Annotated in this window: 97 protein-coding genes, 1 tRNA gene, 1 other RNA gene and 2 pseudogenes (2 of these 101 only partly in view); 45 read left to right on the top strand and 56 right to left on the bottom strand. The window is 65.0% G+C overall.

Annotated features, from left to right (window positions below; all coding sequences use genetic code 11):
- Positions 1-1141 carry the 5' portion of a rhomboid family intramembrane serine protease gene (locus XARJCFBP2528_RS01870; RefSeq protein WP_026064857.1) on the bottom strand. The gene continues 326 nt to the left of window position 1, outside the view, so 1141 of the gene's 1467 nt are visible here — the first part of the coding sequence; the start codon lies at positions 1139-1141; its stop codon lies off the left edge, out of view.
- A gap of 106 nt (positions 1142-1247) precedes the next feature.
- Here XARJCFBP2528_RS01870 and greB point away from each other — a divergent pair, with 106 nt between their 5' ends.
- Positions 1248-1754 (top strand): transcription elongation factor GreB, encoded by a 507-nt coding sequence (gene greB, locus XARJCFBP2528_RS01865; RefSeq protein WP_026064858.1) that lies wholly within the window; start codon positions 1248-1250, stop codon positions 1752-1754.
- Between the two features lie 125 nt (positions 1755-1879).
- Here the strand turns inward: greB and rimO are convergent, their stop codons facing one another.
- Positions 1880-3250 carry a 30S ribosomal protein S12 methylthiotransferase RimO gene (gene rimO / locus XARJCFBP2528_RS01860; protein ID WP_026064859.1) on the bottom strand — a complete coding sequence of 457 codons (1371 nt, stop codon included), beginning with the start codon at positions 3248-3250 and terminating at the stop codon, positions 1880-1882.
- On the opposite strand from rimO, the gene XARJCFBP2528_RS01855 reads away from it, so the two are divergent.
- Positions 3180-4928, top strand: coding sequence for a recombinase family protein (locus XARJCFBP2528_RS01855; protein ID WP_039816384.1), 1749 nt, complete (start codon positions 3180-3182; stop codon positions 4926-4928). The two genes, rimO and XARJCFBP2528_RS01855, sit on opposite strands and share 71 nt — an antisense overlap.
- A 7-nt stretch (positions 4929-4935) precedes the next feature.
- On the opposite strand, the gene XARJCFBP2528_RS01850 is transcribed toward XARJCFBP2528_RS01855, so the two are convergent.
- The 3 genes and pseudogenes from XARJCFBP2528_RS01850 to XARJCFBP2528_RS01840 form a co-directional block, all read right to left on the bottom strand.
- Positions 4936-5253 carry a hypothetical protein gene (locus XARJCFBP2528_RS01850; protein ID WP_026064860.1) on the bottom strand — a complete coding sequence of 106 codons (318 nt, stop codon included), beginning with the start codon at positions 5251-5253 and terminating at the stop codon, positions 4936-4938.
- Between the two features lie 223 nt (positions 5254-5476).
- Positions 5477-6094, bottom strand: a pseudogene (locus XARJCFBP2528_RS01845) (phage portal protein); the annotation flags it as partial.
- The gene (locus tag XARJCFBP2528_RS01840) at positions 6094-6513 is read right to left on the bottom strand and encodes a phage terminase large subunit family protein (RefSeq protein ID WP_016905074.1); all 420 of its coding nucleotides are present in this window, start codon (positions 6511-6513) and stop codon (positions 6094-6096) included. The gene XARJCFBP2528_RS01840 and the pseudogene XARJCFBP2528_RS01845, both read right to left, overlap by 1 nt.
- 85 nt (positions 6514-6598) lie before the next feature.
- Between XARJCFBP2528_RS01840 and XARJCFBP2528_RS01835 the strand changes: the two genes are divergently transcribed.
- On the top strand, positions 6599-6766 hold the full coding sequence (locus tag XARJCFBP2528_RS01835) for a hypothetical protein (RefSeq protein WP_162200814.1): 168 nt from the start codon (positions 6599-6601) through the stop codon (positions 6764-6766).
- Positions 6767-6807: 41 nt separating this feature from the next.
- Positions 6808-7952 (top strand): IS3 family transposase gene (locus tag XARJCFBP2528_RS01825; protein WP_155410685.1). Its coding sequence is split into 2 segments (ribosomal slippage): positions 6808-7045 and positions 7045-7952, totalling 1146 coding nucleotides; the frame shifts between segments, so codons are not numbered across the junction.
- A gap of 313 nt (positions 7953-8265) precedes the next feature.
- On the opposite strand, the gene XARJCFBP2528_RS21870 is transcribed toward XARJCFBP2528_RS01825, so the two are convergent.
- The 7 genes from XARJCFBP2528_RS21870 to XARJCFBP2528_RS01805 all read right to left on the bottom strand — a co-directional run bounded on the left by XARJCFBP2528_RS21870 (position 8266) and on the right by XARJCFBP2528_RS01805 (position 17404).
- A complete protein-coding gene (locus tag XARJCFBP2528_RS21870) occupies positions 8266-10203 on the bottom strand; it encodes an HsdM family class I SAM-dependent methyltransferase (RefSeq protein WP_157789096.1) in 1938 nt (645 codons plus the stop codon).
- 164 nt (positions 10204-10367) lie between these two features.
- On the bottom strand, positions 10368-11663 hold the full coding sequence (locus XARJCFBP2528_RS21865) for a 5-methylcytosine restriction system specificity protein McrC (protein ID WP_157789098.1): 1296 nt from the start codon (positions 11661-11663) through the stop codon (positions 10368-10370).
- A gap of 2 nt (positions 11664-11665) precedes the next feature.
- Positions 11666-13450 carry an AAA family ATPase gene (locus tag XARJCFBP2528_RS21860; RefSeq protein WP_080591404.1) on the bottom strand — a complete coding sequence of 595 codons (1785 nt, stop codon included), beginning with the start codon at positions 13448-13450 and terminating at the stop codon, positions 11666-11668.
- Entirely contained in the window at positions 13447-14367 is a 921-nt protein-coding gene (locus tag XARJCFBP2528_RS21855; RefSeq protein WP_087962409.1) for a DNA adenine methylase, read from the bottom strand. Before XARJCFBP2528_RS21855 ends, XARJCFBP2528_RS21860 begins: the two co-directional genes overlap by 4 nt.
- Positions 14368-14728: 361 nt before the next feature.
- A complete protein-coding gene (locus XARJCFBP2528_RS01810) occupies positions 14729-16216 on the bottom strand; it encodes a DUF6538 domain-containing protein (RefSeq protein ID WP_039809532.1) in 1488 nt (495 codons plus the stop codon).
- Positions 16217-16867: 651 nt separating this feature from the next.
- Positions 16868-17104, bottom strand: coding sequence for a hypothetical protein (locus tag XARJCFBP2528_RS23120; protein WP_126750688.1), 237 nt, complete (start codon positions 17102-17104; stop codon positions 16868-16870).
- A gap of 51 nt (positions 17105-17155) precedes the next feature.
- Positions 17156-17404: a hypothetical protein gene (locus XARJCFBP2528_RS01805; protein ID WP_026064779.1), complete on the bottom strand. Its 249-nt coding sequence runs from the start codon at positions 17402-17404 to the stop codon at positions 17156-17158.
- A 154-nt stretch (positions 17405-17558) separates the two neighbouring features.
- Here XARJCFBP2528_RS01805 and XARJCFBP2528_RS01800 point away from each other — a divergent pair, with 154 nt between their 5' ends.
- The gene (locus tag XARJCFBP2528_RS01800) at positions 17559-19256 is read left to right on the top strand and encodes a sensor domain-containing diguanylate cyclase (protein WP_039809535.1); all 1698 of its coding nucleotides are present in this window, start codon (positions 17559-17561) and stop codon (positions 19254-19256) included.
- A gap of 95 nt (positions 19257-19351) precedes the next feature.
- On the opposite strand, the gene XARJCFBP2528_RS01795 is transcribed toward XARJCFBP2528_RS01800, so the two are convergent.
- On the bottom strand, positions 19352-19657 hold the full coding sequence (locus tag XARJCFBP2528_RS01795; protein WP_024938939.1) for a hypothetical protein: 306 nt from the start codon (positions 19655-19657) through the stop codon (positions 19352-19354).
- Positions 19658-19751: 94 nt separating this feature from the next.
- Between XARJCFBP2528_RS01795 and XARJCFBP2528_RS01790 the strand changes: the two are divergent.
- A pseudogene (locus XARJCFBP2528_RS01790) lies at positions 19752-20725 on the top strand (GGDEF domain-containing protein).
- Between the two features lie 120 nt (positions 20726-20845).
- Here XARJCFBP2528_RS01790 and XARJCFBP2528_RS21845 read toward each other — a convergent pair.
- The 7 genes from XARJCFBP2528_RS21845 to XARJCFBP2528_RS23785 form a co-directional block, all read right to left on the bottom strand.
- Positions 20846-20921: non-coding RNA, sX9 sRNA (locus XARJCFBP2528_RS21845), on the bottom strand.
- Between the two features lie 123 nt (positions 20922-21044).
- Positions 21045-22469 (bottom strand): efflux transporter outer membrane subunit, encoded by a 1425-nt coding sequence (locus XARJCFBP2528_RS01785; protein ID WP_026064912.1) that lies wholly within the window; start codon positions 22467-22469, stop codon positions 21045-21047.
- Positions 22463-23194 carry an SDR family oxidoreductase gene (locus XARJCFBP2528_RS01780; protein WP_016904913.1) on the bottom strand — a complete coding sequence of 244 codons (732 nt, stop codon included), beginning with the start codon at positions 23192-23194 and terminating at the stop codon, positions 22463-22465. The genes XARJCFBP2528_RS01785 and XARJCFBP2528_RS01780 overlap by 7 nt, the downstream gene beginning before the upstream one ends.
- Before the next feature lie 43 nt (positions 23195-23237).
- The gene (locus XARJCFBP2528_RS01775) at positions 23238-26408 is read right to left on the bottom strand and encodes an efflux RND transporter permease subunit (RefSeq protein WP_039520435.1); all 3171 of its coding nucleotides are present in this window, start codon (positions 26406-26408) and stop codon (positions 23238-23240) included.
- Between the two features lie 105 nt (positions 26409-26513).
- Complete coding sequence (locus XARJCFBP2528_RS01770) at positions 26514-27704, bottom strand: efflux RND transporter periplasmic adaptor subunit (RefSeq protein ID WP_026064872.1); 1191 nt, start codon at positions 27702-27704, stop codon at positions 26514-26516.
- Complete coding sequence (locus XARJCFBP2528_RS01765) at positions 27701-28474, bottom strand: SDR family NAD(P)-dependent oxidoreductase (protein ID WP_046342206.1); 774 nt, start codon at positions 28472-28474, stop codon at positions 27701-27703. Before XARJCFBP2528_RS01765 ends, XARJCFBP2528_RS01770 begins: the two co-directional genes overlap by 4 nt.
- On the bottom strand, positions 28471-28698 hold the full coding sequence (locus XARJCFBP2528_RS23785) for a hypothetical protein (protein ID WP_080591423.1): 228 nt from the start codon (positions 28696-28698) through the stop codon (positions 28471-28473). Before XARJCFBP2528_RS23785 ends, XARJCFBP2528_RS01765 begins: the two co-directional genes overlap by 4 nt.
- Before the next feature lie 130 nt (positions 28699-28828).
- On the opposite strand from XARJCFBP2528_RS23785, the gene XARJCFBP2528_RS01760 reads away from it, so the two are divergent.
- On the top strand, positions 28829-29863 hold the full coding sequence (locus tag XARJCFBP2528_RS01760) for an XC_2801 family transcriptional regulator (RefSeq protein WP_016850355.1): 1035 nt from the start codon (positions 28829-28831) through the stop codon (positions 29861-29863).
- A gap of 1106 nt (positions 29864-30969) precedes the next feature.
- Here the strand turns inward: XARJCFBP2528_RS01760 and XARJCFBP2528_RS01755 are convergent.
- The 9 genes from XARJCFBP2528_RS01755 to XARJCFBP2528_RS01715 all read right to left on the bottom strand — a co-directional run bounded on the left by XARJCFBP2528_RS01755 (position 30970) and on the right by XARJCFBP2528_RS01715 (position 43287).
- A complete protein-coding gene (locus XARJCFBP2528_RS01755; RefSeq protein WP_016902719.1) occupies positions 30970-31695 on the bottom strand; it encodes a YiaD family glycine zipper/OmpA-like lipoprotein in 726 nt (241 codons plus the stop codon).
- A gap of 290 nt (positions 31696-31985) precedes the next feature.
- On the bottom strand, positions 31986-33404 hold the full coding sequence (locus XARJCFBP2528_RS01750) for a cryptochrome/photolyase family protein (protein WP_047124239.1): 1419 nt from the start codon (positions 33402-33404) through the stop codon (positions 31986-31988).
- A 102-nt stretch (positions 33405-33506) separates the two neighbouring features.
- Positions 33507-34937, bottom strand: coding sequence for a replicative DNA helicase (locus XARJCFBP2528_RS01745; protein WP_016902717.1), 1431 nt, complete (start codon positions 34935-34937; stop codon positions 33507-33509).
- Positions 34938-35159: 222 nt separating this feature from the next.
- Entirely contained in the window at positions 35160-35714 is a 555-nt protein-coding gene (locus XARJCFBP2528_RS01740; protein ID WP_047124238.1) for an NADPH-dependent FMN reductase, read from the bottom strand.
- 77 nt (positions 35715-35791) lie between these two features.
- Positions 35792-37732 carry an asparagine synthase (glutamine-hydrolyzing) gene (asnB, locus tag XARJCFBP2528_RS01735; RefSeq protein ID WP_047124237.1) on the bottom strand — a complete coding sequence of 647 codons (1941 nt, stop codon included), beginning with the start codon at positions 37730-37732 and terminating at the stop codon, positions 35792-35794.
- A gap of 31 nt (positions 37733-37763) precedes the next feature.
- A complete protein-coding gene (locus XARJCFBP2528_RS01730) occupies positions 37764-38408 on the bottom strand; it encodes a glutathione S-transferase family protein (RefSeq protein WP_047124236.1) in 645 nt (214 codons plus the stop codon).
- A gap of 124 nt (positions 38409-38532) precedes the next feature.
- Positions 38533-41103, bottom strand: coding sequence for a DUF3857 domain-containing protein (locus XARJCFBP2528_RS01725; RefSeq protein WP_155410699.1), 2571 nt, complete (start codon positions 41101-41103; stop codon positions 38533-38535).
- 58 nt (positions 41104-41161) lie between these two features.
- On the bottom strand, positions 41162-42325 hold the full coding sequence (locus XARJCFBP2528_RS01720) for an acyl-CoA dehydrogenase family protein (protein WP_047124235.1): 1164 nt from the start codon (positions 42323-42325) through the stop codon (positions 41162-41164).
- A gap of 170 nt (positions 42326-42495) precedes the next feature.
- On the bottom strand, positions 42496-43287 hold the full coding sequence (locus XARJCFBP2528_RS01715) for a glycine zipper 2TM domain-containing protein (protein ID WP_006451921.1): 792 nt from the start codon (positions 43285-43287) through the stop codon (positions 42496-42498).
- 145 nt (positions 43288-43432) lie between these two features.
- On the opposite strand from XARJCFBP2528_RS01715, the gene XARJCFBP2528_RS01710 reads away from it, so the two are divergent.
- Positions 43433-43648: a DUF6116 family protein gene (locus XARJCFBP2528_RS01710; RefSeq protein WP_039528164.1), complete on the top strand. Its 216-nt coding sequence runs from the start codon at positions 43433-43435 to the stop codon at positions 43646-43648.
- Complete coding sequence (locus tag XARJCFBP2528_RS01705; protein WP_047124234.1) at positions 43648-44415, top strand: TatD family hydrolase; 768 nt, start codon at positions 43648-43650, stop codon at positions 44413-44415. Before XARJCFBP2528_RS01710 ends, XARJCFBP2528_RS01705 begins: the two co-directional genes overlap by 1 nt.
- A gap of 38 nt (positions 44416-44453) precedes the next feature.
- Here XARJCFBP2528_RS01705 and XARJCFBP2528_RS01700 read toward each other — a convergent pair whose 3' ends face one another.
- Positions 44454-45284: a tRNA threonylcarbamoyladenosine dehydratase gene (locus XARJCFBP2528_RS01700; RefSeq protein ID WP_047124233.1), complete on the bottom strand. Its 831-nt coding sequence runs from the start codon at positions 45282-45284 to the stop codon at positions 44454-44456.
- 74 nt (positions 45285-45358) lie between these two features.
- Between XARJCFBP2528_RS01700 and XARJCFBP2528_RS01695 the strand changes: the two genes are divergently transcribed.
- Together XARJCFBP2528_RS01695 and XARJCFBP2528_RS01690 are read left to right on the top strand one after the other, a co-directional pair.
- The gene (locus XARJCFBP2528_RS01695) at positions 45359-45787 is read left to right on the top strand and encodes a hypothetical protein (protein ID WP_047124232.1); all 429 of its coding nucleotides are present in this window, start codon (positions 45359-45361) and stop codon (positions 45785-45787) included.
- A gap of 166 nt (positions 45788-45953) precedes the next feature.
- Positions 45954-46445 (top strand): glycine zipper 2TM domain-containing protein, encoded by a 492-nt coding sequence (locus XARJCFBP2528_RS01690; protein WP_047124231.1) that lies wholly within the window; start codon positions 45954-45956, stop codon positions 46443-46445.
- Between the two features lie 222 nt (positions 46446-46667).
- Here the strand turns inward: XARJCFBP2528_RS01690 and XARJCFBP2528_RS01685 are convergent, their stop codons facing one another.
- Positions 46668-46883, bottom strand: coding sequence for a cold-shock protein (locus tag XARJCFBP2528_RS01685; RefSeq protein ID WP_003483561.1), 216 nt, complete (start codon positions 46881-46883; stop codon positions 46668-46670).
- Positions 46884-47110: 227 nt separating this feature from the next.
- Between XARJCFBP2528_RS01685 and XARJCFBP2528_RS01680 the strand changes: the two genes are divergently transcribed.
- Together XARJCFBP2528_RS01680 and XARJCFBP2528_RS01675 are read left to right on the top strand one after the other, a co-directional pair.
- On the top strand, positions 47111-47596 hold the full coding sequence (locus XARJCFBP2528_RS01680) for a DUF456 domain-containing protein (RefSeq protein ID WP_047124230.1): 486 nt from the start codon (positions 47111-47113) through the stop codon (positions 47594-47596).
- Positions 47597-47802: 206 nt separating this feature from the next.
- Positions 47803-48936 (top strand): phospholipase A, encoded by a 1134-nt coding sequence (locus XARJCFBP2528_RS01675; protein ID WP_016902704.1) that lies wholly within the window; start codon positions 47803-47805, stop codon positions 48934-48936.
- A gap of 328 nt (positions 48937-49264) precedes the next feature.
- Here the strand turns inward: XARJCFBP2528_RS01675 and XARJCFBP2528_RS01670 are convergent, their stop codons facing one another.
- The 4 genes from XARJCFBP2528_RS01670 to XARJCFBP2528_RS01655 form a co-directional block, all read right to left on the bottom strand.
- Entirely contained in the window at positions 49265-49903 is a 639-nt protein-coding gene (locus XARJCFBP2528_RS01670) for a carbonic anhydrase (RefSeq protein ID WP_024938923.1), read from the bottom strand.
- Between the two features lie 199 nt (positions 49904-50102).
- Positions 50103-50738 (bottom strand): glutathione S-transferase family protein, encoded by a 636-nt coding sequence (locus XARJCFBP2528_RS01665; RefSeq protein ID WP_016902702.1) that lies wholly within the window; start codon positions 50736-50738, stop codon positions 50103-50105.
- 13 nt (positions 50739-50751) lie between these two features.
- On the bottom strand, positions 50752-51348 hold the full coding sequence (locus XARJCFBP2528_RS01660) for a hypothetical protein (RefSeq protein ID WP_232618366.1): 597 nt from the start codon (positions 51346-51348) through the stop codon (positions 50752-50754).
- A 23-nt stretch (positions 51349-51371) separates the two neighbouring features.
- On the bottom strand, positions 51372-52889 hold the full coding sequence (locus XARJCFBP2528_RS01655; protein WP_016902700.1) for a fumarate hydratase: 1518 nt from the start codon (positions 52887-52889) through the stop codon (positions 51372-51374).
- Positions 52890-53141: 252 nt separating this feature from the next.
- Here XARJCFBP2528_RS01655 and XARJCFBP2528_RS01650 point away from each other — a divergent pair, with 252 nt between their 5' ends.
- Together XARJCFBP2528_RS01650 and XARJCFBP2528_RS01645 are read left to right on the top strand one after the other, a co-directional pair.
- Entirely contained in the window at positions 53142-55022 is a 1881-nt protein-coding gene (locus XARJCFBP2528_RS01650; protein WP_047124229.1) for an ABC transporter ATP-binding protein, read from the top strand.
- 217 nt (positions 55023-55239) lie between these two features.
- Positions 55240-56019 carry a ferredoxin--NADP reductase gene (locus tag XARJCFBP2528_RS01645; RefSeq protein WP_016902698.1) on the top strand — a complete coding sequence of 260 codons (780 nt, stop codon included), beginning with the start codon at positions 55240-55242 and terminating at the stop codon, positions 56017-56019.
- A 160-nt stretch (positions 56020-56179) separates the two neighbouring features.
- Here the strand turns inward: XARJCFBP2528_RS01645 and XARJCFBP2528_RS01640 are convergent, their stop codons facing one another.
- Positions 56180-56665, bottom strand: a complete 486-nt coding sequence (locus tag XARJCFBP2528_RS01640; protein ID WP_047124228.1) for a glutathione peroxidase — start codon at positions 56663-56665, stop codon at positions 56180-56182.
- 430 nt (positions 56666-57095) lie between these two features.
- Between XARJCFBP2528_RS01640 and XARJCFBP2528_RS01635 the strand changes: the two genes are divergently transcribed.
- A complete protein-coding gene (locus XARJCFBP2528_RS01635) occupies positions 57096-59294 on the top strand; it encodes a M3 family metallopeptidase (protein WP_193552795.1) in 2199 nt (732 codons plus the stop codon).
- A 97-nt stretch (positions 59295-59391) separates the two neighbouring features.
- On the opposite strand, the gene XARJCFBP2528_RS01630 is transcribed toward XARJCFBP2528_RS01635, so the two are convergent.
- The 3 genes from XARJCFBP2528_RS01630 to XARJCFBP2528_RS01620 all read right to left on the bottom strand — a co-directional run bounded on the left by XARJCFBP2528_RS01630 (position 59392) and on the right by XARJCFBP2528_RS01620 (position 61137).
- Positions 59392-59892 (bottom strand): MarR family winged helix-turn-helix transcriptional regulator, encoded by a 501-nt coding sequence (locus tag XARJCFBP2528_RS01630; protein ID WP_039520389.1) that lies wholly within the window; start codon positions 59890-59892, stop codon positions 59392-59394.
- Positions 59893-59958: 66 nt separating this feature from the next.
- Positions 59959-60804, bottom strand: coding sequence for a DUF3298 and DUF4163 domain-containing protein (locus XARJCFBP2528_RS01625; protein ID WP_047124226.1), 846 nt, complete (start codon positions 60802-60804; stop codon positions 59959-59961).
- 48 nt (positions 60805-60852) lie between these two features.
- Complete coding sequence (locus XARJCFBP2528_RS01620) at positions 60853-61137, bottom strand: GNAT family N-acetyltransferase (RefSeq protein ID WP_039522678.1); 285 nt, start codon at positions 61135-61137, stop codon at positions 60853-60855.
- A gap of 216 nt (positions 61138-61353) precedes the next feature.
- Here XARJCFBP2528_RS01620 and XARJCFBP2528_RS01615 point away from each other — a divergent pair, with 216 nt between their 5' ends.
- Positions 61354-61554, top strand: coding sequence for a hypothetical protein (locus tag XARJCFBP2528_RS01615; RefSeq protein ID WP_047124225.1), 201 nt, complete (start codon positions 61354-61356; stop codon positions 61552-61554).
- A gap of 140 nt (positions 61555-61694) precedes the next feature.
- On the opposite strand, the gene XARJCFBP2528_RS01610 is transcribed toward XARJCFBP2528_RS01615, so the two are convergent.
- Together XARJCFBP2528_RS01610 and XARJCFBP2528_RS01605 are read right to left on the bottom strand one after the other, a co-directional pair.
- On the bottom strand, positions 61695-62303 hold the full coding sequence (locus XARJCFBP2528_RS01610) for a rhomboid family intramembrane serine protease (protein ID WP_039520379.1): 609 nt from the start codon (positions 62301-62303) through the stop codon (positions 61695-61697).
- Between the two features lie 7 nt (positions 62304-62310).
- Positions 62311-63876, bottom strand: coding sequence for a POT-type proton-dependent oligopeptide transporter (locus XARJCFBP2528_RS01605; RefSeq protein WP_047124224.1), 1566 nt, complete (start codon positions 63874-63876; stop codon positions 62311-62313).
- Between the two features lie 291 nt (positions 63877-64167).
- On the opposite strand from XARJCFBP2528_RS01605, the gene XARJCFBP2528_RS01600 reads away from it, so the two are divergent.
- From XARJCFBP2528_RS01600 to XARJCFBP2528_RS01585, 4 genes are all read left to right on the top strand, one after another.
- The gene (locus XARJCFBP2528_RS01600) at positions 64168-65937 is read left to right on the top strand and encodes a M14 family metallopeptidase (protein ID WP_047124223.1); all 1770 of its coding nucleotides are present in this window, start codon (positions 64168-64170) and stop codon (positions 65935-65937) included.
- Between the two features lie 123 nt (positions 65938-66060).
- The gene (locus tag XARJCFBP2528_RS01595; protein ID WP_039528210.1) at positions 66061-68298 is read left to right on the top strand and encodes a beta-glucosidase family protein; all 2238 of its coding nucleotides are present in this window, start codon (positions 66061-66063) and stop codon (positions 68296-68298) included.
- A 142-nt stretch (positions 68299-68440) separates the two neighbouring features.
- Positions 68441-68527 (top strand) — tRNA-Leu (locus XARJCFBP2528_RS01590).
- A gap of 203 nt (positions 68528-68730) precedes the next feature.
- On the top strand, positions 68731-69603 hold the full coding sequence (locus XARJCFBP2528_RS01585) for a DUF2884 family protein (protein WP_047124445.1): 873 nt from the start codon (positions 68731-68733) through the stop codon (positions 69601-69603).
- 21 nt (positions 69604-69624) lie between these two features.
- Here the strand turns inward: XARJCFBP2528_RS01585 and XARJCFBP2528_RS23115 are convergent, their stop codons facing one another.
- The 5 genes from XARJCFBP2528_RS23115 to XARJCFBP2528_RS01560 form a co-directional block, all read right to left on the bottom strand.
- Positions 69625-69870 carry a hypothetical protein gene (locus XARJCFBP2528_RS23115; protein ID WP_053052070.1) on the bottom strand — a complete coding sequence of 82 codons (246 nt, stop codon included), beginning with the start codon at positions 69868-69870 and terminating at the stop codon, positions 69625-69627.
- Positions 69871-70082: 212 nt separating this feature from the next.
- The gene (locus tag XARJCFBP2528_RS01575) at positions 70083-71663 is read right to left on the bottom strand and encodes a DHA2 family efflux MFS transporter permease subunit (RefSeq protein WP_026064831.1); all 1581 of its coding nucleotides are present in this window, start codon (positions 71661-71663) and stop codon (positions 70083-70085) included.
- 6 nt (positions 71664-71669) lie between these two features.
- Positions 71670-72863: an HlyD/EmrA/EmrK family protein gene (locus XARJCFBP2528_RS01570; protein WP_047124221.1), complete on the bottom strand. Its 1194-nt coding sequence runs from the start codon at positions 72861-72863 to the stop codon at positions 71670-71672.
- A gap of 10 nt (positions 72864-72873) precedes the next feature.
- On the bottom strand, positions 72874-74361 hold the full coding sequence (locus tag XARJCFBP2528_RS01565; protein ID WP_269194740.1) for an AdeC/AdeK/OprM family multidrug efflux complex outer membrane factor: 1488 nt from the start codon (positions 74359-74361) through the stop codon (positions 72874-72876).
- Positions 74362-74384: 23 nt separating this feature from the next.
- On the bottom strand, positions 74385-74825 hold the full coding sequence (locus tag XARJCFBP2528_RS01560; RefSeq protein WP_016904051.1) for a MarR family winged helix-turn-helix transcriptional regulator: 441 nt from the start codon (positions 74823-74825) through the stop codon (positions 74385-74387).
- A gap of 123 nt (positions 74826-74948) precedes the next feature.
- Between XARJCFBP2528_RS01560 and XARJCFBP2528_RS01555 the strand changes: the two genes are divergently transcribed.
- The 3 genes from XARJCFBP2528_RS01555 to XARJCFBP2528_RS01545 all read left to right on the top strand — a co-directional run bounded on the left by XARJCFBP2528_RS01555 (position 74949) and on the right by XARJCFBP2528_RS01545 (position 79295).
- Entirely contained in the window at positions 74949-75800 is an 852-nt protein-coding gene (locus tag XARJCFBP2528_RS01555; RefSeq protein WP_047124219.1) for an AraC family transcriptional regulator, read from the top strand.
- A 60-nt stretch (positions 75801-75860) separates the two neighbouring features.
- A complete protein-coding gene (gene parC, locus XARJCFBP2528_RS01550; RefSeq protein ID WP_043105340.1) occupies positions 75861-78104 on the top strand; it encodes a DNA topoisomerase IV subunit A in 2244 nt (747 codons plus the stop codon).
- 534 nt (positions 78105-78638) lie between these two features.
- Positions 78639-79295, top strand: a complete 657-nt coding sequence (locus tag XARJCFBP2528_RS01545; RefSeq protein ID WP_016904054.1) for a thiopurine S-methyltransferase — start codon at positions 78639-78641, stop codon at positions 79293-79295.
- A gap of 278 nt (positions 79296-79573) precedes the next feature.
- Here XARJCFBP2528_RS01545 and bfr read toward each other — a convergent pair whose 3' ends face one another.
- Positions 79574-80059 (bottom strand): bacterioferritin, encoded by a 486-nt coding sequence (bfr, locus tag XARJCFBP2528_RS01540; RefSeq protein WP_039511630.1) that lies wholly within the window; start codon positions 80057-80059, stop codon positions 79574-79576.
- Positions 80060-80205: 146 nt separating this feature from the next.
- Between bfr and XARJCFBP2528_RS01535 the strand changes: the two genes are divergently transcribed.
- From XARJCFBP2528_RS01535 to hpaM, 3 genes are all read left to right on the top strand, one after another.
- Entirely contained in the window at positions 80206-82608 is a 2403-nt protein-coding gene (locus tag XARJCFBP2528_RS01535) for a penicillin acylase family protein (protein WP_026064708.1), read from the top strand.
- 620 nt (positions 82609-83228) lie between these two features.
- The gene (locus XARJCFBP2528_RS01530) at positions 83229-85373 is read left to right on the top strand and encodes a TonB-dependent siderophore receptor (RefSeq protein ID WP_016904057.1); all 2145 of its coding nucleotides are present in this window, start codon (positions 83229-83231) and stop codon (positions 85371-85373) included.
- A gap of 241 nt (positions 85374-85614) precedes the next feature.
- Positions 85615-86664, top strand: coding sequence for a type III secretion-associated outer membrane-bound protein HpaM (hpaM, locus tag XARJCFBP2528_RS01525; RefSeq protein WP_039511620.1), 1050 nt, complete (start codon positions 85615-85617; stop codon positions 86662-86664).
- A gap of 68 nt (positions 86665-86732) precedes the next feature.
- On the opposite strand, the gene asnB (XARJCFBP2528_RS01520) is transcribed toward hpaM, so the two are convergent.
- From asnB (XARJCFBP2528_RS01520) to map, 8 genes are all read right to left on the bottom strand, one after another.
- Positions 86733-88427 carry an asparagine synthase B gene (asnB, locus tag XARJCFBP2528_RS01520; RefSeq protein ID WP_047124217.1) on the bottom strand — a complete coding sequence of 565 codons (1695 nt, stop codon included), beginning with the start codon at positions 88425-88427 and terminating at the stop codon, positions 86733-86735.
- Positions 88428-88560: 133 nt separating this feature from the next.
- Positions 88561-88722, bottom strand: coding sequence for a hypothetical protein (locus XARJCFBP2528_RS23110; protein WP_155410682.1), 162 nt, complete (start codon positions 88720-88722; stop codon positions 88561-88563).
- The gene (gene dapE, locus XARJCFBP2528_RS01515; RefSeq protein ID WP_047124216.1) at positions 88722-89855 is read right to left on the bottom strand and encodes a succinyl-diaminopimelate desuccinylase; all 1134 of its coding nucleotides are present in this window, start codon (positions 89853-89855) and stop codon (positions 88722-88724) included. The genes XARJCFBP2528_RS23110 and dapE overlap by 1 nt, the downstream gene beginning before the upstream one ends.
- 114 nt (positions 89856-89969) lie before the next feature.
- On the bottom strand, positions 89970-90326 hold the full coding sequence (locus tag XARJCFBP2528_RS01510) for an arsenate reductase (RefSeq protein ID WP_047124215.1): 357 nt from the start codon (positions 90324-90326) through the stop codon (positions 89970-89972).
- Complete coding sequence (locus tag XARJCFBP2528_RS01505) at positions 90323-90796, bottom strand: hypothetical protein (protein ID WP_047124214.1); 474 nt, start codon at positions 90794-90796, stop codon at positions 90323-90325. Before XARJCFBP2528_RS01505 ends, XARJCFBP2528_RS01510 begins: the two co-directional genes overlap by 4 nt.
- Positions 90793-91956, bottom strand: a complete 1164-nt coding sequence (dapD, locus tag XARJCFBP2528_RS01500) for a 2,3,4,5-tetrahydropyridine-2,6-dicarboxylate N-succinyltransferase (RefSeq protein ID WP_047124213.1) — start codon at positions 91954-91956, stop codon at positions 90793-90795. Before dapD ends, XARJCFBP2528_RS01505 begins: the two co-directional genes overlap by 4 nt.
- A gap of 21 nt (positions 91957-91977) precedes the next feature.
- Positions 91978-94587, bottom strand: coding sequence for a [protein-PII] uridylyltransferase (locus tag XARJCFBP2528_RS01495; protein ID WP_047124212.1), 2610 nt, complete (start codon positions 94585-94587; stop codon positions 91978-91980).
- Positions 94584-95360, bottom strand: coding sequence for a type I methionyl aminopeptidase (map, locus tag XARJCFBP2528_RS01490; protein ID WP_039520326.1), 777 nt, complete (start codon positions 95358-95360; stop codon positions 94584-94586). The genes XARJCFBP2528_RS01495 and map overlap by 4 nt, the downstream gene beginning before the upstream one ends.
- A 318-nt stretch (positions 95361-95678) precedes the next feature.
- Here map and XARJCFBP2528_RS01485 point away from each other — a divergent pair, with 318 nt between their 5' ends.
- The 16 genes from XARJCFBP2528_RS01485 to bamA all read left to right on the top strand — a co-directional run bounded on the left by XARJCFBP2528_RS01485 (position 95679) and on the right by bamA (position 113802).
- On the top strand, positions 95679-96203 hold the full coding sequence (locus XARJCFBP2528_RS01485) for a Csu type fimbrial protein (protein WP_039530071.1): 525 nt from the start codon (positions 95679-95681) through the stop codon (positions 96201-96203).
- An 8-nt stretch (positions 96204-96211) separates the two neighbouring features.
- On the top strand, positions 96212-96982 hold the full coding sequence (locus tag XARJCFBP2528_RS01480) for a fimbrial biogenesis chaperone (protein ID WP_047124211.1): 771 nt from the start codon (positions 96212-96214) through the stop codon (positions 96980-96982).
- Between the two features lie 16 nt (positions 96983-96998).
- Positions 96999-99350: a fimbria/pilus outer membrane usher protein gene (locus tag XARJCFBP2528_RS01475; RefSeq protein ID WP_016902384.1), complete on the top strand. Its 2352-nt coding sequence runs from the start codon at positions 96999-97001 to the stop codon at positions 99348-99350.
- A complete protein-coding gene (locus XARJCFBP2528_RS01470; protein WP_047124210.1) occupies positions 99347-100381 on the top strand; it encodes a Csu type fimbrial protein in 1035 nt (344 codons plus the stop codon). Before XARJCFBP2528_RS01475 ends, XARJCFBP2528_RS01470 begins: the two co-directional genes overlap by 4 nt.
- A gap of 48 nt (positions 100382-100429) precedes the next feature.
- A complete protein-coding gene (locus XARJCFBP2528_RS01465) occupies positions 100430-100762 on the top strand; it encodes a hypothetical protein (protein WP_016902386.1) in 333 nt (110 codons plus the stop codon).
- Positions 100763-100764: 2 nt separating this feature from the next.
- The gene (locus tag XARJCFBP2528_RS01460; RefSeq protein WP_016902387.1) at positions 100765-101472 is read left to right on the top strand and encodes a fimbrial biogenesis chaperone; all 708 of its coding nucleotides are present in this window, start codon (positions 100765-100767) and stop codon (positions 101470-101472) included.
- Between the two features lie 412 nt (positions 101473-101884).
- The gene (rpsB, locus tag XARJCFBP2528_RS01455; RefSeq protein ID WP_026064294.1) at positions 101885-102706 is read left to right on the top strand and encodes a 30S ribosomal protein S2; all 822 of its coding nucleotides are present in this window, start codon (positions 101885-101887) and stop codon (positions 102704-102706) included.
- A gap of 169 nt (positions 102707-102875) precedes the next feature.
- Entirely contained in the window at positions 102876-103754 is an 879-nt protein-coding gene (gene tsf / locus XARJCFBP2528_RS01450; protein WP_016902389.1) for a translation elongation factor Ts, read from the top strand.
- Between the two features lie 282 nt (positions 103755-104036).
- Positions 104037-105560: a sensor domain-containing diguanylate cyclase gene (locus tag XARJCFBP2528_RS01445; protein ID WP_016902390.1), complete on the top strand. Its 1524-nt coding sequence runs from the start codon at positions 104037-104039 to the stop codon at positions 105558-105560.
- A 106-nt stretch (positions 105561-105666) separates the two neighbouring features.
- Positions 105667-106389, top strand: coding sequence for a UMP kinase (pyrH, locus tag XARJCFBP2528_RS01440; protein WP_026064295.1), 723 nt, complete (start codon positions 105667-105669; stop codon positions 106387-106389).
- Positions 106390-106586: 197 nt separating this feature from the next.
- On the top strand, positions 106587-107144 hold the full coding sequence (gene frr, locus XARJCFBP2528_RS01435) for a ribosome recycling factor (RefSeq protein WP_016902392.1): 558 nt from the start codon (positions 106587-106589) through the stop codon (positions 107142-107144).
- A 17-nt stretch (positions 107145-107161) separates the two neighbouring features.
- Complete coding sequence (gene uppS, locus XARJCFBP2528_RS01430; RefSeq protein ID WP_026064296.1) at positions 107162-107923, top strand: polyprenyl diphosphate synthase; 762 nt, start codon at positions 107162-107164, stop codon at positions 107921-107923.
- On the top strand, positions 107920-108747 hold the full coding sequence (locus XARJCFBP2528_RS01425) for a phosphatidate cytidylyltransferase (protein WP_016902394.1): 828 nt from the start codon (positions 107920-107922) through the stop codon (positions 108745-108747). The genes uppS and XARJCFBP2528_RS01425 overlap by 4 nt, the downstream gene beginning before the upstream one ends.
- 2 nt (positions 108748-108749) lie before the next feature.
- Positions 108750-109940, top strand: a complete 1191-nt coding sequence (locus tag XARJCFBP2528_RS01420; protein WP_026064297.1) for a 1-deoxy-D-xylulose-5-phosphate reductoisomerase — start codon at positions 108750-108752, stop codon at positions 109938-109940.
- Between the two features lie 26 nt (positions 109941-109966).
- Entirely contained in the window at positions 109967-111313 is a 1347-nt protein-coding gene (gene rseP / locus XARJCFBP2528_RS01415) for an RIP metalloprotease RseP (protein WP_016902396.1), read from the top strand.
- Between the two features lie 83 nt (positions 111314-111396).
- The gene (gene bamA / locus XARJCFBP2528_RS01410) at positions 111397-113802 is read left to right on the top strand and encodes an outer membrane protein assembly factor BamA (protein ID WP_016902397.1); all 2406 of its coding nucleotides are present in this window, start codon (positions 111397-111399) and stop codon (positions 113800-113802) included.
- Between the two features lie 71 nt (positions 113803-113873).
- Here bamA and XARJCFBP2528_RS21820 read toward each other — a convergent pair whose 3' ends face one another.
- Positions 113874-114068: a hypothetical protein gene (locus XARJCFBP2528_RS21820; RefSeq protein WP_039528270.1), complete on the bottom strand. Its 195-nt coding sequence runs from the start codon at positions 114066-114068 to the stop codon at positions 113874-113876.
- Positions 114069-114196: 128 nt separating this feature from the next.
- Between XARJCFBP2528_RS21820 and lpxD the strand changes: the two genes are divergently transcribed.
- Positions 114197-115210 (top strand): UDP-3-O-(3-hydroxymyristoyl)glucosamine N-acyltransferase, encoded by a 1014-nt coding sequence (gene lpxD / locus XARJCFBP2528_RS01400; RefSeq protein ID WP_016902399.1) that lies wholly within the window; start codon positions 114197-114199, stop codon positions 115208-115210.
- A protein-coding gene (fabZ, locus tag XARJCFBP2528_RS01395) for a 3-hydroxyacyl-ACP dehydratase FabZ (protein WP_016902400.1) crosses the window boundary here: on the top strand, positions 115207-115343 show its beginning. It continues 325 nt past the right edge of the window; the window shows 137 of its 462 coding nt (coding positions 1-137); the start codon lies at positions 115207-115209; its stop codon lies beyond the right edge, outside the window. The genes lpxD and fabZ overlap by 4 nt, the downstream gene beginning before the upstream one ends.

Below are 115343 nucleotides of genomic sequence, written 5' to 3'. Positions count from 1 at the left end.
TGTGCAGCTGCAACAGCGTCTGCGCGTGCTGCACGGTGTCCTGATTGCGGCCGGCATTGCGCGCGGTGCGGTAGCGCGCCAGCGCCACGTCCAGGTTATGCGGCTGCTCGCTGGCCAGCTCCGCCAACAGGCGCTCGGCTTCCACGTTCTCCATGCGTCCCAGGTGCCGCTGCGCGCGCTCCCAGCGATCGTCCACCAGCACTGCCTCGCTCTCCTGCATGAAAGACGGGCGCGTGCGCCGCAACAGCACCAGCACGACACCGAGCAGGGCGCCACTGACCAGCCCACCGGCGTGTGCCTCGAAGGCGACACTGCCGTTGTCGCTCCATAGCAGGCTGTACAGCTCCCAGCCCAGCCACAGCGGCAGCAGCAAGATCGCCGGCCCGCGTACGTAATCGAATACCACAAAGAACCAGTAGAAGAAGCGCACCTTGCGCCTGCCCCAGACCACGCAGAACGCGCCCATCAAGGCAGCGATCGCACCGGAGGCGCCCAGGCCGCCACCCGGTGCGCCCCAGCGCCACCACAGGCTGGCCGCGCTGGCGCCGAACCCGCCGAGCAGATACAGCAGCAGGAACCAGCCGCTGCCGATCGCGCCTTCCAGCAAGGTGCCCAGCGCCAGCAGAAACAGCATGTTGCCCAGCAAATGATCGAAGCTGCCATGCAGGAAGGTGGCCGTCAGCATTCTCGCAGGTGACCACTCGGAGCTACGCTGCAGATGCCGTAGCGTGAACACCTTGGACAGGCGCGCATCGTAGGGCGCGCGCAAGGTGCGCCATTCGCGCTGACGCTGCTCGTCCTTGAACAATGCGCCGCTGCGCAATGCCTCTGTAAAGGCCAGGTCGTGCATCGTCAGCTGCGCCAGATAGGCAAGGCGTTGCCGCGCCGGCACGCTGCCCAGCTTGCCCTGGCGCGCAGCGCGCAACTTGGTGTCGTCGGTCTGCTGCAGATAGCGCTCGTGGGCTTGCGCCTCCAGTGCACCGAGGCCGGACTCGACGTAGTAGCGCACCGCGTTTTCGACCAGCGCGTCGTCCTTGCGCTGATAGCCCAGGTACACCACCACATTGACCAACACCAGCAGCAGCGTCACCCAGGGAATGTTCTGGCGCGACCAGGGCTTGTGCAGCGGCATCAGCAACATGACAACGTCCGTGTCCCAGAAAGCGCAAAGCTTCGCCGTGCGACGGCAGATGCGCAAGCCGGCCATGCGCGCTAGCATCGCGGCCCCGCTGTCCGATACACCGCCCATGAGCCGCTGGCGCCCGCCCGCCGAAAAAAGCACCGCACTGATCACGCCCGACGGCCACGCCCGGCTCAAGGCCGAGCTGGAAGAGCTCTGGCGCGTGCGTCGGCCGGAGGTGGTGCGTGCGCTGGCCGCCGCCGCGGCAGAAGGCGACCGCTCGGAGAACGCCGAGTACACCTATCGCAAGAAGCAGCTGGGCGAGATCGACCGCCGCGTGCGTTATCTGAGCAAACGGCTGGAAGCGCTGCGCGTGGTGGATACCGCACCGACCGATCCGCGCGCGGTGTTCTTCGGCGCACAGGTCGAACTGGAGGACGCAGACAGCGGCGAGCTGCTGCACTACCGCATCGTCGGCCCGGACGAAACCGACGCCGGACGCGGCTGGATCAGCATCGACTCGCCCTTGGCGCGCGCGCTGCTGAAAAAACGCGTGGACGACGAGTTCGAAGCGCAGTTGCCGTCGGGCAAGCACACCTTCGTGGTGGTGTCGGTGGATTACGCCAATCAGTAGGCGAATGATCGCACTCTGCTGACCTGCATGTAGGAGCGCACTTGTGCGCGATGGGGCGTTATCGATCAGGCCCCATCGCGCACAAGTGCGCTCCTACGGACAGGTGTGCAAGGACCAGCGTCCAGTTACACCATCTGCAGATTCAACGCGCGTCCCTGCTGGATTGCGACATTGGCCGGCAATGCATCGCCGAACAGATCGTGCTCGTCGCTGTCGGTGATTTCCACATCGACCAGGTCGCCGACCTTCAAGCCGCGCTCGCCGCCATTCTGGATATGCACCAGGCCGTCGATTTCCGGGGCGTCCGCGCGCGAGCGCGCCACCGCGATATCGTCTTCGATCAGGTCGACCAGGCATTGCTGCACGCTGCCGATCTTGGCCTCCAGCCGCGCGGCGGAAATCTCAGCCTGCCTGGCCATGAAGCGCGCCAGACGTTCCTGCTTGAGCTCTTCCGGCACCGGATCCGGCAACGCGTTGGCGCTGGCACCTTCCACCGGCGAATACGCAAATGCGCCGACGCGATCGAGCTGGGCCTGATCCAGGAAGTCGAGCATGGATTCGAATTCGGCATCGGTCTCGCCGGGGAAGCCGACGATGAAGGTGGAGCGCACCGTGATCTCCGGGCACATCGCCTTCCAGCGCTGCACGCGCTCGAGGGTCTTTTCCACCGCACCGGGCCGCTTCATCAATTTGAGAATGCGCGGGCTGGCGTGCTGGAACGGGATGTCCAGGTACGGCAGCAGCTTGCCTTCGGCCATCAGCGGAATCACATCGTCCACGTGCGGGTACGGATACACGTAGTGCAGCCGCGTCCACACGCCCAGCTCCGACAGGCCTTCGCACAGCGCCTTCATGCGGGTCTGGTACATGCGATCGCGCCACGGGCGCTCGGCATATTTCAGGTCCACGCCGTAGGCCGAGGTGTCCTGCGAGACCACCAGCAATTCCTTGACCCCGCCACGCACCAGGCGTTCGGCTTCGCGCAGCACCTCATCGACAGGACGCGAGGCCAGATCGCCGCGCATCGAGGGAATGATGCAGAAGCTGCAACGGTGGTTGCAGCCTTCGGAGATCTTCAGATACGCGTAATGGCGCGGGGTCAGCTTGATGCCGTAGTCGGGCACCAGATCCACGAACGGGTCGTGGCGCGGCGGCAATGCGGCGTGCACCGCCTCCATCACGCTCTGATAGTCCTGCGGGCCGGACACCGCCAGCACCTGCGGGTAGGCCTCGCGGATCTGTTCCGGGCGCTTGCCCAGGCAGCCGGTGACGATCACCTTGCCGTTGGCGTTCATCGCCTCGCCGATCGCATCCAGCGACTCGGTCACCGCCGAGTCGATGAAACCGCATGTATTGACCACCACCACGTCGGCAGCGTCGTAACTGGGCACGATGTCGTAGCCCTCCACGCGTAGCTGGGTGAGGATGCGTTCGGAGTCGACGAGCGCCTTCGGGCAGCCTAACGATATAAACCCTATACTCCTGCTATCCGACACAGCGACACCTGGCTCTATGGCTATAAAGGCCAAAGTTTACAGCTACTTGCGGTTCAGCGACCCGAAGCAGGCCGCCGGCAGCAGCGCTGATCGACAAATGGAATATGCGAGATGCTGGGCGGCCGAGCGCGGCATGACGCTGGATTCAGAGCTTTCAATGCAGGACGCAGGACTATCGGCCTATCACCAGCGCCACATCACACGTGGCGCCCTGGGCTTGTTCCTGCAGGCGATCGATGACGCGCGCATCCCTGCAGGATCCGTGTTGGTGGTCGAAGGGCTGGACCGCCTCAGCCGCGCGGAGCCTATCCAAGCCGAAGCGCAACTAGCGCAGATCATCAACGCCGGCATCACCGTCGTAACCGCTAGCGACGGACGGGAGTACAACCGCGAGGGGCTCAAGGCCCAGCCGATGGATCTGGTGTACAGCCTCCTGGTCATGATCCGTGCCCACGAGGAATCAGATACAAAGAGCAAACGCGTGCGCGCAGCGATTCATCGGCAGTGCCAGGGCTGGATGGCCGGCACGTGGCACGGACTCGTGCGCAACGGCAAGGATCCGCATTGGCTTCGTCTGGTTGACCAGCACTTTGAAATTGCGCCTGAGCGCGGGGAAGCGGTGCGCATTGCAGTAAGCATGTTCCGCGAGGGGCACGGTGCTGTTCGGATCATGAGAACCCTGGCTGACAGGGGTTTGCAGATCACAAACGGCGGCAACCCTTCCCAGCAGCTATACCGAATCGTGCGAAATAGGGCCTTGATCGGGGAAAAGGTGCTGGAGGTCGACGGGCAGGAGTACCGACTGGCTGGCTATTACCCTCCCCTGCTTTCGCCTGCAGAGTTCGCCGACCTGCAGCACCTGACGGCACAACGTTCACGCCGTAAGGGCACCGGTGAAATTCCTGGACTTATCACCGGGATGCGGATTGCATTCTGCGGGTACTGCGGAGCGGCGATGGTGGCTCAGAACTTGATGACGCGTGGTCGCCGGGAAGATGGACGCCCCCAAGACGGCCATCGGCGCTTGATCTGCGTCAGCAACTCCCAAGGAGGCGGTTGCCCAGTCGCCGGCAGCTGCAGCGTCGTCCCGATCGAGCACGCCCTGGTGACCTTCTGCGCCGACCAAATGAACCTGTCTAGGCTTCTAGACTTTGGGAATCGCGCAGACGGTATCGTCGGCCAGCTGACCGTTGCTCGTGTGCAGGTCTCGGATACCGCGACTCGGATAGATAAGATCACCGACGCCCTACTGGCTTCGGACGCCGGTCAGGCGCCGGCGGCATTCATGCGGCGCGCACGTGAGCTTGAGGCCGAGCTGGCAGAGCAGCAGAAGCGAGTAGAGGCGTTGGAGCACGAGTTGGCGGCCGTCGCCTTATCCCCAGAGCCAGCCGCCGCGAAGGCGTGGGCATGCCTCGTCGCAGGAGTCGAGGCACTCGACTATGACGCGCGCATCAAGGCCCGGCAGCTTGTCGCCGATACTTTCGACCGAATCGTAGTGTTCCATCGCGGCAGGAAGCCGGAACGTACGCGCTCGTGGAAAGGCACTATCGACCTGTTACTCATCGCGAAGCGCGGCGGCGCCCGACTGCTTCACATTGATCGTCAGACCGGAGGTTGGCAGGCCGGCGAACAGATCGACACAACACAAATCCCGCTGCCCCCGAAAATTGCGGACTGAAGCTTAGCTAGCGCGGCATCCGGGCGGCCACTTCAGCTCGGATCCTCGCCTCATCCCGCGTGGCCCACATAACGGTGCCACGTCGCCCCTGGTCGAAGCTACTGCAGTCGCGCTGGACAAAACGCGCGAAGGGCTCGCCGGGTGGCACCGGCCCTTGGCGCTCCAGCAGCACGTACCACTCGCCGGTGAGTTTCTGCACCATCCTGGCCACCTCTTCACCCTCGAAGAAAAGCGCCGTCGGTGGCCCCTTCGCTTCCTGCCAAGGCCTGTCCCAGCGGGAGCCGGGCGGCAGCACAGGCTCATCGCCGGGATCGACCGCACTCATGCGGCAGCCCCCCGTACAGAAGGCGTGCTCCTGGCTATCGCACTCGTTGGTCAACTGGTCGCCGCTCTCGAGCATGACCGAAGGCTGGTCTACCACCCACCAGCGCTTCCCGCCCGCCGCGTCGACAGGATCGAGGTTTGCCTGCGGAGCATCGTGGGGTCAGCGACATTGCGGGGGAACCGGTCGTAACGAGTGTGTCAGCCCCCCGTAAAATTGATCCAGCCATGACTAGAGGTGCATGCGAGCCGTTGTTGTAGTACTTGCGCCGAAACAGCGTGGCCGATTCGTTGAGCAGCGCGGACTGCATCGCCGGCATCCACTCGGGCAGGCCGTAGAGTTCTTGATCGACATCGGCTTCGCGCAGCTGGAACACGCTGCCCGGCTCGAACACGTGCTCGTCGTGCCAGGTGTGCACCTGGAAGTACTCGCCCTCGGTGATACCGCGCCGCATGTACTTGGACAGCGGCGCAGCCAGCGACAGCGCACCGCCCATGCGGTTGCGGTGCCGCTCAAGGTAGCCATTGCCCAGCGTGATCCAGTCCAGCGACAGCTGCTCGAAGGCCTCACGCGTCAGGAGCCGATGCGGCTTGAAGGTGCGCGCCAGCATGTTGCGCTTGAAGATCAGCCCGGACTGCAGGAACGGATTGCTGCGGGTGGTCTTGGACAGGCCATCCAGCGCCACCGGCGGCTCGTACCAGCGCCCGTTCTGCCAGCACTCCAGATAGTCCAGCACGCCGCGCCCATCGAGCACCGGCGTCGGGTCACCAAAGGTGAACGCCTCGGTGCGTGCAGGCACGGCTGGCGCTGCAGGCGCGGTCGCGGGCAGCTGGTCGGTCAACATCAAGAGATCTCCATGAAGCCGGAGTTGCGCGCGGTGCGCCCTTCCAGCGGTTCGTTCTGCAGCGCGTGGAACAGTGCCCACGCCAGGTCAGCGTGGCCGGTCTCTTCCGAGCGGCCAGCGGTGAAGGTGGATTGCCGGCCGCTGGCCGTCATGGTCTTGCGGATGGCCATCAACGACTGCGCCACGTCGGTCCAGCCGGCGTCGAACTCCAGCCGCCCGTTGTGGATCACGTCGAACGCCTTGAGCACCAGGCGCGTCTTGACCTCGGGCGAGTAGCTGAAGGTGACCAGATTCGGGAAGAACTGCTTTACCAGCTGCGCCACACCGCTGCCCATGCCGGTGGTGTCGATGCCGATATAGGTCACCCAGTAGCGGCGCGTGATGCGCTCGATCTCGGCGGCCTGCTTAGCGAAGTCCATGCCCCGGACCCGAAGGCCATAGCGATCGCGTCACGCGCACGCAGCGCGCCCTGCAGATCCTGGGCGTGAGCTGATGGTCACGCGCTTGATCATCCTGCTGGCGCTGATTGCACTGCTTGTCGGTGGCTGCGTGTGGCAGGAGCGGCGCGTCAGCATTGCGCAGAAAGACCGCGATACCGCGCTGCAGGCAAAGCGCCAGGCCGAGGCGGAACGCGACGACGCGCCAAGATGTGATACGCCCAGGGTTTCCTAGACATCCCAAGACCATGGAAAATGGCTGATTCGGAGGTGTCTATGAGCAGCAAGCGGTATACGGATGAGTTCAAGATCGAGGCGGTCCGGCAAGTGACTGATCGTGGGTTCAAGGTGGCAGAAGTCGCCGAGCGGCTGGGTGTCACCACGCACAGCCTGTACGCCTGGCTGCGCACGTTCGGCAAGCCTGGCGTAGTGCAGCGCGCCGAGGTGGACCAGAGCGCCGAGGTTCGGCGGCTAAAGGCAGAGTTGCGTCGAGTGACCGAGGAGCGCGACATCCTAAAAAAGGCCGCCGCGTACTTTGCCAAGGGGTAAAGGCAAAGTACGCCTTCATGCAAGCCCACTGCGGGGAATTCAGGGTGTGTGTGATGTGCCGGGTGTTGCGGGTCAACCGGGCGGGTTATTACGCCTGGTTACGCTCGCCCGACAGTGAGCGCGCCAAGGAAGATGATCGCTTGCTTGGACTAATCAAGCACCACTGGCTGGCCAGCGGCAGTGTTTATGGGCATCGCAAGATCACCACGGATCTGCGCGATCTAGGTGAGCGTTGTAGTCGCCATCGGGTGCATCGGCTGATGCGCACCGAGGGACTGCGTGCCCAGGTGGGCTATGGTCGCAAACCGCGCTTCCATGGAGGGATGCAGTGCAAGGCGGCTGCCAACCTGCTTGACCGACAGTTCGACGTGACGGAGCCGGACACGGCCTGGGCGAGTGATTTCACCTTCATCCGCACGCATGAAGGCTGGATGTATTTGGCTGTTGTGATCGATCTGTTTTCCAGGCAGGTCGTCGGCTGGGCGATGCGCGATCGGGCCGACACCGAGTTGGTCGTGCAGGCCTTGTTGTCTGCGGTGTGGCGGCGCAAACCCAACGCTGGTTGCTTGGTTCATTCGGACCAAGGGTCTGTCTACACCAGCGATGACTGGCGCAGTTTCCTGGCGTCCCATGGCTTGGTGTGCAGCATGAGTCGGCGTGGCAACTGCCACGACAACGCACCCGTGGAGAGCTTCTTCGGCCTGCTCAAACGCGAGCGGATCAGGCGGCGGACCTATCCCACCAAGGACGCCGCTCGCGCCGAGGTATTCGACTACATCGAGATGTTCTACAACCCCAACCGCCGCCACGGTTCAACTGGCAACTTGTCCCCTGTAGAGTTTGAACGGCGCTACGCGCAACGAGGGTCTTGAGTGTCTACGGAACCCTGGGCGTATCAAGCGTTCCTCAACTGCGCGATCGATTTCATGGATGTATACGACTGCTGTGACGATCCGTCACTCACGCCCATTCCTCTCGCGAAGAACACCCAAAAGCGCATCACACGCTTAGATCATCAGAAGGCACTCCTGAATCGCTCTTTAAGCCGAATAGATTTTAAGGTCGATCCGCCCCCGGATCCACAGCTGACAACCCGTGTGCTTGGCATGAAAAAAATAAAAGTCAAATGAGGGCAGGCGCAAGGCCTTTTTTGCGTCAGCCGCAGCGTCAAGCTCATCCATTCGCTTAGGTCAAAGCGCTAAACTTAGCCGCGTCAACGATATCCAAAGCATATGGATTGGCAGTGAAGTATCTCCAAAACCCTCGACGCTCATCAACAGAACGATCGTAAATTACTTTGAGATGCGAAACATCGAGACCGAGCCCTGCCGCTACCATTATCTCAATAGTAGAAGCAGCCTCAATGTAACCCATTGGCCGAAGCTTTTTTGCAGTTGCGTGCCACGGCGGGGAGCGCAATTCCTGAGGAGACAGTCCAGCGCGAGGGCTGTGGACACAAATGCTCCAAGCAGCGGCAGCGATTAGTTCAAGCTGACTTGCTGAAACGCGTGGCCAGACGAGAGCCTCCAAGATGAACTTGTTTAGGTGCAACCCGCTGATCATGCGGCGAGCGATCCAATCGAATACCATCGAATTCAATATGCCCAGACCAGCATACGCACTCAGCGCGTCTGGAAATTCAAGCACTGGCGCCGTGTTACCGCATTGCCAGCCTTCTGGCACTAGGCTGGCAATCATGGTTCTTGTGTTGGTTGAAGCGGTGACATCGCAGAACGCTACGCGCGGCGGAGCGTTCATTTCCACAGGCATCACATACTGTGGTGTGCAAAGCGCAAGTGGCCTAGCGCCATTCTCTTCCCAAACCGCAGTGCGGCCAGAGCCGGATACCCAGCTTTTCTGGGCACAATCGTATGCACCCACTAGACGGCCTTCCATCAAAGGAGCAAGCACAACTCCTTTTTTATTGCGGAATGTTCCATCCCTAAGCCTAGTTAGTCTCTCTTTGCTCACATGCTGAAAGCGGTCTCTTCCGAGACTTAAATCAACTTCGCGGCGATAGCGCACCCGACCCAGAGGACCAGGCTCAAACAGAGGAGTGCCTGAACTCAGAGCAGTTCGAAGCACATCCAGCTCACGCTTATGCGACAGCTCTGGAATGACGTGATATTTTCCGCCAATCAAGGCGATATCGCTACGGCGGAGCGGGATATGGGGCGCGTCAACCTCGCTGGGCTCCGTCGCAAAACTGCGCACCGACAGACGCTTAGTGCCTGCATTGGAACGCGTCGCTGCCAGAAGACCGAACTTGTAGCGCCCGTCGATTGGAAAATATCCCGCACGGTTCTCATAGCCAGTCCATCGGGCTATTTCGAATTGTTGGAAATAGCGCTCTCGCAGTTCCGCCATGCCCGCGTCAGACGCAAAGGCTGCCGGCAAAACCGCACCTAGTCGGCCGCCCTCAACAAGAAGATGAGGAACAAGCTCAACGAAACCCTTGAAGAGATTGCGGTCCCCTTTACCCTGGGCGCTATAAAGTGGCGGCAGTCCAGGCGCTCCTTCTCCGCAGACCGACATGCGCGTGATTGTTCTCGCTCGCTCCTCGTCGCCGTCCAAGCCAACGCTATGACGCAGCGATTCCCACGGGGGATTCATGAGAACTACGTCATACAGCTCTTGCTCGGACCACCAATCACGCGTGAGCGCGTTATCCAAGCGGATATTTTCACTGACTTGTTGAAGGCTCACACCGGCATCGGCGCCAGCTAGCCATAGCAAGAGACAACAAAGCTCCCTTGCACGCGGATCAAGCTCGACACCGTGCAACGAGAGGATGAAGCGCTTGAGGTGGTTCCTACTGCGCAGACGGCCGCGTTGTTCGATTGCAGCGAGGAGCAAGTTGCCTGCGCCGACACTGGGATCGACTATTCGGTGGATGCGATCCTCTGCCAGAGGCTCCAATGTGATCCGCGCCAACGCTGCGGCAAACGCGTCATGCGTGGCATATGCACCTAGGCTCTTCTGAGTGCTGGATGCTCGCTGATAGGAAGCAGCCCAGGAGTGCATCCCTTCCGGCGCTTTACCCAAAAAAGAAGCGCTAAGCGCGAGTTCGGCAACATGTTGCCAGTCGTGACTGTTGCCATCGAAATCAGACAGGGGCGACAACGCTAACTCGAGAATCGCGGATCGCGCATTCGCGCCAGTCCAACGTTTTGCCCCTTCCCGCGCGCCATGGCGAGATGCAGCAGCAATCAAAAGGTTAGTTGCCCGAAGCGGCTCCTCTGGGCAAACGACATCAGCAGCCCGATATACCGCGTCCCAAGCTACTGTCATGGCGATGAGGCAACCGAGGCATCACTCGCGTTGTCCCGCTCTGCATCAACACCATCAAGAAATGTAAGCAGCTCAATTGCCTGCGACTCAGCTTGAACGGGAGAGCGATACTTGAACAGATCTAACCCAACAGCCACAAGTTTCCTGGGAGTGTCACCAAACCCACAAGTATCCCACACCTGATGAGGAAAGGCTGCTGGATAGATCAGAACGGAGACCGGTGCTTGGCAGGCAGCAGCGGTGCTGAGTGCTTGGTAGATATGCCCTCGCTCAGGAACTCGCTGGTCAAACGCGACATACTTCGCCTCGAAAGCAGCCAACACCCGTCCCTCCTCAACGAGAAGCGCGTCAGCACTCGGATTGAAGGCTCGACCCACACCCACGGGAGACAGCAGCTGCACCTTGCTCTGCATTTGATAAGTAAGCGCTCTTCCTTGGCGAGCAGCAACTGCGACTAGCGATCGTAGTGTTCTTTCCAGAAGGGTCTCCAAAAGAGGCCAACCCTCAACCGCCAATCCAAAGCCTGTGTGATGCCCAGCAGCCCCCAACAATGAAGTCTTACTCAGGATTGCATTGGCAAGTGACCACGCAGGCTTATAAGCACTCCACTGCTCGGGGAGCGCCGAGCCCGCCCTGGTCTGGCTACTTGTGCCATTCGAGCCACTGCCTGGTGCTAAATCTCGAACCAATCGACGCAACCCATTGCTAACGCGTGAGTGGGTAGACGCAGCCGCGAGAGCCTTCGCAACGAAGATCAAGTTCTGCGTAAAGATATTGTCTGATACAAGAAGTGTCCGCGAGACAGGAAAGATGTGAGGACGCCACAACGCCGTCTGCGCCCAACGACTTACATCCAGTGTCCCTTGTAAGTAAGGAAGCTCGGACTTCCGACGCTCCATGATGGCAATTGGCCCTTCCTGTCGAAAAGCCCGCTCCAACCGATTGAGGTAGATGTCAGCCAGAACATCGAGCAAGGTGGCATGCGTCCGACTCGTCCCAGCTCTACGTTCCCCTGCGATATGGATGCCCTCGTCGCCTGTTAGAAGAGAGACAACGGCCGTTGCCCAATCTTCATTGGTGCTGACCTTAGGCGAAACTTGGATTGTCAAACCACGCCCAAGATCAATGGTCCCCAGCACATTTTGCAGACGCAGGAGCCCACCCTGCTCATATAGCAGCTTGAAACTCGGCGTTAATTGAAGGCGAAGCAATTCTACTGCTGCCCTCAGTCGCTCTGCATCTGCATTGGATAGCGCAAAGTCTACCCCTTCAATGACTTCGATAGTCCTCACTATCAATCACGGGCAGTGGCGAGCAAGATACGAAGTTGCTTCGCAGGATCGAAAGCGCCGATTTCTCGTAAAACGAGCCTCTTAGGAGCGATGCTAGCAAGTGCAGACGGTGCCGAACGCCAGTAGCCTAAGGTGTCTTCGGTAGCCTCCCGGTCACTGGAAACCCCTGCTGAGTCTTTGATTCCGAGCACCACTGCTAGAACATCATCTTGATCAAGGAACGTCGTGCGCAAAGTCGGAACGATTTTAGTATCCATTGCAATGGATAGGAGGCGCAAACGCTCAGCAGTGTCGCCTATACCCGCATTCCAAATGAGAGCATGTCCTAGTAAGAAATCCTCACCTAAGCAAAACTCGATGCGGTCATTAAGGGTTCGAAGAATTCGAACAGCAAGCAACGCGACATCATCCGGTGTCCAATCGTCAGCGCTCTGGCTTGAAGGAAGATCCCTGTCAGCGTTCCCGACATCTTCAAGCAGGCGTCTCATCAACAGATCATAGTCCGGACCCACTCGAATGACGCTAAAACGGCGACGCATTGCAGCATCAAGGGGCGCAACTGAGCGATCAGTGCTATTCATCGCAGCCACAATGTGAAGCCCTGCCGGGAGCCTCAATTCTGAATCGAATTGCTCCTCTTCTGCCTGGTCCCGCCTGTAAATCGGGGCAACCATCATCTCTTGGTTGGGATAAGGACGGGAGATGTATGACCCAGCCCTTCCCGCGCCAGAACGCTTATCGCCATCCAAAAGTCCAAGCGTGTCGCCAAAAATCGCAGCAGCCGAACCACGATTGAACTCATCTAAAATCAAGAGCGCCTTTCGTCCAGGGTCAGCGGAAGCCCAGTGGCCCAAAGACAGCAGCGGCCCAGCCTTAGCTTCAAGCTTGATTGCGCCCTTACTGGTTGAGCTAGGAAAGAGTCCGGCTACGAACTGCTCATAGCTATACGCGGGGTGAAAAACCAAAGCCTCGCTTCGCAAGTCAGAAACAGTCTCTTGTTCCACCTCGGAGCCATCGGTCCAGTTGCCAGGCCAAGAATCTGGATCAAATTGCGGAGCCTTGGGAATTGATCGATAGTGTTCTCGCAAATCTTCCAAAGCGACGCTCTTGCCGGTTCCCGGCGGGCCGACAAGGAGCACATTCGGTTCGCGCTCCAACGCTTCGAGCACCGCTTTGACGACACCCGGAGCGCGAGGCTCCCGCTTCTTGGGTTCTTCCCATCCAATCGCTCCAAGCCCAGCACTTGGGGGCAGAGCGTTGATTGCAACCATAACTTCCGAAGGGAGCTGATCCAATCCGCGATCTTGAAATTCGGATGGTGGGTTTTCAAAGTAAACTCGCGTATGAAGCTTAGCGCCTTCACCCGCCAGCTTTACAGCAATTAGCCAAGGCTTCGTATTGCGGCCATTTATCGCATCAAACACTGCGTTAGCATCGGCCTCCGTTTGCAAATCAGCAGCCCCTTCCAAGCTGGTTTCCGGATTTGAGCCGAGCTGACCGACACGCCAAGGAGAAGGTGGCTTGTTCGTTTCCCATCCCAAGTGGGGACGGTCGGAAGAAAATAGAAGGTAGCCGTCTATCTGACCGCCATCGGGCCAAGCGTAGGAAAGATTGACTCGATCGCCAGCAAATCCTAGCGCATCAGCAACTATCGAAGCTGCCTTTGCATTAATCTGAAAATAGTCCTTGCTGTAACTACTGCTGCTCCGCAAGCGCCCGTAGAGCGCCTTAAAATTGGACAGGTTGTATCGCGCAAAGATCACGGCACGAACGCGCTGCTGGCTCATCGATTCGGCCCTCCTACAACAATGACTTCTGGCGAATCCTTAGGCTGAATATGTCGCTTGGCCTGAGCTGAGACAGAGCGACGCGTGGTGAACGAATAAACCTTGGCATGAGAGAAAATTTTACGAATGTGCTCATTGTCCCTATTTGAAACAATCCAATGCACACCTCGCTTGGTTAGGCCTTCGCATAAAAAAGCCAGCTCTTCCAAATCGGCTATTCGGAAGCGCTTCCCGTTGTAGCCAGCGAATTTACTGGTATCAGAAATGGGCAGGTATGGCGGATCCAAATAGACAAAATCGCCAGGCTGTGCACGACTGATTGACTGGCGGAAATCCTGCTCAACGATTTCCGTATCCTTCAAGGTATCTGCCACTGCTTTCAAAGATGCAAATTCAATACCCCTAAAAGCACGCGCTCCCCAAGGCACATTGAAAACACCCCAGCGATTTTCGCGCCAAAGTCCGTTCCATGAAGTCTGATTCAAATAAAAGAATCGAGCGGCACGCTCAAGAGCTTGCGTCGGAGCTTCGGCGCGGATGACATAATACTCATCCTCTCCCTGCCTATCCAGGTAGGGTTGAAAGCGATTGAAGAGCGCGCGCGGCCTCGCCTGCACTGCCCGCCAAAGATTAATGAGTTCACCATTTAGATCAGATAGATAGCACTGCTGTGCACGCGATCGAACCGCAAAAAAAATTGCGCCGGAGCCTAAGAATGGCTCATGGAAATTTCTAAAATTTTTCGGAACATGTGGAAGAATTGCACTCAACAATCGTGTTTTACCACCTGCCCACCGCAAGAAAGGCTTACATTGAGGCCGATCATAAAGGACATCTGAAAGCCCCAATTCTTCACCTGCAATAGACCCCAGCTCTTCATCTTGAACGGACAAAAAGTGGGAAATAGCTTCGTTCATTATTTTTCAACCGCTATGTGCACGACTGACGTCGATACTTGTTGAGTTCTCAGAAGTCGCACGACTCTTACGACCAGATGATGGAAATACATCCGCATGGTTCTCAGCGTCAAAATATCCCTCGATGAGAACCTCTAACATGTTGGACAACGTCCTATGTTCCCGACCAGCTGCTTCGCGCAGAAGCTCTTTAACCCGGGGGCTCATCCTCAGATTCACGACCTCTGTCTTGCGCTCAGACATGCGCCTCACCCTTGTCTTTACAATGTGTAGACGATACAGGCTCAAACTCGCTCCTTCAATGCACGCACGGCCACCTGTTTGCAGCATGGAGCCTGGCAGAATCACAGGCTGAGACTAGCTAGCGCGTAGCTTTTAGAAGATGGACACTAAGGGCAGCGCCATTGAGCCCATATCCGAGCCGCCCCAAGCCGGGGGAGTGCTTGCTCAAACCATTGAGCTTTTCTGCAACGGTGAAATCACGGCTATATGCCGCATGGTGCTCGTCATCCAATTCATGACCCACGATCTGCGCGCGCAGCTCTGAGGAGCACCCAGCCCCTTGCAATTCCTGGATCATCGACTTGCGAAGCGAGTGGAACCCACGCTTGGCCTTAGGCCAGTCCTTGCCAATCTCACCCAGATAGCGGCTAAACGCCTTCGTGATCCAGTTCCCCTGCCCGTTCATGGCGTCTGCCTTGGCCTGGGGGAACAAGCGCTTGTGACCAGCAGCCTCTCGGCTCTCCACCCAGTCCCAAAACCCTAGTCCCAGCAAATCCGGATGCATCGGCACCGTGCGCAAGCTCGCTTCGGTCTTGACCTTCTGATGTTCTCCTTCGTCCGAAATCCGGATGCAAGGGATGTTGTCCTCCTTGAATATATCCGCCACCAGCAGTTGCCCAACCTCGGAGGCGCGCGCCCCGGTGTAAAGCCCGATGAGCGCCGCCCAGCGCGCATTCGGCGAGAGCCATGGAAAATTGACGGGGGAAAAGATTGCCTGAATTTGCTCATGGTCAAAAGCCCTGAATCCAAGCTTCCGTCGAGCCCGCCGTTCCCTTGCCGAATAGCTCACATGACCCTTGGCCGGATTGTCGCCTTGCGGGTAGTGACCGGAGACCATGGCCCAATCGAAAAATCCTCCCTTCCCGCCCATGTAGCTCTGCTTGTTCGTCAGCGTCGGCGTGGACGCGCCCTCCTTCCGCATCTGCTGATACCAGCGAGCTAGGTCTGACCGCGTGATCGTCTGGATCTTCGTCTTCTCACCCAGGTAGTCCACCAATGCTTGGATGGCCGACTTCTTGATGACATAGGTCTTGGGCACCGTGCGGCCCTTCAAGGTCGCCAACCACGCATGCCGCGCCTTCCCAAGTGTCATTGGCTCAAGGGTCGAGCCGAGCTTGGCGGCATACGCTGCGATGGCCAGTGGCGACGCCGGCAGTGGGACTGGTCGTTCGCCTTCCGAGCAGAGGCCTTCGTGGAGTTCTCGAAACAGCCTCACGCCTTTGGTGCTGTCGATTTGCCAGCGCTCATGCACCGTTCCGTCTGGCGTCCTGGTTCGATGCAAGGTCAGGTTGCGGAAGGGTGTTGCAGCAGAGGCGGATGCCACCAAGGCGGAAGCGTCTGCCTGACTGCGCTGATCCAACCCGTCGTCCCGCAACCGCGCGAACAGCCGCTCGTAGTGCGATGCCAAGGTGGCCGCGCGCAGTTGCGCCTCTTCCAAAACGGTCGTGTGCAAGGTGCGCTTGATCGCCTGCAAGCCAAGCAGCGGTTGGAGGTCAGCGGGAACCCGCTGCCGAAAGGACCATCGACCGGAGGGCAACGAACGCGACAAATACTGAGGGATACGCATCAACAACGAACCGGTTGCGCACTGCCTTGCCTCCCTTGGAACCCCTGTTGGGCTCCGAAAACGACGACAGCGCGGACCGATCAACCTCTCAAACCGAGTGCGGGGCCAGCACTATCGCCGGAGGCAACTGGTGGTCAAGGTTGCGGCTTCGCTTTGCGCGAGCCGCTGTCAGCAGCCGTGGACTTGGCCTATCGCCAGGCCCTGAGGCATCGGTCTCGGAGTGCGGCAAGCCAAGACGCGGCAGCAAGCTGGACTGCTGAGCAGCCATCTCAGAGGGGGCTACCGATCAAGCGGTGCGGCCGGCTGGCTTGCCGCACCTGATCGGCAGCGCCATTCCCCACTTCCTCAGCCCAGGACTTTAGGTATCATTTGAGGTATCAAAGCAAGCTTAGCTGGAAGACCCGAAATGCTTTAGGGTCAATGGCTTGCGTAAGGGCGTCTTCAGGCTCCGCCCACCTCCACCAAACAACGGTCCTAAGACGACCGACTAAGGCCGGGACTCCTCGATGCAGAGGACTTCCGGCCTTTTTCATGGGCGATACCCTGCCGTGGTGACGCATGATCAGCAGCGACATGGCGCTGACAGAATGCCGCATCGCGTGTTGCCCTGCAGCCCGTGCATCGCAGACGACTGCAGGCTTACCTGCTGAGTCAATTAGTGACGTGGACGGTCTGTTCGGTGCGTTCGGCAGATGCGGTTGCGACGACGTTGTCCGCGTCATGCGCCGGCACTGCATCGCCACGCAGTTGATCGAAGAGCGCGAGCAGTTCGGTGGCTTCCTGCTGCAGCAGGACCAGGGCACTTTTGTTGGGCTCTTGCATGTCGCTTCCGTCGAAGACGCTCCCCAGCGTTCTTCCGGAACGGAAGCAAACGGTGTGCCAGCTCATCTGGCGCTGAGGAGTGCCGGCTTGGTCGATGCGACCAGACGCGCATGCGTCTCAGGCGGATTCGAGCTGCCGTTGCGCTTCGGCGTGCATGGCTTCCAGCGTCACCATGCCGGCAACGCGGGCGGCGGCCATGGCGCTGCGGTGATCGGGAAACGTGGCGGAGAGGACGCTGCCTGCCAGGTCGCCGGCGCTTGCGGCACCAATCAGGGCGATATGCCAGTCGGCAACCCAGCCGCGACTGGGGCCATCGCCCTGAGCAGCGCGGCAGGTCAATTGATAGCTACCTAGAAAAATGACCAATCTGTTACCCGGCTCGATGACGAACGCGAAGGATACCGCCGTGCCGGCGCCAGAGCGACTTCAACCCCTTCCCGCAGCTGACTGGCAAGCGAAGTGAGCATGGGCACGCGTCTTGCATCGGACTTCAACAGATAATCGGTGTGGGGGAAACACGGTGTTGACCAAAAAAGCAAAACGCCACGCCGCCGGCGCCTTGTTGCTAGGGGGGATAATCTTCGTCCTGATCGGAGTGGTCGGTTATTTCACCGCGCAACGTTCGTTGTCCGATGCCGGCTGGGTGACGCATACGCAGGAAGTGATCGCCAGCATCGACGAGATCCAGGCCGGGGTGCTGTCGGCGGAGTCGTCGGCGCGTGGCTATGTCTTGACCGACAACGAAGCGTTTCTCGGCGTGTACGCCGATGCGATTGGACGACTGCCCGAGCGCATCGTGCGGCTGGATGCATTGGTGCAGGACAACCCGGTTCAGCGACGCAACGTTGTGGCGCTTGGACGCCTGGTGGACTTGCGCCTGGTGCAGATCAACGACCTTTTGCACAGCTATCGCAAGCAGGGCCTGGATGGTGCGCGTGCTTCGATCGCACGTGGCGTGTTCCAGACCTCGTCTTCGCTGCGCCGCCAGGTGCAGACCATGACGCAAGTGGAGCGCCGCCTATTGGTAACGCGCACCGACACCAACACGCGCAGCGCACAATTGGTGCTGTGGGTCACGGTGGTCGGGATTTTCAGCGGCTTGCTGGTGATGTTGCTGGCCTACCGACTGCTGTCGCGCGAACTGGAACGACGCGTGCTCGCCGAAGACGCGGCCAGCGCGACCAACGAGCGCCTGATCGAATCGCTCGCCACGCTCGAACGCACGTCGGCGGGGCTGGAGGCGCTGGCACGTTACTCGGGCCTGCTGCAGAACTGCCGCAATGCCGAGGAGGCGCTGGAAATCACCGCACGCACGATCGCTCCGCTGATCCCGGGCGTGGCCGGCGCAGTCTATCTGCTGCGCGCCTCGCGCGATCGTGCCGAGCAGGTGGTGGCCTGGGGCACGATGGCCGACGACGACAACGCCAGCATCGCCCCGGACACCTGCTGGGCCCTGCGTCGCGATCGCACGCACGTGGTGGAAGACGCCAGCCAGGGCATGCTCTGCCAACATGTCGGCGCCAATCTCCCGGCGCATGCGAGCACCGCCTGCATCCCGTTATCGGCTCAGGGGACGCAGTTGGGGATGTTGGCGCTACGCAGTGAGGATCCGCGCGATCTGGCCTCGTTGACCGTGGCCGAGGCCGCGGCCGAACAACTGTCGCTGGCGTTGCACAACCTGCGCCTGCGCGAAACGCTGCGCCAGCAATCCATTCGCGATCCGTTGACCGGTCTGTACAACCGCCGCTATCTCGAAGAGGCGCTCAATCACGAACTGGCGCGCTGCACGCGGCGGGTACAACCCTTGTCGGTGCTGATGCTGGACGTGGACCACTTCAAGCAGTTCAACGATCTGCACGGCCACAGCGGCGGCGACCGCGTGCTGGCGGCGATCGGCGAATTCCTGCTGGCGCAGACGCGCGGCGAAGACATCTGCTGCCGCTACGGCGGCGAGGAGCTGACGATCATCCTGCCGGAAGTCGATCTGGCGACCGCCTGCAGGATGGCCGAGAAGCTGCGTGCCGGCATCGAGTCGCTGCAGGTGATGGCCGATGGCGTTTCGTTGCCGAAGGTCAGCGCCTCGTTCGGTGCGGCCAGCTTTCCCCAACATGCAGGCAATATGGCGCAGTTGCTGCGGCGCGCGGACGAGGCGCTGTACCGCGCCAAGCAGGCCGGACGCAATCAGGTGGTGAGTGCGGGCACCCCGGCTGCAGGCTAAGGCATGCCGTTATCGGCATTGAATCTGCGCCTGCAGGCATACCTTCGTGCCGTGCCCTCCAATACAAGCGTTTTTGTGCCCGCGCAGACCAGGATTCAAGCGCAACTGCGCCCATCCGCATCGGTTGGAATCAGGCCAGCGCCTGCCAGCATGCCGTCGACGCGCGTCCGCACATAGGCCGCGTCCTCGGCTGCGGCACTGCTCAATAGGGCCTGGGCACGCGCCTGAAAATCAAGATAGTCAAAATCCGCGTCTTCATCGGCGGACAGCTGCGGCAGTTCGTCCTGCAGCGCATCCAGGCGCGTGTCGAGTTCTTCGCGTGTGGGCATGGCAGACTCCAACGGCAAAGACGCTACGGTTGCGGCACGGCCGTCAAGGATGTGCGAAGCCCGGCGCGGCAACGCTTCATTTTCCTACCCGTTGCCGCGGCGCGTGCACGCTCAACTTTCGCAAGGCTCCGCCGATAATGATGCCGACTCCTATAGAACCTTCCCTGTGATCCTCCACCTGCGGCGGGATTTCCGCCTCGGCATCGTCAAGATGCTGGGGCCGATCACCGCGCTGTTGCTTTGCCTCTATGCGGTGTACCTGGCCATCACCGGTCAGGCGCTGGCCTGCCTGATCACTGCATCGCTCGGTGTGCTTGCGATATGGCGTGGCTGGAAGATGCGCGATGCCGAACGCACCGGCGCCGGCGGCGTGTGGCTGGCATCCATCAATGTCGGCGGCTGTCTGGTCGCCTGCTGGAGCGGCGGCGACGGTGCCCTGCCCTGGTTGTTTCGGTGCTGGCCACCAATTACTTCCTGTGCGGCCCGCGACGCGCCGTGCTGCTGAGCTTGCCGTTGCTGGCGGCGCTGTTGCTGTTGCCGGGCCTGATCGTCAGCCCCGGCCAGGGCGTGTCGACGGTCGTGGTGACGCTGGTGACGCTGGCGGTGGGGTACGCGTTTTCGCTGCGCATGCAGGACGACCGCGTGCATCTGGAAGAGCTGGCCTCGCTGGATGCGCTGACCGGACTGCCCAACCGGCGCATGCTCGAACGTGCGCTCACCCATCAGATCGACCGGCGCCAGCCGCATGAACGGCTCAACAGCCTGATCATCCTGGATCTGGACCATTTCAAGGAAGTCAATGATCTCTACGGGCATGCCGCAGGCGATGCCGCGCTGTCGGATCTGGCCACCATCCTGCGCTTTGAAGTGCGTGAGCCGCATCAGGTGTTCCGCTTCGGCGGCGAAGAATTCGTGGTGCTGTTGCGTGCCGGCTCCCTGCAGGAACTGGAAACGGTCACCGAACGCCTGCGCAAGGTGATCCGCAACGGGCTGCGTGGCCCGGGCGGGCGGATCACCGTGTCGCTGGGCGCGGCGCGCCACGATGGCGAAACGCATTGGCAGGACTGGTTTTCGCGTGCCGATGCGGCGCTGTATCTGGCCAAGAACGGTGGCCGCGACAGCGTGCGGGTGGCCGACTGAGCGCAGCTCGTCGTGTGATCAGCCGGTCAGCAGCCACGCCGACTCTGTGCCCGAGATCCAGGCGCCGTAGTGGCTGACTTCGCATCGGCGCTGCTTCTCTCCACCGGCGCAGCTAAGCGCGACTAACAAGACGTAGCCAGTAGTTGTCTGGTGGTTGCGGAAGGTGCGCAGGAACCAGCACGTACCGGTGGTACATCCCAATTCCGGGCACCAACCGCGCCCGCCCGAAGGCTGCGCAGTGGTGTGCCAGCCGTTCCAGGACGCGTTGGCGCAGCCGAGTACCTGCAGGACGACCTGACGGCCGCCCTGCAGGTCAGCCTCACCGATTGAGCACGGCCACCGGTGCCGCAGGTGCTTCGCCCTGCTTCCAGCCGCCCAGCGCCTTGTACACACCGACCACGCCGACATTGACCGCGGCTTCGGCCTGGGCCAATGCATCGTCGGCGGCCAGCTGGGTGCGTTGCGCGTCCAGCAGAGTCAGGAAGTCTTCCGAGCCCTCGCGGTAGCGGATCTGCGCCAGTTGTTCGGCACGCCGCGCCGCATTGGCCTGCTCCACCACGATCGCCAGGCGCGCCTGCTGGCGGCCATAGCCGATCAAGGCGTTCTCGGTGTCTTCCAGCGCCAGCAACACGGTTTGCTGGTATTGCGCCAACGCGCCGTCGGCCTGCGCCTTGCTGGCACGCAGGCGTGCACGCACGGTGCCGAAGTCGAACGCCGCCCAGCTGATCGACGGGGTGATCGACCAGGCCTTGCCGCTGCCTTCGGTCAGCCTGGCCGCGTCGCCGGACAGGAAGCCGACAAAGCCGCTGACGCTGATGCGCGGGAACAGATCCGCGGTGGCCACGCCAACCTGCGCGGTGGCCGCTGCCAGGCGACGTTCGGCGCTGCGCACATCCGGGCGCTGACGCAGCAAGCCGGCGGTATCGCCCAGCGGCAATGCACGTGCGAACGCGGGCGTGGTGCGCGCCACCAGGGTGGCGTCCAGGGCATTGGGCGCCTGGCCGAGCAGCACCGCCAGGCGATGGCGGTACTGCGCTTCGGCGGTTTCCAGCAACGGAATGTCCGCCTCGATCGCCTTCAGGCGCGCCAGGCTGCTCTGCACATCCAGTTCGCTGCCGGCGCCCAGGTCCCAACGCGTCTGCGTCAGCCGCTGGGTGTCGTGCAGGTTGGTCAGCGTGCGCTTGGACACCTCCAGCTGCTTTTGCGTGCCGCGCAACTCAAAGTAATTGCGCGCCACTTCGGCAGCGACGGTGACCTGCACGTCGAGCAGGCCGGCCTGCTCGGCTTCCAGATCCGCACGCGCCGCTTCCGAGGCGCGTCGCTGGCGGCCGAACAGATCCAGCTCCCAGGCCGCATCCAGGCCCAGGGTGGTCTGTTCGGTGAGGAAGCGCTGGTTGCCGGCAACCACCTGCTGTTGTTCGCGTCGATCGAAGCTGCCCTGCGCGGTGATGTGCGGGGCCTGGTCGAGGCGACGCTCGACGAACACCGCGCGTGCCTGCTTGACGCGCGACACGGCGATGCGCAGATCGTGGTTGGCGAACAAGGCATCGCGCACCAGTTGTTCCAGCACCGGGTCGTCGAACTGCGACCACCAGTTACCGACCGGCGATTCGCCGCTGAAGGCCGCATCCTGCGCGCCCTGCAAGGTCACCGCGGCCGGCGGGTCGGGCCGGTAATCCGGCCCCACCGCGCAGCCGCTGAGCACCAGCGCGGCCAGTGCCACGCTCAGGAAGTTTCTTACCATGGCAACACTTCTCCCAGATGCGTAAAGCTGCCGGTGGCGCCGTGCGCGTCGAGCAATGCCATCTGCACGCTGCTGTGCGCGCCCTGCTCCACTTCGATCTCGCCGCCGCCGCCGTTCATGTCGGTTTTGACGTAGCCCGGATGCACGGTGTTGACCTTGATGGCGGTGTCGCGCAGCTCATGGGCCAGGTGCACCGTCCAGCTGTTGACCGCGCTCTTGGAGGCATCGTAGGCGGGAATCTTGAAGTCGTAGATCGGCGAACCGGGCTGGGTATGCAGGGTCAGCGAGCCAAGCATGCTGGACACATTGACGATGCGCCCGGCCAGCGAGCGACGCAGCAGCGGCAGGAATGCCTTGGTGACGCTGACGACCGCGAACAGGTTGGTGTCGAAGGTGCGCTTCCACACCTCCAGGCTCTGCTGCGACGGCGTGCGCTGCATGTCCTCGATCATGATGCCGGCGTTGTTGATCAGGATGTCCAGGTGGCCATGGCGCTGCTCCACCGTGCCGACCGCCGCAGCGATGCTGATGTCGTCGTTGACGTCGAGCTGGATGGCTTCCACCGGCAGGCCTTCGGCCTGCAGTTTGAGTGCGGCGGCGACGGCATCGTCGCGCTTGCGCCCGGCCAGCAGCGTATGCACGCCGGCCTGGGCCAGTTGCCGAACGGTTTCCAGGCCGATGCCGCGGGTGGCGCCGGTGACCAATGCGATCTTGTGGTTGCTCATTTCAATGTCCTTGTACTGCGAATGGGGATTGGGAACGACGCACTCACGCCTTGACGTGATCGTGCGCAACAGTGGCCGGTGCAGCGGCTTCGCGACGCGTCACCCACTTGCGCAGCGCCACGTAGAACACCGGGGTCAGGAACAGGCCGAACAAGGTCACACCGAGCATGCCGGCGAACACGGTGATGCCGGTGACCGAGCGCACTTCGGCGCCGGCGCCATGCCCGAACACCAGCGGCACAGTGCCGGCGATGAAGGCGATGGAGGTCATCACGATCGGACGCAGACGCAGGCGGCAGGCTTCCAGCGCGGCGTCGACGATGCCCTTGCCGTGCATTTCGAGTTCGCGGGCGAACTCCACGATCAGGATCGCGTTCTTGCACGCCAGGCCCATCAGCACCACCAACCCCACCTGCACGAACACGTTGTTGTCGCCGCCGGTGAGCCACACACCGAACAAGGCCGACAGCAAGGTCATCGGCACGATCAGGATCACCGCCAGCGGCAGCGTCCAGCTCTCGTACAACGCGGCCAGCACCAGGAACGCCAGCAACACCGCCATCGGGAACACGATCAGCGCCGAGTTGCCCTGGGTGGATTGCTGATAGCTCAGGTCGGTCCACTCGATGTTCATGCCGTTGGGCAACACCTTCGGCGCCATGCCGGCCAGCGTCTGCATCGCCTGGGTGGAGGAGAGCACGCGCGGGTCCGCTTCACCGATCAGGTCGGCCGCCGGGTAGCCGTTGTAGCGGATCACCGGATCCGGGCCGTAAGTCTGGCCCAGCGTGACCATGCTGCCGATCGGCACCATCTGCCCGCGATCGTTGCGGGTGCGCAGGTTGGCAATGTCTTCGACGCTGTCGCGGAACTGTCCATCGGCCTGGGCGATCACCTGATAGGTGCGACCGAAGCGATTGAAGTCGTTGATGTAGGACGAGCCCAGATAGGTCTGCAAGGTGTCGAACAGGTTGGTCAGCGGCACGCCCTGTGCCTTGGCCTTGTCGCGATCGACCTTGGCATCGAGCTGCGGCACGTTGGCCTGATACGTACCGATCGGGAACTGCATGCCCGGCGTCTGCGAGATCGCACCGGACATCGCATTGACCGCACTCTGCAACTGGCCATAGCCCAGGCCGGCGCGGTCCTGGATGTACAGCGAGTAGCCCGAGCCCTGTCCCAGGCCCAGGATCGGCGGCGGCATGAACGCAAACGCAAAGCCCTGCTGGATCTGACTGATGCGTGCGTTGATCTCCGCGTTGATCTGCGCCGCAGTGCGGCTGCGCTGGCTGAACGGCTTGAGCGTCAGGAACACCGTGCCGGTATTGGGCGTGTTGGTGAACTGCAGCGGGTTCAGGCCCGGGAACGCAATCGCGTGGTCCACGCCTTCGGTCTGCAGCGCGATCTGGGTGATCTGACGGATCACCTCATTGGTGCGTTCCAGCGAGGCGCCTTCTGGCAACTTGGTACCGGCAATCAGGTACAGCTTGTCCTGGGTCGGAATGAAGCCGCCCGGCACCACCTTGAACATGAAGCCGGTGACCACCAGCAGCAGCACATACACCGCGAACACCGCGCCACGCTTGCCCAGGGTGCGCGAGACCGCGCCCTGATACTTGTGCGAACTGCTGTTGAAGAAGCGATTGAACGGACGGAACAACCAGCCGAACAAGCGATCGATCAACCGCGACGGGCCATCCTTCGGTGCGTCATGCGGCTTGAGCAGCATGGCGGCCAGTGCCGGCGACAAGGTCAGCGAATTGATCGCCGAAATCACCGTGGAAATGGCGATGGTCACCGCGAACTGCTTGTAGAACTGGCCGGTCACGCCCGACAGGAATGCCATCGGCACGAACACCGCGCACAGCACCAGCGCGATGGCGATGATCGGCCCGGACACCTCGCGCATTGCCTGATGCGCAGCAGCCAACGGGGCCAGCCCTTCTTCGATGTTGCGCTCGACGTTTTCCACCACCACGATCGCATCGTCGACCACGATGCCGATCGCCAGCACCAGGCCGAACAGGCTCAGCGTGTTGATCGAAAAGCCCAGCAGGTAGAGCGCGGCGAACGTACCGACCACCGACACCGGCACCGCCAGCAACGGAATGATCGAGGCGCGCCAGGTCTGCAGGAACAGGATCACCACCAGCACCACCAGCAGCACCGCTTCCAGCAGCGTGTGCACCACCGCGCTGATCGAGTCGCGCACGAACACGGTCGGGTCGTACGCAGCCGACCACGCCATGTCCTGCGGGAACTGCTTTTCCAGCTCGGCCATCTTGGCGCGCACCGCATCGGACAATTCGATCGCGTTGGCACCCGGCGACTGGAACACGCCCATGCCGACCGCGTTCTTGTTGTCCAGCTGCGAGCGCAAGGTGTAGTTGCCAGCGCCCAGTTCCAGACGCGCCACATCCGAAAGCCGCACGATCTCGCCGCTGTTGCCGCTGCGGATCACGATGTTGCCGAATTCTTCTTCGGTGGTCAGGCGGCCCTGTGCATTGATCGACAACAGGAAGTCGCTCTTGTTGGGCATCGGCTCGGCACCGAGCTGGCCGGCGGAGACCTGCACGTTCTGCTCGCGGATGGCCGCGACCACGTCGCTGGCGGTCAGCCCGCGCGCGGCGACCTTGTCCGGATCCAGCCAGATGCGCATGGCGTAATCGCCGGCACCGAAGATCTGAATCTGGCCCACGCCCGGCAGGCGCGACAGTTCGTCCTTGACCTTCAAGGTGGCGTAGTTGCTCAGGTACAGCGAGTCGTACTTGCCCTTGGGCGAGGTCAGATGCACGACCATGGTCAGCGTCGGCGACTGCTTCTGCGTGGTCACGCCCTGGCGCCGTACGTCCTCGGGCAGACGCGCCTGCGCCTGACTGACACGGTTCTGCACCTGCACCTGCGCCTGGTCCGGATCGGTGCCCGGCTTGAAGGTCACGGTGACCACCAGCACGCCATCAGAGCCGGCGACCGACTTCATGTACATCATGTCTTCCACGCCGTTGATGGCTTCCTCAAGCGGCGTGGCGACGGTCTCGGCGATGACCTTGGGATTGGCGCCCGGATACACCGCACGCACCTGCACGCTCGGCGGCACCACTTCCGGGTACTCGCTGATGGGCAGCAGCGGCATGGCGATCAGGCCGGCAGCGAAGATGATGATCGACAGCACCGCGGCAAAGATCGGCCGGTCGATGAAAAAACGGGAAAAGTCCATTGGGGTGGTCCTGAAAGAGGTTGCCGCCGGGTGGCGGCGCGGCACAGCGGCCCCGAACCGGCCTTGTTTCAAGGCCGGTGGTCACGGGCGCGATGCAGCGATGAATCAGTTCGAGGCGGTGCGCTTGTCCGGTGCGGCGGCCATGGCCACGGTCTTGGCATCGACCGGCATGCCAGGCATGAAGATCTTCTGCACGCCATCGACCACCACGCGGTCGCCGGCGGCCAGTCCCTTGCGCACGATGCGCAGGCCATCGGCATTGCGGCCCAGCTCGATGTCGCGCCGTTGCGCCTTGCCGTCCTTGTCGACCACGTACACGTACTTGCGGTCCTGATCGGTCAGCACGGCCTTTTCGTCGACCAGCATGGCCTTGAACTGGCCGCTGCCCAGCAACTGCACGTGTGCATACAGGCCCGGCGTGAACTGGCGCTGCGCGTTGTCCAGCACCGCGCGCACGCGGATGGTGCCGGTGCTGCGGGTCACCTGGTTATCCAGGAAATCCACGCGCCCGGTATGCGGGAAGCCCTGTTCGCCGACCAGGCCGATGCGCACCGGCAACTCGCCGCCGCGCGCATCCGGACGCTCGCCGTTGCGGGCCATCTGCGAATAACGCAGGAAGGTGCCTTCGTCGGCATCGAAGTACACGAACACCTTGTCCAGCGACACCAGCGTGGTCAGCACGCTGGCGCTGTCGCTGGCGGTGACCAGATTGCCGGCGGTGACCATCGCACGCCCGGCGCGGCCATCGATCGGCGCACGCACGCGGGTCCAGTCCAGGTTGAGCTTGGCGGTATCCAGCGCGGCCTGTGCGGCCAGCAGATCGGCATCGGCCTGATCGGCGGCAGCGCGGCGCTGCTCCCAGGTCTCGGTCGAAATGGCCTGCTGATCGGACAATTTGCGGGCGCGTGCCGCTTCGCTGCGGGCCAGCGTGGACTGCGTGCGTGCACGCACCAGCGCGGCATTAGCACGCGCGAATTCGGCACGGTAGCTACGGTCGTCGATGCTGAAGAGCACATCGCCCTTCTTCACTTCGGCGCCTTCGACGTAGTTGACCTTGTCGATGTAGCCGGACACGCGCGGGCGCAGCTCGACGCTTTCCACCGGCTCGATGCGGCCGCTAAATTCGTCCCACTGGCTGATCTCCTTCAGCACCACCGGGGCGACGCTGACGCTGGGCGGCGGCGGCGCGCCGGTCTCGGCAGCCTTGCTGCCGCAACCGGCCAGCACAACCGCGAGTACGGCGCCCGTCAATACAGTACGCAAAGGAAAACGGAACGGGGTGGCGTTCGGGGTCATGGGGAAATCTCTCGGGTGGGGATGGGAAAATGCAGACCGGCGAGCCGGTCGGCCGAAGGAGCGGCGTGCAGACGACGGCTGACGGTCACGATGGCTTGCCCGGGCTGGCCAGGCCCGGCGATCAGCGAAACTGCGGCACGGCCGACATCCACGGCGCGGATCCATTCCGGACACGCGTCCTTGGCACGGCCCGGCGTACACACCGGCTGCTCGACCGACAGCAGGTGCACGCGGACGCCGAGCGGCTTGGCCTCCTCGTGCAGGACCTGGGCGAGCATGCGGGTGGCGGCAGCGGCAATCGAGGTATCGCCGTGCGCGGCCCAGGCACGCAGCGCGCAGGGGCTGCCCAGCAACAGGTAGCGGCCGCCGCCCTCGGCCTCGGCCAGCAGCGGCAGCAGATGCCGCGCGGCCGCCAGGTGCGGCAGCACATCGCGCTCGATGCGGCGACGCAGCGCAGTGACCGGGCGGTCCAGCAGGCGGCCGGCCTTGAGCGGGCTGCCCACGCTGGCGATCACCGCCGCCAGCGGACGCGGGCGCTGGGCCAGTTCGCCGGCCAGCGCCTGCGCCGAAGCGTCGTCGGCGACCGAGCCCTGCAAGGTTTCCAGCAGCGGTGTATTGCCATGCTGCGCGCGCAGCGCGTCGAGCTTGGCGGCGTCGCGTCCAATCACCAGCACCGGCATCCGGGCATCGAGCAAGGCGGCGACGATACCGGCGCCGACATTGCCCGCGCCGCCAATGACGGCCGTCTCGGATTGGACCATCCCGGTCATGGGACTTTCACTCCCGACATCGGGACAATTCCGCGCTGCGCCAGACGCGCCGACAGTCCAGTCCGCTGTTTCGGAGCGCCGCCGGCCTGACGCCGGGGCGATGCCGAAAAAGCGCGCGAAACGCCGGCACGCGGGCTTCTCGCCGTGGAAACCACTGGATCGAAGGCACCTTCGATGGCGCTACGCGATGTCGACGACAAGCCGAAAACATTGCACAACCACATGGCCGTGCTCCTGCATGGAGGGGATGCCGCATAAGTTAGGCTCCAAACCAGCACTTGATTAGTCCGGATTTAGGGGAATAATCGTCCCGTAAGCGGTCTAATCCCTCCTGACCCCCGGAAGGCAGTCCCCATGACTCACGATCTCAACGACACCCTGATCTTCGTCAAGGTGGTCGAACAAGGCAGCTTCATCGCCGCCGCCAACGCGCTTGGTCTGCCCAAGACCACCGTCAGCCGCAAGGTGCAGGAACTGGAAACCCGCCTGGGTGCCCGCCTGCTGCACCGGACCACCCGCCGCATCGGCCTCACCGAAGCCGGCTCGGTCTATCACGAACATTGCCAGCGCATCGCACGCGAACTGGAAGAGGCCGAGAGCGCCGTCGGGCAATTGCAGTCCGGCCCGCGCGGCTGGTTGCGCTTCACCGTGCCCTACTCGCTGGGCATCACCTGGATCGCACCGTTGTTGGGCGAATTCCATGCGCAGTACCCGGAAATCCAGCTGGACATGCATCTGGGCAACGAGAAACTGGACCTGATCGGCGGCGAAGCCGATCTGGCACTGCGCGTCGGCGCGCTGCCCGACTCCAATCTGGTGGCGCGCAAGCTCGGCAGCCTGCGCACGCAGGTCTTCGCCAGCCCGTCCTACATCGAGCGCTATGGCGAGCCGCTGCATCCGGACGAGCTGCAGTTCCATCGCACGCTGGCGCTGCGCAAGAATCGCAACGTGCACAACAACCGCTTTTTCTGGTCGCTCAGCGACGGCAGCGATGTGCGCGATTTCCCGGTCAATCCGTTGATGGTGGCCAACGATCCGGCTGCGCTCAATGGCGCGGTGTTATGCGGCGAAGGCTTGCTGTTGACCGGCGATGTGATGGCCAAGCCGTTCGTGCAATCGGGTCTGGTGCGCCGGGTGCTCGCGGGTTGGACCGGGCCGGAGGTGGACTTCAACGCGGTGTTCGCGGGCGGCCGCCTGGTTTCGCCGAAAGTGCGCGCCTTCGTGGACTTCCTGGTGACGCGGATGAACTTCGATGCGGACTACATGATGGCGCAGTGCCCTGCGCGTCTGGCGGCACAAAAAGCCGACAACGATGCAAAGATCGAGGTCGGCGCAGAGGCGGAACTGCGTGCCGAAGGCAAGCGCATCCTGGAAAACGTCACGGCGTAGTCCGCACTCGAATAGTCGCATAACGGAGCACCCTTCTCCCCCTCGGGAGAAGGTGTCCGAATGGCGGATGAGGAGGCCTTGCCCGTACAAGCGAAAACTTCCTGGCTGCTACAAATCCCGAATCCCGAATCCCGAACTTCTGCAGCAGTGTCGAGGCCATCCAGCGCCGGTACTTTTGTCGTGGCGAAGTCACCATACCGCTGTCGACCGATGCAATCTTGAAGCGACCGCGCGCGCGAGCTTTAGCGTGGTCTGGAGATCCGAAGCTGCGTTGGTCAACGCCTAGCGATAACGTCCAGCTGCAATTCAAAAGACCAGTTGGTCGAGTGCGCGGTGCCCTCACCGCTTGCGGGACACGCCGTGAATCCGTCCGTGGAGGCTCCTCGGCGGCATCCATGCCGCCGAGGGTCCCGCAACCGGCAAGGACACCGCACCAGAGAGTTGGTCGGCTGCTTTTTTAAGGATTGTTACTCGGCTTGCGATAGCAGATGCGACGTTTGTAGCTTGCGTGTTGAAAGCCCGTTTGTTGCCCGGCTTGCGACGGGAAAATGGTGAGAGGTTGATCGAACACTTAGTGCTCCGAACAACGTACGGCATGCCTTGCTTGCAACCACGCACACCGACCATCCCGACAGGTCCTTGCCCGCCCACTGTCGCGGGACCTTACGCGGCATGGATGCCGCGTAAGAGCCTACAGGGACGTACTTGCGGCGTGTCCTGCGATGGTGGGCGGGCAAGGGCCCTGCAAAAAACCCGCAGATCGGCAGCTTTCGCACTCGACGCATCCCACCATCCAATCACCACAAAGGCGACCAAAACCCGAACTTCTGCGGTGATGGAATGTTCAAGCCGGTTAGCCAAGGTCGCGATGCTCTCCCCTCGCTTCTTCATGCACGCCGTGAATCCATCCACAGAAGGCTCCATGCCGCCCATGGATCCCGCAAAACCGCAATGGCACCGCACCCGCCAAAACAGCAATCAAGAGACTGACGCGTCGCACTTGATCAAAAAAATCGCAGCGCAAAAAAAACAGGCCGCTTTCGCGGCCTGTCTTGGTTACTCATCGCGGCTCGTCAGTCGACTCGCCACGATTCAGTGCGGCAGACTCAACGCATGCCCGTGTTGTTCCCGGCACCCTCCGAGCGCAGCGGGATCAGGCGGATTTCGACGCGGCGGTTCTGTGCGCGGCCGGCATCGGTGCTGTTGTCGGCGATCGGGTAACGCTTGCCGGCGCCCATGGTTTCCATGCGCTCGCGCTGCACGCCTTGTGCGGTCAGATACTGCGCGACCGCACCGGCGCGCTCTTCGGACAGACGCTGGTTGACCGCGTCGCTGCCGACGCTGTCGGTGTGACCGACCACTTCCACCATGGTCTGGTTGTACTCGCGCAGTGTGGACGCCACGCCATTGAGCGCGCTGTAGAACTGCGGCTTCAATGCAGACTTGCCGAAGTCGAAGGTGATGCCGTCGGGCAGGTTCAGGGTGATGTTGTCGCCCTGACGCTGCACTTCGATGCCGGTGTTGGCGGTGCGCTCACGCAGTGCGCGCTCCTGGCGATCCTGGTACTGGCCTACCGCCGCGCCGCTGAGCGCGCCGATGCCGGCGCCGACCATCGCATGCTGACGGCGCTCGGTGGCGCTGTCGCCGGTCAGCAGACCAGCGGCCACGCCGATCGCGGTGCCGATCAGCGCATTGCGGCCGGTGCGGTTCTGCTGTTGGGTCTGCTCGCCGTACTGGTCGCGCTGCACATACGAGCCGCCGGTGGCGCAGGCGGACAACGCAATGGCGCTGGCCAGGGCAACGGCAAGGCTCTTGGTGGCTGCTGGGGACATGGTGTTCTCCTGTGGCCGGACCATCCGGCACTCAATCGTGTCGGCGAGGATAAACAGGCCAACGCGACTGGCGCATGATGAAACCGACCTTCAATCGCATGTAGCTAGTGCTGCATTCAGGAAAACGTTTTCTGCTTGGACAGCGGCATGCCTACGCGCAACGCATTTGCTGACCTGCGAAACAAGCGTTCCAGCGCACGCATGCAACACCTCAGCCTTCCAGAAGAAAACGCGCAGACGCGAGCATCAGGTGACCACGCAATCAGGATGTCGCTCGCCCTGCCGCACGCTTAGCCGCGCGTCTTCGCATACGCCGCCAGTGCCGCATCGCGGCCTTCGGCCAGGCCGATGATCGGCGTGCGCGGATACTCCGGTGCCAGCCGCGCCAGCGACAACGGATGCAGCCACGGCGCGAAGCGTTCCTTGACCGCAAGCTTGCCGAGCTCAGGTACCCAGCGCGTGATGTAGGCGGCCTGCGGATCGAACTTCTCCGCCTGCGTGACCGGATTGAACACGCGGAAGTACGGCGCCGCATCGGCACCGGTACCGGCCACCCATTGCCAGCCGAGCGTGTTGTTGGCCAGGTCCGCATCCACCAGCGTGTCCCAGAACCAGCGCGCGCCTTCGATCCAGTGCACGCGCAGATGCTTGCACAACAGGCTCGCCACGATCATGCGCACGCGGTTGTGCATCCAGCCGGTGTGCCAGAGCTGGCGCATGCCGGCATCGACGATCGGAATGCCGGTGCGGCCCCGCTGCCAGGCCTGCAACGCGACCGGGTCCAGCTTGGCCCAGTCAAAGCCTTCGAAACGCGGGTTGAGATTCTGGTTGGTGGTGTCGGGAAAATGGTGCAGCAGGTGATACGCAAAATCGCGCCAGCCAAGCTGGCGGATGTAGCCGTCGATCTCGGCACCGTTGCGTGCATTGCGATTGGCTTCCAGCGTGCTGGCGATCCGCCACGGCGCGATTTCGCCGAAGTGCAGATGCGGCGACAACTGTGAGGTGCCGATCCGGTCGGGCCGGTCGCGGTTTTCGCGATACCCGGACAGCGCGCCGTCGATGAAGATTTCCAGCATCTCGTGCGCGCCCGCCTCGCCGGGCTGCCAGTGCTCCCAGAAGCCTCCATCCCAGTCCAGCGCAGGCAGCAGCCGCAGCGTGTCCAGCGCAGCGCTCTTCAATTGCGCAGGCAGCGGCGGCAGGCTGCGCGGTGCCGGCACCGCAGCCGGCAATTGCAGCTGCGTAAGCGCATTGCGCCAGAACGGGGTGAACACCTTGTACGGGCCGCCCTGCTGCGTCGTCAACTGCCACGGTTCGAACATCAGTGCGGAGTTGCAGCTCTGCACTTCGATCCCGCGCTCGCGCAGGCTGCGCTTGATCTGCGCATCGCGCGGCTGCGTGGCCGGCTCGTACTTGCGGTTCCAGTACACCGCCACCGCCTTGGTCTGCGCGATCACCTCATCCAGCACCTGCGCGCTGTCACCGGCGCGAATCACCAGACCACTGCCGAGCGCGCGCAGGGCCGCATCCAGCGCCGCGAGCGAGCGATGCCGCCAGCTCCGCGAGGCGGCGCCCGGCGTCCACTCGCCCTCTTCGTGCGGCGCATCGATATACAGCGGAATCGGCTGGTGCCCCGCATCCAGCGCAGCCTGCAAGGCCGGGTTGTCCTGCAGGCGCAGATCGCGACGGAACCAGACGATGGCGTAGGACATACAAGCTCGGCAGCGGCGATGAGGCGCGCAGCATAAGCCAGCAGATGCAAGGATGGCGCGATGCCGTAGCGACGGATTGCCGCCCGGCATCACGCAGGAGGTTTATTCGAAACTGCCCACCGAATCGTGGGCCAGATTGTCGAATCGGGTGTATTCGCCGAAGAATTTGAGCTTGCACGACCCGGTCGGCCCACCGCGGTGCTTGCCGATGATGATCTCGGCCAGGCCCTTGTCCGGCGAATTTTCCTTGTTGTAGTAGTCGTCGCGATAGATGAACACGATCATGTCCGCGTCCTGCTCGATCGCGCCGGATTCGCGCAAGTCGGCCATCACCGGGCGCTTGTCGGTCCGTGTTTCCAGCGAGCGGTTGAGCTGCGACAACGCGATCACCGGCACGTTGAGCTCTTTGGCCAAGCCCTTGAGCGAACGCGAGATTTCCGAAATTTCGGTCGCGCGGTTTTCGCTGTTGCCCGGCACAGACATCAGCTGCAGGTAGTCGATGACGATCAGGCCCAGGTCGTGTTCGCGCTTGAGTCGGCGGCACTTGGAGCGCAGCACTTCCGGCGACACGCCCGGCGTGTCGTCGATGAAGATCTTGGTTTCCTTCAGCATCTTGATCGCGCCGGTCACACGCGCCCAGTCCTCGTCTTCCAGCGCGCCGGTACGCAAGCGTTGCGCATTGATGCGGCCATTGGACGAGATCAGGCGCATCGCCAGCTGCGATGCCGACATTTCCATCGAGAATACCGCCACGCCCTTCTTGGATTTGATCGCGGCGTATTCGGCGATATTCAGCGCAAATGTGGTCTTGCCCATTGCCGGACGCGCGGCCAGGATGATCAGGTCGGTCGGCTGCAGGCCGGAGGTCATCGCGTCGAAATCGTTGTAGCCGGTCGGCAGGCCGGTGATGTTGCCGCCGTTTTCGAAACGGCTGCGCAATTCCTCGAAGGCGTCCTTCAACGCGCCCGGCATCGCCACGAAGTCGGTACGCCCGCGCGCGCCGGCCTCGGCGATCTTGAACACCGCCTTTTCCGCCGACGACAACAACTCCACGCTTTCGCGGCCCTCGGGCTGGAAGCCGTCGTTGACGATGGTGGTGCCGACCTCGATCAGCTGCCGCAACACCGCCTTGTCGCGCACGATCTCCGCGTATGCGGCGATATTGGCAGCCGAGGGCGTGGTGCTGGCCAGCTCGATCAGGTACGCGCCATCGCCGACCTGCTCCAGCTTGCCCTGCGACTCGAACCACTCGCCCAGGGTTACCGCGTCGAAGGGGCGGTCCTTTTCGTTCAGTTCGCGAATCGCGCGGTAGATCAGCCGGTGATCGCGGCGGTAGAAATCGTTGTCGGTTAGCTGGTCATTGACCCGATCGAACGCGTCCGGCGCCAGCATCAACCCGCCGAGCACGGCCTGCTCGGCCTCGACCGAATGCGGCGGTACCCGCAACTGGTCAAGCCGCGGCTCGGGACGATCGTAATCGTCATCGTCGCGATCGCGATTGCGCTTGGAACGGAAACCAGGACGAGCAGCCATGGACAAACAGACCTGACACAAGGGAGACGAGGGCAGGAAGCATAGTCATCGGCGGCGCCGACGACCATGCACAACTCTGTGGATAACTGGTGGACAGCCGGTGCATCACCGTTCTACGCGGCGACTGTCGCAACCACCGAGACGCTTGCTGCGCCTGGGTTTGCGCCGCATTACCGGTGCCGGTTGACAGCTGTCTCCAGGCCCAACGCCGCTGTGGTCAACTCAGTGCTTGGACTGTTCGACCAGGCCCAGGAAGGCGTCGACGAAGCCCTGCAGGAACTTGCGGCTGTCGGCATTGGCAACCTGGTCGTCGGCACCAAACAGACCCTCCTTGTACTGCAGGAAGACTTCCGGCTGGCCAAGCACCCGCATGTCCAGATACGACAGCACATTGCGCAGGTGCTGCTGCGCGGTGGCGGTGCCGATCGCCCCCACCGAGATGCCGACCACGGCGGCCGGCTTGCCCGCAAACGCGCTGTCGCCGTACGGGCGCGAGCCGGTATCGAGGGCGTTCTTGAGCACGCCGGGAATCGAGCGATTGTACTCCGGGGTCACGAACAGCACCGCGTCAGCCGAGCGGATCTGTTGCTTCAGCCGTGTGCCCTCTGCCGGGTAATCCCCATCGTGGTCCTGGTTGTACAGCGGGATGTCGCCGATCTCCACGTACTCGAACACGGCCTTGTCGCCGGCCAGATGCTCCAGCGCGCGCGCCAGTTGGCGGTTGTAGGACGCTGCACGCAGGCTGCCGACCAGCACGGCGATGGTGATCTTGCTCATGGGGGAACGCTCCATTGGGGGAATCAGCGCCCGACTCTAGTCAGCCTGGCGCTCAGACCCGGTGAAGCGCGGCTGCCTCAGCGGCCGATCGCGGCGCGTTGGCTGCGCCAATGCACTTGCCAGGCCTGGAACATCAGCACCGTCCACAGGTGCGTATGCCATTTGCGCTCGCCGCCGTTGAAGTCCCGCCACAGCCCGGCCACGGTGTCGGCGGCGAACACGCCGTCGCGCTCGAGCGTGGCGTGCGCCAGCAGATCGTCGGCCCAGCCGTGCAGGTCGCCACGCAACCAGGCACTGACCGGCGCGCCGAAGCCGCGCTTGCCGCGGTAGACCATCGGGTCGGGCAGATAGCGGCACAGCACGCGCTTGAGCAGGTATTTGCTGACCCCGTCGCGGTACTTCAGCGACAGCGGCAGCGACCAGGCGAACTCGGCCACCCGCCAGTCCAGCAACGGTGCGCGCGCTTCCAGCCCCACCGCCATGGTGGTGCGGTCCACCTTGCACAGCAGATCGTCGGGCAGATAGGCGGCGAAGTCGGCCAGCATCATCGCGTCGGCCGGCGTGCCGGAACCGTGCAGCGGGTCGGCCAGGCTGTAGAAACTGTCGGGCTCGGTCGCGCCCAGCACCACCGCGGCCGGATCGCGCCAGCGCGAGATGCGGTTGCGGTAGATGTCGCCGATGCCGCGTGCGCCGGCCTCGGCCACCAGCGCGGCCAGGCCGCCGGTGCGCGAGGACTCGCCGTTGCGGCGCGCCGCCAGCGCCATCAAGCGCCGCAGCGGCCCCGGCACCAGCCCGTGCATGCGCCAGTTGCGCAGTGCACGCTGGTAACGGCCGTAGCCGAAGAACAACTCGTCGCCGCCATCGCCGGACAGCGCCACCGTCACCCCGCCGCGCGCCAGCCGTGCGACCAGCGCGGTCGGCACCTGCGAGGCATCGGCGAAGGGCTCGTCGAACATGTCCGGCAGGGTCGGCACCACCGCCAGCGCGTCGGCGCCGCTGACATACAGCTCGGTGTGGTCGGTGTGCAGATGCGTGGCCACTTCGCGCGCCAGTGGCGCCTCGTCGTGATGCGAACCTTCGAAGCCGATGCTGAAGGTATGCACCGGCTGGGCGCTCTGCGCCTGCATCATCGCGGTGACGATCGACGAATCGGTGCCGCCGGACAGGAACACGCCCACCGGCACGTCGGCCACCATGCGCAGCGCCACCGCATCGCGCAGCACGGCATCGAGCTGTTCCTCGGCCTGTGCATCGCTGCCGGTGAACGGCGCCGCCAGCGCGCGCTGCATCGCCTCGCGCGCGTTCCAGAACGGCTGCTGCGCCTGGTCCGGGCGATGCGCCGCCGCGCCGGCCGCCACCATCTGCGCATCCAGCCGCAGCACCCGCCCGGGCATCAACTTGAAGGTGCGCTCGTGGATGCAGGCCGGCGCCGGGATGTAGCCCAGCCGCAGCAGCAAGGTCAGCGCATTGCGATCGACCCCGTTATCGAAGTCCGGGTGCTGCCACAGCGCCTTGAGTTCGGAGCCGAACACCAGGGTGTCGCCGGCCCAGCCGTAGTACAGCGGCTTCTTGCCGACGCGGTCGCGGGCCAGATACAGGCAGTTGTCGCGCTCGTCCCACAACGCCAGCGCGAACATGCCGTTGCAGCGGGTCAGGGTGTCGTCCAGCCCCCACTCCACCACCGCCGCCAACAGCACTTCCGTATCGGAATGACCACGGAAGCGGTGCCCGAGTGCGGACAGCGCCGCGCGCAGCTGCGCGAAGTTGTAGATCTCGCCGTTGTAGGCCAGCACATAACGGCCATCGGCAGAGCGCATCGGCTGATGGCCCAGCGGCGACAGATCCAGGATGCTCAAGCGTTGATGCGCCAGCGCCACGCCGGCCTGCGCATCGCACCAGGTGCCGGCATCGTCGGGGCCGCGATGACGCAAGGCCGCGCCCATCGGCCGCACCAGCGCATCGAGTTGTTCGCCATGCATGCGTGGCGAGGCCAGCAGCAGTCCAGCCAATCCGCACATCGTCAGTGCTCCTGCCGGCAGCGCATGCCGCTCATGCCGTCACCGTGCCGGGCGCAGGCGCCGGCATTGCGATAAAACCGGGTACTGCCTGCACGCGTTGCAGCCAGGCACCGATCGCCGGCCAGCGCTCCAGATCGAAGCCGCCATCCTCGGCGCAATGGGTGTAGGCAAACAGCGCGATATCGGCGATGCCGTAATCGTTGCCGGTAAACCAGCGGTGCTGCTGCAGATGCTGTTCCACCACGGCCAGCGCCTGCTCGCCGCGGGCGCGCAGCTGCGGCAGTTCGGCGCGGCGCGCGGCATCGCGCGGCGTCCACAGGCTGATGAACCGCGCCACCGCGACATACGGCTCATGGCTGTATTGCTCGAAGAACATCCAGCTCAAGGCCTGCGCGCGCTGCCAGGCGTCGGTGGGCAGGTACGGGGTGCCTTCGGCCAACCAGAACAGGATCGCGTTGGATTCGGTCAGCACGCGGCCGTCGTCGCGCTCCACCATCGGCACCTTGCCGTTGGGATTCTTGGCCAGATACGCGGGCGTGCGGGTTTCACCGGCGGCGCTGTCGACCTCGACCCAGTGATAGCGGCTGCCCAATTGCTCCAGCAGCAGGCGCACCTTGTAGCAGTTGCCGGAACTGGACATGCCATGGACGGTCAACGGGGGACGCACGGTCGACATCAAGCTGGCTCCGCGGCAGCAACGAGGGGCTGGCAGTGTCACAGCCCCGGGGGTCTTTGCAAAGCCCTGCACCGATTCTGCAGCAAGGCGTGGCCGCGGTTGCCTGCGCTGCCGGCAGCGCGGCTCAGCGCATTGCCACCAACGCCACCGGCACACCCAGCACGGCGACCAGCATGCCCAGCACCGACAACGTCAATGCCAGCGCGCCGAAGGCCCGCGCGCGTGCGCAACCGGTCGCACCGGCAACCGCCTGGACCGCAGCGATCGACCACCACAGCCCGCCCAGCAGCAGCATCAGCACCGCCATGGCCACCTGCGCCAGCCCGGCCGGATCGTGCACAGCGGTCCGGAACAGGACGATATCGCCACCGAGCGCGACCAGCGTCGCCAGCAGGCAGACCAGCCATGGCAAGGCACTGCCCAGCAGCGCCGGCAGCAACACCGCAAACTCCGCAGTGCCGCCCATCCAGCGCAGCATCCACTGCAGCAACACGCAGCCCACCAGCGCGATGGCCAGCATGATCGCCACGGCGATGGCGTGCACCCACAACGGCTGCGGAGACACCCACATCCAGCTCGAGAGCACCAGGATCAGGCCGAACACGCACCACGCGCTCCAGTGCGCGCCGGCCTGCATGTGCAGGCGCTGCGCAACCGTGTGCGGATCGAACAGCATCCCGCCCAAGCCACCGCCGCGCCACCAGGCCAGGCATGCCAGCACCAGCACGATCAGCGCCAGCAGCGCGGCCAGCGGATAGACGAAGACGTGCATCTCCAGCGGCTGTCTGCGCGGCTGCGGCTTGAGGTCGTGATTGAAGTACAGCAGGTCGCGGGCACGCTCCATGTCGGCGGCGGCACGCTTCACGCCGCTGGCGGGAATGCGGTCGGACAGCCGCTGCCACTCACCGACGATGACGATGCGTCCTTCGTGCGTGGAGACCGTGCGCGAGAACCGGAACCACGGGTTGGCGACCACCTGCGTATCGGCTTCCACCCGCACCGCCGGGTCGACCTGCACCCGCACCGTCTGCCGCGCCAGCCGCGGGCCGCCCAGCGCCAGCGGGCTCTTGCGCGCCGCCGTGGGCAGGGCGTCCATCCATTCGCCGAGCTGGAACAGCGGAAAGCCCAGCTCGTCGCCCTCGTCGGTCGGCCACTCCAGGCGGTAGGCCTCGTGCGTGCGCACGTTCAACACATCGGTCGCGTCGATGGTCGGCACGCCGACCTGCGTCAGCGCGGTGTAGTACTGCTGCATGAATTCCAGATAGTGCTCGCCAACCGCCTGCGCACCGTTGTCGTCGAAGCTGGTCGCCACGCGCTCGCCGCGTCCCTGGCGATACGTGGTGTCCACGGTGAAGGTCGCCACACGCTGCGGCTTGCGCAGCGAGATCACGATCTCCTCGTCCACCTCGACCTGCGGCAGCGTCGGCATCGGCGATGGCACCGCCACCAGATCGCGCTGCCCGGCCACGACCGGCAGGCCGCGCACGAACGGCAACGGCCGGCGTTGCGCCAGCGGGCCCTCTTCGCGGTCGCGCGTAGCATCCACCCATACCTCGCCCTGCGGCAGGTGAGCGCGCACCACCACATGATCGAACGCGTAGGGACTGGGCAAGCGCAGATCCAGCCCGTGGCCCTTGTCGCTGCTGACCAGCACCGGCTCGGCGCGGATGCCGGCCAGCTGCAGCAGCGCGATCAACAGCGTCGCCTTGTCCTTGCAGTCGCCGTAGCGATTGCGCAGCGTCACTTCCGGCGCATGCGGCGCGTGCGAGTTCTCGCCCATGTCCAGGCCGACGTAACGGATCTCGCCCTGCACGAAGGCCACTGCACGCAGCAGCGCGCCCTGCGGGTCGTCGCGGCGCAGCTGCAGGTTCTGCACCATCCCGTCGGCAACGCGCGCGTCCTTGAACGCGTACGGATACAGCTGCGCTGCCCATGCCGCCACCGCCGCCCAGTTGCCGGCAGTGGAGACTTCGATCCGGCCATACGGATCGACATCCTCCGGGGTGTCCTTTTCCTCCTGCACGGCGGGCAGGTCGCGTGCGGCGATGTCCAATGTCGCCACATCGCCGGTGCGGCTGACGTTGCGGCTGAAACCGGGCGCAGTCACCCGCCACTGCAATCCCATGCCGGCCGGATGCCGCACGCGCACCCGGCGCTCGCCCAGCGGCACGCCGTAGCGCGCATCGAACACGTCGTAATAGCCCTTGCCGAATACCGGATTGCTGCCGGTGATGGTCACGCCGTAGTCGACCCGGTCGCCCACGCGCAGGTCCGGCAAGGTGATCGACAGCGTCAGCGCGCCATCGATCAGACCGTCTTCCAGTCCGCTTTCGCGGCGCAACCGGGCGTAGTGCGCCTGTTTGCGCATGTCGATGCGCTTGCCGTCGCGCCAGACTTCCAGGCTGTTGAGCGCCAGCTGTTGGTACTGCGGCTGGTAATCGATGGAGATCTGCCCGGCTTCGTCCAGACTTTTCGCACGCTGCACGGTGTAACTGAGGCGGCGATATGCCTGCGGCGCGGCGCCGGTCAGATCGACCTGATCGGATACCAGCTCATAGCGCAACCCGCTGGCACCGGGCACCTTGTCGGGCACCGCATCGGCGATGACCCAGGCCGGTGGCGGCGCCATGCGCGGCGCCTCGCTGGCCTGTGCCGGTGCGATCACGCTCGCAACCACCGCCAGCACGCAGCTCATCCAGAACACGCCACGCAGGCGTCGCCTCCCATCCCTGTCGATCAACACCCACTCCTCGTCAAAACGCATTGAGTCCCGTCAGCGCACGCCCGACCACCAACTGATGCACGGTCTCGGTACCCTCGTAGGTGATCACCGATTCCAGGTTCAGCGCATGCCGGATCGCCACATGCTCGGTGGTGATGCCGGCCGCGCCCAGCAGATCGCGGCACTCGCGCGCCACATCCAGGGCCATGCGGCAATTATTCCACTTTGCCAGCGAGATCTGTTCCGGCCGCAGCTGGCCGGCCTGCTTCAGCCGCCCAAGCTGCAGCGCCAGCAGCTGCGCGGTGGAAATCCGCCGCGCCATGTCGGCCAGCTTGATCTGCGCGCTCTGCGTGGCCGCCAGCGGCCGGCCGAACAGGATGCGTTGCCCGCTATAGGCCAGTGCCTCGCGCAGACAGGCCACCGCCGCACCGATCGCGCCCCAGGCGATGCCATAGCGCGCCTGATTGAGGCACCCCAGCGGCGCCTTCAGACCGGCCGCGTTCGGCAGGCGCATCTGCTCCGGCACGTACACGTTGTCCAGGAACAATCCCGAGGTCACCGATGCGCGCAGGCTCATCTTGTGTGCGATGTCCTGCGCACTGAAGCCGGCGCTGCCGGTCTCGACCAGAAAGCCGCACACGCCGTCATCGGTATGCGCCCAGATGATCGCCAGGCCGGCAATGCTGCCGTTGGTGATCCACATCTTGGCCCCGTTCAAGCGCCAGCCATCGCCCTGCCGCACCGCGCGCGTGGTCATCGCGGCCGGATCCGAGCCGCCCTGCGCTTCGCTCAGCCCGAAACAGCCGATCAGGCGGCCGGCGGCCATCTCCGGTAACCAGCGCTGGCGCTGCTCGTCGCTGCCGTAGGCATGGATCGGGTACATGCACAGCGAGGACTGCACGCTGACGAAGCTGCGCAGGCCGCTGTCGCCGCGCTCCAGTTCCTGGCAGATCAATCCGTACGCCACCGCGCCCAGGCCCGCGCCGCCATCGCGGACCGGCAGGCTGGCACCCAGCAGGCCGAGCTCGGCCAGTTCCGGTACCCATTCGCGCGGAAAGCGCCCTGCGTCGAAGGCATCGCCAATCGCCGGCAGCACCCGCGTATCGGTGAAGCGCGCCACCGCATCCTGCACTGCCCGCTCTTCGTCGGTCAGCAGCGCACGTACATCGAACAGATCATCGGGACGCACTGGCATGTCGGCTTCCGCTGCAGGAGAAGTGGCGATTATCAGCCAGTTGCCGGCCGAACATGGCGGCGACTGTTCAGCGCACAGACGTCGTCGCCAGCGCCCGAAAACGAAAAGAGCCGGCAATGCCGGCTCCTTTCTTGCCAACCAGCGATCCTGGGCGGATCGCTGCCAGCGGTTTACTGACGCGTGCTGCCCGCATCCACACGAACGCCCCTGTCACCAGCGGTCGAAGCGGTCTGGGTCACCAGCTGACCGTCGACCACCGGCAGGCGATCGCTGGCCGGCTTGTCGTTCATGCGCACGGTCTTCTCGAAACCGTCGTAGCGGTAGGTCACGTCGTAGGCCACCACGTTGTCGGCATCACCCAGCGAGATGCGCTCGCCCGGCTTGCTGTCCATGCGCATGGTGCCGGTGGTGCCGTCGGCATTGCGGTAGGTCACGTCGTAGCCGACCACGCGCGAGGACTGCGAATTGGCATTTTCGGTATGGCACTGGCGCTCGGTGCGGTCCACCACGCGGCCGCCGACATGATTGCGGTCTACACGGTTACCGACCATGCCGCCACCGACCGCACCGGCCACCGTGGCCAGCTTGCGGCCGTTGCCGCCGCCGACCTGGTTGCCGAGCAGACCGCCGATCACCGCACCGGCGACGGTGCCGCCGACATTGCCATCGCGCTCGGGCAGACGTTCCTGCACCACCACGTCGCGGCAGACTTCGCGCGGCGAGGAGCTGGTGGTGGTTTCGCGGATGGCGGCGCTGTTGACGACCTGCGCATACTGCGGCTCGCGCTCGGTGATGGGTGCAACCTTGACCACGTCGGCGTATTCCAGACCACGCGGTGCCGGCTCGCCGTTGGCGACGAAATCGCCGGACGACGGGCGATTGTTCATGAAGGCGGCCGTGGCCACGCCTCCAACCAGCAACGCACCAGCAGCGACCAGTATAGTTGTCGTATTGCTCTTCATGATCCAGCTCCGTGCGGACACGCCGCGTTGTTGACGGCGTGATTCCAGCACGCGAACCCTGAACAAAAACGCCCTCGCTCATGAACGCCGCAGTTAAGTTCAGCTAGCGGTTATTTCATGCACTTCTAACAGCCGGAGCATTCGCATGCGCAATCCCGTCACCTCGCGCGCCCTGGAGTGGGCCAGCACCCTGCGCTATCCCACCTTGTTCAAGCTGGCGGCGGCGCTGTTTCTGGTCGACCTGGTGATGCCCGATCCGATCCCGTTCCTGGACGAGCTGCTGTTCGGCCTGACCACGTTGTTGCTGGCCAACTGGAAGACGCGCAAGGCACCGCTGCCCGCGCCGGTGCGCCGCGATTGATGCAGCTGGTCGATAGCCACTGCCATCTGGATGCCGGCGAGTTCGACCACGACCGCGCCGCGGTGATCGCGCGCGCGCAGGCGGCCGGTGTCGTGCAGCAGGTGATCCCGGCGATCACCGCCGCCAGCTGGCCGGCGCTGCGCTCCGTCTGCACTCAGGCCCCCGGGTTGCACCCCGCCTACGGGCTGCACCCGATCTTTCTCGATCAGCACCGCCCCGAGCATCTGGAGCTGCTGGCCGAGTGGATCGAGCGCGAGCGGCCCTGCGCCATCGGCGAGTGCGGGCTGGACTTCTATCTGGACGGGCTGGACGCGCAGACGCAGCGCGATTATTTCGACGGACAACTGCAGCTGGCCAAGCGCTTCGAGCTGCCGCTGATCGTGCATGCGCGGCGCGCCACCGAAGAGGTCATCGCCCGCATCAAGGCCGTGGGCGGCCTACGCGGTGTGGTGCACAGCTTTGCCGGCAGCCCCGAACAGGCGCAGCAATTGTGGAAGCTGGATTTCATGATCGGCCTGGGCGGCCCGGTGACCTACCCGCGTGCCAATCGCCTGCGCGGCCTGGCTGCAACGATGCCGCTGGACTGGCTGCTGCTGGAAACCGATGCGCCGGATCAGCCCGACGCCAGCATCCGCGGCCAACGCAACGAGCCGGCCTACCTGCGCACGGTGCTGGACTGCATCGCACAGCTGCGCGGCGAGGCGGCAGAGCACATCGCCGCGCAGACCACCGCCAACGCGCGGCGGTTGTTCGGGTTGCCGGGCTGAGCGCACTGCCCGTTGCCGCATGACACGGCAACGCGCACTCACCCCGCCGAGGCAGCCTCGGCAACAGGCTTGGCAGCAGCCACCTTCGGCTTGAGCAACATCTCCAGCGCCTTGCCCACCGCGACAAACGCAAAGGTGCCGGTGATATGCGTGGCTGCGCCCAGCCCTGCCCCGCAATCCAGCTTGAGCGTGGCGTCGGCATCCAGTTGCGGGCGGATGCCGCAGACGCTGCCATCGGCCTGCGGATATTTGACGTTCTCCAGCGAGTACACCGCCGGCACGCCGAAATAGCGCTGCGGATTCTTGGGGAAGTTGAACTCGCTGCGCAGCTTCTTGCGGATCAGCGCCAGCATCGCGTCGTGTTCGGTGCGCGAGACATCGCGTACCCGCACCAGGGTGGGATCGGTGCGCCCGCCAGCGGCGCCCACCGTCAGCAAGGGCAACTTGCGTCGGCGACACCAGGCGATGGTTTCCACCTTCACCCGGAAGCTGTCGCAGGCATCGATCACCAGATCGAACGCATCGCCGAGCAGCTGTTCGATATTGCCGGCGGTGAGAAACGACTCCACCGCATCGGCTTCGATTTCCGGGTTGATCGCCACGCAGCGTTCGGCCATCGCGCGCGCCTTGTTGCGTCCGTACTGCCCAGCCAGCGCCGGCAGTTGCCGGTTGGTGTTGGACACGCACAGGTCGTCGGCGTCGATCAGGCGGATATGGCCGACGCCGGTACGCGCCAGCGCCTCGACCACCCACGAGCCCACGCCGCCCATCCCCACCACCGCCACGCGGCAGGCGGCCAGCCGCTCCACCGTGCCGACTCCGTACAGCCGGTCGATACCGGCAAAGCGTTCACGCCATTGTGCTTTCATCGGCCTATTTTACGCGCGCCGCTCAGCGCGCGCCCATCGACATGCTGATGTCCGCGTCCACCGGAGTTCCGTCCATGCCCGCCCCGCCCACCGAACAATCGCGCGCGTCCCGCTATGCCTTCCTGCTGGTGCTGGGCATCCTGATCGGGCTGGTGTGCACGGTGATGGTGGCGCGCGTGCTGCAGGCCAGACGCAACCCGGTGCCGGACAGCCTGATGCAGGTGATGGCTTACCAGCTGCGCGCCCTGCAACCCGGTGCCGGTGGCGGCTGCAATCTCACAAGGCAGCGAGCGCGACTGCAATCGTTGCGCCTGCTTGCCGACGAACTGGAGCCGGCCTTTCCGGACATCGGCGAGGACCGCCGCTTCGGCGAGCATGCCAGCGCCCTGCGCACCGTCCTGGACCAGGCACAGCGCACGCCGCCAGCCGATTGCGCCGCGCTTGCCGCAGTCAGGCCACAGATCAATGACGCCTGCGAGGCCTGTCATCGCGACTTCCGCTGACCGCCATCGCACCTCCGCATCGACGCGCATGGCAGCGGTTGTGAACAGCACGCTCGGGTTTCGTTAAGCCTGGAGTGATCCAGTTGGCAGACCGTTCACCCTGACCAACACAGGATGACGTCGCCGCGGCCCTGACCGCTTTTTCGAACCACCCCGGAGAGACCTCATGAAGACCCGACTGCTCGTCATTGGCCTGGCTGCAACCGCAACGCTGGTTGGCTGCGCCACCTCCCAGCCCCAGTACGGCAGCTACCGCGGCGACCGCGGCGACCGCGGCTACGATCAGGGCTATTCGCAGCCGCAGGCACGCTGCGTGGATTGCGGCATCGTGACCCGCATCGATGAAGTGGGCCCGACCCGCAGCGCTCCCACCGGCACCGGTGCGGTGCTCGGCGGCATCGTCGGCGCAGTGGCCGGTCGCCAGATCTCCAAGGAGACCGGTGGCAGCAAGGGCAACAAGAACGTCTCGGCCGTGGCCGGTGCCGCCGCTGGCGCGTTGGCGGGCAATGCGATCCAGAACAACGTCACCAGCGACAGCTTCGATGTGCAGGTGCGCATGGACGACGGCCGCGTCATCGTGGTGAACCAGCGCGACCTGGCTGGCGTGCGCGAAAACGCCTATGTGCGCGTGGTCAACGGCAAGGTCGTGCTGCGCTGATCGGCGCGCTTACCAGTAGCGGCCAGGAAAACCACTGCGCTCACCGTCAGGCCGGCGCAGTCGGCGCCCGGAATCGACATGCATCCACGTGTACTTCGATCTCTTCGTGCCCGCCTGACCACTGCTCGCTACGTTCGATTCGCCAGTGTTGGCGAATGACAGAAAGGCCCGGCGACGGGCCTTTCTGCTGTCTGCGCGATGGCCTGGCGTGTTGCGCCGCGCTCAGACCACCTGCACAGCATCGGCCTGCAGGCCCTTCTGTCCCTGCACCACGGTGAAGCTGACCTTCTGGCCTTCCTTGAGACTCTTGAAGCCCTGGATCTGGATCGCACGGAAGTGGACGAAGACGTCCTCGCCGTTTTCGCGACTGATGAAGCCAAAACCCTTGGCATCGTTGAACCACTTCACGACACCATTCTCGCGTTCGATATTGGACATCTCGACTGACTCCCTACGACACTGTGATGGACTGACGGTGGTGGCTGTGATTGCAAGGAGGAAGCGAGGTACAAGGATGTAGCGGATCGAACGATCTACCGCATCAGGCCACGATTCACGGTGACCGTTGCAAACAGCAGCGCTGGCAACTTAACCCGCACCAAACGAATTTTCAAGCACCTCTTGCGCAATTTTGTCAAGCCTGAAACAGGACATTTTTAAACATCATGGACATCACCGTCGTCTACTACATCCTGGCTGGCGTGTTGGTCCTGATCGGCCTTGCCGGGGTCGTCCTGCCGGCGCTACCAGGCCTGCCACTGGTGTTCGCGGGACTGCTGGTGGCCGCCTGGGCCGATGGCTTTGCCCGTGTCGGTTGGGCGGCGCTGGTGATTCTGGGCCTGATGACGGCGTTGTCGTTTGCGATCGACTTCCTCGCCACCGTGTATGGCGCCCAGCGGGTCGGTGCCAGCAAGGCGGCACTGTGGGGCTCGGTGATCGGCTCGGTCGTCGGCATCTTCTTCATGCCGATCGGCTTGTTCGTCGGCCCGTTCGCCGGCGCGTGGCTCGGCGAATACTGGCAGACCCGCAAATCCGACCAGGCCACCAAGGTCGGCTTTGGCACCTGGCTGGGCATCGTGTTCGGCACCGCGACCAAGCTGGCACTGGGCCTGTGCATGCTGGGCGTGTTCGCCATTGCCTGGTTTTTCTAGCGGATTTCCAGCGTTCACAGACGCTGATTGGGTCGGCTGATCGCCCGGACACTGACGACGCAGGCACCCACGCGATCGCGGCCAGCTATCGATTGCAGGCGTCGCCCGGATGTTATGCCACCGTGTACACACCGCGTATGCAGGCGCGACCGTTAAGCTTCGCATCTGACGCGCCTGCCTGGCGCCTTCATTCGGCCAGACTGACCATGTCCAAGCACCGCACCCGTCCCTTGATGCTGATTGCCCTGGCCGCCGCGCCGCTGGCGCACGCACAGGAAATCGCCCCTACCCCCGCCTCGCCGCAGGCCTGCACTTCCGTCACCTCGGATGCGGCACGGCTTGCCTGCTACGACCAGGCGCTGGGCTATACCCCGCAGCTGACCGCCGAGGCCGATGCCGCCGCGCAGATCGCCAAGCAGAAAGAGTCCAAGCCGCAGGACGAACGTGCCATCAGCCGCGTCGGCGATTTCTTCCGTGCCGATGGCCAGGACCAGCCCAAGGCCGAGGCGGTCGCCAATGCCGGCCGCGGTTCGTTGCTGGACCGCCGCTGGGAGCTGGCCAAGGATTCCAAGCTGGGCACCTTCCAGTTGCGCGGCTACAAGCCGGTCTACCTGCTGCCGGCGTTCTGGACCAGCGACTCCAACCGCACCCCGCAGTCGCCGAACCCGGCCAACTCGGTGTCCACCCCGCAGCAACTGGACAGCACCGAACTGAAGTTCCAGCTCAGCTTCAAGACCAAGGTGGTCGAGGATCTGTTCGGCGACAACGGCGACATCTGGATGGGCTACACCCAGAGCTCGCGCTGGCAGGCCTACAACACCGATGCCTCGCGCCCGTTCCGCGAAACCAATTACGAGCCGGAAGCGATGCTGGTGTTCCGCAACAACTACAGCCTGTTCGGCTGGAAGGGCCGCATGAGCGGCATCAGCATCAACCACATGTCCAACGGCCGCGAAGATCCGCTGTCGCGCTCCTGGAACCGGGTCATCCTCAACATCGGGCTGGATCGCGAGAACTGGGCACTGACGCTGCGGCCGTGGTTCCGTATCAAGGAAGACCGCGCCGACGACAATAATCCCGATATCGAGGATTACATGGGCCGTGGCGACGCCACCCTGGTCTACAACAAGGACGGGCATGAAGTGGCGTTGATTGCGCGGCATTCGCTGCGCGGCGGCGACCGCTCGCATGGCTCGGTGCAGCTGGATTACGGCTTCCCGATCACCAACCTGCTGCGCGGCCACGTGCAGGTGTTCGACGGCTACGGCGAAAGCCTGATCGACTACAACCACAAGGCCACCTACATTGGCCTGGGCGTGTCGTTGCTGGAGTGGTTCTAAGCACATCGCACCGCTGCGCTGAGCAACGTCGAGACCATTGAAAAGCCGGCATGCGCGCATGCCGGCTTTTTTGTGTCCGGGATTGCAGGCCTGGAGTGGTAGACGTGGCAGGCAGTCATCAGCTGGGCGCGCAGGAACCGCAGTGCATGCGTGGCACGCAGGTTCCGGACACGGCCCACGCCTACTTGGCGATGAGCGCAGCAGTTTGATAGCCGCTCCAAGTTCTGCAGCGCTGACAGCTAGGCTGCTCCGCACCCTCCGCTCATATAAAAAAAGACAGCGCAGGAGATCATCCTGCGCTGTCTTCATGAAACGGCTTTGGCAGCGATCAGACGTCGAAGAAATCGACCTTGCCATCTTTCAAGGTGTAGTACGCACCGACCACGCGAACATTGCCTGCGCGCAGCGGTTCGAGCAGCGCCGGTTCGGACGCGCCACGCAGGCGGTCGACGGTGCGCTTGACGTTGGCCTTGACCGAGGCCGCCAGCAGGTCGTCGCCGCCCTTGCTCTTGGCGGTCAGCACGGCCGGGACGATCGGCTCGATCATCGCGCCGATCGCGCCCGGGAAGAATGCGTTCTTTTCCACCACCGACACCGCCGCGGCGACCGCGCCACAGCTCTCGTGGCCCATCACTACCACCAGCGGCACGCCGAGCTGGCTGACCGCGTATTCGATCGAGCCCAATGCCGTGGTGTCGACGGTATTGCCGGCATTGCGGACGATGAACATCTCGCCTAGGCCACGGCCAAACAGCAGTTCCGGCGGCACGCGCGAATCCGAGCACGACACCAGAATCACGAACGGGGTCTGCCCCAGGGCCAGTTCCAGACGGCGCTTGCTGTCGGAAATGACCTTCTTGGGACGGTTCTCCACGAAGGCGGCATTGCCGTCACGCAGCACCTGCAATGCCTGCTCGGCATTGAGATCGGTCTTTTTCGACGGCGCCGCACCGACGGCGAACGGCAGTGACGCGGCGGCGGCCGCGATCGGCGCACAACAGGCACATTGCAGCAGTTTTCGACGGGATGCGGAATGCGACATGGACGAGCCCCTGCTCTCTGGTTGTCTGGCGATCGTACACCGCGCCAGGCGCGGCACCACGGCGCGGCACCACGGCGCGACCGGAGCTTATGTCGACACGATTTCGCGGCCCGCGCCCTTCGGTTCAGGTCCAGTCCGTCAGACCCTCGCGGCGATAGGTTTCCTGAAATGCCGGGCGGGCTTTCATTCGCTGCGCATGCGCCTGCAAGGCCGGCCAGGTATCGCTGGGCCGGGGCATGTTGCGCGACCAACGCATCATCATGGTCAGCATGAAATCGGCCGCCGACAGGGTCTGCCCGAGCAGATACGGGCCATTGGCCTGCAGGTGTGCATCGACCCGGGCCCAGGCCGCCTCCAGTCTGGCGCGTGCCTGGGATTGCGCGGCATCCGCGTGCGCGGCGCCGGCCGGCTCGTCCGGATAGAACCAGGCCCGGTACGCCGGCTGCAAGGTGTTGGCGCAGAAGAACATCCACTGGTAGTACGCCGCGCGCTCGGGAGTGCCGACTGGGGGTGCCAGCGCGGCCTGCGGATGCAGGTCGGCCAGATGCAGCACGATCGCGGCCGCCTCGGTCAGCACGTGTCCGTCGAGCACCAGCGTCGGCACCACGCCGGCCGGATTGAGCGCCAGATACTGCGGCGATTTCTGCTCGCGCCGGTCGAAGTCCAGCGGATGCAGTACGTGCGGTACATCAAGTTCGATCAACAGCCAATGCACGACCAGTGCGGCAGTGCTGGGCGCGTGGTACAGCGTGGTGGTCATGCAAACTCCTTCGTCAGTTGGTACAGGAACACAAGCAGGCGAGCTTGCGGGGTTCACAGCGATTGACATCGCTCTGCTGCGTGCAATCGAACACCTGGGCCATGCAATTGGCCCGCTGCGCCGGATTTTGGATTGCATCGCAGCTCTTTCCGCGTGGTGCAACCGCCATGCGGCAGCTGCTTTCGCTGGGCCGGTCGGCGGCGCACTGCGCGGCGCGGTGGTTGCACTGCGCGATGCAGCGCTCCATCGCCGAGGGGCCGTTGAAGCGCGTTGCGGTGTCGCTGGGCTTGAGCGGCTTTTTTTCGGCAAACGGTACTGGCGCGGTGGATTGCGGCGCATAGTTGCCGGACGGAAACAGCACGGTGGGCTGGGTCTTTTGTTGCGCTGCCAGCGGCAGGCTGGCGCACACCAGGACGGCGAGGCAGACGAGACGGAGCATTCCTGTTCTCCTGAGGGTGCCGGCATGTATACCCCGAGCATAGCCCGTTCCTGTTGGGCCGTCCCGCCACCCTAGGTGAGACACGCATGCAGGCGTTTTTTCCAGCACATAGGCAGCGCGCGAACAGCGGGCACGCGCGGCGCCCAAACTGAAAACGGCGACGCAGTGCAAGTGCGTCGCCGTTCCAGGGTTACTTATTCCACCACGACCGGAATCTTGCCGATGCGCGATTGCCATTGCCGCGGGCCGGTCTTGTGCACCGATTCGCCGGTGGAATCCACCGCCACGGTGACCGGCATGTCCTTGACCTCGAACTCGTAGATCGCTTCCATGCCCAGGTCTTCGAATGCCAGCACGCGTGCGGCCTTGATCGCCTTGGACACCAGATAGGCCGAGCCGCCGACCGCCATCAGATACACGGCCTTGTTATCGCGGATCGCCTTGATCGCCGCATCGCCGCGCTCGGACTTGCCGACCATGCCCAGCAGGCCGGTCTGCTCCAGCATCTGGCGGGTGAACTTGTCCATGCGTGTGGCGGTGGTCGGGCCGGCCGGGCCGACCACTTCATCGCGCACCGGGTCGACCGGGCCGACGTAGTAGATGAAGCGGTTGGTGAAGTCGACCGGCAAGGTTTCGCCCTTGTTGAGCATGTCGATCATGCGCTTGTGCGCAGCGTCGCGGCCGGTCAGCAGCTTGCCGTTGAGCAGCACCACCTCGCCCGGCTTGAAGCTGGCCACTTCCTCGCGGGTGATGGTGTCCAGGTTGACCCGGCGCGCGTTGGTCGGGTTGTAGGTGAGCTTGGGCCAGTCTTCCAGCGACGGCGGGTCCAGCATCACCGGGCCGCTGCCGTCCAGGGTGAAGTGCGCATGGCGGGTGGCCGCGCAGTTGGGAATCAGCGCCACCGGCAGGTTGGCCGCATGGGTCGGGTAATCCTTGACCTTGATGTCCAGTACCGTGGTCAGGCCGCCCAGGCCTTGCGCGCCGATGCCGAGCGCGTTGACCTTTTCGTAGAGCTCCAGCCGCAGCTCTTCGGCGCGATTGGAGGCACCGCGCGCCTGCAGGTCGACGATGTCGATCGGCTCCATCAGCGCTTCCTTGGCCAGCAGCATGGCCTTTTCGGCAGTGCCGCCGATGCCGATGCCGAGCATGCCCGGCGGGCACCAGCCTGCGCCCATGGTCGGCACGGTCTTGAGCACCCAGTCGACGATGGAGTCGGACGGGTTGAGCATGGCGAACTTGCTCTTGGCCTCCGAACCGCCGCCCTTGGCCGCGACGATCACTTCGACATGGTGGCCAGGCACGATCTTGGTGTTGACCACCGCCGGGGTGTTGTCGCGGGTGTTGGTGCGCTTGCCGGCCGGGTCGGCCAGCACGCTGGCGCGCAGCTTGTTGTCGGGGTGGTTGTAGGCGCGGCGCACGCCTTCGTTGACCATGTCTTCCACGCCCATGGTGGCGTCGTCCCAGCGCACCTGCATGCCGATCTCCAGGAACACGGTGACGATGCCGGTGTCCTGGCAGATCGGGCGATGGCCTTCGGCGCACATGCGCGAGTTGATCAGGATCTGCGCGATGGCATCCTTGGCCGCCGGCGACTCTTCGCGCTCGTAGGCAGCGGACAGGTTCCTGATGTAGTCGACCGGGTGGTAGTAGCTGATGTACTGCAACGCGTCGGCGACGGACTGGATGAGGTCTTCCTGCTTGATCGAGGTCACGGCTGGCTCTACGGCTGGCGGGGGCAATCCGGCCATTTTAGTCGAAACTCCCGGCGTGTCCGGGCGTTGCGTCAATCGAGGCGATTGATCGGGCCTGCGATCGCACGCGGGGGCTGCCCCCGCGGTATTGGCGCGCTACAGGCAAGCGGCCACGTTGCTTGCACGCGTGCAGTCGGCAGCGCACCCATTCCGCCGTGGGCGCGGTGCACCTCCAACACCCCGCGCCGACGCGTGGCGCTGCACACTAAGCCGATGTCAGCCTCCCGTTCCGGCGCCCCTGCGCCTGCCGCTCCCCGTACCGGCCCCACCCTGCGCGAGCGCCTGGATGCGCTGCGCAACCTGCCGCCGTTCCTGCGCCAGATCTGGCAGACCAGCCGCTGGCTGAGCGCCAGCAGCATCGGCCTGCGCGTGCTGCGCGCGTTGATGCCGGTGGCCTCGTTGTATATCGGCAAACTGATCATCGACGAGGCGATCCACCTGGTCGGTCAACCGCCGGCCTTCGACTCGCTGGCGCAGGCGCTGGGCAGCGGCCGGCTGAACCGGCTGCTGGAATTGCTGGCGCTGGAACTGGCCCTGGCGATCGGCTCGGACCTGCTCGGCCGGCTGGTCGGCTACGCCGATGCCTTGTTGTCGGAGCTGTTCAATAACGCCGCCAGCGTGCGCCTGATGGAGCATGCCGCGCAGCTGGATCTGGAGGACTTCGAAGACCCCGACCGGCAGGACAAGCTGGATCGCGCGCGGCGCCAGACCATGAACCGCATGAACCTGATGAGCCAGCTGTTTGGCCAGGTGCAGGACGCCATCACCGTGGTCAGCCTGGCCGTGGGCCTGGTGGTGTATGCGCCGTGGTTGATTCTGCTGCTGGCGATCGCGCTGATCCCGGCCTTCATCGGCGAGGCGCATTTCAATGCGCTGGGCTATTCGCTCAACTTCCAGTGGACGCCGGAGCGGCGCCAGCTTGACTACCTGCGCCAGGTCGGCGCGAGCGTCGAGACCGCCAAGGAAGTCAAGATCCTCAACCTGCACCGCTTCCTGATCGCGCGCTATCGCCGGCTGGCCGACAAGTTCTTCCAGGCCAACCGCGCGCTGGCGCGCAAGCGTGCGTTGTGGGGCGCATTGCTGGCTGCGCTGGGCACCCTGGGCTACTACATGGCCTATGGCTACATCGCCTGGCGCACCGTGCGCGGCGATTTCAGCATCGGCGATCTGACCTTCCTGGCCGGCAGTTTCCTGCGCCTGCGCCAGTTGCTCGAAGGCCTGCTGATCGGGTTCTCGCAGGTCGCCGGCCAGGCCTTGTATCTGGACGATCTGTATTCGTTCTTCAACATCGTGCCGGAGATCCGCTCGCGCCCGAACGCGCTGCTGGTGCCGCGACCGATCCGCCAGGGCTTCGTGTTCGAGGACGTGGGCTTCCGCTACCCGGATGCCGAACAGTGGACGGTGCGGCATCTGGATTTCGAACTGCGTGCCGGCGAAGTGCTGGCGCTGGTCGGCGAAAACGGCGCCGGCAAGACCACCCTGGTCAAGCTGCTGGCGCGGCTGTACGACCCGGACGAAGGCCGCATCCTGCTCGATGGCCGCGACCTGCGCGACTACGACCTGGACGATGTGCGCGCCAACCTGGGCGTGATCTTTCAGGACTTCGTGCGCTATCACCTGAGCGTGGGCGAGAACATCGGTGTCGGCCAGGTCGATGCGATGGACGATGTGCCGCGCATCCGCGCCGCTGCGCAGCGTGCGATGGCCGGCGAGCTGATCGACAGCCTGCCCGATGGCTACGACCAGCTGGTCGGACGCCGCTTCAAGAACAGCGTGGACCTGTCCGGCGGGCAATGGCAGAAGATCGCCATCGCGCGCGCCTACATGCGCGATGCGCAGCTGATGATCCTGGACGAACCCACCGCCGCCCTGGATGCGCGCAGCGAGTTCGAGGTGTTCCAGCGCTTCAAGGAGCTGTCGGACAACCGCACCGCGGTGCTGATCTCGCACCGCTTCTCCAGCGTGCGCATGGCCGACCGCATCCTGGTGCTGGCCGCGGGCCGCATCGAGGCCAACGGCACCCATGCCGAACTGATGGCCCAGGGCGGGCGCTATGCAGAGCTGTTCGAGTTGCAGGCGGCGGGGTATCGGTGAGGCCGGGATTCGGGAATAGAGATTCGGGAATCGTTAAAAGCGGCGTTCCCGGCGTCTGATCGGTGCTGAACGTCTTGCCCCGGGGGCATCCGGGATCCTTATGCAGCTGAACCGATTCCCTATTCACCATTCCCCATTCCCGGCCAAATGAGAGCCTCTCTCATTTGGCCGGCTTGAGGTAGAATTGGCAGGTACTCTTCCCACGACACTTACCGGTATGTCTTCCGCTTTCGGCGCCGAAACGGTGCTTGAGGTCCGTCACTGGACCGATGCCTACTTCAGCTTCACCACCACCCGCGATGCCGGTTTCCGCTTCGAGAACGGGCAGTTCGTGATGATCGGTCTGGAGACCGAGACACGCCCGTTGCTGCGTGCGTACTCGATCGCCAGCGCCAACTGGGAAGAACACTTGGAGTTCTTCAGCATCAAGGTGCCGGACGGTCCGCTGACCTCGCGGCTGCAGCACATCCAGCCGGGCGACAAGGTGCTGGTCGGCAAGAAGCCCACCGGCACGCTGCTGATCAGCGACCTGCACCCGGGCCGCAACCTGTATCTGCTGGGCACCGGTACCGGTCTGGCGCCGTGGTTGTCGGTGATCAAGGACCCGGAAACCTACGAGCGTTTCGACAAGGTGATCCTGACCCAGGGCGTGCGTTTCGTGCAGGATCTGGCCTATCGCGACTACTTCGAGCGCGAGCTGCCGCAGCACGAATTCCTCGGCGACATCCTGCGCGAGAAGTTGCTTTATTACCCGGCGGTGACGCGTGAGGCGTTCGCCAACCAGGGCCGTCTGACCGAGCTGATGGCCGATGGCCGCATGCAGCAGACGCTGGGGTTGCCGCCGCTGGATCCGGCCAACGACCGCTTCATGATCTGCGGCAGCCCGCAAATGCTGGCCGACCTGCGCAGCCTGCTGGATGCGCGTGACTTCCAGACCTCGCCACGCATCGGCACGCCGGGGCATTACGTGTTCGAGCGCGCCTTCGTCGAGAAGTGATGCGGCGCGCGTGAAACGCCCGCGCGATGCGGCGTTTACGCAGACCGCGACGCCGGCATGCACTGTCGTAGGAGCGCACCCGGGCGCGATGAAGCGTTCCCGATAATGCCTCATCGCGCCCAGGTGCGCTCCTACGGTTTGAGTAACGCGCCTTGCGCGATCACGCGCCCAGCGCGCGCTCGATATCTGCTGCCAGCGCTTCCGGCTTGGTGGTCGGGGCGTAACGCTCCAGCACCGTGCCATCGCGGCCGATCAGGAACTTGGTGAAATTCCACTTGATCGCTTCCGATCCCAGCACGCCGCGCTGTTCGCGCTTGAGCCATTGCCACAGCGGATGCGCGCCGCTGCCATTGACCTCGATCTTCTCGGCCAGCGGAAAATCCACCGCGTAATCGAGCGAGCAGAACTGGCGGATCTGCGCGGCATCGCCCGGCTCCTGGTGACCGAACTGGTCGCAGGGAAACCCGATCACCACCAGACCACGCTCGCGATAGCGCTGCCACAGCGCCTGCAGGCCTGCGTATTGCGGGGTAAAGCCGCATTTCGAAGCGACATTGACCACCAGCACCAACTTGCCGGCGTAGTCGCGCAGCGAGCGGGGCCGGCCTTCCAGGTCGGTGAATTCGAACGTGGAGATGTCGCTCATGGCTGCCCTGAAGTGTGCGAGGTGGGCAGCGTAACCCAGCAGCCCGCGGTGTCGCATCGCGGTTGCCGAGCGTGTCAGCCGGGAGGGGCGGTTTTCAACGAATCCGTCGCCGCAGCCAGTTGGCCCTTCCCGCTGGTCCCGGCCGCTGCCACGGCGCGCTACCGGCCAGCATCCGTCAGGCGGACCGATCGAGACCTCGCTGCCCGCCGAGCAGCCGGAATGCAGCCGAGTGGAACACGCCGCACCGCGTACTGGCAGCGCCGGTCCGGCGGCTGCGCGCGCATGGTGTCATCGGTCATGTGCCCACAAGACCAGCACCGCTCGTGCCCGCCTGATGGCGGCGCAATGACCGTGCAGCCATGCCTTTTGTCACACGCCTGTCCGGCCCGGCTGGGGTAGCCTCGGCGGTTCGCACTTTGGAGCCACCCTCTTGACCACCCGTCTCGCCTTTGCCCTGGCCGCTTCCCTGGGACTTGCCATGCCGTCCTACAGCATCGCCGCACCTGCCACCACGCAGGCCGCCACCCAAGCCAACCCCTTCTTTGCCGACAGCACGCTGCCGCTGCACTACCCGCAGTTCGACAAGATCAAGGACAGCGATTTCGCACCCGCCTTCGACGCCGGCATGACCGAGCAGCTGAAGGAAGTGGAAAAGATCGCCAACCAGAAGGCCAAGCCGAGCTTCGACAACACCCTCATCGCGCTGGAAAAAAGCGGCGCCACGCTGGATCGTGCCACCACGGTGTTCTTCAACCTGGTCGGTGCCGACACCAACGACGCGCGCAAGAAACTGCAGGCCGACTATTCGGCGAAGTTCGCCGCGCACCGCGATGCGATCTCGCTCAATGGCAAGCTGTTCGCGCGTATCCAGACCTTGTACGACCAGCGCAGCAAGCTGGGCCTGGACGCACAGGGCGTGCGCCTGGTCGAGAAGTACTACAGCGATTTCGTACGCGACGGCGCCAAGCTCTCCGATGCCGACAAGACCACGCTCAAGGCGATGAATGCCGAGCTGGCCAACCTAGGCACCACCTTCAGCCAGAACGTGCTGGCCGAAGTGAATGCCGCCGCCGTTGTCGTCGATGACGTCAAGCAGCTCGATGGCCTGTCCGAGGAGCAGATTGCCGCTGCCGCCGAAGCCGCCAAGGCGCGCAAGCTCGACGGCAAGTACGTGATCGCGCTGCTCAACACCACCGGCCAGCCGCCGCTGACCCAGCTGAAGAATCGCGAACTGCGCAAGAAGATCTACGACGCCTCGGTGTCGCGTGGCAGCCACGGCGGCCAGTACGACAACACCGCACTGGTGGCGCGCATCATGAAGCTGCGCGCCGACAAGGCCAAGCTGCTCGGCTTCCCGACCTACGCTGCCTATTCGCTGGAAAACCAGACCGCCAAGACACCGGAAGCAGTCAACGCGATGCTGGGCAAGCTGGCACCGGCGGCAGTGGCCAATGCCAAGCGCGAAGCGGCCGATCTGCAGGCGATGATCGACAAGGAACAGAAGGCCGCGCGCAAGCCGAGCTTCAAGCTCGAAGCCTGGGATTGGGCCTATTACAGCGAGAAGGTGCGCCAGGCCAAGTACAACTTCGACGAATCCCAGCTCAAGCCGTACTTCGAGCTGAAGAACGTGCTGGAAAACGGCGTATTCTATGCGGCCAATCAGGAATACGGCCTGACCTTCAAGCAGCGCACCGATCTGCCGACCTACCGCGACGACATCACCGTCTATGACGTGTTCGACGCCGACGGCAAGCAGCTGGCGATCTTCATCGCCGACATGTATGCACGCGAATCCAAGCGTGGCGGCGCCTGGATGAACTCCTACGTGTCGCAGTCGGCGCTGACCGGTTTCAAGCCGGTGGTCGCCAACCACCTCAACATCCCCAAGCCGCCGGCTGGCCAGCCGACGCTGCTGACCTGGGATGAAGTGACCACCATGTTCCATGAGTTCGGGCATGCGCTGCACGGCATGTTCTCGGACGTCAAATACCCGTATTTCTCCGGCACCAGCGTGCCGCGCGACTTCGTCGAGTTCCCCTCGCAGGTCAACGAGATGTGGGCCGACGAGCCGTCGATCCTGAAGAACTACGCCAAGCATTACCAGAACGGCACGCCGATGCCGCAGGCGCTGCTGGACAAGGTGATTGCCGCCTCCAAGTTCAACCAGGGCTTTGCCACCACCGAGTATCTGGGTGCGGCCATGCTCGATCAGAACTGGCACCAGATCAGCGCCAGCCAGGTGCCCGACGCAGCAGGCGTGATGGCATTCGAAGCCAAGGCCCTGCAGCAGGACGGCATCGCCTACGCGCCGGTGCCGCCGCGCTACAAGACCCCGTATTTCAGCCACATCATGGGCGGTTACGCGGCCGGCTATTACGCCTACATCTGGTCGGAAGTGCTCGACGCCAACACCCAGCAGTGGTTCAAGCAGCACGGCGGGCTGAGCCGCGCCAACGGCGATCGCTTCCGTCAGACCCTGCTCTCGCGCGGTGGCAGCGTCGATGCGATGGAACTGTTCCAGAACTTTGCCGGCCATGCGCCGCAGATCGAGCCCCTGCTCGAGAAGCGCGGCCTGAGTGCGCAAGGTGGCGATGGCGCCACGCCGGAAGCGCCGCAGTCCAAGCCGTAATCGCAACGCGTTGAAACCAAGACGCCGCCCGGAGCAATCCGGGCGGCGTTTTTGATGGTCGCGATGAAACGTGCTGCGCGAGCCGCAGACGCCGCGCTCAGAGCTCGACCGAATCCACGCCGTCGAGCAATTTCCTCAACAGCTTTTCCAGCCGCACCTGCTCGGCATCGCTGATGCTGGAGGTCTCTGCATTGAGCAGCGTGCAGGCATCGGGAAGCAGGCTGTTGATCAACGCCAGGCCTGCAGGCTGCAAGGTCAGCATGATCTTGCGCCGATCGTCCGGGCTGCTGCCACGCGCGATCAAGCCCTTCTCGCACAATTGGTCGGTGAGCCGGGTGATGTTGGCCGGCTTTTCGCTGGCGGCCTCGGCCACCTCGGTAGGCGTGATCGCCTGCTCCGGGGTGCCGTAGAGCATCATCAGAATCTCGTATTCCGGCGGGCTGATGCCGTATGGCTTCAGCCGCACACAACCCTGCGTATGCAGTCGCTTGTAGAGATGCTTGATCAGCCGCACCAGGACGGCTGGTTCACGCGGAAACGCCGGATAGCGCACACAGGTGTGGTCCACGCGACTTGCGGTTGGATCGAAACTACTCATATCACCCGTTTGATTACATTACTGAATGGCCAAGCCATTCAATCACATCATCTGCGGGGTGACACCTCAGCGTGCGAAGAGATGTACATATTCCGGCGCGACCGACGCCAACAATGTCGAGGCAGCGACCTCGGCCGTTTGCGTGCCATCCGAATACGGGCCCACCTGATACGGCGGAAACACGAACCGAAGCGCGGTGATCTGCCCGGCCGGATTGAGCACCGGCACGAACTGGGCAAAGTTGTCGACCTGCGCGGCAGTGCCTTCGGCAATCATGCGATCGGCCGAGGCCACCTGCTCGGCCTGTTCTGCGACCGGCACGCGATCGGCTTCCACGCGCTGGGTGGCGGCGTTGTGCAATTGCACGGCCACCTCGCGCCCGATCTCTTCCCAGCCTGCCGGGTCCGGAATCAAGGCCTGCGCGGTCAATTGCCTGCGCTCCTTGACCAGCCAGACGAAGCGCGCCACCAACGGCTCGCCATGCGCACCACCGGTATAGCGGCTGCCGTCCGCGGACACGACGATCAGGTCCGGCGTCTGCAATACGGTCTCGAACGCCAGTGACAATTCGTAAGGTGCGGCCGGCTTGTCGTTGCCGAGCCCGGACACCGCCTCCATGAGTTCGGCGCGTGCTGCCTGCGCATAGCTGCGGATCAGTGCGCTCAGCTCGGGAAACGCGTCCAGCCCACGCGGATAGCTGATACCCACCATGTAGGCGGGTGCCTGCTCGATCACATCCTCCAGCGGGCCGCTTTGCACCAGCACGGGCTCTGCCGGCGGTGCCGCGGCAGCGCTTGCGTCGGCTGCCGGCTGTGCCGATTCGGCCGTCGTCGGCTCGCGCTGCGTACATCCTGCCAACACGGCCAGCATCAGCAAGCCCCGGACTGCGTTCACTCCTGACAACCGCCCCATTCCCACCTGCTCCCCATCGATACATCTGCAAAGACACGCTGCCGGCGATCAGGCCAGCAGATCCTGAAACTGTTGGTGCCGCCGGATATACGCCTCGGCGTAACTGCAGGCAGGCACGACCTTGTAGCCCTGCTGGCGCGCGTGGGCCAAGGCAGCCTCGACCAGCACTGCGGCAATGCCGCGTCCCCCGATCGCGTCGGGCACATGCGTATGCGTGATGGTCATGCGCTCACCTTCCAGACGGTATGCCAGCTCGGCACGTTGTCCATCGGTGTCTACGCTGAAGAGCTGCTGCGTGGAATCGTGGTCTGCCTGCACTGTCGCTGCCTCCATGGTGGTCTGCACGAGGCAGTGACGATGGCGGGCAGTGTGACCAGCGCGGCGCCGCGCCTGCGTGAAAATGAATCGATGCTGTGACCGCCCGCGCAGCCTGCCGGACCGGCACTTAAGTTCGCTCGCACCGCGCCGATAGCTGAGCCGAAGGCGCCCGTTGCACCCGGGCCGGTGCGAGTCGCCGACGCCTTCGCCTTACCTACGAGGAGTCATCGCATGCACAACGATTCGGCAGGACACAGCGCAGACAGCGATAGCTCGCTGCTGGAAGGCCTGTTCCAGTTCGCCATCAAGGGCGACACCCACAACCCCGACTTCGCGCAGCTCAACGATACGGTGTACCAGCGCCTGCAGCAGGCCTACGGGTCGGTGCCCGCCGGCAGCGTCGCTGGCGACCAGAACCGCGACGCGGCCTGAGCCGGCATCGCGTCACTCGCCAGGACCGCTCGCGCACTCGCGAGGGTCCTGGTTCGGCCGCCCAAGGCGACCCGCTCATCCCGACACCTTCGACCTAACCGCGCGTGTCACCGGCGGCCAGCGGTCGGTTTGCCAACCGATCAGCCGAAACGCGGATTGGACAGCTGCTCCAGGAATACCTGCAGTACGCGCGGCTCCATGATCAGCATGAACATCACGCCGAACGCGGCACCGGCCAGGTGCGCGCTGTGGTTGATGCGATCGCCGCCGCGGCGGTCCATCCACAGGCTGTAGCCGACATAGAACACCGCGTAGATGATCGCCGGCGCCGGAATGAACAGCACCAGGATGATGGTCCACGGCTGCAGCAGGATGAAGGCGAACAACACCGCCGACACTGCGCCGGAGGCGCCCAGGCTGAGATAGTTCGGGTTCTTCTGGTTCTTCAGATAGCTGGGCAGGATCGAGACCACCAGCGCCGCCAGATAGAACAGCGGGTAGGTCAGCACGCTGCCGGTCAGCTGGGTCATCACGTTTTCGATCACCCGGCCGAAGAAGAACAGCGTGATCATGTTGAAGACCAGGTGGCCCAGGTCGGCATGGATGAAGCCGTAGGTGACCAGGCGGTCGTACTGCTTGTGCTTGTCCAGCGCCGGCGGCCACAGGATCAGGCGGTCGGCCAGCTTGCGGTTGTTGAACGCCATCCACGAGACGATGCCGGTGATGGCGATCAGGATCAGGGTAATCATGCGGACCTCAGGCAGAACGGTAATTGTCGACCATGCGATACCCGCGCGCGTACAGGCCGAAGGCCAGTGCCGCCAGGAACGCGAAGGCCGCGAAGAAGAACATCAGAAATGCCGCTTCGCTGAGCCCAGTATCGGCGATGTGGGAGGTCACCGTGGCGTTGCGCACCGCCACGTTCGACAGCAGCACCCATAGATTGCCCACCGTGGTGGTCAGATACCAGAAGCTCATCACCACGCCCTTCATCGACGGCGGTGCCTGGCTGTATGCGAACTCGATCCCGGTGGCCGACACCAGCACCTCGCCGAAGGTCAGCAGCGCATAGGGCAGGATCTGCCAGGCGATATGCATCGGCTCGCCGCCGTCCATGCTGATCTGGATGGCGCCGACCGCGATCCAGGCCAGGCCGCCGAAGGCGATGCCGCAGGTCATGCGGCGCAGCGCGGTCGGCTCCCAGCCGCCACGCCGCAGCAGCGGATACAGCACCAGATTGTTGAACGGGATCAGCAGCATCACGAGCAGCGGATTGAGCGCCTGCATCTGCGAGGCGGTGAACCAGGCCGGCATCGTCATCTCGCGCCCCTGCAGGACCCAGGTCGAGGCCTTCTGGTCGAACAGTGAAAAGAACGGCGTCACCAGCGCAAAGATCACCAGCACCCGCAGCAGCGCGCGCACGCCTTCGACCGCGGTATCGGAATGGGTGCCGCGCGCACGCTCCAGCTGCCACCAGGTGCCGCCGCCGATGCCGGCCAGCAACAGCACCAGCGCCATGCACAGGCAGATGACGATGCCGAGCTGGTCGACCAGCGCCAAGCAAGCCAGCGCCAGCAGCACCGAGACCACTGCCAGCATCAGGCCCGGACGGCCCTGCCCCGGCGCCTGTGTCAGCAATGCGGTGCGCACCACCGCACCGAAGCCGTGCGGGTCCTTCGGCGGCAACGGCACCCGCACATAGCGCCTGCGGCCCAGCCAGAACACCAGCGTGGCCACGAACATCAGGATGCCGGGAATGCCGAATGCCCACGCCGGGCCCAGATTCTTCAGCGCCAGCGGGATCAACAACGAGGCGAACAACGAGCCGAAGTTGATGATCCAGTAGAAGCCGTCGAACACCACCTTGGCCAGGTGCTTGTTGGACTGGTCGAACTGGTCGCCCATGAACGAGGCCACCAGCGGCTTGATGCCGCCCGCACCCAGCGCGATCAGGCCCAGCCCGAGGAAGAATCCGCTGCGGCTGCCTTCGAACAGCGCCAGGCAGGCATGCCCGGCGCAATACACCAGGCTGAACCACAGGATGGTGTTGTATTTGCCGAAGAAGCGATCGGCGAGCCAACCGCCGAGCAGCGGGAAGAAAAACACCCCGATCATGAAGCTGTGCAGGATGTGCTTGGCCTCGGCCTCGCGGCCGGGTCCGCCGACCTCCTGAAACAACAGCGAGGTGATCAGGAACTGCACCAGGATGTTGCGCATCCCGTAGAAGCTGAAACGCTCGCAGGCTTCGTTGCCGATGATGAAGGGTATCTGGCGCGGCAGCCGCGCACCGGCAGTGGGGCCCGGCAAGGTGGAAGTGGTCAAGGGCAGTCCGGTCGCGCAGAAAACACGCGCTATCGTACCGGCGGCCGCCGGTTGGCCGCCATCGAGACCATGGGATAAGGCCTTGGATACGCGCTGCATGCATCGACGCCGCCGCGCTCGTTGCCGCCGTTGCGGTGCACCTGACACGTCGTCCGGCCCAGGCGTGCCGAAAAATGCTGTCGGTACGCCGCAACCACGCCGATCACACGCAAGTCATGACGCAGTGCAGATTGGCCTGCTGCGCCGGCTCGGCTACATTGCAAACGTTTTCCTGGAACACTGGACCGCTGGATGCCCCGCTTCACCCGCCTGGCCCTGAGCCTGTTGCTGCTGACCACCGCCCCTGCCGCACTGGCCGCCGAACCGCTGACCACCCAGGCCGAGCGCAGCGGGTTTGCGCAAACCGGACGCTACGATGAAGTCATCGCGCTCTGCGATGCCTTTGCGCAGCGCTACCCGCAGGCGGTGCGCTGCATCGAGTTCGGTACCACCCCGGAAGGCCGGCCGATGAAGGCGCTGATCGTCTCCACCAGCGGCGCACTGGATGCCGACAGCGCTGCGCAGCGCAAGTTGCCGGTAGTGCTGGTGCAAGGCGGCATCCATGCCGGCGAGATCGACGGCAAGGACGCGGGCTTTCTGGCCCTGCGCGAATTGTTGGACGGCAAAACCGGCAAAGGCGTGCTCGACAAACTGGTCTGGGTGTTCGTGCCGGTGTTCAACGTCGACGGCCATGAGCGCTTCGGCGCCTGGAACCGACCCAATCAGCGCGGCCCCGAGCAAATGGGCTGGCGCACCACCGCGCAGAACCTCAATCTCAATCGCGACTACCTCAAGGCCGACGCGCCGGAAATGCAGGCGATGCTGCGGCTGGTGCAGCAGTGGGATCCGCTGATGTATGTGGACCTGCACGTCACCGATGGCGCCAAGTTCGAGCACGACGTGTCGGTGCAGGTGGAACCCGTGCACGCCGGCGATGCCACGCTGCAACGCGACGGCACGCGCTGGCGCGATGCGGTGATTGCCGACCTGTCCAGACAGGGCTCGCTGCCGCTGCCGTATTACCCCTCGTTCGTGCACGAGGACAACCCGACCTCGGGCTTTGCCGACGACGTGTCGCCGCCGCGGTTTTCGCATGGCTATTTCCTGCTGCGCAACCGCTTCGGCATGCTGGTGGAAACGCATTCGTGGAAGACCTACCCGGTGCGCGTACGCGTCACCCGCAACGCCATCGTGTCGGTGCTGCAGCAGGCCGCGCGCAACGGCGCCCGCTGGCGCGCCGATGCGCTGGCGGCCGATCAGCGCGCCACCAAGCTGGCCGGCGAGATGGAGCCGTTGAGCTTCGCTGCCGGCCCGGCCGCACGCACCGTGGCCTTCCGTGGTTACGCCTACACGCGTACGCCCTCACCGATTTCCGGCGCGTTGATGACGCGCTACGACGAGACCAGGCCGCAACTCTGGAAGGTGCCGTTACGCGATCAGATCAAGCCGGACGTGGTGGTCGATGCGCCACGCGGCGGCTACCTGGTGCCTGCCGCGCAAGCGGCGCTGGTGGCGGAGAAACTGCGCCTGCACGGCATCGCCTTCGGCACCATCGCCACCACTGCCGCCCATCCGGTGCAGAGCTTCCGCGCCGATAAGGCAACCTTTGCCGCGCGTTCCAACGAAGGCCACCAGAACCTGGAGATCACCGGGCAATGGCGCGATGAAACCCGCACCGTGCCGGCCGGCTCCTTGTTCGTGCCGATCGCCCAGGCCAGGTCGCGCCTGGTGATGGCGATGCTGGAACCGCAGGCGCCGGATTCGCTGCTGCAATGGGGCCTGTTCAACACCGCATTCGAGCGCAAGGAATACATGGAGGATTACGTCGCCGAAGAGGTCGCGCGCGACCTGCTTGAGCGCGACCCGGCAGTGAAGGCGCAATTCGAACAGCGCCTGGCCAGCGATGCGGCCTTCGCGGCCGACCCGAAGGCACGCCTGGAATTCTTCGCCCGCCTGCATTCCTCCTGGGACGAGCGCTACCGCCTGTATCCGGTGTTGCGCACGGCACAGACCCAGTTCTGAGGCGGCGCCCGCTTCCGGCAAGCATCTAAATCGGCGCGTACGCGCGCCTTTCGAACCCGGGCACCGCGGTGCCCTCCCCTGATTGCAACCGCACCACAAGGACCACCCGTGCCACATCTCGATATGAAACCGTTTACACACTCCAGGCCACGCCGTCTCGCGCTGGCCATCGCCCTTGGCGTCAGCACCGCGTTTGCCGCCCCGCTCGGCGCACAGACCGCCGCTGCAGCGCAGCCTTGGATGGACACCGCGCTGACCGCGGACCAGCGCGCGGACCGTCTGCTCGCGCAGATGAGCGAGGACGAAAAATTCCAGATGCTGCGCAGCTACTTCGGCCTGGGCACCGACAAGATTCCCAAGCCCGAGGGCGCGCTGGGTTCGGCAGGCTATGTCCCCGGCGTCCCACGGCTGGGCATCCCGGCGCAGCAACTGGCCGATGCCGGCGTGGGCGTGACCAATCCCGGCGGCATCCGCAAGGGCGACTTCGCCACCGCGATGCCGTCCGGGCCGTCGGCCGCGTCGAGCTGGAATCCGCAGCTGGCCTATGCCGGCGGCAAGACCATGGGCCGCGAATCCTGGCAGCAGGGCTTCAATGTGCTGCTGGCCGGCAGCGTCAACCTGCAGCGCGACCCGCGCAACGGACGCAATTTCGAATATGCCGGCGAAGACCCGCTGCTGGCCGGCACCATGGTCGGCGAATCGATCCGCGGCGTGCAGAGCGAACACGTGCTGTCGACGATGAAGCACTACGCGCTCAACGACATGGAGACGCGCCGCAATTTCCACAGCGCCGAGATCGGCGAGCAGGCGATGCACGAATCGGACCTGCTGGCGTTCGAGATCGCGTTGAAGATCGGCGACCCGGCCTCGGTGATGTGCTCCTACAACAAGATCAACGGCATCTACGGCTGCGAGCACGATTACCTGCTCAACCAGGTGCTCAAGCAGGAATGGAAATACCCCGGCTACGTGATGTCCGACTGGGGCGGCGTGCATAGCGGCTCCAAGGCGGCCCTGGCCGGACTCGATCAGCAATCGGCTGGCGAAGTGTTCGATGCGGCGGTGTTCTTCGACGCACCGTTGCGCATGGCGGTGTCGGCCGGCGTGGTGCCGCGCGCGCGCTTCGACGACATGGTCAAGCGCGTGCTGCGCAGCCTGTTCGCGCACGGCGCGTTCGATCATCCCACCCAGCGCCAGCCGATCGACGGCAAGGCCGGGCAGCTGTCCGCGCAGCATGTTGCCGAGGAAGGTAGCGTGCTGCTGCGTAACGAACAGGCCACCTTGCCGCTATCCAAGGACGTGCGCCGCATCGCGGTGATCGGTGGATATGCCGACAAGGGCGTGATGTCCGGCGGTGGTTCCTCGCGTGTGGACTACACCATCAACGGTGGCAACGCCGTACCCGGCCTCAACCCGACCACCTGGCCTGGCCCGGTGATCATCCATCCGTCCTCGCCGCTGCAGGCGCTGCGCGCCGCGTTGCCGAACGTGCAGATCGATTATGTCGACGGCAAGGACCGCGCTGCCGCGGCACGCGCGGCCAAGGCCGCCGATGTGGCGATCGTGTTCGCCACCCAATGGTCGGCCGAATCGGTGGACCTGCCGGACATGCAATTGCCCGACAATCAGGATGCCTTGATCGAGGCGGTGGCCAAGGCCAACCCCAAGACTACCGTGGTGCTGGAAACCAACGGCCCGGTGCGCATGCCGTGGGCCGAGCGCGTGCCGGCGGTAGTGCAGGCGTGGTATCCGGGCATCGGCGGCGGCGAGGCGATCGCCAACCTGCTGACCGGCGCGGTCAATCCTTCCGGCCATCTGCCGGTGACCTGGCCGGTGGACGAATCGCAGCTGCCGCGTCCCTCGATCCCGGGCCTGGGCTTCAAGCCGGCCAAGCCGGGCGAAGACAGCATCGACTACGCCATCGAAGGCGCCAACGTCGGCTACAAGTGGTTCGCCGCGCGCAAGCTGACCCCGCGTTATGCGTTCGGCCATGGCCTGTCGTACACGCAGTTCCGCATGGGCGGGCTGCGCGTGGAAACCAACGGCAGCCGGCTCACGGCGAACTTCGAGGTGGAAAACATCGGCCAACGCGAAGGCGCCGCCGTGCCGCAGCTCTACGTCACCCTGCCCGACGGCCACGCCACCCCGCTGCGCCTGATCGGCTGGCAGAAGCTCACGCTCAAGCCGGGCGAAAAGCGCACCGTGCAGGTGATCGCCGAACCCAAGACGCTGGCCGACTTCGATGCCAAGGCGCGTCACTGGACGATTGCCGCCGGCACCTACCGCGTGCAGTTGGCGCGTTCGGCAAGCGAAACGGTGCAGAGTGCAGAGGTCAGCTTGCAGGCGGCGCAGCTGCCGTAATCCGGTGTGGTGGCGGGCATGCAGTGCGCATGTCCGCCACGCTGTCTTCTCCCGTCGCCGGCAGACACCGGCCACCACGAAAAATTTGTGCCGGATGCGTTGACAGCGTCGCGCGCAACTTGCACAATTCGCCTCCTGAGTCGCCCAGGTGGCGGAATTGGTAGACGCACTAGCTTCAGGTGCTAGCGGGGGCAACTTCGTGGAGGTTCGAGTCCTCTCCTGGGCACCACGACTCATGGTAGATCGTAAAAAACCCCGCTCAGGCGGGGTTTTTTGCGTCTGGGCCATGCGATTACACGATGGTGTGCGGCATCGGTGATGTTTGCAGATCGGCAGCGTCGCAAGGGTGCGGCGCCAATGACTTTCGACACGCGACCAGCTGTTGCCGCTGTAGCGACCATGCGCAACGCCTCCACGACGGCAGCACGCCCCATGCGCATCTTCCTCTGGCTTGCCCTGCTGCCGGCCGTTGCCAGTCTGCATGCACGGGCACAGCAGACCGACAAACACGATGCCCCGCGCCATCGCGCGCAGGTGTCTTCGCAGCAATGCGGTCTCGGCACATCGTTCAACGTGCTCGCCGACAGCGGCGGCATCTGGCTTTACCGCGACAGCGATTGGCCACGCGAAATTTTCTTCCACGGCGGCGAACTGAGCATCGACCACAAGCTGCAGCAGACCAGCACGGCCGATGCACGACGCCTCTGGGAGATGGAACAACAGACCCGCGCATTGATGCCGCAGGTTGCCGGCATTGCCTATCAGGTGATCGACCTCAGTTACGACGCACTCGGCGGTGTCATCGAGGTCATGACCGGCAGTGCGCTCAACGCCCGCAAGATCGAACGGCTGCGCAAACGCGCACGCGCGTATGTCGACGGCACCCTGGGCAAGGGGCGTTGGGAGCAGAAGGCCTTCGACGGCAACTTCGCAAATTACGTCGAACACGAAGCCGAGCAATTCAAGGGCAGCATCGCGCGCCACATGCTCTGGCAGATCGTCACCGGGCGTTCGGACGGAATCGACAAACGCGCCCAACAGATGGAGGGCCAACTGGATGCAAGGCTGGATGCCCAGGCATCCACCATCGAGGCCAACGCCAACGCGCTGTGCACCCAGGTGCAGGCACTACGTCAGTTAGAAGACGCGCTCGAGTTCCGCTACCAGGGCAAGCCGCTGCAACTGCTCGCGCCCCTACAGGACGACACGCCGCGCCATGACACCGAACAGGCTGAACCGAAGTCCGACACCGGCGACGCGCCACCAAACCGCGCAGTCAAGCTGCAACCAGCAACAAACAGCTGAGACCTCACGCCCTCGGTCTGATCATTGTTTCCTGGGCGGGGCGTGCATGTCCTTGATGCCCTGCCGGATGGCGCTCGAACGGGCGAGATCTCCGCTTGCCTCATACGCCTCGGCAAGGCTGTCCAGCGCATTGCGGGACGCCGGAAACAGCAACACATTGAGCGCGAACACACGAATCGCCGCATCTGCGTCGGTCAAGGCTGCAGCGCCCTCACCGCTCCAAACGGTTTGCTGGTTGCTTTGCAAAGCGCTACGCACACCGACCATCTCGACTGGCTCTTGCCCGCCCACCGTCGCGGGACCTTACGCGGCATGGATGCCGCGTAAGCGCCTACATGGACGTACTTGCGGCGTGTCCTGTGATGGTGGGCGGGCAAGGGCCCTGCAGCCAAGTCGCAGATCACCCGCTCTGCACTACACCGGCATGAAGTCGTTGTCTTAGCCGATGTTAGAGCGGCCAAGCGCCTTGTGACTCGCGCTCAATGCCCACCCGCCGCCGCCGCGCCACCCGCACCTGCGCCGAACGGTGGTTTGGCCAGCCACAGGAAGAAGATGATCGCCAGGAAGGTCCAGCCGAGCAGGTAGAAGATGTCGTTGAAGCCCATCTGCGAGGCCTGGTGGTTGATCATGTTGTTGAGCGAGGCCGCGCCGCGTTGCAGGTCGCCCTGCCCCATCGCGGTGACCTGCTCCTGCATGCCCGGGGTGTACACCGAGATGTGTTCGGTGATGTGCGCATGGTGCACCTGGGTGCGGCGTGCCCACAGATAGGTGGTCAGCGATGCGGCAAAGCTGCCGCCCAGGGTGCGCAGGAAGGTGGCCAGGCCGGAACCTGCCGCGATCTCGCGCCCGTCCAGGTCCGAGAGCAGGATTTGCAGCACCGGCATGAAGAACAAGGCCACACCCACGCCCATCACCAGCTGTACGGTGGCCACATGGCTGAAGTCCACCTGCAGGTTGAAGTTGGAGCGCAGGAAGCTGGTGAACGACAGGAAGATGAAGGCGACGGTGGCGAGCATGCGCAGGTCGAAACGCAGCGCGTACTTGCCCACGAATGGCGTCATCAGCACCGGCAGGATGCCGATCGGCGCGGTGGCAAGGCCGGCCCAGATCGCGGTGTAGCCCATGTCGCGTTGCAGCCATTGCGGGATCAGCAGGCTCACGCTGAAAAACGCCGCATAGGCCACCACCATCGCCAGCGTGCCGGCGCGGAAGTTGCGATGCCGGAACAGCTTGAGATCGACGATGGGATCCTTGTCGGTGAGTTCCCAGATCACGAACACCACCAGCGCCACGGCAGCGACGCAGGCCAGCACCACGATCTTGTCGGAAGAGAACCAGTCCTCGTCGTTGCCCAGGTCCAGCACCAGCTGCAGCGCACCGACGCCGACCACCAGCAGGATCAGGCCGATGTAGTCCATGCGCGGCTTTTCCAGCTGCTCGGGGCGATGGCGCAACTGCGAACCCACAATACTGCTGGCGATGATGCCCAGCGGCACGTTGATCAGGAAGATCCATTCCCAGCTGTAGTTGTCGGTGATCCAGCCACCCAGGATCGGCCCGGCAATCGGTGCCACCACGGTGATCATCGCCAACAGGGCGAGCGCCTGTCCGCGTTTTTCGCGCGGGTAGATCGACACCAGCAGGCTCTGGGTGATCGGGTACATCGGCCCGGCAACAAACCCCTGCAGCGCGCGCGACACCACCAGCATGCCCATGCTCTGGGCCAGGCCGCACAGTAACGAGGCCACGGTGAAGGCCAGCGTCGACCACACGAACAACTTGGTCTCGCCGAAGCGGCGGCTCAGCCAGCCGGTCAGCGGCAGGGCGATTGCGGTGCTGACCGCGAACGAGGTGATGACCCAGGTGGCCTGCTGCGAGCTGGCGCCGAGATTGCCGGCGATGGTCGGCAACGAGACGTTGGCGATGGTGGTGTCCAGCACCTGCATGAACGAGGCCATCGCCAGGCCCACGGTGCACAGCGCCACGCTCGCCGGGCGAAAGCCGGCAGCGGGCGCAGGTGCCGAGGGACCGCCTGGCGCGTTGGGAGCTTGCGAAGACATGCTGGCTTAGCCCGCCTTGGACGCAGCCTGCGCAGGCAGGTTGTCCTGGATGATGCGTTGGATGTCCGCGTCGGCGGCCTGCAACTGCTGCGCATACACGTCGGTGGAGAACACCGCGCCATTGGCGAACTTGGTCGGCAGCACGCTGCCCTGCTGGTCGTGCAGGTTGACGTCGACCTTCATCGACAAACCGATGCGCAGCGGATTGCCGGCCAGTTGCTTGGCATCGACCGCGATGCGCACCGGCACGCGCTGCACGATCTTGATCCAGTTACCGCTGGCGTTTTGCGCCGGCAACAACGAGAACGCGCTGCCGGTGCCCAGGCCCAGGCTTTCGATGTGGCCGGTGTAGTCCACGCCGCCGCCGTACAGATCCGAATGCAGCTCCACTTCCTGGCCCAGGCGCATGTGCTTGAGCTGGGTTTCCTTGAAGTTGGCTTCCACCCACACCTGCTCCAGCGGCACCACTGCCATCAGCACGCTGCCGGGCTGCACGCGCTGGCCCAGCTGCGCCGAGCGACGCGCCACGTAGCCGGACACCGGCGCGATGACACCGGTGCGCGCATGGTTGAGATAGGCCTGACGCAGCTGCGCGGCGGCAGTCTGCACGTCCGGCTGGTTGGCCACCGCACTGTCGTCCACCAGCGCGCGGTTGCGTTCGAAGCTCTCGCGCGAACCGCTCACCGCCGCTTCGGCCGCGGCCAGTTCCTCGCGGGCATGCGCCAGTTCTTCGTTGGAGATCGCGCCGCTGGCGGCCAGATCCTTGCGGCGTGCGAAGTCGGCACGTGCGCTGCGCAGGCTCACCTCGCGCGATGACAGTTCGGCCTGCGCGCCTTCCACGCTGCGGTACAGACCACGCACCTGGCGCACGGTCTTGGCCAGATTGGCCTCGGCCTGCTGCAACGCGACTGCGGTGTCGGCCGGGTCCAGCTGCACCAGCAACTGGCCGCGCTCCACGCGCATGCCGTCTTCGGCGCCAATGCTGACCACGGTGCCGCCGACCATCGGGGTGATCTGCACCTGGTTGCCCTGCACGTAGGCGTCGTCGGTGTCCTCGTGCCAGCGGCCGACCAGGAAGTACCACACCACAAGACCGATGATCGCCAGGATCACCACAATGGCCACGATGCGCAGCGCCGCACGGCGCTTGCTGGGCGCGGCCGGCGCAGGTTGGGAAGAAGTTGGAGTCGTCTGGCTCATCGTCGCTGTCTCAGGAATTCGGTTGTGCGGAAGTGGTCGCGGCGTGTGTGGTATCGCGCGCAGGTTCCGGCGTGAATCCGCCGCCCAGGGCACGCTGCAACCTCACCGAGGCCAACAGTTGTTGCGATTGCAGGCTGGCCATGCGCTGGCGTGCGAGCAGCAATTGCTCCTGCACGCTGAGCACTTCCAGGTAGCTGCCGATGCCGGCGCGGTAGCGTTGCTGCGCCAGCGCGAAGGCGGCGGTCACGGTCTGCACCGCGTCGTCCTGCGCACGCGCACGCTGCTCCAGCGAACGCACGGCGTTGACCTGGTCGGCCACCTCGCGCAGGGCGTCGATCACCTTCTGGTTGTAATCGGCCACCGCCAGGTCGTATTGCGCATCGCTGCCGGCCAGATTGGCGCGCAGCTTGCCGCCATCGAAGATCGGCAGGCTCAGCGCCGGCGCAACCACGCCGAACACCGAGGCGCTTTCCAGCAACTGGCCGACATCGCGATTCACCACACCGCCCAGCGCCGTGATGTTGAAGCTGGGATAGAAGCGGGTCTTGGCGGCGGCGATATCCTGATCGGCGGCCTCCACGCGCCAGCGCGCGGCGACCACATCGGGGCGGCGGCCCAGCAGGTCGGCGGGCAGGTTGCTCGGCAGCTGCGCGGCGATGGCCGCCCCCAGCGTCGGGCGCGCGATCTCCAGCCCGCGATCCGGGCCCTGCCCGGCCAGCGCGGCCAGGGCATTGCACGCCTCGTCGATCTGCTGCTGCGCGGACTGCAACTGCTGCTGCGCCGACGGTACGCGGGCCTGCGCCTGGCGCACCTGCAGATCGCTGTCGATGCCGGCGCCGCGGCGTTGCCGAGTGAGCTCCAGGGTCTTCTGCACGCGGGTCAACTCATCGTTGGCCACGTCGTGCAGCCGCCATGCGTAGTCGAGCTGCGCATAGGCTTCGGCGATCGCCGCCGACAGGTTCAGGCGTGCTGCCTGTGCGTCCACCTCGGCCGCATGCGCCTGGTCCACCGCCGCTTCCCAGGTGGCGCGCTTGCCGCCCCACAGGTCCACGCCATAGCGGAAGTCCAGCACCAGTTGGCCGTTGCCGCCGAACTTGCCGCCGCGCTCCTCGCCCACCATCGATTCGGGCAACTGCACGCCCGCATAGCCGCCGGACACCGACAGGCTGGGGCCGCGATCGGCCTGCGCGCTACCGATGCGTGCCTGCGCCTGACGCAGGCGCGCATCGGCCGCCGCCAGGCTGGGACTGTGCTGCAGGCCTTCGGCGATCAGCGCGTTCAATTGCGCATCGCCCAGGGCGCGCCACCAATCGCTTGCCGGCCAGGCGGCCGGGCTCAGGTTGGCCTGCGCGAGGGTGCGCTCGGCATGCAGTGCGCCCGGTTCCAGCATGGTGCCCTGCGGGGCAAGCCCGCGGCTGCTGGCGCAGGCGGCCAGCGCCAGCGTCAGCGCAGTGAGGACGAGCGGCCGCGCAAACTGCGTGGACCGCAGGCGCAGTATCTGGATCGGGGAACTAGCAGCGTTCATGAGTTGAGTGCATCGCGGACACGGATGAGAAGAGAGGTGAGTTGTTCGCGCTCGGGCGGAGCCAGATCCCGCAAGCCATGCTCGATGGCGCGCTCGCCGCGCAGCTTCAGGCGCTCCCACAGCGCCACGCCCTGTTCGGTCATGACGATCTGCAGCGCGCGCCGGTCCTGCGCATGTGGCTCGCGTCGCACCGCACCGAGCGCTTCGAGCTTGTCGAGCAGGCGGGTGACCGCGCTCGGGGTCTGGTCCAGCGCCAGCGCCAGCTCGTTGGCCGTGCAGGGCGAGCGCACCGCCAGGATCTTCAGGCCGACGTAGTGGCTGAAGCCGAAGTCGGGCAGCTCGCCCTTCATTTCGGCGTCGAGCTGACGCATCAGCGCGTCGCGCACCTGGCGCAACAGCAGGCCGAACGACGGCGAGGCGGTGGAGAGATCATTCATGGCGAGCTATTTTGTTCCGAAAAATATATTTGTCAACGCAAATATTTCTAACGGGATTAAACCGCCAGCAAGGATCGCCAACTTACGCGTCTGCGCCCCTGGCCTGGTAATACAATTACGCCAATGACTGTCGAAAACCCGCCAACCACGGTCGATGCCCTGCCACCCGGCGTGCGCGCCAGCTTCGAGTGGGCCGACGGACCGGAGGTGATCGCGTTCCTGGCCGATCTGCGCGCGGTATGGGCGCCGGAGACCGTTCGGCATGCGCATGTCCGCGGGCAGCTGATGTATGTGGAGCACGGCGTACTGACGGTGCACACCGAACAGGGAACCCTGTCGCTGCCGCCGGGCTGCGCCGGCTGGATGCCGCCTGGCCAGCAGCACACCGTGGAACTGGCCGGGCCGCTGCGCGGCTGGGGCGTGGTGGTCCGGCCGGACGCCTGTGCGGCGTTGCCCGCGCAAGGCGGGGTGATCCGCCTGACCGGGCTCGCCCGCGAGGTGATCATGCGCGCGGCCGACTGGCCGCTGGGCCAGCCGCTCGACCCCGCCCGGCAACGCCTGGCCGCGGTGCTGCTGGACGAACTGCACCAGGTGCAGATCGACCACCTGCACCTGCCGATGCCGGCCGACCGGCGGCTGCTGCGCATCGCCCGGCAGTTGCTCGATACCCCGGCCGACCCGCGCCCGCTGGACGCCTGGGCCGACTGGGGCGGGCTGTCGGCGCGCAGCCTGAGCCGGCATTTTCGCAGCGAGACCGGGCTGAGTTTCGCGCAGTGGCGGCAACAGGCCCGGCTGGCAGAGGCGCTGCGGCGGCTCAGCCAGGGCAGCCCGGTCGCCCAGGTCGCCGACCAGCTCGGATACAGCAGCCCCAGCGCCTTCGTCAGTGTGTTCCACCGCCATTTCGGCGCTCCACCCACGCGTTATCTGGCCGGCACGCATGCGCGCGGCTTGGCATCCCCCGCCGCATCCGGATAATCGGCGCTCTTCGAGCTCGCGCCACGGCGCGGGCTCCTCTTTCGTAGGACCTGGCTTTACATGACCGATCTGACCCGCCCCACCTTCCACGGCTTCGAGCAGCTGCCGCTGCGCGAGTACGCCGAACGCGCCTATCTCGACTATTCGATGTACGTGGTGCTCGACCGCGCCCTGCCGTTCCTGGGTGACGGCCTGAAGCCGGTGCAGCGGCGCATCATCTTCGCGATGAGCGAGCTGGGCCTGAATGCCGCTGCCAAGCCGAAGAAATCCGCGCGCACCGTGGGCGATGTGATCGGTAAGTACCACCCGCACGGCGACAGCGCCTGCTACGAAGCACTGGTGCTGATGGCGCAGCCGTTCTCGTATCGCTACCCGCTGATCGAGGGCCAGGGCAACTTCGGCTCCACCGACGACCCCAAGTCGTTCGCGGCGATGCGCTACACCGAATCCAAGCTGACCCCGATCGCCGAGGTACTGCTGGGCGAAATCGGCCAGGGCACCACCGATTGGGCGCCCAACTTCGACGGCACCCTGGAAGAGCCGACCTGGCTGCCGGCGCGCCTGCCGCACCTGCTGCTCAACGGCACCACCGGCATCGCGGTGGGCATGGCCACCGACGTGCCGCCGCACAACCTCAACGAGATCGTCAGCGCGCTGCTGCGCCTGCTCGACAACCCCGATGCCACGGTCGCCGAGCTGTGCGAACACGTGCTTGGCCCGGACTATCCGACCACCGCCGAGATCATCACCCCGGCGGCCGATCTGCGCGCAATCTACGAGACCGGCCACGGCAGCGTGCGCGCACGCGCCACCTACAAGAAAGAACACGCCAACATCGTCATCGATGCGTTGCCGTACCAGGTCTCGCCGTCCAAGGTGATCGAGCAGATCGCCCAGCAGATGCGCGCCAAGAAGTTGCCGTGGCTGGAAGACATCCGCGACGAGTCCGACCACACCAGCCCGGTGCGGGTGGTGCTGGTGCCGCGCTCCAACCGTGTCGATGCCGAGCAGCTGATGGGGCACCTGTTCGTCACCACCGACCTTGAGCGCAGCTACCGCGTCAATCTCAACGTGATCGGCCTGGATGGCCGCCCGCAGGTCAAGAACCTCAGGCATTTGCTGAGCGAGTGGCTGAGCTTCCGCAGCGACACCGTCACCCGCCGCCTCAACCATCGCCTGCAGAAGGTCGAGCGCCGCCTGCACCTGTTGGAAGGGTTGTTGATCGCCTTCCTCAACCTGGACGAAGTGATTCGCATCGTTCGCAGCGAGGACGAACCCAAGCCGGTGCTGATCGCGCGCTTCGCACTCAGCGAGGAACAGGCCGAATACATCCTGGAAACCAAGCTGCGCCAGCTGGCGCGCCTGGAAGAAATGAAGATCCGCGGCGAGCAGGAAGCACTGGCCAAGGAACGCGCGCAGTTGATGGCGATCCTGGAAAGCAAGACCAAGCTGAAGAAGCTGATCAAGGACGAGCTGACCGCCGACGCCAAGAAGTTCGGCGACGCACGTCGCTCGCCGCTGGTGCAGCGTGGCGCGGCGCAGGCGATCGACGAAACCGAGATGGTCGCCAGCGAACCGATGACCGTGGTGCTGTCGGAAAAGGGCTGGGTACGCGCGGCCAAGGGCCACGAGGTCGACCCGGCCGGCATGTCCTACCGCGAAGGCGACAGCCTGCTGGCGGCGGTGCGCAGCCGCAGCACGCATCAGGTGGCGTTCCTGGATTCGGAAGGCCGTGCCTATTCGACCGCGGTGCACACCCTGCCCTCGGCACGCGGCAATGGCGAACCGTTGACCGGCCGTTTCTCGCCGGCCTCGGGCGCGGCGTTCCAGGTCATGGCCAGCGCCGACAACGCCACCCGCTTCGTGCTGGCGTCCTCACACGGCTACGGCTTCGTCACCCGCTTCGAAAACCTCACCGGCCGCAACAAGGCCGGCAAGGCGATGCTCAACCTGACCACCGGCGCGCATGTGCTGACGCCTGCGCAGGTGACCAATCCGCAGAGCGACCGCATCGTCGCCGTCACCAGTGCCGGCAATCTGCTGGCGGTGACCGCCAGCGATGTGCCCGAGTTGGACAAGGGCAAAGGCAACAAGATCATCGACATCCCCAAGGCCAAGCTCGGCACCGAGCGCGTGGTCGCAGTGGTGGCGGTGGCACCGGGCAATACGCTGCTGGTGCGCAGCGGCGCACGCACCATGAGCCTGTCGTTCAAGGATCTGGATAGCTATGTGGGCGCGCGCGCGAGTCGCGGTGCATTGCTGCCGCGAGGGTGGCAAAAGGTGGACGGGCTGGAAGTGCAGTAACGGTGATTCGCTGACGCGCCGCGCGATGGCGCGTTGGCCGTGCGGTTTTGAGCGACCCAAACCACTAACGCCAGCTGGACGCTGACGACTTTAGGGCATCGCGCGCTCGGCCAGTTTGGCTTGCAACGGCGAGGCTACGCTGAGGCTCAAGCTCTGCATCGCCTTGAGAGGTAATCGAACGGTGCGGATGCGTCGGCTGTAGAACGAGAGATCTGCGGCCTTGCTGCAGGGCCCTTGCCCGCCCACCATCGCAGGACACGCCGCAAGTACGTCCGTGTAGGCTCTTACGCAGCATCCATGCTGCGTAAGGTCCCGCGACGATGAGCGGGCAAGGACCGGTCGAGATGGTCGGTGTGCGTGGTTGGTTGTGAGCTTGGCGTGCGTGGGTGTGCGCAGTGCATGTCGCGCGGCGGTGCGGTGTGATCGCTTCCTTTCGATCCGCATTGTCAGTGCCATTCCTTGCATCACGGCACTCGTCAACGCAAACCAACAAGACAACAAGACAACAAGACAACAAGACAACAAGACAACATCATGGACACAGATTTCTGGCTGCAGCGTTGGCAGAACGGTCAGACCGGCTTCCATCAGGACCAGGTGATGCCGTTGCTGCAAAAGCACTGGCCGGCGTTGCAGTTGCCGAAGGCTACCCGCGTGCTGGTGCCGTTATGCGGCAAGACGCTGGACCTGCACTGGTTGGCCGCGCAAGGCCATCGCGTGCTGGGCGTGGAGATATCGCCGCTGGCGGTGACGCAATTCTTCGCTGATGCCGGCCTGCAACCGCAGCACCACAGCAGCCGCGCGGGCGAGCACTTTATCGCCGGCCCGATCGAAATCATCTGCGGCGACGCGTTTGCACTGGAGCCAAGCGTGCTGGCCGATTGCAGCGCCGTCTACGACCGTGCCGCATTGATCGCCCTGCCGGCCGGCTTGCGCCAACAGTATCTGCACACCACGTACGCTCGCCTGCCTGCGGAATGCCGCGGGCTGTTGATCACCCTGGAATACCCGCAGGCCGAAAAGGCCGGGCCGCCGTTTTCGGTGGACGCTGACGCGGTGCACGCACTGTTCGACACGCAATGGCAGGTGCAGCAACTGGAACGCCGCGGCATCCTCGATCAGGAGCCGCGCTTCCGCGCCGACGGCGTCACTGCCCTGTCGACCGGCGTCTATCGCCTGCAACGCAACTGACGGTCGCGGGCGAACTTTGTCATCGGCGAGCGCTGCCGACGCTCCAGTCGGGCGACGCAGACGTTGCACAGGCAGCGCAGCGCGCGCCGATCAGCACCGCGCGGCGTTGCGCCACGCAATGATGGTTCGCAGAACAGCGCAAGGCGCCGAGCAACACCGCCGCAGGCCGCCGGCAGTTGACGCAGACCACGGAGCAAGGCGATGCCCTGCGCGGCACCTGCCGATTGCAACCCTGCGCTACGCACGCTCAGCGGCTGCGCAGCGCCCAGTCACCAGGCTCAGCCGGCGACGTGGCCCTTGTCGATCTTTGAGGTCTGGTACAGCTCCAGGCCGATCCGCTTGATCAGGCCGAGCTGCTGCTCCAGCCACCAGGCGTGGTCTTCTTCGGTGTCCTGCAGCTGCTTGAGCAGGATGTCGCGGCTGACGTAATCGCCGTGCTCTTCGCACAGCTTCATGCCAGCGGCGAGATTGGCGCGCACTTCGTATTCCACGACCAGGTCGCGCTCGAGCATCTCCACCACGGTCTTGCCTGGCGCAAACTCGGCCGGCCGCATGTCCGGGTCGCCTTCCAGGAACAGGATGCGCCGCAGCAGCGCATCGGCGTGCTCGGTTTCCTCTTCCATTTCGTGGTTGATGCGCTCGTACAGCGCCATCAGGCCCTGGTCCTCGTAACGGCGCGAGTGCAGGAAATACTGGTCGCGTGCGGCCAGTTCGCCGCGCAGCAGCTGTTTGAGGTAGTCGACGACTTCGGGATGGCCTTTCATGATGTGCTCCAGCGACGCAATGCGCGAATGGTGCCCTAAGCCGCGGCGCAATGATCTAATCGGAATCACTTTCAGTTGCGCTTGCGGCCAGACCCGCCACGGTCATGACCGGCCGCCACACTGTGACCGAACTCAAGGACTCGACAATGCGCAAATGGCTGGGCCGGCTGCTGCTGGCAATCGTGGTGTTGATCGTGGCGGCCCTGTTGGCCGCGTATCTGCTGATGCGTGGCAGCCTGCCGCAGCTGGATGGCAACAGCGCACTGCAGGGCCTGGCGGCACCGGTCAGCGTGCAACGCGACCGGCGTGGCGTGGTCACCATCGATGCGGCCAGCCAGGTCGATGCCATGCGCGCACTCGGCTATGTGCACGCGCAGGAGCGCTACTTCGAGATGGACCTGATGCGCCGCGCGCCGGCCGGCGAGTTGTCCGAGCTGTTCGGCGCCGCGGCGCTGGACCCGGACAAACGCAATCGCGTGCACCGGCTACGCGCCCGCGTGCATGCCAGCCTGGATGTCGCCGCCGGCAGCCAGCGCGCCGCGCTGCAGGCCTATACCGAGGGCGTCAATGCCGGGCTGGCCGCGCTGCACGTGCGCCCGTGGCCGTACCTGTTGCTGCGGCAGACACCGCGCGCGTGGACGCTGGACGACTCCATCCTCACCGGCATGGCGATGTATGCCGACCTGCAGGACAACGACAACCAGACCGAACTGGCTGCCGCCCGCATCCGTGCGGTGGTGCCGGCGGCGCTGGCGGCATTGCTGGACCATCAAGGCTCCAGCTGGGATGCGCCGCTGTTCGGGCCCGCGCACGGCGATGCCGTGCTGCCCGACGCCGCAACGCTGGATCTGCGCCGCCTGCCGCATCCAGCCGCCCCCACCGGCGCCGAGCCGCCGACGCCGGGCAGCAACAACTTCGCCGTGGACGGCAGCCTCACCAGCGACGGCCGCGCCATCGTCGCCGACGACATGCACCTGGGCCTGCGCGCGCCCAATATCTGGTTCCGCGCACGCCTGCGTTACCCGGACACCAGCGCGCCCGACGGCAAGGTGGATGTCACCGGTTTCACCCTGCCCGGCTTGCCGGCGGTGGTGGTCGGCAGCAACGGGCATGTGGCCTGGGCCTTTACCAACAGCTACATCGACACCGCCGACTTTGCGCGGATTGCGCCGTCTACGCCGGGTCATCCGCAAACGCTCACCACCCATGTCGAAACCATTCGCGTGGCCGGCGCCGCGCCGGTGCGTTTTGCGGTGCGCGAGAGCGCCTGGGGACCGATCCTGCACGACAACCCCGATGGCAGCCTGCTCGCGCTGCGCTGGGCCGCGCAGCTGCCCGGCGCGAGCCGGCTGGACTTTGCGCAGATGAGTACGGCGGCCGATGTGCAGGCCGCCTTTGCAGTGGCCGATCGCTCGGGCATTCCGGCACAGAACCTGTTGCTGGCCGATCGCAGCGGGCGCATCGCCTGGCGGTTGATCGGTGCGCGCCCGGTACGCAATGCCGGCTGTGGCCCGGGCGGCATCGCCGAACTGGCAAGCTCGGCGCAGGGTGCGGACGCGGCATCGCCTTCGCCTACGGCAACGGCGGCGCCAGCGCCGGGCGGCTGCCTGCCCTGGCCGGTGCGCAGCGACGCTGCTCCCGCCCTGATCGATCCTCCGTCGCACCGGCTCTGGACCGCCAACAGCCGCGTCGTCGATGCGCAGCAGTTGGCCACGCTCGGCAATGCCGGCTACGACCTGGGTGCGCGTGCGCAGCAGATCCGCGACGACTTGTTCGCCAGGCAGCGCTTCAACGAGCTGGACCTGCTCGCCATCCAGCTCGACGATCGCGCCGTGCTGCTCACGCGGTGGTGGCAGTTGTTGCGCAGCGTGGTCGAGCACAGCAAGGACCCGGCCTTGCAGCAGATCGAAGCCGCCACCCGGCAGTGGGACGGGCACGCATCCACCCGCTCGGCCAGCTATCGCATCGTGCGCGGCTTTCGCGGCATGACCATCGACGCAGTGGAAGCCGGCCTGCTGGCGCCGGCAAAAGCCGCGCTTGGCAAGGACTTCCTGCCGCCGCGTCGCGCCCAGCTGGAAGGCATCGTCTGGCCGTTGCTGCAGCAGCGCCCGGCGCATCTGCTGCCGCCCGCCTATGCGAGCTGGGATCAGCTGCTTGCCGAGGCTGCACGCAATGCGCAGACGGATCTCGCTGCGCAGGACGGCGCCTTGAGCGAACGTACCTGGGGCGAACGCAACACCGCCGCCATCTGCCACCCGATCGCGCGGGCATTGCCTGCGCTTGCAAAGCGCTGGCTGTGCATGCCGCCCGACCAACTGCCAGGCGATCGCGACATGCCGCGCGTGCAAGGCCCGGCCTTCGGTGCCTCCGAACGCATGGTGGTGTCGCCCGGCCACGAACAGGACGGCATCGTGCACATGCCGGGCGGCCAGAGCGGACACCCGTTGTCGCCGTTCTGGGGCGCAGGCCACGACGATTGGGTACACGGCCGGCCGACCCCGTTCCTGCCGACCGCAACCCGCTACACGCTGCAATTGCAGCCGAAATAGGCGTGTTCTTGCTGTCTCGTCTGTCGACACAGGTTTCGACAGTCGATACGGGTCTGGACGAACGCAAGAAATGTCATTGAGCCGTCCTAGTCACGCCTCCGCTGGCAACAGCGAGTGCCAGATACCTGAGCAAGCCCCTCTGCGGTGGGAAAAGGGCAGCGTGCAAGCCGCTCACCGGTGAGAAAAGGCCAGCGTTGTTGAGCAAGCCCCTCTCCCGCCGGGAGAGGGGTTGGGGTGAGGGTGCGAGCGCCTGCCATGCGACCGATGACAGCCGATGCGACTCGTCGTGCGCTGGCTGTGAGCGGTTTTCTGCATCACAGAACGGCTTCCTGCATGACAGACGGCACGAGGCTTCGCTCGTACCCTCATTCGCCCTGCGGGCACCTTCTCACGGCGGGAGAAGGGATGCTCCGCACTTCCGCACTTCCGCACTTCTGCACTTCTGCACTTCTGCACTTCTGAGTCTCTTCATTATCTATGTCTGCGTTCTGCAGATCGCACCCCACACCTCGCACATCTGCACATCCAAGTATCCGCAACCACGCCCAACCACCGATCTGCGCAATCAAGCGAGCACAACATGCTAAGATGCATTTGATAACCATTCCTATTAGTGACCAATGCGCCCCACGCTTCTTGTCACCGCGCTCGCCGCTGTCTTGGCGTTACCCTCGCCCCGCGCCTTCGCCCAACAACACACCAGCACCTCGGCAGCCGTCACCGACCTCGATGGCGTCGACGTCGTCGGCCGTGCGCAGACGCTGTACAAATCCGACGATGCCGCGGTGGCCACACGCACCGATACGCCGTTGTCGCTGGTGCCGCAGTCGGTGCAGGTGCTGCCACGCGAACTGATCGACGACCAGGCCGCGCGCCAGATCACCGATCTGTATCGCAGCATCAGCGGCATCAGTTTCTTTAGCTACGCCGGCGTCACCCTGCGCGGATTCCGCCAGGAGAACGTGCTCTACGACGGATTGCGTGGCGATCCGTATGCCGGCTTCTCGGTGCCGCAGCTGTTCAATATCGAACGCGTGGAAGTGCTCAAGGGCCCGGCCGGTGCGTTGTACGGCGGCGGCGAACCCGGTGGCGTCATCAATTACGTCACCCGCAAGCCCGGCCATCAGGCCGCGCGTCGGGTGGAGCTGCAGGTGGGCAATCAATCCTTCGGGGCGGCCTCGTTCGAGGCCACCGGGCCGGCACGCGATGACGGACGCATTCGCTACCGCGTTGGCGCCTATGCCGATGGCGAGGATGGTTTTCGCCGCAATACCGATAGCCAGAGCCAGATCGGCGATGCGTCGGTGGCGTTCGACATCGGCCAGACCGGCGAGCTCACGCTGCAGTACACCGACATCACCCAGAACCTGGGCGGCAACCGCCTGCGCGGCGTGCCGGTGGGTGACGACGGCAACTTCCTCACCGACCGTCGCTGGAACCACAACGAACCCACCGATTTCCTCGACATGCGCGCCAAGGTGGCGTTCGCGCAGTACCGCTTTGCGCCATCGGATGCATGGGATGTGGACATGGCGATGCGCTGGTTCAAGAACGACGAGCATCAGATCTATCACGAGCCGATGGGCCTGATCGACCGCGATGGCGACGGCACCGCCGAATGGATGACGCGGCAGCTGCGCAACCAGTTCCGCGACAACGATGCGATTTCCAGCAACGTCAATGCGGTGTTTCGCACCCGCATCGGCGCGATCGAGCACAAGCTGCTGATGGGCGCGGACTACTATCGGCTGGATGCGGATTTCCGCGCGCAGACCGCCAACACCGCAGACACCGGCCGCGTGCGTGGGCCGGTGCCGGGCATCGACCTGTTCAACCCGGTATACGGCCGCAGCGGCTTTTACGACTACGGCCTGGACAGCCTGCCCTGGCGCGCCACCAGCACCCGCAGCCAGCGCTATGGCGCGTATCTGCAGGACGAACTCACGCTGACGCCGCGCTGGTTTGCGATGGCCGGACTGCGTTGGGACGGCTTCAAGGACGACAATCGTCTGGACGGCTCGCGCGTCACCGGCAACGATCTCAGCTGGCGTGTGGGCAGCACCTTCGTGCTGCGCGATGGCATCAACGTGTACGCGAGTTATGCCAGCGGCTTCCTGCCGCAGGATGCGGCCAATCAGGACAGCAGCGTCGGCGGGCCGTTCGATCCCGAACGCAGCACGCAGTGGGAAATGGGCCTGAAGACCGCGCTCAACGATGGCGGGCTGACGCTCGACACCGCGCTGTATCGCATCGAACGCAGCAATATCGTGCAGGCCAACGGCAGTATCGTCGATGGCGTCAATCAGCTCTCCGCGCTCGGCCTGGTACGCAGCGAAGGCCTGGAAGTGGATCTGCTGGCCGACCTCACCGAACGCTGGGTGCTCAACCTGACGTACGCCTACAACGATGCACGCGTGCTCGATGCGGGCACCAACGGCATCACCAATGCGTCAGGCGACCGCTTTGCCAATGCACCGCGCAACACCTTCGGTCTGTGGACGCGCTACGACCTGCCGGCCTGGAACTCGGCGATTGCCTTCGGTGCCGACTACGTGGACGAACGGGTCAGCCTGGAAGGCCAGCGCGTCAAGCCGTACGCCATCTTCGACATCAGCTGGCAAACGCAGTGGGATGCATGGAAACTGCAGGTCAACGTCAAGAACCTGTTCGACAAGGTCTACGCCGCCAGCGGGTTCACCGAACGCACCGGGCACTTTCCTGGCGAACCGCGCCGTATCTACGCGCAGCTGGCCTACAGTTTTTAAGTGTGGCGAACGGGCGCCTGCCCAGGCCTTGAGCGATGCTGCAACTGTGACGTTCGTCGGCCACAGCGGCCGCTGCATGCACAGTTGCGGCCTCGACCACGGCCGTGCAATGAACCTGCGCCGAATCAGGCAGGCCGGAATCAGCCAGACTTTAACGTCCGGTGGGACACACTAGAGGCTGTCGCGATCTGCAACGTGTTTGCGCATGATCGCCCTCCTCCCCCCACTGACCGGAATCCGCATGCCTCAGCTTGCCCGCTCCGTTTCCGCCCTGTTGCCCCTGCTCGTTGCCACTGCCTGCTCGGCAGCGCCGCCCGCCAAATCCGGCCCACCGGATGCGCCGGTCGCCGCCTGTACCGCCAAGGTGCGCCCCGGGCAGGATTTGCAGAAAGCCATCGACAAGCTCCCGCAAGGCGATGCGCCTGCGGTGTTGTGCCTGGAAAAAGGCGAATTTCCGCTCAACGGCCTGGTCTCGATCCACCGCGGCAATCTCGTCTTGCGCGGCAAGGGCCCGACCACGGTACTGCGCATGGCCGATGGCGTGCAGCAACCGGCGCTGGTGGTCGGCGACTACGAAAACCAGCAGCCGACCGGCGTGATCCGCAATGTCAGCATCGAAGACATGCAGATCGTCGCGAGCACCGGCGACAAGGAGTTCATGCCCGAGCGTCCGTACCTGAGCAATAGCGCGGTGGTGGTGCGTTCCGGCCAGGGCATCCGGCTGGCCGGGCTGCAGGTCAACAAGTGCCGCAGCGCCTGCCTGCTGAGCGAGTACGACACCCGCGAGATCACCATCGAAAACAACGATGTGTCCGGCGCGATCTGGGATGGCGTGTCGTTCAACCGCACCGCCAAGGTCACCATGGTCAACAACTACATCCACGACAACGTGGCTGCAGGCCTGACCACCGAGCATCTGGAAGACAGCGAGATCCGCAACAACCGCTTCGAGCGCAACGGCAGCCAGGGCATCTATCTGTCCGACGCGCGCCGCAACCGCTTCAGCAACAATCAGTTCGACGGCAACAAGGTCGCCGGCGTGTTCCTGGCCTGCGCCATCCGCTATCGCACGCCGGAAATCCTGTGCTGGGACAACAGCATGAGCCAGGACAACGTGTTCGAGAACAACCGCTTCTCCAATACGCCGTTCACCTACACCATCGGTGTGGACCGCGCTGCCAACTGCACGGCGGCCGACTTCAAGCCGAACCTGTGGCGCAACAACCAGGCCGACGTGGCCGGTGTGGATATCGAGCCGCAGCGCTACGGATACTGCGTGCGTCACGAGTGATCGCAGCCGCGGCCGGCAGCGCGTGAGCGCATGCCGGCCGCTGGAGTTTCAACTCCGATGCAGCAGCGTTACGACGCCAAGGCCTGTGCGTGCACGCCGGCAATCGCACGGCCGGACGGGTCGGCCATTGCGGCGAAGCTGGCATCCCAGGCGATCGCGGTCGGCGACGAACACGCGATCGACTTGCCGCCCGGCACCGTCTCCGCAGCCGCCTGGCTGGGGAAAAACTGCTCGAACAGCGTGCGGTAGAAATAGGCTTCCTTGGTCTGCGGCGGATTGACCGGAAAGCGCTTGGAGGCGGCAGCCAGTTCGCGGTCGCTGACATGCGCGGCGGCGTGCGCCTTGAGTCCATCGATCCAGCCATAGCCCACGCCATCGCTGAACTGCTCTTTCTGCCGCCACAGGATCGACTCGGGCAGATAGCCGGCAAACGCTTCGCGCAACACGCCCTTTTCCATCCGCGCAGCGCCGCTGCTGGTCTTGTCGATCATCTTGAAACTGGCGTCCATGCGCATGGCCACGTCCAGGAACTCGCGATCCAGGAACGGCACGCGCGGCTCCACGCCCCAGGCCATCATCGACTTGTTGGCGCGCAGGCAATCGTAGTTGTTGAGCGCATCCAGTTTGCGTACCAGTTCCTCGTGGAATTCGCGTGCGTTGGGTGCCTTGTGGAAATACAGGTAGCCGCCGAAGATTTCGTCGCTGCCTTCGCCCGACAGCACCATCTTCACGCCCATCGCCTTGATGCGTCGCGCCAGCAGGAACATCGGCGTGGAGGCGCGAATGGTGGTGACGTCATAGGTCTCGATGTGGCGGATGACCTCGGGCAGCGCATCCAGGCCCTCCTCGAAGCTGTACTCGAAGCCGTGATGCACGGTACCCAGCGCAGCGGCGGCGACTTCGGCCGCGGCCAGGTCCGGCGAGCCTTTCAAGCCGATCGCGAACGAATGCAGGCGTGGCCACCAGGCTTCGGTGGTGTCGTTCTCCTCGATGCGATGACGTGCGTAGCGCGCGGCAACGGCGGCGACCAGCGACGAATCCAGCCCGCCGGACAGCAGCACGCCGTACGGCACATCGGTCATCAACTGGCGATGCACCGCACGCTCGAAGGCCTCGCGCAATTCCTGCAGCTGCACCTGCACGCCTTCCACCTCGGCGTATTCGCGCCAGGAGCGCTTGTAATAGCGACTCAGTGCGCCGGTGGCGCTGTCGTACCAATGGCCGGGCGGGAACTGCGCCGCATCGGCGCAATCGTCCACCAGCGACTTCAGTTCCGAGGCAACCCGCAGCCGGCCTTCGCGGTCGTGGCCCCAGTACAGCGGCACCACGCCGATCGGGTCGCGCGCGATGAGCACCTGCCCGGCCGCCTTGTCCCATAGCGCGAACGCAAAGATGCCGTTGAGGCGGTTGAGGTAGGAGGCCGGCGCATCCTCGCGGTGTAGCGCGTTGATCACCTCGCAATCGGAGCCGGTCTGGAAGGCGTATGGCTGCACCAGCTCCTGCTTGAGCTCGCGATGGTTGTAGATCTCGCCATTCACCGCGAGCGCAAGCGCGCCATCTTCGGACAACAAGGGCTGCGAGCCGCCAGCCGGGTCGACGATGGCCAGGCGCTCGTGCACCAGGATCGCGCCGGCGTCGACATACACGCCGCTCCAGTCCGGGCCACGGTGACGCAGTCGCTGCGAACATTCCAGCGCCTGCCGGCGCAATGCCTGCAGATCGTCACCGGGTTGCAGGCCGAAAATACCGAAGATGGAACACATGGAAACACTCCTGATGAAACTGCGGGGGTTGGCGGCCGATGAAAGAGCGTGCTGCACGAGAATGACACCCATAAAAAAACCCGCATCGGCCGATGCGGGTTCTCTGATTCCTGGGCGTTTGGTTTTACTTCGCCTAGTCGCAGACCCGCATCGGCCGCGCACGATTGTTCGCGCGCAGAGTGTTGCGGTTGGCGTTATTGAGGTTGGCGAGCAGGAAGACCATGTGACCGACGCTAACCGTTCGTTTTCGATGGCGCAACTGTTTCAGCGGCAACGACGGCGGCAGCTGATCCATCAATCCACCAGCAGGCGCTCGATCAGCGTGCGGTACAACGCCGGCAGCGCTTCCAGATCGGCCACGCGCACATGCTCGTCGACCTGATGGATGCTGGCGTTGACCGGGCCGACCTCGATGCATTGCGCGCCCAGCGGCGCGATGAAGCGCGCATCGGAGGTGCCGCCGCCGGTACTTTCTTCCGGCGGTGCGCCGGCGAACTGGCCCAGCACCTCGCGTGCGACGCTGCGCAGGCGGCCTTCCGGGGTGTAGAACGGCTCGCCGCTGCGATGCCAGCGCAACGCATAGTCCAGCCCGTGGCGATCCAGCAATGCGGTGATTTCCGCTTCCAGCCGCGGCGCATCCCACAGCGGGGTGTAGCGCAGATTGAAGGCCACCTGCAGCTCGCCCGGAATTACATTATTGGCGCCGGTGCCGGCATGGATGTTCGACACCTGCAGGCTGGTCGGCGGAAAACTCTCGAAGCCCCCGTCCCACTGCCGCGCCACCAGCTCGGCCAGTGCCGGCGCGGCCAGATGGATCGGATTGCGCGCCTTGTGCGGATACGCCACGTGCCCCTGCACGCCCTTGACGACCAACGTGCCGGACAGGCTGCCGCGGCGGCCCACGCGCAGCAGGTCGCCCAGCCGTTCGGTGGACGACGGCTCGCCGGTGATGCACCAGTCGATCGCCTGCCCGCGCGCACGCAACAGCTCGGCCACGCGCCGCACGCCGTCGATGGCATCGCCTTCTTCATCGGAGGTCAGCAACACCGCCAGCGTGCCGGCATGCTGCGGGTGGGCGGCGACGAACTGTTCGGCAGCGATCGCGAAGGCGGCCACGCTGCCCTTCATGTCGGCCGTCCCGCGCCCGTACAGCACACCATCGCGGATCTGCGGATCGAACGGATCGCTGGTCCAGGCCTCGCGCGGCCCCGGCGGCACCACATCGGTGTGGCCAAGCAGCACCAGCACCGGCGCACCGCTGCCATGCGTGGCCCACAGATTGTCGACCTGGCCCAGGCGCAGATGCTCGCAAGTGAATCCGGCAGCCTCCAGGCGTTGCGCAAGCAGCACCTGGCAGCCGGCGTCGTCCGGTGTCACCGAGGCACGTGCGATCAGCTCGCAGGTCAGTTGCAGTACGTCGCTGGTCATGCTCGTCCTTCCGATAAAAGATGCTGCAGCTGGGCCGCGGGCATCAGCAGGTCGCCTGCCGTCCCCGCGCCCGCCCCGCACAGGCCTGTACGGACCGATGACGCGGTGGCGCCATCAGGCGATGTTGAAGCGCGCCTTGAACCCGTTGTCGGAGAAGCCCTGGCTGAGCGCGCCATCGTCGCTCACCACCACCGGGCGGCGGATCAATTGCGGGTATTCGCGCAGCAGCAGCTTCCATTCGGCGTCCGAACCCGGCGTCTTCTTGTTGTCGGGCAGCTGGCGCCAGGTAGTCGAGGACTTGTTGATCAAGGCCTCGAATCCGCCGGCCTGGCCGGCCCAATCCACCAACGTCTCCGGCGCGGGCGTGTGCTCGCGGTAATCGACGAAGCTGTAGGCCACGCCGAAGCGGTCCAGCCACTTGGTCGCCTTCTTGCAGGTGTCGCAGTTCTTCAATCCATAGAGCGTGGTCATGTCGTCGCCTTTTCGACTCCGCGGCGCGCGCTTGCACGCGCCAACAGGGTGGTTACCAGTTGATCGTGTTCCTGCCCGTGTGCGGGCAGGAACACCACATCGGCGCGTGTGCCGTGGAATTTCAGCGCCATCCGCCGCGGCGGGATCAGCGATGCCGCATCGACCGAGCGCAACTCGGCCAGGTCCACACGCTGCGATCGTCCTTGCTGCACGATCTCCAGCGCATCGCCCGCATCGCGGACCTGTGCCCAGCGGGCGGATGCCCATGCCAGACGCAGGGTCATCAGCACCACCAGTGCAGGCGCCAGCCAGCGCAGGACGTCCAGCTGCTGCGGCACGCCATCGCGCAGCAGCGAGCCGGCCACGTAGAGCGCTACCCATCCCAACCACATGGCCGGGATGCCCCAACGGACCCAGCCACTGAGCGGCCGCGACAGCATGGTGCCGCGCGCAGGCTGCGCGGTACTCAATCGGCCAGGCCGCGCAGCAATTCGTTGACGCTGGTCTTGCTGCGCGTCTTGGCATCCACCTGCTTGACGATCACCGCGCAATACAGCGAGTGCGAGCCATCTTTCGACGGCAGCTGGCCGGACACCACCACGCTGTAAGGCGGCACGTAACCGTAGGAAATCTCGCCGGTGGCGCGGTTGTAGATGCGTGTGCTCTGGCTGATGAACACGCCCATGCCGATCACGCTGTGGTGACCGATGACCACGCCTTCGACCACTTCCGACCGCGCACCGATGAAGCAATGATCCTCGATGATGGTCGGGCTGGCCTGCAACGGTTCGAGCACGCCGCCGATGCCGGCGCCGCCGGACAGATGGCAATGCGCGCCGATCTGCGCACACGACCCCACCGTGGCCCAGGTATCGACCATGGTGCCTTCGCCCACGTACGCGCCAATATTGGTGAAGCTCGGCATCAGCACCACGTCCTTGCCGAAGTAGCTGCCGCGCCGTGCAACGGCGCCCGGCACCACACGCACGCCGGCCTTGCGGAACTCGGCCTCGCCGAAGCCGGCAAACCGCGACTCCACCTTGTCCCAGAACGGTGCCGGCTGCGCGTCGATCACGGCCATCTCATTGACGCGGAAATACAGCAGCACGGCCTTCTTCAACCACTCGTTGACGGTCCAGCCGCCCTGCCCGTCCGGCTCGGCGACGCGGAACTCGCCAGTCTCCAGGCCGTCGATGACACGGGTGACGATGGCGCGGGTGGAGCCGTCGATCTCGTCGACGGTCAGGCTGGCGCGGCGCTCGAATGCGCTTTCGATGCCGAACTTGAGTTCGTCAGTACCCACCGGCGTTGCAGCGCCGCGGACGGCCTTTTCGGCGATCGGCAGTTTCTTCGCGGCTGCAGCCTTCTTGGCGGCCGGCGCGGACACCACGCTGGTCGGCTGCCTGGCCACGCGCGGGGCCGCACTGGTCGCCGGCTTGGTCGCGCTTTTCCTGGTCACCTGCTTGGTAACGCTCTTGCTGGCGGCCACCGGCTTGGCAGCAGCCGTGGCCTTGCGCCTGTCGACGGTCGGTGCCTGGGGCGCCTTGCCGCTCTTGCTTGGCGCGCGCTTGGGCGCTGCGCCGGTGGGGGTCGCGCCCTGCTTGCGCGCGGTCTTCTTGCTGGTGGCCATGGGGGGTCTCCGAACGGACTACTAGGTGGGATCGAGGCAGGCGCACAGCGCGTCGCGCAGCGCCTGCCGGGCGGATTCGGGCAACGGGCGGTCGTGCTCGTCGGTGATCTGGAACTGGTCTTCGGCGCGCTCGCCGAAGGTGGCGATGCGCGCATCGTGCACACGCAGGTGTTGCAGGCGCAGCACATTGGCCACATCGGCCAGCAAGCCGGGGCGATCGGGCGCAACCAGACTGATGCGGGTGCGGCGGCCACCGGCGCTCTCGCTGAATTCCACGCGCGGCGCAAAGCGGAAGTGGCGCAGCTGGCGCGGCACCGCACGCCGCGAGGGCCGCACCTTGTGCAGGTCGCCGGCCAGCACCTGGCGCAAGGCTGCGGCCAGGCGCTGCGGGTCGCCATCGGCGGAACTGTCCTGCGGCAGCACCTCGAACACGTCGAAGATCGCATCGTGCGGCGCATCCAGCACGCGGGCACGATGGATGCCATACCCCTTGCGATCCAGCGTGGCGACGATCGCGGAGAACAACCCATCGCGATCGGGCGAATACACGAACACTTCCAGCGCGTCGTTGTCCGGCACCGCGCGCCGCGCCTTGACCATGGTCTGGCCGATCTGCACTTCGATCAGCGACACCGCCTGCCAGGCCAGTTGCTCGGGACGGAAGCGCAGGAAGTTTTCATCCGGCATGCCGGCGAACTGGCGGTCGATGGTGGCATCGTCGTGGCCTTGCGCCTGCATCAGCGCGCGGGCGGACTCGCGCGCTTCGCGCAGGCGCTCTTCGCGCGGCGGCGGATGTTCCAGACCCTCGCGCAGCGCGCGCCGCGCGGCGAAGTACAGGTCGGCCAGCAGCCGGTCCTTCCACGCGTTCCACAGCTTGGGACTGGTGCCGGCAATATCGGCGCAGGTCAGCAGGTACAGGTAATCCAGGCGCTCGCGCGTGCCGACCAGGGTGGCGAAACGGTGGATCACCTCCGGGTCGGAGATGTCCTGCTTCTGCGCAGTGACCGACATGCGCAGATGCTGCTCGACCAGCCAGGCCACCAGCGCGGTATCGCCTTCGCTGAGCCGATGCGCCTGGCAGAACGCGCGCGCATCCACCGCGCCCAGCTCGGAGTGATCGCCGCCGCGGCCCTTGGCGATGTCGTGAAACAGGCCGGCCAGCAGCAGCAATTCCGGCTTGCGCAGGCGCGGCCAGACTTCGTGGGTGATCGAAAAACGCTCGTCGGCGCGGCCGGCGGCAAACAGCGAGATGTTCCGCAGCACCATCAAGGTGTGCTGGTCCACCGTGTAGACATGGAACAGGTCGAACTGCATGCGCCCGGACACGCTGGCGAATGCCGGAATCCATTGACCGAGCACGCCCAGGCGCGCCATGCGGTTGAGCGACTCCACCGCCCGCGGGCCGCGCAGCAGCGCCATGAAGCGGTCGCGCGCGGTCGCATCGGCGACGTCGTAGGCCGGCAAATCGCGCAGCACCTCGGCCAGCGCGCGCGCGGTCAGCGAATGCAGCCCGCGTACCTCGCGGTGCGCCGCCCACTGCGCAAACAGCGCAAAGACCTGCAGCACATCGCCGGCCGGCCAGTCCTCTGCATCTGCGGCCAGATAGCCGCGGCGCAGACTGAAGCCCTCGCCGAGCGGCTCCGGCACCGCCTCGCCGTCGAACTGTTCTTCGAAGCGTTGCAGCAAGCGGTCGCTGATACGGCGGATCAACGCAGCGCTGCGGTAGAAGCGCTGCATCATCTTTTCCACGCCCAGGCTTTCCGGGTCGTCGGCAAAGCCCAGCCGCTCGGCAAGCGTCTTCTGGTAATCGAACCCCAGCCGCTCTTCCGGCCGTTTGGCGACCAGGTGCAAGCCGAAGCGCAAGCGCGCCAGTTCCTCGCGTTCGCGCCGCAGCGCTACGGCCTCGTCGAAACCGACATGGCCGAGCCCGACCAGCGCCTCCAGATCCTTGACCCCGAACGCGCGCAGCGCCATCCAGCCCAGCGTCTGCAGATCGCGCAGACCGCCGGGGCCGTCCTTGATGTCCGGCTCCAGATTGTCGGCGGTATCGCCAAAGCGCTGGTGCCGCGCCAGCAGCTCTTCGCGCTTGGCCTGGAAGAACTCGCGCGCCGGCCACACCTGTTGCGGCGAAATCGCTGCCGCCAGCGCGGCACGCGCCTGACTTCCGGCCACCAGCGGGCGCGATTCGATCAAGGCGGTCAGCACCGTCTGATCGGCGGCCGCGGCGGTGCACTGCGCCGGCGAGCGCACCGCGTGGCTGATCGGCAGGCCCACATCCCACAGCAAGGCGAACAGCCGCGCCAGGGCCTGCTCGTGCTGTTGCTGCACGCCGGTCTCGCCCAGTACCAGCACATCCACGTCCGAGCGCGGGAACAGTTCGCCGCGCCCATAGCCACCCACGGCATGCAACGACAGCCCGGCATCGGCCGGGATGCAGCGCGTCCACGCATTGCGCATCAATTGATCGACCGCGCGGGCGCGCAAGGCCACCAGGCGTTCGATCGGCTCGCCCTGGTCGAAGCGCTTGCACAGCCGCATGTCGGCATGCACCAGCAGCGGGCGCGCTTGCGCGGCCCACTCGGCATCGCCGGCGACACCCGGGTCGGGTCGGTCCGCCGGCGTGGCCGTCATACCGGAGCGGGAGCGTTCGGCGACAGCGTCAGCACATCCACGCCGTCTTCGGTCACCGCGACCATGTGTTCCCACTGCGCGGACAACTTGCGGTCCTTGGTCACCACGGTCCAGCCGTCCGGCAGGGTCTTATGGTGGTAGGTGCCTTCGTTGATCATCGGTTCGATGGTGAAGGTCATGCCGGGCTTGAGCACCAGGCCTTCGCCGGGGCGGCCGTAATGCATCACCTGCGGCTCGTCGTGGTAGACCTTGCCGATGCCATGGCCGCAGTAATCGCGCACCACGCTGAAACGCTCGGCTTCGGCGAACTTCTGGATCGCATGGCCGACATCGCCCAGCGTTGCACCCGGCTTGACCGCACGGATGCCGCGCCACATCGCCTCGTAGGTGGTTTCCACCAGTCGCTTGGCCATCACCGACGGCGTGCCGACGTAATACATGCGGCTGGTATCGCCATGCCAGCCGTCCTTGATGACGGTGACATCGATATTGACGATGTCGCCGTCCTTCAGAACCTTGGCCGCGCTCGGGATGCCGTGACAGATCACGTTGTTGACCGAGGTGCACACGCTCTTGGGAAAGCCGCGGTAGCCGACGTTGGCAGGAATGGTGCCCTGCACGTTGACGATGTGGTCGTGGCAGATGCGGTCCAGCTCGGCCGTGGTGACGCCCGCCTGCACATACGGCGCCACGACATCGAGCACCTCGGCAGCCAGACGGCCGGCGACGCGCATCAGTTCGATTTCTTCTTTGGTTTTCAGATTGACGCTCATGACAGCGATTATCGCCGATTCGGGCTGAATCTGAACGGCCTGCGCGGGCGTTTTTTCCGTTGGAGGCAATCAGTCGTCAAAACGAACGGGGCAGCAGGAAACTGGCGGCGCCGCGTATTCATGTGTGACGTACTACCGCACGCGTCAAAAAGTCCGTGAACGGGGTCATCCGAAAGACATCGCAATTTCGCGAAAACTCTGAGGATAAACAGCGAGATAGCCAAATCATTCAGGGTAATCTTTGGCACAGCTGATGCATTGGAGGCAGGGCGACGAGTCGTCGCGTCACCAATGACCAGACCGGTCAAGGAAATGTCCATGCGTACTGTCCGCCCTGTCCTGCTGTCCCTCGGCCTGCTCTCGACCATTGGCGTTGCCACTGCAGCAGATACCACCACATTCAACGTCAAGATCGCCGTCACCAAGGCCTGCACCATCACCGCCGCCTCCGCGACGGACGTCGACTTCGGTTCGGTGTTGTCCACCTCCACCGCCAACGCCGACGCCAACGGCAGCGTGACCGCGCAGTGCACCGCGCTGACCCCGTACAACATCGCGTTGAGCGCGGGCAGCAATGCCGGCACCGCCAACGACGTCACCACCCGCCGCATGAAGAACACCGATGCGCTGGTCACCACCAACAACTTCATCGCCTACCAGCTGTACCAGGATCTGGGCCGCAGCACGGTATGGGGCAGCACCACCGGCACCAATACGCTGAGCCGCACCGCCACCGGCATCAACCAGGTCTATCCGGTCTACGGCCGCGTGACCAACCCGTCGGCCAACAATCCCGCGACCGGTACCTACCAAGACACCATCACCGCCACGATCGTCTACTGAGCGCGCGCATGCCATTGCACCACCGCCTGTCGTACCGGATGCCGGCCTGGCTGGTCACGGCCGGATTGAGCCTGACGCTGGCGCTTGGCAGCGCAGTGCCGCTACAGCCGGCCCATGCGGCCAGCCTGCAGCTGGCGCCGACCTCGCTGACGCTGAGCGCACAGCAGTCCGCCGACGGGCTCTGGTTGAGCAACAGCGGCAGCGCGCCGGTGCAGGTGCAGACCCGCGCCTATCGCTGGACCCAGCGTGACGGCAAGGACCAGCTCGACCCGACCCAGGAACTGCTGATCAGCCCGCCGATGCGCACGCTGGCCGCCGGCGAGCGCCAGCTGATTCGGGTGATTCGCGCCGGGCCCGCGCCGACCAGCGAGGAAGTCTGCTACCGCATCATCGTCGACGAACTGCCCAACGCCGATGCGGATCGCAAGGGCATGCAGTTCGTGTTGCGCTACTCGGTGCCGATCTTCCTGCTGCCGCCGGGCAAGACCGAATCCACCCCGACCTTGAGCACGCAGGTGATTGCCGGCAGCGACGGCAATGCGCAGATCCAGATCAGCAACACCGGCAATGGGCATGCCCAGGTCGCCGACCTGCAGCATCGGGTCGATGGCACGACCAGGACGGCATTGAACGGGCTGGTGGGCTATGTCCTGCCCGGCCAGACCATGCGCTGGTCGCTGGGGGCACCGCTGGCCCAGTTCGGCCGCGGCACCATCATCGCAAGGATCAATGGTGAGGCGGACGAACGCACCTTGTTGGCCGCGCCAGCAGCGCCGTGATGCGGGCCGGCTGGCGATGACGCTGCTTGCGACCGCCACCTGCCTGGCACATGCCGCCTCCGGCGATCTGGCCGACATGGCGCCGTTGCCCGATCAGGCGCCGCAGAACGTAGCGGCCCTGCCGCAGACGCTGTACCTGGATGTCAGCCTCAACCAGGCCGACCGCGGCCTGGCACCGTTCGAACTGGTGGACGGCCACCTGCGCGGCTCGGTCGACACGCTGCGCAAACTGGGCTTCCTCCTGGCCGACCGCGCCGCCAGCGAGCTGGTCGACCTGGATCGCCTGCCCGACGTGGAGGTGCGCTACGACGCTGCGCTGCAGCGGCTTGCGTTGCAGGTGCCGCTGGCGCAGCTGTCGCTCTCCACCACGGTACTGAAGGCCGAACAGGTCGCACCGCCCAGCGCCACCGCCTCGCCGGGCATGCTGCTCAATTACGACCTCTATGCCACGCGCAATGCCGGGGCCAGCAGCGTGTCGCTGGCGACCGAAGTGCGCGGCTTCGGCATCGGCCGCGGCATGGTCGACACCACCGCGGTGTTCCTGGCCTACGACCGCCCGCAGGACCAGCGCTGGCGCAGCGAAGCGGTGCGCCTGGACAGCGCCTGGCAGATGGATTTCCCCGACAGCGCCACCAGCCTGACGGTCGGCGATTTCTACAGCGGCTTTGTCGACTGGAGCCGCTCGATCCGCCTGGGCGGGATACAGATCGGCCGCAATTACGCCTTGCAGCCGTACCGCGTGCTCACCCCCACGCCAAGCTTCCTGGGCGAGGCGGTGGTGCCGTCGACGGTAGAGCTCTACGTCGATGGCCTGCGCCAGTACAGCGGCCAGGTGCCGGCCGGCCCGTTCCAGCTGGCCGCGCAACCCGGCATCAGCGGCACCGGGCAGGCGCAGATCGTGGTGACCGATGCGTTCGGCCAGGTGCGCCGGCTGGACTTCGCCTTCTATGGCACGCCGCAACTGCTGGCGCGCGGCATTTCCGAATGGTCGGCCGGCATCGGCCATCTGCGCCAGGACTACGGCGTGCGCTCGTTTTCCTACGAGTCGCGCACGGTCGCCAGCGCCACGCTGCGCAAGGGCCTGCGCGATGACTTCACCATCGAAGCGCATACCGAGGCCGGCGGCGGCGTGGTCAATGCCGGTGCCGGCGGCGTGTGGCTGCTCGGCGCGGGCGGCGTGGTCAACGCGGCCTACGCGCATAGCCGGATGGATGCGCTGCGCGGCGGCCAGTACGTGCTGGGGTATGCCTGGAACAACCGTCGCTTCAACTTCACTGTCGGCACCCAGCGCACCCACGGCGACTATCGCGACCTGGGCGCGCTGCAGGGCGCGTTGCCGGCGCGCATCAGCGACCGCGCGGTGTTCGGCGTCAACGTCAATCCGATCGGCTCGCTGGGCACCAGCTATGTGCGGCTGAGCTACCCGCAAGGCGACACCTCGCGCTACGCGAGCCTGTTCTGGTCGCGCAGTTTCGGGCGCAACTGGGCCGCCAATCTGTCCGGCAACCAGAACCTGGACATGCGCAGCGACCGCAGCCTGTACCTGTCGCTGTCGACCACGTTCGGCGAGTTGCGCCAGGCCAGCGCCTCGATGCAACGCAACGGCAACCGCACCGGATTCGTGGCCGATGTCAGCCAGCCGCTGCCCGGCGACGGCGACCTGGGCGGAATCGGTTGGCGCCTACAGGGGCGTGCCGGCGACGATGCCAACGGCGGCCTGGCCGAGCTGGGCTGGTTGAACCGCGTCGGCCGCTACAACCTCGGCGTCGCCAACCAGGATGGCGCCAACTTCGGCTATGCCAGCGCCAGCGGCAGCCTGGTGTGGATGAACGGCCGCGGCTTCGCCGCGCGCGATATCCAGGATGCCTTTGCGGTGGTCTCCACCGACGGCCAGCCCGGCATTCCGGTGCGGCTGGAGAATCGCCTGATCGGCGTCACCGATGCGCGCGGGATGCTGCTGGTCACCCCGCTGCAGTCGTGGCAGCGCAACCAGCTGTCCATCGACACCCTGAACCTGCCGGCGGACCTGCGCGTGGACCGCGTCGATACCGCGGTGACACCGCGCCAGCAGTCCGGGGTGGCGGTGCGCTTCGGCATCACCCGGGTACGTGCGGCCATGATCGTGCTGCATGACGCCCAGGGCGTGCCGTTGCCGGTCGGCAGCGTGGTGCAGCGCGAGGGCAACGCCGAACGCGTGGTGATCGGCTACGACGGCGAGACCTATCTGGACAACCTGCAGATCGACAACCGCATCCTGGTCGAGCTACCGGATGGCCGATGCAGCGCGCGCTTCACCTACCCGACCAACCCCGGCGGCATTCCGCGGGTCGGCCCGCTGCCCTGCGTTCTCGAGCAGAACACCCCATGAGCCTGCCCGCACTGTGGCGCCTGGTCTTTGCGCTGACGATCGCCACGTTGTGGCTTGCACCCGGCCAGGACGCGCGCGCGGACACCACCTGCAGCGTCACCCTCGGCACCCCGCTGGCGTTCGGCAACGTGGCGGCCAACGGCACCACCGATGCGGTGGCAACGCTCAACGTTTCCTGCGCGACCGCCGCGCTCAGCGTGCTGGGCTATGCGCAGGTGAGCCTGTGCCTTGACCTCGGGCCGGGCAGCGCCAGCAACGGGCTGTACGCGCCGCGCCGCATGCTCAACCCCACCAGCGACAGCCTGGACTTCCAGATCTACAGCGAGGCCACGCGTACCCAGGTCTGGGGCGCCACCGGGTCGACGACGCCCTCGCCGCGCCTGCTGACACTGTCCTACGGCGTCCCGGTGGTCACCGGCGGCTCGCAGACGACCACCGTCACCGTGTACGGGCGGATTCCGGCCAACCAGATCCTGTCGGTCGGCAACCACACCAGCAATTTCGGCGGTGCCGACACCGTGCTGCGCTACTCCTACAACGAGAGCGTCATCGGTGTGCCGCCAGCGCCGAGCAGTTGCACGGCCGGCGGCAGCGGCGCCAAGACCGCCAGCAACGCGTTCCCGTTCACCGCCTCGGCCAACGTGCCGGCACGCTGCAATACCTACGTCACCACCGACCTGGATTTCGGCAGCATCGCCGGCACCATCGATACCGCCATCGACCGCACCTACACCATCAGCCTGTCGTGCACCAACCGCACCGCCTGGAACATCGGGCTGGGCGATGGCATCAATGCCACCGGCAGCGTCCGGCGCATGCGCCATGCCAGCAGTGCCAACTACATCGCCTATGAGCTGTATCGGGACGCCGGCCGCGGCAACCGCTGGGGCACCAGCATCGGTGTCGATACGCTCAGCGGCACCGGCAACGGAGTCGCGCAGACGGTGACCGTGTATGGCCGCGCGCCGGCACCGCAACAGCCCATTGCAGGCGCTTACAACGATACGGTGACCGTCTCCATCACTTACTGACAGTTAATAAAGTTCACATCGGGGGCGTCGCTATTTGTTACGTCTCCAATGCAAACGATTGCCTTCATGACGCTGGTCACTCTGTTGAAGCGCCTGACGCTGGTCGCCCTCGTCTGCAGCGCGAGCTCTACCGCGGCCCACGCAGCCACCGCTCGCGGCCCGGAAAACTTCACCCTGCACATCGGCCTGCGCCTGCTCAGCGGCTGCGAGCTGCGCACTGCGCCGCCACGCGCCAGCTGTTCCCGAGGCACGCCGATAGCGATCGCCCCGCCGGCCAGCAACGCCGATACCCCCGCCGTCACCAGCACCGGGCAGGATGCCAGCGCACTTGCCGGGCCAGCGCCTGCGGGCACCGCGCGCATCACCACGATCGCGTTCTGACCATGGCCGCGTCTCGCTCCTGTTGCGGCCTGCTGGCGTTGGCGCTGGCCGGCCTGGTCATCGGCGGCAGCGCCGTTGCCGCCGAGATCGCCATCGCCCCGACCACTGCACGCATTCCCGCCGACAGCGACCAGGCCACCGTCTGGCTCTACAACCAGGCGGCACTGCCGTGGCGCGCGGAAGCCAAGCTCTACCGCTGGCGCCAGGACGGCGACCGCGAGCTGCTCGAACCGGCCACCGCCGCCACCGTCAGCCCGGCGCATTTCGAAATTGCTCCGCAAGGCCGGCAACTGCTGCGGGTGATCCGCCTGGGCCCCAGCCCGGTGCAGACCGAAGACAGCTACCGGTTGGTGGTGACCCAGCATGCCGCGGGTAGCGACACCGAATTGCTGCGCTATTCCACCCCTGTGTTTGCCCTGCCCAGCCAGCCCGGCGACCCGCACCCAGCGCTGCAGGCCAGCCTGTCCGGCCACGGCGACGGCCGCGCACTGAAGATCCATAACGCCGGGCTCAGTCATGCCAGGCTGGCCGACCTGGCCTACATCGATGCCGGCGGCACCCGCCGCAGCATCCGCGATGATCTGGCCGGCTATGTGCTGCCCGGCCAGACCAGGCAATGGACACTGCCGGCCAACCTGCCCGCCGGCAGTGGCCGCTTCGTGGCGCGGATCAATAGCGATATCGAGACGACGTTAGCGTTGGAGCCGTGAGCTCTGGGGATTGGGAATTCGGGATTGGGGATTCGCAAGAGCTGGCGCTTTGACCATCCTGGACCGACAGCGAACAACTGCCGCGACACACGGCCCGCCAATCCCGAATCCCGAATCCCTATTCCCCAATCCCGATTCGCCAATTGCGCGCGCCCGCTCCGCCGGCTATACTCCGTCGGCTGTTTTGCGTCTTTGCGCATTGCGTCGTTCACGTCGGACGTCATCGACGAATTCACACCTGCTGCCACCATCCGTGCCGGGGTGCCCCGCGAGGGGTTCGTCACGGAGGCGACAGGGAAGCCCAACCCCGGAATCGTTTGTGCGCATCCTTTCGCAAGGGCCCGCACATCCATGTGCGGACTCTTCAAAGTCCAGTCCGCGCACGTAGATTCCGCTACCAGGAGTTACTTCAATGCCCCAAGTCACCATGCGTCAGATGCTGGAAGCCGGCGTCCATTTCGGTCACCAGACCCGCTACTGGAACCCCAAGATGGCGCCGTACATCTTCGGCGCGCGCGGCAAGATCCACATCATCAACCTCGAGAAGACCGTTCCGCTCTTCAATGACGCGATGAACTTCCTCTCCTCGATCGCGCAGAAGCGCGGCACCGTGCTGTTCCTGGGCACCAAGCGCAGCGCGCGCGAGTCCATCAAGGAAGAAGCCGAGCGTTGCGGCATGCCGTTCATGACCCAGCGCTGGCTGGGCGGCACGCTGACCAACTTCCGTACCGTCAAGCAATCGGTTGCCCGCCTGAAGGAACTGGAGTCGGCCGAGACCGACGGCACCTTCGACAAGCTGGTCAAGCACGAAGTGCTGGGCCTGCGTCGCGAGCGCGAGAAGCTGGACGCCTCGCTGGGCGGCATCAAGGAAATGAACCGTCTGCCCGACGCGATCTTCGTGATCGACATCGGCCATGAAGACATCGCCATCAAGGAAGCCAAGAAGCTCGGCATTCCGGTGATCGCGGTGGTCGACACCAACTACGACCCGGCCCTGGTCGACTACGCCATCCCGGGCAACGACGACGCCATCCGTGCCGTGCAGCTGTATGCACGTGCCGCCGCCGACGCCGTACTGGAAGGCAAGGCTGCTGCGCCGAACTCCGCTTCGGTCCGCGAAGAAGAGTTCTCGGCCGAGTCCGCCGACGAAGGCAAGGGCCGTCGCGCTCCGGCCAAGAAGGGCGACAAGAAGGCTGACGCACCGGCCGACGCTGCCGCTCCGGCTGCCGAGTAATCGGCTTGCAATGCGGCCGCACCATGCTGTGCGGCCGCAGCCCCGACGGGTCCAGCGCGGCCCGTCGCCGAGGCCAATGAACATTTCTACGGGGGCGGCCGGCCTGGCTGCGCCGTCTCCTACTGGCGGAACACTCCGCCGCACGCATTCGTCCATATGAGGTAATTCCATGGAAATCACTGCTTCCCTGGTCAAGGAACTGCGCGAGCGCACCGGCGCCGGCATGATGGAGTGCAAGAAGGCACTCGTCGAAAACGCAGGCGACATCGACGCCGCTGCCGAATGGCTGCGCAAGTCGGGTCTGGCCAAGGCCGACAAGAAGGCTGACCGCGTTGCCGCCGAAGGCCGCATCGCCACTGCACAGGCCGGCGGCAAGGCCGTGCTGGTCGAAGTCAACTCCGAAACCGACTTCGTCGCCAAGGACGAGAACTTCCTGGCCTTCACCGAGACCGTGGCCACCGCCGCGCTGAACTCGGATGCAGCCGATGCCGAAGCGCTCAAGAGCGTCAAGCTCGACAGCGGCGAGACCATCGAAGAGCGTCGCGCCGCGGTCATCGCCAAGGTCGGCGAGAACCTGCAGGTGCGTCGCCTGGTGCGTATCGACAGCGCCAACAACGTTGCAGCCTACGTGCACGGCGGCCGTATCGGTGTGCTGGTCGAGCTGAAGGGTGGCGACATTGAGCTGGCACGCGGCATCGCCATGCACATCGCCGCGATGAACCCGCCGCACGTCAAGGCCTCCGATGTCCCGGCCGAGTTCGTGGCCAAGGAAAAGGAAATCGAACTGGCCAAGATGTCCGAGAAGGACAAGGCCAAGCCGGCCGAGATCCTGGAAAAGATCATCAGCGGCAAGATCAGCAAGATCGTCAACGAAGTGACCCTGTACGGCCAGCCGTACGTGCTGAACACCGACCAGACCGTCGAGCAGGCCGTCAAGGCTGCCGGTGCCGAAGTGGTCGGCTTCCAGCGCCTGGCCGTTGGCGAAGGCATCGAGAAGGTGGTGGAAGACTACGCCGCCGAAGTGATGAAGCAGGCCGGTCTGGCCTGATCCTCGCCACTGCGTAGAGAAAGCCGCGGCTTGCCGCGGCTTTTTTTTTGGGCCAGCCGCTGTGGCGCAGGCCCATCGACGCACGAAGCTGAAGCGAACGCATCCGCCGGGCACGCAACCGGCCTCAACTCTACAGATGTCGTTATGGTTGCCGCTAAAACTGGATGCCGACCAGGCTTTCAGCGTCCATCACGCACGCGCTGCAGCGCGGCGGCGACAGAGCTTGGCGTGCCCTATTAACGAGCGCAGCGGTATGCTTGCGCCCACCGTCGGCGATGACCCATGCAACCAGATCTACAGGCCGCCCTGCACTACTGCCGCAACCTGCCCTCGCCCCCAGGCGTTGCGCTGCGCGTCATCGAGCTTGCGCAGGACCCCGATGTGGACATGACCACCACGGCCAACCTCATCGGCATGGACATGGCGCTGAGCGCGCGCATGCTGCGGGTGGCCAATTCGCCGCTGTACGCCAGCCGCCGCCGCATCGACAACCTCGGCCAGGCGCTGACCATGCTCGGCCTCAACGCGACCCTGAGCCTGGCGCTGGGGTTTTCGATGGTGCACGGCGTACGCAGCACCTTCACCGCGCATCCGCTGCATGAGCGCATCTGGCGCCGCGCCGGCCTGTGTGCGCTGGCCAGCCGCATCCTCGGCCAGGCCTACGGCATCCGCAAACCCGAAGAACTCATGCTGGCCGGCCTGTTGCAGGACATCGGCAAGCTCGCCCTGCTGCAGGGCGCGCCCGAACTGTATGCGCCGCTGCTGGAGCAGGCGCCCGACAACGCCGCCCTGCTCGATGCCGAACGCGAGCATCTGGGCGCTAACCATGCCGAAGTCGGCGCCTGGCTCGCGCATCAATGGCAGTTGCCGCCGTACCTGCAGAACGCCATCGCGCAGAGCGAGGAAGAGCCCGCCAGCCTGGAGCCGTTCATGGCCTGCGTCGCGCTGTCCGGACGCCTGGCAGACATCTGGCTGTCGGCCAGCGCCGCGGCCGCCACCGAACACGCGCAGCGCCAGGCGCAGGACGTGCTGGAACTGGATGCCGAACGCTTCGAAAAGGTGATCGAACGCATCGCCGAATCGCTGCCGGAACTGGAAGCCCTGTTCGACATCCGCGTGCCGCAACCCGAGCACATCCAGATGATCTTCGAGCAGGCGCGCGAGCTGGCGATGCTGCGCAGCCTGCGCGAGTTGCAGGATGTGGCCGAAGCGCGCCGGCATGCCGACGAATCGGAAAACCGCATGCGCCATCTGGCCGAACAGGCCAGCCGCGATGCATTGACTGGCGTGTTCAATCGCCACCAGCTCGGCACCGCGCTCGCGCACGAGTTCGAGCTGGCATCGCGCCAGAACTGGCCGCTGTCGATCGCCTTCATCGACCTGGACGACTTCAAGCGCGTCAACGATGCGCATGGCCATCTGATCGGCGACGAGGTGCTGCGCAACTTCGCGCAGACGCTGCAGCGCATGGTGCGCACCAGCGACCTGGTGGCCCGCTATGGCGGCGAGGAATTCCTGGTGCTATTGCCCAATACCGCGGCCGAAGCGGCGTTGGCGGTGGTCGAGCGCATCCTGGCCGAGACCGCACGCACGCCGATGGCGCAACTGCAGGGCGGCCCGCTGCACATCACCTTCTCGGCGGGACTGGCCACCCACGGCGGTGGCGACCGGCAGTTCGAGAGCATCGAGCATCTGCTGCAGGCCGCCGACAGCACGCTGTATCGCTCCAAACATCGCGGCCGCAACCGCGTCACCGCTTACGATGCGACCGACATGCCGACGCCGCAGCCCCCGCGCGCGCACTGAGCAACGCGTCACGGCATCGCCAACTACCGAATTTTTACCACGCCCGGTGACAGGCTTCCGCTAGACTTGCCGGCGTTTGCCGATCCCCCACACCGAGGTCTCCCCCATGTCTGAACTTCCCTATCGCCGCATTCTTCTCAAACTTTCCGGGGAGGCGCTGATGGGAGACGGGGATTACGGCATCGATCCCAAGGTCATCAACCGCCTCGCCCATGAAGTGATCGAAGCCCAGCAGGCCGGTGCGCAGGTCGCGCTGGTGATCGGCGGCGGCAACATCTTCCGCGGCGCCGGCCTGGCCGCCAGCGGCATGGACCGCGTCACCGGCGACCACATGGGCATGCTGGCCACCGTGATCAACGCGCTGGCGATGCAGGACGCGCTGGAAAAGCTCGGCGCCAAGGTGCGCGTGATGAGCGCGATCAAGATCAACGATGTCTGCGAGGACTTCATCCGCCGCCGCGCGATCCGCCATCTGGAAAAGGGTCGCATCGCGATCTTCGCCGCCGGCACCGGCAACCCGTTCTTCACCACCGACTCGGGCGCGGCGCTGCGCGCGATCGAGATCGGTGCCGACCTGCTGCTCAAGGCAACCAAGGTCGACGGCGTGTACGACAAGGACCCGAAGAAGCACTCCGATGCGGTGCGTTACGACAGTCTGACCTACGACCAGGTCATCCTGCAGGGCCTGGAGGTGATGGACACCGCCGCCTTCGCGCTGGCGCGCGACAGCGACCTGCCGCTGCGCATCTTCGGCATGAGCGAGCCCGGGGTGCTGCTGCGCATCCTGCATGGTGAGCAGATCGGCACGTTGGTGCAGGGTCGGAGCTGAGGGCGGGAATCGGGAATCGGGATTGGGGATTCGTTAAAGCGCAGTGCTGACGCCTGCGTTGATCCCTGCCGGTGAAGCGGCTCCAGCGGAAGCGGCGCCGGCAAGTGAACCGGCTGCGCGGGTCCTGACGACCCGCGAGTCGTGAAACCCCAGTCCCGGCTATAATCTCCGGATTCAGCTCCACACGGATTCCGGCGATGCTCAACCAGATCAAACAAGACGCGCAGACGCGCATGACCAAGAGCATCGATGCTCTGCGCCATTCCCTGACCACCGTGCGCACCGGCCGCGCCTCTCCGGCGCTGCTGGACGGCATCAAGGTCAAGGCCTACGGCACCGACACCCCCCTCAACCAGGTCGCCAGCATCAGCGTCTCCGAAGGCCGCTCGCTGGTCATCAGCCTGTTCGACAAGGGCATGATCAAGGACGTGGAAAAGGCGATCTACGCCTCGGATCTGGGCCTGACCCCGACCGTGGTCGGCACCGTGATCCGTCTGAACCTGCCGCCGCTGACCGAGGAGCGCCGCAAGGAGCTCAGCAAGGCCGTGCATGGCGAGGGCGAAGACAGCAAGGTGGCCATCCGCAACATCCGTCGCGATGCCAACCAGCAGGTCAAGGATCTGCTCAAGGACAAGGCGGTCACCGAAGACGAGGCGCGCAGCGCCGAAGACGACATCCAGAAGCTCACCGACAAGGCCATCAAGGATGTGGATGAGGTCGTCAAGGCCAAGGAACAGGAACTGATGACGGTCTGATCGTGGCATCGCCTGCCATGCATCCAGCACCTTCCGCTGCCGCCGTGCCGCGCCACATTGCCATCATCATGGATGGCAACGGGCGTTGGGCGCAGCGTCGGCGACGTCCGCGCATGATCGGTCATCGCGCCGGCGCGCGCGCGGTCAATCGCACCATCGATTTCTGCCTGGAAAAAGGCGTTTCGGCGCTCACCCTGTTCGCGTTCTCCAGTGAAAACTGGGGCCGCCCGCAGGAGGAAGTCGACGCGCTGATGAAGCTGTTCCTGCATGCGCTCGATCGCGAGGTCGACGAACTGCAGCGGCGCGGCGTGCAGGTGCGCTTCATCGGCGATCGCAGCCGTTTCGCGGCGCCGCTGCGCGAGCGCATGGCCACCGCCGAACGCATGACCGCCGCCAATGCGCGGCTGGTGCTAAGCATCGCCGCCAGCTATGGCGGCCGCCAGGACATTGCGCTGGCCGCGCGGGCATTGGCCGAAGAAGTGGCCGCCGGCCGCCTGCAGCCGCAGCAGATCGACGAAGCGCTGCTGGCCAGCCGCGTCGCGCTGGCCGATCTGCCGGCGCCGGACCTGTTCATCCGCACCGGCGGCGACACCCGCATCAGCAATTTCCTGCTGTGGCAGCTGGCTTATACCGAACTGTGGTTCACCGAAACCCTGTGGCCGGAGTTCGATGCCGGCGTGCTGCAGCAGGCACTGGATGACTATGCCGGGCGCGAACGTCGCTTCGGCCTGACCAGCGCCCAGATCGCCGACAAGGCGACGGAGAGTTCCTCCGCATGACCAAGACCCGCGTGATTGCCGCGCTGATCATGGCGCCGCTCGCCATCTGCGCGATTGTGCTGCTGCCCACGCAATGGCTGGCGGCGCTGGCGGCGATCCTGTTCCTGACCGGCCTGTGGGAGTGGCTCAAGCTCTCCGGCATCGACGACAGCCTGCCGCGTACCGTGCTGCTGATGCTCAATCTGCTGTTGATGGTGCTGATGGTGTGGGCCTCGGCCGGCTCCATGGTGCTGTTCCAGATCGCCGCCCTGGTGGGTGTGGTCTGGTGGCTGCTGGCACTGCTGTGGCTGCGCTTTTTCACCTTCGGTGCCGATCACGGCAACGGTCAGGCGCGCGCGCTCAAGCTCGCCGCCGGCACGCTGGCGGTCCTGCCGGCCTGGGCCGCGCTGGTACTGCTGCATGCCAACCCGGACAAGGGCAACCTGTGGCTGCTGACCGCGCTGACCATGGTGTGGGCGGCCGATTCGGGCGCCTATTTCGCCGGCCGCGCGTTCGGCAAGCACAAGCTGGCGCCGCGGGTCAGCCCCAACAAGACCATCGAAGGCCTGCTCGGCGGCATGGTCGCCGGCATCGTGGTCGCCTGCGCATTCGGCTGGCTGGCCGGGCTGACCCTGGCGCATGTGCCGCAGCTGGTGCTGGTCTCGGCGGTGGCGGTGCTGGCCTCGGTGCTGGGCGATCTGTTCGAGAGCCTGCTCAAGCGTCACGCCGGCGCCAAGGACTCGGGTGCGGTGATTCCGGGCCATGGTGGCGTGCTGGATCGTATCGACGGCGTGCTCGCCGCCCTGCCGGTGTTCGCACTCGGCAAGGAAATTCTCGGATTCTAGGCATGGCTGGCTCCCCTCTCCGTCAGGTCGCCGTGTTCGGCGCCACCGGCTCGATCGGTGCGTCGGCACTGGATGTGATCGCCCGTCATCCGCAGCGGCTGCGCGCCAGCGTGCTGTCGGCCGGCAGCAAGGTCGACGAGCTGCTGGCGCTCTGCGTCACCCATCGCCCTGCGCATGCGGTGATCGCCGACCCATCCCTGTATCCGGCACTGCGCGACGGTTTGCGCGCGTCCGGATTGGCCACCCAGGCGCACGCCGGTTCCGACGCCCTGGACGCGCTGGCCGCCAGCGATGCCTGCGACACCGTGGTCGCGGCGATCGTGGGAGCGGCCGGCCTGCCCTCCACGCTGGCCGCGGCCCGCGCCGGCAAGCGCCTGCTGCTGGCCAACAAGGAATCGCTGGTACTGGCCGGCGAGCTGCTGACCCGTACCGCGGCGGCGGCCGGCGCCGAGATCATCCCGATTGACAGCGAACACAGCGCCATCTTCCAGTGCCTGCGTTCCTGCGACGCCAGTCGCGGTGTGCGCCGGGTAATCCTGACAGCGTCCGGCGGGCCGTTCCGTGGCTGGGACCGCGCCGCACTCAGCGCTGTCACGCCCGCGCAGGCGGTCGCCCACCCCAAATGGTCGATGGGGCCGAAGATCTCGGTGGATTCGGCGACGCTGATGAACAAGGGTCTGGAAGTGATCGAAGCCCATCACCTGTTCGGCCTGCCCGGTGCGCAGATCGATGTGCTGGTGCATCCGCAGAGCCTGGTGCACTCGCTGGTGGAATTCGTCGACGGCTCCACCCTGGCACAGCTGGGCCTGCCGGACATGCGCACCACGCTGGCGGTCGGCCTGGCATGGCCGGAACGGGTCGAGTCCGGGGTTGCCGGGCTGGACCTGCTGACCCAGGGGCGGCTGGATTTCGAGGCGCCGGACACCGCCGCATTCCCGTGCCTGCGCCTGGCCTGGGAGGCGCTGGAGGCCGGTGGAACCGCCCCTGCGATCCTGAACGCGGCCAATGAAGTGGCTGTTTCAGCGTTTCTTCAGGGCCAGGTGGGTTTCCTAGCGATTCCCGCGTTGGTCGAACACACACTGACAACGCTCCCACGGCACAATGCCGACTCCCTCGACACCCTGCTTTCTGCCGATGCGCAAGCGCGGCAGATCACCGAACGCGCCCTCGCCCATCACAGCCTTCATGCCTGATCGATTTACGCAGACGAGTTGCATCCATGGGTGATTTCATCGGTTCGGTCTGGTGGATGATCGTCAGCCTGGGCGTGTTGGTGACCTTCCACGAATTTGGCCACTTCTGGGTCGCGCGCCGCTGCGGCGTCAAGGTGCTGCGCTTTTCGGTGGGCTTCGGCAAACCGTTGTGGATGCGGCGCGACCGTCACGGCACCGAGTTCGTGGTGGCGGCCATCCCGCTGGGCGGCTACGTCAGGATGCTCGACGAGCGCGAAGGCGACGTGCACCCGGCCGAGCAGGACCAGGCCTTCAACCGCAAGACGGTGTGGCAGCGCATCGCCATCGTGGCGGCCGGCCCGATCGCCAACCTGCTGCTGTGCATGGCGATGCTGTGGGCGATGTTCGTGGTCGGCAAACAGGATTACTCGGCCACCATCGGCCGCGCCGATGGCCTGGCCGCCGAAGCCGGCCTGACCCCGGGCGAGCGCATCGTGCGCATCGATGGGCGCGATGTCAGCAGCTGGAGCGATGCCAGCATGCAGCTCACCACCGCAGCCATGGACAAGCGCGATATCCGCGTGCTGACCGCCACCGACGGCGCCGGCAACCGCGAGCACACGCTGCGGCTGTCGCAGCTACCGGCCGGCTTTGACGAGCGCCGCGTGGCCTCGCTGGCCGGCATCGGCTGGCAGTTCATGCTGCAGCCGCCGGTGGTGGGCCAGGTGGTTGCCGGCTCTGCGGCGCAGGGGCTGCTGCAGCCGGGCGACCGTATTGTCGCCATCGACGGCCAGCCGATCCGCTCGGCCGACGAGATTCCCGCCCAGCTGCAGGCACTGGGCGCGCAGGGCGGTACCGGCATGATCGAGGTCGCGCGCGGCGAAGACCGGCTGGCGCTGGAAATCGCCCCGCGCCGGTCGCCGCAGGGCCAATGGCTGCTGGGCGTGGGATTTGCGGCAGCGCAGGCGCCGGCCTACGACAGCCGCCAGCAGTACGGCGTGTTCGCCGCCGTACCGGCGGCGATCCGTGAAACCGGCCGGATGACCGCCGATTCGCTGGGCATGATGAAGCGCATGCTGACCGGCCAGGCCTCGGTCAAGAACATCTCCGGGCCGGTCACGATCGCGCGCGCGGCCAACGCCTCGGCCGAACGCGGGCTCGACTGGTTCCTGTATTTCCTCGGATTGCTGTCGCTCAGCCTGGCGATCATCAACCTGATGCCGATCCCGATCTTGGACGGTGGGCATCTGCTGTATTACCTTATCGAGTTGGTCAAGGGCAGCCCGATCAGCGAACGGGCCATGATTGCCGGGCAATATGTCGGCCTGGCGGTCCTGGCCGGGCTGATGGGACTGGCGTTCTACAACGACATCCTCGGCCTGGTTCCACGATGAAGCTGCTCCACTCTTTCCGCCTGTTGTCGTCGTCATACGTCGGCATCCAGCAACACCCGAAATCGACTCCAACCGGATGTGACATGACGCGTCTTCCCACTCGCCGCCTGCTTGCCCTCGCTCTTGCCGCCGGCCTCAGCCTGCCAGTCGTTGCCCTGGCCGCAGAGCCGTTCGTTGCCAGCGACATCCGCGTCGACGGCCTGCAGCGCATCGCCTCCGGCACCGTGTTCACCTATCTGCCGGTGAACCGCGGCGACACCGTGGACGATGCCAAGGTCGCCGACTCGATCCGCGCGCTGTACCGCACCGGCTTCTTCGAGGACGTGCAGCTGGATCGCCAGGGCAACATCCTGGTGATCACCGTGAAGGAGCGTCCGGCGATCAACAAGCTCACCGTGACCGGCAACAAGGACATCAAGTCCGAGGAGCTGCTCAAGGGCCTGGGCGACATCGGCCTGACCGAAGGCGGCACCTTCGATCGCCTGAGCCTGGACCGCGTGACTCAGGAACTGACCCGCCAGTACAACAACCGCGGCAAGTACAACGTCGAGATCACCCCGACGGTGAGCCCGCTGGACCGTAACCGCGTGGACGTGGCGATCGCGATCAAGGAAGGCAAGGCGGCCAAGATCCGCCACGTCAACCTGATCGGCACCGAGAAGTTCGCCAACGAGGACATCCTGGAGAACTGGGAATCCAAGGAGCACAACTGGGCCTCGTGGTACCGCCGCGACGACCAGTACTCCAAGGAGAAGATGTCCGGCGATCTGGAGAAGCTCAACTCCTGGTACCTGGACCGTGGCTACGTGGACTTCAGCATCGACTCCACCCAGGTGTCGATCAGCCCCGACAAGCGCGACATGTTCGTCAGCGCCGGCGTCACCGAGGGCGAGCAGTACAAGATTTCCGAGATCAAGGTCACCGGCGACACCGTGCTGCCGCAGGCCGACATCGAGCGCCTGGTCATCCCCAAGGCCGGCGACATCTTCTCGCGTGCGCTGCTGGAGTACACCTCCGATGCCATCACCAACACGCTGAGCAACGTTGGTTACGCGTTCGCCAAGGTCAACCCGCTGCCGACCCCGAACCGCGAGGACCGCACCGTCGCGGTGAACCTGCAGGTGGTGCCGGGCCCGCGCGTGACCGTGCGCCGCATCCTGTACAAGGGCAACAGCCGCACCTCCGATGAGGTGCTGCGCCGCGAAATGCGCCAGTTCGAAAACACCTGGTACTCGCAGGCGGCGATCGACCGTTCCAAGATCCGTCTGCAGCGCCTGGGCTACTTCGAGAGCGTGGACGTGGAAACGCCGGCCGTGCCGGGCAGCAACGACCAGGTTGACGTGGTCTACAACGTCAAGGAAACCACCTCTGGCAGCTTCGTGTTCGGCCTTGGCTACTCGCAGAGCTTCGGTGTGACCACCTCGGTGCAGTTGTCGCAGAACAACTTCCTGGGCGGCGGCAACCGGGTGGCGGTGGAAGCCTCGCGCAGCAGCTACCAGCAGCGCTACGCGTTCTCCTATACCAACCCGTTCTTTACCGACGACGGCGTGTCGCTGGGCTACAACCTGTCGTGGCGCTCGCTGGACTACTCGGACTTCAACACCGCGCAGTACAACAGCAAGAATGGTTCGGCGCAGGTGGTGTTCGGCGTGCCGATCACCGAGAACGACACCATCTCGGCGATGGTCGGCGTCGACAGCAACCAGATCAATACGTTCGAGGGTCAGACGCCGCGGGCGATCATCGACTACATCGATGCGGTCGGCACGCGCACCTTCCATGCCTGGCGCACCGAACTGGGCTGGGCGCGCGACACCCGCAACGACTTCTTCATGCCGACCCGCGGCATGTACCAGCGCGTCGGCCTGGAGACCACCCTGCCCGGCTCCACGATCGAGTACTACAAGTTCAACTACCAGATCTCCAACTACTGGCCGATTATCCCGGCGATCGTGTTGAACACGCGCTTCGAGCTGGGTTACGGCGACAGCTACGGCAACGACAGCTCGCGCGATGTGTGCGGCGTCGTTAACAATAGCGCTTACACGGAACAGGCTTGCGACGGCAACAACCGGCTTCGCACCGTCACCGCCACCGGCCTGCCGTTCTACGAGAACTTCTACGCCGGCGGTACCAACTCGGTGCGCGGCTTCGAAGACAACACGCTGGGTCCACGTTCGGAACGCACGGCAAGTTACACACGTGGCCAGCCGCTGGGTGGTTCGTTCAAGACCGTCGGTTCGGTGGAAATGTATTTCCCCAAGCTATTCGACAGCCCGTCGGCACGCGTATCGGCGTTCTTCGACTTCGGTAACGTCTACGACGGCGTGGACAACTTCAAGGCCAACGAGCTGCGTGCGTCCACCGGCGTAGCGCTGTTGTGGCGCGCACCGGTCGGCCCCATCTCGATCAGCTACGCGTTCCCGCTGAAGAAGGAAGACAACGACGAGATCGAGCGTCTGCAGTTCACCTTCGGCGGCCAGTTCTAACAGCCAACGGCAACAAAAAGGCGGCCCGCGTGTGCGGGCCGCCCGTGTATCGCCGGTGGGATGTGGGCCGGTCAGAACCAGCTGTCGAACCAGGTGGACACGGTGTTGGACAGGCAGCTGGCGATGTCGCCGGCAGGCAGGCTGAGACACTGCAGCTGCTGCTGGCCAGTGGCCTTGCCCTGATCGATATCGAAGGTCTGGGCCGATGCACTCGCGACCGCGCCCATCATGACCAGACCACCAAGGATGGAAAGAACGGTTTTCATATGCTTACTCCTGGATTCGCCGCTTGATTGCGACAGGACCCTAGATACGCAGGCTTTGTTGGGAACTGTTTAATGGTGTTTTTTCCCCGTTAAAGCGGCGCTCCCACATTTACAAGAGGTTCACCCTGATGCGCTTGACCGCCAGTGCGATTGCCGAACAATTTGGGTTGACCGTCGTCGGCGATGGCGCCGTCGAAGTCAGTGGCGTCGCCACCCTGGCGCATGCCGGCGTCGGGCAGCTGAGCTTCCTGTCCAATCCGCGCTACCGGCCGCAGCTGGGCCAGAGCCAGGCGGCCGTGGTGGTCCTGCGCGCCGACGATGCGGCGGATGCACGCGGCACCGCGCTGGTCGCCAAGGATCCCTATACAGCGTTCGCCAAGATCGCGGCCTTGTTCGATGTGGCGCCGGTGCGCGAACCGGGGATCCACCCTTCCGCGGTGATCGACCCCAGCGCACAGGTTTCGCCGAACGCACACGTCGGCCCATTCGTGAGCATCGGTGCGCGCAGCCGCGTGGGCGATGGCTGCGTGATCGGCACCGGCAGCATCATCGGCGAGGACTGCGTGGTCGATGAGGGCAGCGAGCTGCTCGCCCGCGTCACCCTGGTCACCCGGGTGCGCATGGGCAAGCGCGTTCGTATCCATCCCGGTGCGGTAATCGGCGCCGACGGCTTCGGCCTGGCGATGGATGCCGGGCACTGGATCAAGGTCCCGCAACTGGGCGGCGTGGTGATCGGCGACGACTGCGAGATCGGCGCCAACACCTGCATCGACCGCGGCGCGCTGGAAGACACCGTGCTGGAAGAGGACGTGCGCGTGGATAACCTGGTGCAGATCGCGCATAACTGCCACATCGGCGCACATAGCGCCATCGCCGGCTGCACCGGGATCGCCGGCAGCGCCAAGATCGGTCGTTACTGCCTGCTCGGCGGGCATGTCGGCGTGGTCGGGCATCTGGAGATCTGCGACAAGGTGGTGATCACCGGCAAGTCGGTGGTGCGCAATTCCATCCATGAGCCGGGCGAGTATTCGTCCGGCACCCCTCTCACCGACAATCGCACGTGGCGCAAGAATGCCGCGCGCTTCAAACAACTCGATGTGCTGGCAAGGCGCATCCTGGCTGTGGGCAAGGAGAAAGAATGAGTCACCCCACTTACGAGCTGCCGATCGACGTCAATCAGATCCAGACGCTGATCCCGCACCGCTATCCGTTTCTGCTGATCGACCGGGTCATCGAGCTCGACCTGGACGCCAAGCGCATCGTCGGGCAGAAGAA

The sequence above is a fragment of the Xanthomonas arboricola pv. juglandis genome (genome assembly GCF_001013475.1).
Classification (GTDB): domain Bacteria; phylum Pseudomonadota; class Gammaproteobacteria; order Xanthomonadales; family Xanthomonadaceae; genus Xanthomonas; species Xanthomonas arboricola.
This window is presented reverse-complemented; position numbering and strand designations above follow the sequence as displayed.

Bases quoted from the DNA above. Each gene is read 5' to 3' on its own strand.
- greB (WP_026064858.1), top strand. From the start codon at position 1,248: ATGAGCCGCTGGCGCCCGCCCGCCGAAAAAAGCACCGCACTGATCACG.
- XARJCFBP2528_RS01855 (WP_039816384.1), top strand. From the start codon at position 3,180: ATGCGTTCGGAGTCGACGAGCGCCTTCGGGCAGCCTAACGATATAAAC.
- XARJCFBP2528_RS01850 (WP_026064860.1), bottom strand. From the start codon at position 5,253: ATGAGTGCGGTCGATCCCGGCGATGAGCCTGTGCTGCCGCCCGGCTCC.
- XARJCFBP2528_RS01840 (WP_016905074.1), bottom strand. From the start codon at position 6,513: ATGGACTTCGCTAAGCAGGCCGCCGAGATCGAGCGCATCACGCGCCGC.
- XARJCFBP2528_RS21860 (WP_080591404.1), bottom strand. From the start codon at position 13,450: ATGAGCCAGCAGCGCGTTCGTGCCGTGATCTTTGCGCGATACAACCTG.
- XARJCFBP2528_RS21855 (WP_087962409.1), bottom strand. From the start codon at position 14,367: ATGAACGAAGCTATTTCCCACTTTTTGTCCGTTCAAGATGAAGAGCTG.
- XARJCFBP2528_RS01810 (WP_039809532.1), bottom strand. From the start codon at position 16,216: ATGCGTATCCCTCAGTATTTGTCGCGTTCGTTGCCCTCCGGTCGATGG.
- XARJCFBP2528_RS23120 (WP_126750688.1), bottom strand. From the start codon at position 17,104: ATGAGCTGGCACACCGTTTGCTTCCGTTCCGGAAGAACGCTGGGGAGC.
- XARJCFBP2528_RS01785 (WP_026064912.1), bottom strand. From the start codon at position 22,469: ATGGTAAGAAACTTCCTGAGCGTGGCACTGGCCGCGCTGGTGCTCAGC.
- XARJCFBP2528_RS01780 (WP_016904913.1), bottom strand. From the start codon at position 23,194: ATGAGCAACCACAAGATCGCATTGGTCACCGGCGCCACCCGCGGCATC.
- XARJCFBP2528_RS01775 (WP_039520435.1), bottom strand. From the start codon at position 26,408: ATGGACTTTTCCCGTTTTTTCATCGACCGGCCGATCTTTGCCGCGGTG.
- XARJCFBP2528_RS01770 (WP_026064872.1), bottom strand. From the start codon at position 27,704: ATGACCCCGAACGCCACCCCGTTCCGTTTTCCTTTGCGTACTGTATTG.
- XARJCFBP2528_RS01765 (WP_046342206.1), bottom strand. From the start codon at position 28,474: ATGACCGGGATGGTCCAATCCGAGACGGCCGTCATTGGCGGCGCGGGC.
- XARJCFBP2528_RS23785 (WP_080591423.1), bottom strand. From the start codon at position 28,698: ATGTGGTTGTGCAATGTTTTCGGCTTGTCGTCGACATCGCGTAGCGCC.
- XARJCFBP2528_RS01760 (WP_016850355.1), top strand. From the start codon at position 28,829: ATGACTCACGATCTCAACGACACCCTGATCTTCGTCAAGGTGGTCGAA.
- XARJCFBP2528_RS01755 (WP_016902719.1), bottom strand. From the start codon at position 31,695: ATGTCCCCAGCAGCCACCAAGAGCCTTGCCGTTGCCCTGGCCAGCGCC.
- XARJCFBP2528_RS01750 (WP_047124239.1), bottom strand. From the start codon at position 33,404: ATGTCCTACGCCATCGTCTGGTTCCGTCGCGATCTGCGCCTGCAGGAC.
- XARJCFBP2528_RS01745 (WP_016902717.1), bottom strand. From the start codon at position 34,937: ATGGCTGCTCGTCCTGGTTTCCGTTCCAAGCGCAATCGCGATCGCGAC.
- XARJCFBP2528_RS01740 (WP_047124238.1), bottom strand. From the start codon at position 35,714: ATGAGCAAGATCACCATCGCCGTGCTGGTCGGCAGCCTGCGTGCAGCG.
- asnB (WP_047124237.1), bottom strand. From the start codon at position 37,732: ATGTGCGGATTGGCTGGACTGCTGCTGGCCTCGCCACGCATGCATGGC.
- XARJCFBP2528_RS01730 (WP_047124236.1), bottom strand. From the start codon at position 38,408: ATGTCGACCGTGCGTCCCCCGTTGACCGTCCATGGCATGTCCAGTTCC.
- XARJCFBP2528_RS01725 (WP_155410699.1), bottom strand. From the start codon at position 41,103: ATGAGCTGCGTGCTGGCGGTGGTTGCGAGCGTGATCGCACCGGCACAG.
- XARJCFBP2528_RS01720 (WP_047124235.1), bottom strand. From the start codon at position 42,325: ATGCCAGTGCGTCCCGATGATCTGTTCGATGTACGTGCGCTGCTGACC.
- XARJCFBP2528_RS01715 (WP_006451921.1), bottom strand. From the start codon at position 43,287: ATGAAGAGCAATACGACAACTATACTGGTCGCTGCTGGTGCGTTGCTG.
- XARJCFBP2528_RS01710 (WP_039528164.1), top strand. From the start codon at position 43,433: ATGCGCAATCCCGTCACCTCGCGCGCCCTGGAGTGGGCCAGCACCCTG.
- XARJCFBP2528_RS01705 (WP_047124234.1), top strand. From the start codon at position 43,648: ATGCAGCTGGTCGATAGCCACTGCCATCTGGATGCCGGCGAGTTCGAC.
- XARJCFBP2528_RS01700 (WP_047124233.1), bottom strand. From the start codon at position 45,284: ATGAAAGCACAATGGCGTGAACGCTTTGCCGGTATCGACCGGCTGTAC.
- XARJCFBP2528_RS01695 (WP_047124232.1), top strand. From the start codon at position 45,359: ATGCCCGCCCCGCCCACCGAACAATCGCGCGCGTCCCGCTATGCCTTC.
- XARJCFBP2528_RS01690 (WP_047124231.1), top strand. From the start codon at position 45,954: ATGAAGACCCGACTGCTCGTCATTGGCCTGGCTGCAACCGCAACGCTG.
- XARJCFBP2528_RS01685 (WP_003483561.1), bottom strand. From the start codon at position 46,883: ATGTCCAATATCGAACGCGAGAATGGTGTCGTGAAGTGGTTCAACGAT.
- XARJCFBP2528_RS01680 (WP_047124230.1), top strand. From the start codon at position 47,111: ATGGACATCACCGTCGTCTACTACATCCTGGCTGGCGTGTTGGTCCTG.
- XARJCFBP2528_RS01675 (WP_016902704.1), top strand. From the start codon at position 47,803: ATGTCCAAGCACCGCACCCGTCCCTTGATGCTGATTGCCCTGGCCGCC.
- XARJCFBP2528_RS01665 (WP_016902702.1), bottom strand. From the start codon at position 50,738: ATGACCACCACGCTGTACCACGCGCCCAGCACTGCCGCACTGGTCGTG.
- XARJCFBP2528_RS01650 (WP_047124229.1), top strand. From the start codon at position 53,142: ATGTCAGCCTCCCGTTCCGGCGCCCCTGCGCCTGCCGCTCCCCGTACC.
- XARJCFBP2528_RS01645 (WP_016902698.1), top strand. From the start codon at position 55,240: ATGTCTTCCGCTTTCGGCGCCGAAACGGTGCTTGAGGTCCGTCACTGG.
- XARJCFBP2528_RS01640 (WP_047124228.1), bottom strand. From the start codon at position 56,665: ATGAGCGACATCTCCACGTTCGAATTCACCGACCTGGAAGGCCGGCCC.
- XARJCFBP2528_RS01630 (WP_039520389.1), bottom strand. From the start codon at position 59,892: ATGAGTAGTTTCGATCCAACCGCAAGTCGCGTGGACCACACCTGTGTG.
- XARJCFBP2528_RS01625 (WP_047124226.1), bottom strand. From the start codon at position 60,804: ATGGGGCGGTTGTCAGGAGTGAACGCAGTCCGGGGCTTGCTGATGCTG.
- XARJCFBP2528_RS01620 (WP_039522678.1), bottom strand. From the start codon at position 61,137: ATGGAGGCAGCGACAGTGCAGGCAGACCACGATTCCACGCAGCAGCTC.
- XARJCFBP2528_RS01615 (WP_047124225.1), top strand. From the start codon at position 61,354: ATGCACAACGATTCGGCAGGACACAGCGCAGACAGCGATAGCTCGCTG.
- XARJCFBP2528_RS01610 (WP_039520379.1), bottom strand. From the start codon at position 62,303: ATGATTACCCTGATCCTGATCGCCATCACCGGCATCGTCTCGTGGATG.
- XARJCFBP2528_RS01600 (WP_047124223.1), top strand. From the start codon at position 64,168: ATGCCCCGCTTCACCCGCCTGGCCCTGAGCCTGTTGCTGCTGACCACC.
- XARJCFBP2528_RS01595 (WP_039528210.1), top strand. From the start codon at position 66,061: ATGAAACCGTTTACACACTCCAGGCCACGCCGTCTCGCGCTGGCCATC.
- XARJCFBP2528_RS01585 (WP_047124445.1), top strand. From the start codon at position 68,731: ATGCGCATCTTCCTCTGGCTTGCCCTGCTGCCGGCCGTTGCCAGTCTG.
- XARJCFBP2528_RS23115 (WP_053052070.1), bottom strand. From the start codon at position 69,870: ATGGTCGGTGTGCGTAGCGCTTTGCAAAGCAACCAGCAAACCGTTTGG.
- XARJCFBP2528_RS01575 (WP_026064831.1), bottom strand. From the start codon at position 71,663: ATGTCTTCGCAAGCTCCCAACGCGCCAGGCGGTCCCTCGGCACCTGCG.
- XARJCFBP2528_RS01570 (WP_047124221.1), bottom strand. From the start codon at position 72,863: ATGAGCCAGACGACTCCAACTTCTTCCCAACCTGCGCCGGCCGCGCCC.
- XARJCFBP2528_RS01560 (WP_016904051.1), bottom strand. From the start codon at position 74,825: ATGAATGATCTCTCCACCGCCTCGCCGTCGTTCGGCCTGCTGTTGCGC.
- XARJCFBP2528_RS01555 (WP_047124219.1), top strand. From the start codon at position 74,949: ATGACTGTCGAAAACCCGCCAACCACGGTCGATGCCCTGCCACCCGGC.
- parC (WP_043105340.1), top strand. From the start codon at position 75,861: ATGACCGATCTGACCCGCCCCACCTTCCACGGCTTCGAGCAGCTGCCG.
- XARJCFBP2528_RS01545 (WP_016904054.1), top strand. From the start codon at position 78,639: ATGGACACAGATTTCTGGCTGCAGCGTTGGCAGAACGGTCAGACCGGC.
- bfr (WP_039511630.1), bottom strand. From the start codon at position 80,059: ATGAAAGGCCATCCCGAAGTCGTCGACTACCTCAAACAGCTGCTGCGC.
- XARJCFBP2528_RS01535 (WP_026064708.1), top strand. From the start codon at position 80,206: ATGCGCAAATGGCTGGGCCGGCTGCTGCTGGCAATCGTGGTGTTGATC.
- XARJCFBP2528_RS01530 (WP_016904057.1), top strand. From the start codon at position 83,229: ATGCGCCCCACGCTTCTTGTCACCGCGCTCGCCGCTGTCTTGGCGTTA.
- hpaM (WP_039511620.1), top strand. From the start codon at position 85,615: ATGCCTCAGCTTGCCCGCTCCGTTTCCGCCCTGTTGCCCCTGCTCGTT.
- asnB (WP_047124217.1), bottom strand. From the start codon at position 88,427: ATGTGTTCCATCTTCGGTATTTTCGGCCTGCAACCCGGTGACGATCTG.
- XARJCFBP2528_RS23110 (WP_155410682.1), bottom strand. From the start codon at position 88,722: ATGGATCAGCTGCCGCCGTCGTTGCCGCTGAAACAGTTGCGCCATCGA.
- dapE (WP_047124216.1), bottom strand. From the start codon at position 89,855: ATGACCAGCGACGTACTGCAACTGACCTGCGAGCTGATCGCACGTGCC.
- XARJCFBP2528_RS01510 (WP_047124215.1), bottom strand. From the start codon at position 90,326: ATGACCACGCTCTATGGATTGAAGAACTGCGACACCTGCAAGAAGGCG.
- dapD (WP_047124213.1), bottom strand. From the start codon at position 91,956: ATGGCCACCAGCAAGAAGACCGCGCGCAAGCAGGGCGCGACCCCCACC.
- XARJCFBP2528_RS01495 (WP_047124212.1), bottom strand. From the start codon at position 94,587: ATGACGGCCACGCCGGCGGACCGACCCGACCCGGGTGTCGCCGGCGAT.
- map (WP_039520326.1), bottom strand. From the start codon at position 95,360: ATGAGCGTCAATCTGAAAACCAAAGAAGAAATCGAACTGATGCGCGTC.
- XARJCFBP2528_RS01485 (WP_039530071.1), top strand. From the start codon at position 95,679: ATGCGTACTGTCCGCCCTGTCCTGCTGTCCCTCGGCCTGCTCTCGACC.
- XARJCFBP2528_RS01480 (WP_047124211.1), top strand. From the start codon at position 96,212: ATGCCATTGCACCACCGCCTGTCGTACCGGATGCCGGCCTGGCTGGTC.
- XARJCFBP2528_RS01475 (WP_016902384.1), top strand. From the start codon at position 96,999: ATGACGCTGCTTGCGACCGCCACCTGCCTGGCACATGCCGCCTCCGGC.
- XARJCFBP2528_RS01470 (WP_047124210.1), top strand. From the start codon at position 99,347: ATGAGCCTGCCCGCACTGTGGCGCCTGGTCTTTGCGCTGACGATCGCC.
- XARJCFBP2528_RS01465 (WP_016902386.1), top strand. From the start codon at position 100,430: ATGCAAACGATTGCCTTCATGACGCTGGTCACTCTGTTGAAGCGCCTG.
- XARJCFBP2528_RS01460 (WP_016902387.1), top strand. From the start codon at position 100,765: ATGGCCGCGTCTCGCTCCTGTTGCGGCCTGCTGGCGTTGGCGCTGGCC.
- rpsB (WP_026064294.1), top strand. From the start codon at position 101,885: ATGCCCCAAGTCACCATGCGTCAGATGCTGGAAGCCGGCGTCCATTTC.
- tsf (WP_016902389.1), top strand. From the start codon at position 102,876: ATGGAAATCACTGCTTCCCTGGTCAAGGAACTGCGCGAGCGCACCGGC.
- XARJCFBP2528_RS01445 (WP_016902390.1), top strand. From the start codon at position 104,037: ATGCAACCAGATCTACAGGCCGCCCTGCACTACTGCCGCAACCTGCCC.
- pyrH (WP_026064295.1), top strand. From the start codon at position 105,667: ATGTCTGAACTTCCCTATCGCCGCATTCTTCTCAAACTTTCCGGGGAG.
- frr (WP_016902392.1), top strand. From the start codon at position 106,587: ATGCTCAACCAGATCAAACAAGACGCGCAGACGCGCATGACCAAGAGC.
- uppS (WP_026064296.1), top strand. From the start codon at position 107,162: ATGCATCCAGCACCTTCCGCTGCCGCCGTGCCGCGCCACATTGCCATC.
- XARJCFBP2528_RS01425 (WP_016902394.1), top strand. From the start codon at position 107,920: ATGACCAAGACCCGCGTGATTGCCGCGCTGATCATGGCGCCGCTCGCC.
- XARJCFBP2528_RS01420 (WP_026064297.1), top strand. From the start codon at position 108,750: ATGGCTGGCTCCCCTCTCCGTCAGGTCGCCGTGTTCGGCGCCACCGGC.
- rseP (WP_016902396.1), top strand. From the start codon at position 109,967: ATGGGTGATTTCATCGGTTCGGTCTGGTGGATGATCGTCAGCCTGGGC.
- bamA (WP_016902397.1), top strand. From the start codon at position 111,397: ATGACGCGTCTTCCCACTCGCCGCCTGCTTGCCCTCGCTCTTGCCGCC.
- XARJCFBP2528_RS21820 (WP_039528270.1), bottom strand. From the start codon at position 114,068: ATGAAAACCGTTCTTTCCATCCTTGGTGGTCTGGTCATGATGGGCGCG.
- lpxD (WP_016902399.1), top strand. From the start codon at position 114,197: ATGCGCTTGACCGCCAGTGCGATTGCCGAACAATTTGGGTTGACCGTC.